Source organism: Bernardetia sp. MNP-M8, from assembly GCF_037126285.1.
Classification (GTDB): domain Bacteria; phylum Bacteroidota; class Bacteroidia; order Cytophagales; family Bernardetiaceae; genus Bernardetia.
In genome coordinates, this window is sequence record NZ_CP147012.1 from 5,067,672 (window position 1) to 5,183,014 (window position 115,343).

A 115,343-nucleotide genomic window follows, 5' to 3' on the forward strand; every position below is an offset into this window, starting at 1 on the left:
TATTCTGCTTTTCAACCGTCAACGAGGCTTTGCCGTCGTTGAGGATTATGTTTGAAACCTCGTTGACGGCAAAGCCTCAACGACGGTTATAAATATTTAACTGATAACTGATGACTCTACAAAGTACATATCAATTTCACCTTTATTTTTTGCTGTAATTTTTCCTCTATACTCACACTCAAAATCATTTTTGATATGATTGTACGTTGTTTCAGAAATATTTACTTTTCCTACTTGTCCACTAGATTCCATTCTTGCAGCTAAGTTTACAGCATCTCCCCAAATGTCATACGCAAACTTATTTTTACCAATAACGCCAGCTACAACAGAACCTGTATGAATCCCCAAACGAAGTTCGAAAGTTGGTTCTCCTAATTTTTCTTGATAATCTTTCCATTCTTTCATAAACTTTTGCATTTCTAATCCTGCTTTTACGGCATCTTTTGGGTTGGAAGTATTAGCAACAGGAACACCACCAGCACACATATAGGCATCGCCTATGGTTTTGATTTTTTCAAGGTTATTATTCTCACAAATCTTATCAAATTCTGTAAAGCAATATTCTAACTTCTTGACTAAATCTTCAGGTGATAGTTTTTCAGAAATTTGCGTAAAGCCTTTAAAATCTGTAAACATAACTGTCACAAGTTCGTAAGAATGTGGTTGTGCATGTCCTGTTTCTTTGAGTTCTTGTGCTGTTTCTTCTGGGAGAATATTGAGCAAAAGTGTATCTGATTTTTGACGTTCTAATTCAATTTCTTTGTTTTTAGAATTGAGTTTACGGTTACTATTAAACTTCTGAACAAAAGCAATTACAGAAAGAAGAAGAACAATTCCACCTCCAATCAGACCTATTAAAAATTGATTGTTTCTTGCTCGTTGAGTGGCAGCTTCTGCTTTTTGTTTTTCAGCTTCTGCTTTTTGTTCTTTTGCAATGGCTTCTTGTTTCTGACGGTCAGATTCTTTAATTTTTAAATCAAGGTTTTTAAGTTGAAGCTCTAAGCCTTGTTTTTCAATGACATATTTTTGAGAATCTATATCTAATGTTAGTTCTTTCTTTTGGGTACGTAAAAATTCCAATTCTCTTTGAGAAAGAAGCATTGGGTCAATCTGCATCGCCTCAGCTAACTCTCGTTTTTTATCTCTTGGGTCAGGTTTTTGGTTGCGTGCTTGTTCCCACATAAGTTCAAAGAGCTTTACTTTTTCTTCGCTTCCTTGTTTTGTATGTGCTTCCATCAGAACAGTAGAAAGGTTTATTCTATCCTGACGAGTAACTTGAAATGTATCAGGTTTTGATAAAAGTAGCTCTGCTGTCGGAATTAGATTTTCATAATCTCTTTCTTTATGAGTGATTTTGACAATTTTTCGAAGAACATTTCCTTCTTTTTCAAATTCATTTATTTCATTATAAAGAGTTGCAGCTTCTTGATATTGACTATTCTTTTTGGTAAAATAATCAGGCATTTCATATTTATCCCCTAATTTTTCGTGACTTCTTGCTTCTAAGAGTTTGTCATTTTGCTTTTCGGCTGCATAAATTGCACGTTCGTAATAGCGCACCATCAAACCTGTTTGTTTGATAAGATGATAGCTTTCAGCAATTTGCCAACTCAAACTAATTGCTGTTTTGTAATCACCATTTTTTAAAGCTCGTTTTCGTTTCACCTCATAATCTCTAATTTTAGAAATTACTTGACGACGATTATAATTTTGTGCTTTTCCCCAGTCGTAAGGAACAAAAAGCAACAAAATAAGTGAAACAATAAGAATAAGGTACTTTTTTTTCATAATAAATGCTCTGTTTTTTGGATAGAATTTTCTTAAAAGTTCTTTTGAATGAATAGTTTTATTGAAACCGTCTAAATAAATTTTGTTTAAGAATTCAGTTTTGTTAGAATTTAGAAACGACAAAATACATATCTACTTCTCCTTTATTTTTAGCCTGAATTTTTCCACGATAGGAACAGAAAAAATAATCTCTAACAAGCGAATACGTATATTCTGAAATATTTACTCTGCCTATTTCTCCACTAGATTCCATTCGGGCAGCTAAATTAACTGTATCTCCCCAAATATCATAGGCAAAGCGTTTTTTACCCACGACACCAGCCACCACTGCACCTGTATGAATACCCAAACGCATATCAAAATAGGGTTTTCCTTGCAAAATTTTCTTTTGTTTTAGTTGTTCGATGACTTCTTGCATTTCCATAGCAGCACTTACTGCATCAACAGGATTAGTATAGTTTGGAGTCGGAACACCACCAGCACACATATAAGCATCGCCAATTGTCTTGATTCGTTCCAAATTCCAACGTTCACAAATGGTATCAAATTCAGAAAAACATTCTGCAAGTTCATTAATAAGTTCTTCTGGGCTAAGCAACTCAGCAGCCTTTGTAAAACCTTTAAAATCGGTAAAAATAACAGTTACTTGGTCGTAAGAACGTGGTTTGAGTTCTACATTATGTTTGAGTTCTTCGGCTACTTCTCGTGGAAGGATGTTTAAGAGTAATGCTTCCGAACGTTCTTTTTCTCGTTCTATCATCTCTTTTTGCTGCTCAATTTCTTCATTTTTAGCTTCTAATTCGTGGTTTGCTGTAGCAAGTTCTTTATTTGCTTTTTTCTTTGCTCTTACTGTATTACTTTGGATAATGATAAAAACAATTAATAGAACAGCAATTAAAGCCACACCACTAACAATAAACATAAATAACTTTTCACCTGCTTTTTTTTCTGTTTCTAAAGCCTCAATGTGGGCAAAAACTTCTTTTAAACTATCTGCCTTTATGGTATTTTCTGCTAATAAGGCATCTATTTGTTCTTGGGTAATGAGTTTTTGTTTATTAGTAAGTACAGCAACTTCTTCCTTTTTTTGTTTTAATTCTGTAGGTGAGAAATTCAATGAATCTTCTAACACTTTATCTTTTTTCTCTTCTAAATTAATTACTTCTTCGGCAGGATTTCTGATTTTTTCAGTCAGGTTTGCATATAGTTGAGCATTCGAATAATCTCCTTTTGCTCTATGTACTTTTGATAAATATTCAGTACTTTGTAAAATTAGTTTTGCATCATTTGCTTGTCTTGCAATACGTATTGTTTCTTCAAAATTGTAAATGGCTCTATTATATTGTTTTGTCTCAGCATACATAATCCCTCCTAAATAATAAGAACTGGCAACTTTCTTCTTGTCTCCTAACCTATCATAGACTTTTGATGCTTTTTCATAATTCTGAATAGCTAAATCATAATTTTTTTGACCTTTATAAACTCCTCCTAATAAAGAATACGTTTTACCCAAATTATCATAATCTTTTACAGAAGCTGAATATCTAACAGCCTCATTTAGATAATCAATAGCTTGTCTTGTATTTCCTTCTCTATAATAGCCTTGTGCTATTTGATAAGCTAGTTTTCCTGCTTTATTTGGACGTCCTTTATTAATAGCTGATTTGTACTGTGTTTCTAAATTTTGAGCAAAGCTATTTTGAGGAATAAAAAATAGACACACTATAAAGAGTAAGAAAATAAAAAACAGTTTATTTTGAGAGGTAAATTTTTTCATACATTTATTTTTGTTGTGCTTTTTCATTTTGAAAAATAGCTATAAAATGACCAAAGAAAGAGTAAAAAATAAAACACTTAAATTAGATTGATTCTAGTAGAAATACAAATTTTTTCAAAAAAAGTTAAATTTAAAAGCAAAAATAGGTATGCTAAATGGTAGAAGCAACCTATATATTTAATATTCTTCATTATCGACATAAGTTTCTAAATAAATTGTATCATTCTCCTTGACAGATGCTGTCCAGCTCACATAACCTTCTTTATAAAAATCTATCATATAATCGCTACAATAGTCGTGTGCAAGTTTGTAAATTCCATTTTTATCTGTAAAAATTGGAGTTTTTAGGCTGTCTTTATGAATCATTGATAAATAAATACTTACCTCTACATTTTCTAAAGGTTGTTTGGTTTGGCTATCCATCACAATTCCATTTGCCTCTGTATGACAATCACAACTACAAAAAATAAAAGCAAACAGAACAAAAAACAAACAAAACCAATAAGAGAATTCTTTTTGCATAAAGGTAGAGATTTAAAATAAAGTAATTTTGTAATTGATAGCCATAAGTATTGTTCTTTCTTAGTACCTTTGTGGCTCAATTTACTAATTTATTTTGCTTTATGATTAGATAAAATAGTCAATCTCTACTTTTTCTCATTTATAAAATAGATTTTTAATACAATAAATCCTTTTATTACAAATTAATTATGTTGGTTCTACTAACTTTTAATTCGTAATTTTTAATTCGTAATTCGTAATTGGTTTAGCTATATGATAAAGTTTATAAAATTTATTTGGATGCTCTCTATGCTTGCTGTGATGGGTGTTCTTTTATATGAAAATGTAATTCTTCAACCTCCTGTTACTATAAAAATTGATGATGTAGGAGGCGTTTTTAATCTTAGCAAAAATGGTTTTTTCTATCTTTTTTTAGCTGCCATTGTTGTTTTTAATGGAATTCTTCTGATTTTAGGAACTGTTATTCCTACCTTACCTGAAAAGTTTTTGCCAATTCCGAAACGTAATTTTTGGGCAAAAAATCAGACTACACGTCGTATGCTTCTCAATAATTTCAAACTTTGGATAAAAGGAGTAGGAATTTTTATCAATCTTTTCATAATGATTTATTTAGTGGCTATTCAGATTGAAAATGGCGCAACTCCTAAATTTCCTTTCGATGCTTCTATTTTATCCACTATAGTTTTGGTACTTTTAGTAGGTTGGTTACTCTTATTTTTTGCTTGGTTTGGAATGAATAAAACGGCTGCTGAAAAGGTAAGAGTAGAAAAACAAAATTAAAAGCGATAAAAGACTAGAATTAGATTTGATTTCGTTTTGGCACAATAATTTGATTATAGATTCCATATAATCAAATTATTTCCTATCAAAATCATTATTAAAATCAACTATGAAAATTAGAAACACTAAAACAATTAAAGAAAACGCATTAAAAACAACTTCATTTGCTTTCTTATTATTAATCATTTTTTCAGCATTCAATTTTGCAGGACAAATGCCTGATAAATACAAAAGAAAACGAATTGGCGAAGGTGTAACTCTTCTAATTCCTGATAATTTTGTAGAAATGTCTGATGAAGAAATTGCAACAAAATATTTTACTCCAAAGAGACCTTTAGCTATTTTTAGAAGTCCAGACCGAAAAGCTGAATTAGGCATCAACTCAAGTATTTTTGAGTGGGGAGAAGTAGGCTTGGAAAGTGAAATGAATATGGAACTTTTGAAAGGTTTTTATAAAGGAGCGATTGCAAATTCGTTTTATGAGAAAATAAAATTCTTAAATGAAGGTGAAATTATCAATATTGGAGACCGAGAAGGTGTTTTGTTTGAGTTTATTGGAGCAATTCCAGAAGACCCAAATGCTATTATTAACAAAGGTGGAAAATCTCGTTATCATCAAGTTTTGTACAGTGTTTATAACGGAAAAGTGCTTATCGTTAATTTTAGCGTTACTGGAACAGATTATACCTACTGGCAAGAACACGCTACAAAAATGGTAACTTCTGTGAAGATTTAACTTCTAGCCCACGATTAAAATCGTGGGTTTCGTCGAATAAAACCCATACCTTTAGTTATAGGTAAAGATGAACAACTCAAAAAAAAATGGCACATTCTTACACAAGAATCTGGATACATGCAGTATTTGGCACAAAAAATAGAGAAGATGTAATTCTACCAAATCTAAAAAATTAAGTTTATAACTTAATTATAAACGAATTGAAAGTGTTAGACTGTCCTTTATTGGCTATCAATGGAATGCCAAACCATGTGCATATTTTATTTCTCTTGAACAAAAATAAAAATATAGCCGAAGTTATAAAGCAAGTAAAGGGAGGAACGTCCTATCAAATTAATCAGCAAAATCTAACAGAGGATAAATTTAGTTGGCAAGTAGGTTATGGTGCTTTTTCTGTTAGTGAATCAGGCATAGAAAAAGTAAAAGAATATATCAAAAACCAAGAACTGCATCATCAGAACATTAATTTTAAAGAGGAGTTTGAGCGTTTTGTAGAACTACATGGACTTATACTAGATGATAAATGGGTAAAACGTCTAGCAAATAAATAAAAGTTTTTTACTGTTATAACAAACCCACGATTTTAATCGTGGGAAGACAGGTAGAGAAAGATAGAAAACAGCAAATTTTGTTTTCCCATTATGGATTTCATTTTTTTGACTGTGCAATATCAGTTGTTAAGTAAGTGTTTAAATAAAAATAGACTATAAAAAACGAAACCCACGATTTTAATCGTGGGAAAAGTTGCAATCTCTAAAAAAAATGACAAAACCTTTTTCAGTAGCCAGTATGCAAGAAGTGCTTTTAGCACAAGAAAGTCGAACTATTTTTCAAAATGTGAATTTGGAAGTAGCTAGTGGCGAATTTGTTTATTTAATAGGAAAAACAGGAAGTGGAAAATCTACTATTTTGAAGGCGTTGTATGCTGATTTGCCTGTCGAAAATGGAGAAATTGTAGTGGCTGGCTATCGTGTCAATCATTTAGAGTCTTCTGAAATTCCGTTTCTTAGACGAAAAATAGGAATTGTTTTTCAAGATTTTCAATTATTTACAGACCGTAGTGTTTTTGAAAATCTAGCATTTGTAATGCAGGCAACAGGTTGGACAGATAAAGTAGCCATTCAGCACCGAATAGACCAAATTTTGAAACAAGTAGGTATTGACGAACTTATGTACAAAATGCCTCATCAGCTTTCAGGAGGAGAGCAGCAACGTGTCGCCATTGCTAGGGCATTACTCAACGACCCTTTGATTGTTTTGGCAGACGAACCCACAGGAAATCTTGACCCAACTATTGCAAATGATATTTTGAATGTTTTTGTTGAAATCAATAAAACAGGAACAGCCGTTCTGATGGCAACACATCATCACAATTTCTTAAAAAAACACCCTGCACGAGTTTTTTATTGTGAAGAAGGAGAAGTAAAAGATATTGATAAAAGTTTAGTTATCAAGAAAATGACCGATTAGAAGCTTTTTTTCGATAAACTCATTGTTTTCTTTCTCAAAAGTGAGTATTTTCAAAAAAAACAAAACTTACTTATGAGCAATATTACTCCTCCAACTACTTTAGATAAATTAGAAGATAGCCTAGATACTCGTTTTAATGATGTTTTTATTTCGTATGGAAGAGCCGAATCAAAGGCTTTTGCTACTAAATTATGCGAACAGCTTACTGAAAAGGGCTATAAAGTTTGGTTTGACCAAAATAACATTCCTTTAGGTGTAGATTTTCAACATCAAATCGATGAAGGTATAGAAACGGCTCACAACTTTATTTTTGTGATTGCTCCTCATGCTGTAAAATCTCCTTATTGCCGAAAAGAAATTGATTTGGCTCTAAAAAGAGGAAAACGAATTATTCCAATTCTTCATATCGAACCTACTACAAAAGAAGTTTGGGACAGGATGCACCCTGCTATTGGAAAAATAAATTGGGTGTATATGCGTCAAAAATGGGAAGAAAATAAAGACCAAACAGAATATGAAAACATTGATGATTTTGATACAGGCTTTAAAGGTGTGCTTTCTTTATTAGAGCAGGAAAAAGAATATGTACAAAGGCATACAGAAATTCTTTTTAGAGCCATTGAATGGGAAAAGAATCATCATAATTCGATGCACTTATTGGTAGCCAATGAAAGAAAACAAGCTGAAGAATGGCTATTTAATCGTTTTGATTCTACTCAACCTCCTTGTTTTCCTTCTGATTTACATGCTCGTTTTATTTCAGAAGCGAAAAAGAATGCAAATAACCTTCAAACGGATGTTTTTATTGCTTCTGCCGAAAAAGAAAAAGAAGGCAACAGCGTGACAAGAGGGCAAGTTATTTATATGCTTGCTTTGTATGGATATACCTCTTGGACACACGTAAACGACCTAAATTCAGGTGTTGATTTTCATAAAGCTATCAAAAAAGGAGTAGAAGGAGCTGATAATTTAATTTTTCTGATTACAAAAGAATCTTTGGAGTCAAAATATTGTATAGAAGAATTGGAATACGCTATTTCTTTGAATAAGAGAATTATTCCTTTACGTTTAGAAAAAATAGATGAAAGTGAGTTTCCTCTCATTTTGAAAGATATTCAATACATAGATTTGACAGATAATAGGGAGGGTATAACTCTTTCTAAAAATGAAAAAACTGATTTTGAAAAAGATATAGATGAGCTTTTAGAAATTCTTGACAACGACAAAGAATATATAGAGCGTCATAAAATTTTGCTTACGCAGGCTTTAAAATGGGAGCGTCAAGATAAAAATGCTTCTATGCTTTTGCGTGGACATAACTTAGAACAAGCTAAAATATGGCTAAAGATTGGTCAAAAAAGAGAAACACAATTGCCTCTATCTATTCACGAAGATTTTATAAAGGAAAGTCAAGCCAAAAGTAGTTCTGAGCGAACAGATGTGTTTGTTTCATATTCTAGAACAGATGGAGATATTGCCAGAAAGCTAAATGAGAGTTTACAGATTGCAGGAAAAACAACATGGTTTGACCAAGAAAGCATTGCATCAGGAGCAGATTTTCAAAAAGAAATTTATGAAGGAATACAAAATGCTGATAATATAGTCTTTATTCTTTCGCCTGAATCTATTTTATCGCCTTATTGTGCTGACGAGGTAGAATATGCTCAAAAATTAGGAAAGCGTTTTGTCACTTTATTATATAGAGAAATAAATACGGACGAATTACATGGGGCACTTTCGGCTGTTCAATGGATAGATTTTAGAACAAATACTACAAAATTTGATAATCAGTTTACCGAAATTTTGCGCACCCTTGATACAGATAGAGAACACGTACAAGCACATACAAAGTGGCAAAATGAAGCAATGGAATGGGCTTATTTTGATAAAAACAATGATTTTTTATTGCGTGGAAATGAGCTGCTACTTGCAAATGAATGGATAGAAGGAGCAAAAGAAAATCAAAAAATTCCTTTAGTTACTCAACTGCAAGAAGAGTTTCTAAAAGAAAGCCTAAATCAAGAGGGAAAAGTTAAACGAGCTATTGAAAGAAACAAGCAAATTGCTATTGCAGCAGTAGCAATTATATTGGCTGTGGCAATGCTTGCAGGTTCTCAGTGGTACAAATCCTACAAACATCAACAAGAGTTAGCTATCAAAAATTTAGTTTTTGAGTCTAAGGATATGTTAGAAACTTCGCCTGATAGAGCCTTACAACTTGCCCATGAAGCCTATAAAGTAAATGAAAAAGTTTCATTAGTAGCAGTAAAAAACCTATATCATATAATAGAAGACGCAAATATTTTTCCTACTGATGAGCCTATTTTTACAGAACTAAAAGCAGAGGATTCTATACTATCAGTCGTTTGGGCTACAAATAAATCTCGTTTTATTACAGTGGGTCATGATGGGTTAAGTTTGTTTAATGGACAGGGACAGTTTATCAAAACTATTACAGATAATAAATCAAATGACTATCAAAGCAAAATTAATAACCTTTCTCTATTAAATGCAGAATTAGAGGGAGATTATACTCATCATCAAAATATTATAGAACCTTGTTTTGTAGCCATATCAGATGATGGAAATTATATCATAACTCATTCTGATGATGATAAAATTATTTCTTTTGACAAAAACGGCAATAAAATCAGAACTATTCGAAAAGATAACATAACACAACAAGACATTAAGCTAAGTTTTATAGAATTGAATGATAGTCTTTTTAGTGTAGCAATAGAAGGAGGAATAAATACAGATTATTACCCAACAGGATTTACACTTTTCGATACATTAGGAAACAAAATCAGTTATTATAATGGAAATGATATTGATTGGGATTCTCAAGACAAACTCTATAAAAAGATAAAAAATATATGGCAACAAAAAAGAGGAATAAAGTACCTTGAGAAAACTATTATTGATAGAAAGACAAGTTTTATACTTGAAGAGCATGTTTTGATAAATGACGAAGATGATGCTTGGAGACTCGTAAAAGATAAAAAGAAGGATTCTACTATTATCACTTATGGCTTTCCTAAATACACTCGTTTTTCATACCTTGACTCTAATTATGCAGTAGCTTACAATTATAATACAGCCTATATTTTTGCTTTTCCTAGTAAAATACAATCTACTTTAGAAAAAATACCTCCCTTGTCTGCTGAAGAAAAAATACATTATCAAGTAGCTAAATTAGATGATTATAGACAAGTACCAGCAGAGGTAGCTGATATGATAGCTAAAGGAATTTTATTTTTGACTGTCTTTTTAATGAGTATTTTGGTATTAAACTATATGAATATGCTCTTTTTGGCGCAAAAATATTTCAAAATTATTATTTACTTATTTGTTGGTTTCTTTATTGGAGTAGGATGGTTTTTCTTTATTATGACGGATAATTATATTATTCCTGTGGCATTTTCTTCTGGAATTTCTTTAATTATTGCAGGAGCATTTTTTGGAATACAATATTTAAAAGGAAAACTCTACTTCAATGGCATTCTTTATACAATAGTAACTGTTTTTTTAGCTATATTTTTACTCTTACTATTTCATTATACAAATCGTGCTGAAGGCTTTACCAATACGCTTTCTAAGGCTTTTGGAGGAGTAAATATTTTTATATGGTTAGTGGTAGGTATTACGTGGTTTGCCACTGAAAAAGCAGCTAAAGAATTTTCTCAACGCAACTTCAACTATTTTGCTGATTGGATAGGAATTTTAGTTTCCACAATTTCATTTTTTATTGTTTTTTCTATAACAAAATTATCCTTTGAAAGTGATTTATCTACTTATTTTGTTTTATTAATTTTTCCGTTTATCTATCTTTTAAGAACTTTAATTCATCAATATGTATTATATACCTATCAAAAAGCCAAATATAGCCTAACTATTTTGAAAATGTACATTCCTGCTATTATCCTAGGAGGTTTCTTTTTGGTGGGAGTAGTTATAGAACTAAATGGAGGAACTGGAGGAGGTTCAAATTATTTCCTTATAATTTCTAGCTTTTTATTACTGTTTTATATCTTTATTTTATATATATTTACTATTTTTGTTGCATTTAAGCAAAAAGACAAATTAAATTTAATTACTAATTTCTTCTTTTGGTGGACGGTACTATTACTTATTTTTGTAGTGCCTTTCGGTGATTTAATAGACACACCTCTATTTTATATCTTGTTTTTTATTATTTGGCTTACTCCTCTTGTTTGGCAGTTATACAAATTTTTCAAAAATATAAACATCAAAAAGAAACAAACAGTCATATTAGAATAAAAAGGCTATTTCACAAAGTATGATATTTTATATCATGTTTTATTTTTTTGGTAAATTATCGTTGGGGAAAACACGGGGAGAACACCAAGAATGACAATACTTAGCTGTTGTAAGTGTCTCTGCCAACGACAAATAAACCTATCCTACTTTTTACAACACCACCAGAATAAATAATAAGATAATCTTAAAAATGAGCAAAGAAAGCAAAAACACCTACTGGAAAGACCTAAAAGAAGCCACTCAAACAACAGCAAAAGGTTTGAGTATGACATGGGAGCATTTTCAAAAATCTATACAAAGTTTAGCTAAAACAGAAAACAACACAAGTGGAAATGCAAATGCTGCCAAAAATCAACCTTTTGATGCTACTTATAGTTCAAATCTAGGAGTTGTAACAAATTTGTATCCTCACGAGATGATGCCGATTCCTGATAACGGAAGATATAAACTGCATAATGAAATTGAGGATTGTATTGTCTGTAACAAATGTGTGGAAGTGTGTCCTGTAAATTGCATCGAAATTGATGCTATTCGTGGAACTGAGCAAGTGGGAAGAGCTTCTGATGGTTCGCCTATTCGTTTTTATGCTGCCAAGTTTGATATTGATATGGCAAAATGTTGTTTTTGTGGATTGTGTACAGTTGTTTGTCCGACAGAATGCCTAACCATGACCAAAGAATTTGATTTTAGTGAAACTGATATAACTAAGATGAATTATGAATTTGGAAATCTTACTCAAGAAGAAGCGACTCAAAAACAAAGAGAATGGGACGATTTTCAAGCTGAAAAGACAATTAAAAAAGTAGTCAAAACAACTATTTCTAAACCTGCTCAAAAAATAAAAATAACTCCAACAGTTCAGTCAGAAGAAGATAAAGCAATTAAAAAACCTACTATTAAAATTAAAAAAATTGCTGCCCCATTAAAAACAGAACAACAAAAAGAAGAGAAAAACACAAGCGATAAAGCTAAGATAAAACCAATTAAGATAAAATTACCTATAAAAAAGCAATCCACAGAAAACCAAAATCTATCTTCTCAAAATGAAGCAAAAAAAGAAAAAGAGAAGCAAGAACCAAAAATTGAGCAAAAAAAAATAATCAAGATAAAAATTCCCAAATCTACAAATTCAAATAAGCCAACAAATGAAACTCAAAAGTCTTTGGAAAGCAAAAAAAACATCATAAAGATTAAATTACCCAAACAAAAATCTGAAAATCAAGTTACTAAAATAGATACAGAAAAAAAATTACCAAAATTAGAAGACCCTTCTGAAAACGGTAATAATTCTGATTTGGAAAAAGAATAAGACTTCATTTTTTATGTAAATTTGTCACAATTAAAATTTGCATCAAAGTCTATACATTTATTACTTATATTAAATAATTGTGCTTTTTAGTTATTATTTTTTTATAATATAAGTTAACAAATATTTTCTTTCTAAATATATACCAATACAAACTATATTTATATACTCTATACATTATATCAAAACAGTTCGCTTTTAGAACAGTAACCTATAAAAGATATTGTACGTTATCAGAACTAAAATAGATGGCTCTTCCGACTTTTTAGCGAAACATTGTGTGTTCAGTTCCTCAGAACTGAAAAAAACGCTTCCTCAGAAGCGTTTCATTCGTTTTTGAGAACGGTGTAACCCTCAGCGAAGCTAAAACGAACGCACACCCTTTTATAATTTCGCTAAATTGTCGGAAGAGCCAAATAGATTTTATTATATATAATTGGTATGCTTTCTTTCTCTATCTATTTTTTTACTATCATTTTATTTCTATTATTTTATGAACACATCTACTATTTACAGGATTTATCTCCTCATTTTTTTTACTTTTTGTGTACATATTGACTTTTGTTATTCTCAAAACACATTCCAACAACCTGCTAGTGTAGTATCTGGAGGAGGAGGAGCAAGCAGTTCGGGTAACTTTCAAAACTTTGGTGTACTAGGTGAAGCAATTGTTTCTCCTCAAATTGGGAATGATACTTTTTCTGGTCAGTTAGGTTATATTTACATGACAGGTGCAAATGAGCCTTATTATATTGGCAGAAACGACTCGCTTATTTTAGTCGATATTTATAATAGAACTGGAGGAGATAATTGGTTTGTTTCGTGGGATTTGACTACTCCAGTTTCTACTTGGCAAGGTGTTGAGATAGCTTATGGTTCTGTTGTTACATTAAATCTAAATGATAATAATTTAACAGGAACACTTCCTAATTCAGTTCGTAATTTTTCTAGAATCAATGAATCTAATTTTCAGATGAATATTGGAAGTAATAGATTAGATTTTGGGTCAGCAGAAGGCTTTATCAATATAATTCCTTCCTTTATATATTCTCCTCAAGCAAAAATCTATGCTCCAAAAGACACTACTATTCTACAAGGTGAATCAGTTACATTTTATTCAGAAACTGCTGGGAATTTTAATCGCTATCAATGGTTTAAGGACAATACAATTTTGGCAGGACAAACAAATTCTACTCTAACAGTCACAAATGTAACTCCAAATGATGCAGGAGCATATTATTGTAGAATAACAAATACACAAGCTACACAACTGATTTTGCAACGTCATACAATTAGCCTAAATGTAGAAGGTTTTGTAGATATATTTGATTCATTAGCATTAGTAGAAATTCACGACCAAACAGGAGGAACAAATTGGATAAACCCTTGGAACTTAAATAATCCAGTTGCTACTTGGGAAGGTGTAACACTAAGAGGAAATAAAGTAAGAGAATTAGATTTATCGAAACGTAATCTTACAGGAAATCTCCCAGAGGTTTTTGATGCAAATTTATTTTCAGAACTACGCTACTTGAGCTTTTTTGATAATAAACTGGAGGGACAAATTCCTGTCACAATAGGAGAACTTGCCCAACTTACTTATATAGACCTAGATAAAAACAACTTTGAAGGTGCTGTTCCATCTTCTTTTGGCAAACTCACTACTCTTCAAGCTCTTTGGCTTTCAAGAAATAATTTAGATGCTTTACCTACTGAAATTGGTAATTTGTCTAGTCTACAAAATCTTTATATCAATGATAATAAATTTAGCTCACTTCCTATTACTTTAGGAAGTTTGAGTGAATTATTAGTTCTCAATGTTAGTGATAATAATCTTTCAGAACTTCCAAACTCTATTACAAACCTTGTAAAACTGAGAGAATTGTATGCTAATCGTAATTTTATTGCTAATTTACCAATAGCAATGAATAATATGAGTGCTATTACTATTTTAGAAGTAAATACAAACCAACTAACATCTATTCCTACTGAGATTACACAATTATCTAATTTAGGTGTATTGCGTGTATCTGAAAACAGCTTAGAATTTGATGATTTATTGCCTTACGCAAATCGTAATTTACAATTTTTTGATTATGCTCCTCAAGCTCTTATCAATGAAGAACAAGATATTTTAGCAACTGTAAATCAATCTATTTCTTTTAGTATCCAAACATCAGGAAATGGAAATCGATATCAATGGTTAAAAGATGGACAAGATATTTCTACACTTCAAATGCTAACACTAAATAGAGTACAAATTTCAGATGCAGGAATTTATACAGCATTTGTTACCAATGCAGCTCTACCAAACCTTACACTTCAAAGAAGAAAAGTTGTTTTGAATGTAGAATGTGTTGAAAATGCAACTTTTGAATTGAACCAACCTCAACAAACTGTTTTTTGTGAAGCTCAACCATTTGGATTACGACTAGAAATTAATTCAGATTTTGCAGGAAGTCCAAAAATTCGTTGGAGAAAAGATGGTGTTATCTTAGCTTTTGCTAATGAAAAAAATTATACTGTAACCCAAGCAGGAAAATACACAGCGGAAGTTACAACAGCAGCAGGCTGTACAGCTCGTTCGAATGAAATAGAAATCATAACACTACCACAACCTATATTATCCATTGAATTAGTGGATAATACTTTCTTTACCAGCTCTGTAACAAGCACAGAATCAATAAGCTACCAATGGTTAAAAGATGGAGAAGCTATCGAAAATGCTTTTGAAGAAACATATAAACCAACAGAAGACGGAGAATATAGTCTTTTAGTTGTTTCTGAAGTAGGTTGTAGTTCAATTTCTTCTAGTATAATTTTCAATCGACAAATTACTGCTATAGAAGAACCTATCGAACTTCGTAGTCTTACTTTATTTCCAAATCCCAATAATGGTATTTTCTTTGTAGACTTTGGAACTACTTATCTAAATAGAACACCTAAATTTACATTAATTGATGCTATTGGAAGAGAAATTGATTTAAAAGCAGAATATATATCTTCTAGTCGTTATAAAATTTATGTAGATAAACTGACAGGAGGAATGTATCAGCTTAAAATAGAAACTGTAGATGGTGCAGCTTTAAGAAAATTTATTCTTTCTGAATAATTCTGACTAATAGAAATATATAGGCTATAAAATAAGCCATTCTATCAAAAAGATGGAATGGCTTATTATAATTTTTCAGAATCTAAAATGACAAGATTAGTGAGCCATTTCTTTCTCAAATACAGTATTTACATCTACATAAGGTAGCTCAAATGCTTCTGCTACACCTTCATATACTACATCGCCTTTAACGATATTAAGTCCTAATAATAATTCTTTATTTTCTTGACATGCTTTTACCCAGCCTTTATTTGCCAATTGAATAGCATAAGGGAAAGTTGCATTTGTAAGACCAACAGTAGAAGTATAAGGAACAGCACCAGGCATATTGGCTACACAATAATGAACTACATCATCAATAATATAAGTAGGGTCACGGTGTGTAGTTGCTTTAGTAGTTTCGAAACAACCACCTTGATCAACAGCTACATCTACAAGTACAGTTCCTGGACGCATAAGTTTAAGCATTTCACGAGTAACTAAGCGAGGAGCTTTTCTACCCGGAATCAAAACAGCACCAATAATCAAATCAGATTCTTGAACTGCTTGTTCAATATTATATTGATTTGACATGATAGTTGTTACATTCTCAGCCATAATATCATCAAGATGACGCATACGAGGCAAACTAACATCCATAATAGTAACACTTGCACCCAAACCAGCAGCCATTTTTGCAGCCTGTGTTCCTACAATTCCACCACCCAAAACGAGCACTTTTGCAGGCTGAACACCAGGTATTCCACCCAAAAGAATACCACGACCTTTAATTGGTTTCTCTAAATATTTTGCACCTTGTTGAACCGACATACGACCAGCTACTTCAGACATTGGAATAAGAAGAGGTAAAGAACGGTCAGCTTGTTCTACTGTTTCGTAAGCAATACAAACAGCCTTTGCTTCTATCATTGCTTTTGTAAGAGGTTCAGAAGAGGCAAAATGAAAATAAGTAAATACAACTTGATTCTCTTTAATCAGTTTGTATTCAGGCTCAATTGGCTCTTTTACCTTCATTATCATATCTGCAATTGCATATACTTCTTCGATAGTAGGCAATATTTTTCCACCTACACTCTCATACAAAGCATCAGGAAAACCACTTCCAATACCTGCCCCTTTTTGGATATAAACAGTATGTCCGTGATGAATAAGTTCGGCTACTCCACCGACAGTAAGAGCTACACGACTCTCGTCGGTCTTGATTTCCATTGGAACACCAATAATCATAATTTTGTGTGTTTTTATAAATGTGTTGTAATTAGTCTTTGAATCAGAGTTTGAACAAACAAAGGATTAAAAATTCGAATTACTAAAATAAATTTCTATTTTTTGCTAACTTATCACAAAGATAATTTTTTGAAAGCAAATAATCCCTCTTTTTCTAAGTTGCTGTTTAAAAAAAATTAAAAAGATAATTTCTATAAATAATTTTGTCGTTGAAGTTATTTAAGAATAGGCTTTTTGTACATTTTCTTGTTGGTGTCGTATAATAAATACCAACAAAAGTTCATATATTTTGCTGTTGTGGGTGTGTCACTGACGATGTATGAGAATTGCTACTACCAAATTCGCATTAATCTATCAAAGGTAAATTATTTCCTTTTGCAGAAACTACATATATTTTCGAATTTTCTATTTTTGCAATCATTATTTCTTTTCCAGATTCAATAAAACCACCATTGAGCGAACGCACTTCAAATATTTCTCCATCAATATTTACTCTTCCATTTGGACGCAAACTAGAAATTGTCTTTCCTCTTTGTTCAGGGTAAAGTAATAGTTTTCTTTCTGTATCTTTATCATCATGTTTGCCTTCTATTGCTTGTTTTTGACTAAACTTTTCCCAAGATTTGGAACGAACACTATAGGCAATTGCACCAATATTAAAGATAGAAGCAATAAAAAGTGTCCAAACAGAAGCATCTATTCCAAAAAAGAAGTAGGTCAGTGCAGTCCCTAAAAGAGTCATAAAAAGACTGATTACCCCAAATTTTATAGTTCCCGAAAGAATTTCTATAGTAAGGGTAATCATTGCAACAAAAAATAGAAAGCCAATTAAAAATAGTTCCACTAGTAAATTGATGTTAGATTGAAGTTTTATTTCAAATACGAATAAAATCGTGCTTTTGTTAGTGTTACAGGTTCTTTTTTAGTTAAACAGTAGAAACACGAATATTAGAGTTGCCATTAGCAACCATTCTCTGAACGTGGTGCAGTGTATTTTCTTGATTAATTTCTATCTCTACTGAAATATTTTGCTTTTTAAATAAAGCATTAAGAGCAGGAAAAAGAATAGTTCCAGTTTGCAATATTTCACTATCTACATTAAATTTCATTGATGTATTGATGCCATTACTTTTATAATAAACCATACAATAACTATTTGAAGAAAGATTGTTTTTTTCGTAAAAAACGATATTTGTTATATTTTCTGCTGGTAAAATAAATTCTTCAAATCCATATCTACTTGCAAAACCGATTGTTTTTTTAGTAATGTAAAATGTATTATCTGTAAAATCTTTATAAGTAGATTTTACTCTTTGTCCATAGTACCAGTCATATAGTGGATAAATACCTAGTATAACAATAAAAGGAATATAAATTGCTAAAGCTTTAATAATTGCTGCTGATGCAAACAGGAATATACAAAGAGTAAACAAACAAAGACCTACAGGTATAAAAGGATTATAAACAGTAGGGTGGTTTTTTTGAGAAGCCTGAATCCAAGGGATTTTATTGGTTTCACTAGGAATATTGTCTTGTATTTCATCCAGTTTTGGATGTGAAGTATATTTTGGAAGTGAAGTATAAAACAAAATATCATTCTCTAGCTCTAATCGTATCGCTTTTTGGACAGGAAATTTAGATAATGTTTCATTCTGCTCACAATGTCTTTTTCCTAAATACTCCCACGTATCTTTTAAAAAAACAGATTTACAACCTACACAAAAAACCACTTCATCGCCTTCTAAAATAGAATCGCCTGTAATTGGGTCTTTTCTATTTTGGGCTAGGAAATTTTGATGTTCGGATAAGGTAGAATTTATTTTATGAATGTGCATTATTTCAATTATTTACCCTTTAAGATTATTTCAGATACGAATAAAACCGTGCTTTTGTTAGTGTTACAGGTTCTTTTTTGATTTCAGACAATACAAAATTATTTTGCTGTAAAGCCAATGAAGTAGTTTGTGTTTTGTCATGAAGTTTTTCATAAGTCTCTATATCAATGGCTTGACGCAATTTCAGAGTAGAAAAAAGATTAAATTTTTCTATAATTTCTTTTGCACCTGATTGTAAGACACCCTCAAAAACCTTTGACTTTGAACCACTTCCATAGGCACAAAAACCTATTTTTTGATTTTCTAAATTATCTTTTTCATTCCCTTTTGACAATTTCATTTCCAAACAGCTCATCAAAGCCATAAAAATAGAAGCTGTGTACATATTTCCAATTTCGGAAGAAGCTAATTGACTATCAGCAATTTTTTGATTTACAAAATCTCTATATAAATCTGTTTTGGAAACATGTTTAACTAATTGACTTAAATCTATATTTATATCTTCTTGACTCAGATTCAATTTTTCTAAAAACTCTTTTCTTATTTCCTCATTGGCTGCTAAACTACCTGTCAAAATTCTTTCTTCAGTAAAAAGCTGACTAAACATTCGCTTTCCATGAAACGCATATGGCAAATGAAAAATCAAACTATTCCATTGTTCGGAAAGAATATCGTTTTGAGTGTATAAATTTTCTTTAACAGCCTGTTTTTTGAACGAAAAATAAGCATCACGCAGACGATTTTGATAACAAGAATTCGAAAATTGTCCATCAAAAACAGGAGTTTCGCTAAAATCAGGCTTAAAAAAATCGTGTTCACTTTTTGTAGAAACTCCCCAAACATCATGAATGGCAAGTAACCTAGGAGATTGTTTAATCAACATAGCAACTGCGCCAGCTCCTTGTGTATACTCTCCACCTGAATGTTTTTCATACTTGGCATAATCTGTACAGACAACAATACCAATACGGTTTTTATTATTTCTACTCCAATCTAATGTATTTTGAAGCGCATCAACACCACCAATACAAGCAAAAGTCATATCTATGGCATCACAATTTTCAAAGAATTCTTCTTCTACATTATTCTCTTCTTGTAATTTTTTGGTAAGCATTCCCAAAACATAAGTAGCAATAGGCTTTGCGCCATCAAGTCCTGATTCTGTACCTACATAAAGTCTTCCAATATCTTTGGGATTAAGACTATAATCTGTTATCAATTTCAAAACGGCATTGGCTGCCATACTTGCAGCATCTTCATTGACATTTGGAAGAGCCATTTTCAAAACGCCTAACCCTTTACTCAATTTATCATAATCAAGATTTCTTGAAGGAGCTAACGTTTTTAAATCTAAATAAATAGAAGGAACATAAAAAGACATGGCATCAATGCCAACTTGTACTGTATTTTGATTCATCAAAAAGTAAGATCATAAGTAAATAATATAAATAATTCTTTGTGTGTTTTTATTAGTTTATTTTGTCTGTTCACAAATCTATAAAAATATCATTAGAAAATGTTAGTATTACTTTTTGCATATTTATTTTGATTGGTCGTCGGTGGGACACCGACAATGGCTATAAGTTTCTTATTTTGACGAAATTGATGTGCATTAATCTTTAAATTTACTTCAATTCTAAAACAACCACATCTTTGTTAATCTCTTCAAAAGAATAGATTTTTTTGCCGTTATGTTCTTGCATAAAACTTTGGGCATCTTCTTGTTTAGAAAAAGGAACAAAATCCTTCCCCATTGGACTTGTTTTATCACTTCCTGTTACATAAAAAGCAGTTGTCCCATCTATCTTTTGAGTGGTATAATAGTCTGTAACTTCCATTTTGTCAATAGAAGTAACTACATTATTTGAAGAATCAGCTAAGTGAATAAACATACAACGAGGTGCGCAAAAGGCTAAATTTTTAGAATTGGCTTTTAGCATAACCTGCCAGTTTGGAAAGTCATTAGTAGGCATGCCACAATTTTGGCAGTCTGTCCACTCATATTTTTGCTCTGTTGATTCTATATTTTGCTCATCTTTCTTTGTAGTAGTTGTGCAAGAGTAAAAGAACATACTTGCACTAATAAAAACAAAAAAAGTTAGTTTCAAAGATTTAAACATTTTTTTTAGATTTACTAGGTTATTTTCTTCCAATAAGAATACAATACTCTTCGGGTTTTTCGACACGAAATTGCAATATATTTTGTGATTCTAAATAATCACGGATGAGCTTTTGATTAAATTTTTCTGGAAAAGTAAGAATAATAAAGCGTTTAGTAACACGAGTTAGTTCGGGTAAGGCTTCCATTAATTCTTTTTCAGTTTCAAAACCATCTGTACTTGTAACCACATCAAACTGATTACTAGGATAGCCTTGAAGTTTTGGAAAAGGTAGATTTTCTTTTGTAGAAAGTGTAGTAAAGCCTCCTTTGTGTAAATTCTTGATTCTATCAACTTGCTTTTTGTCCATAGACAGTGCAATTGTAGGCAAATAATGAAACTCGTCAACTAATTGCCAAACAAAATCGGTTTGTTTTTTTTCTAAATTAAGCACTTGGTCAGGCTGAACACCACGTAATACTCCAAAAAGTTTGTCTAAATAAGGTGCAGGAGCTTCTTTTTTTAAGAAATCTAATTCTAGCTTTTTTTCTTCTCCTAATTTAACTAATTCATGGTTTTCTTCATGAATCAAATCTTCTAACGGTTTTTTGAAATAAGTTTGAGTAGCTGAAGGAGTGCTAAGTTTTCCACGAACAAAAGCAGCTGTTAGTTGAAGATAATAGGAAGACGGTATTTGGTCTGGAGTTGATGAAAACGGATTTTCCACGTAATACTATTGTTATGTAATTAATTCTAAAGGATAGGTAATATTAAGAAGTAGACTTATATTTTTATATTTATTCAGAATAAATTTATACTTCTTCTATAAAACAATAAAATAATTTTATCAATTTTGAGACAGGGCATTCTGAATTTAGTTGCTTCAAATATACTCTCTTTTTGTAAGTTGTCCTAATAAAAGATAAATCAAAGTAGAATATTTAGATTTAGAAATTAGTTGTAGACAAGATATATGTTTTGATATTATTAGGTTGTGATTAATAGTAATTATTTCTCTAAGACTTGATTATTAACTCGCTTAGATAAAAATAGTGTCTTCTAAAAAGCTTTATTTTACAGTTTTCAGAGCAGAATTACATCAAATTTATATGAACTTAATCTATTGACTGAATCAAGAAATTATAAATATCTGTATTTATTACTATCTAACTCTCAAAAGTTCATAAAAAGAATGTATTTTTGTGTCTTAATTAAAATTGGTCTAATTTTGCCTCTTTAAAATTGGTCTTTTTTCTATGTCTTATTATTCAGTTGTATTAATTTGACCATAAAAAACTGAAAATTTATTTATTCTATCAATTTGATTATTGATAGTTATTACTGTTATTTAATGAGAAATACTATTGTTTTTTCAGCAAAAATCATTTTTTCTTTGCTCTTATTGTCTTCTTTATTTTCTTGTGCAGGCTATCAAAACAATATTCTTTTTCGTACAGGAGAAGATTTTGATAATAGTGCTTTCGATAAAGTAAAAGCAGAAGCAGAACAAAATTATAGACTTGCTCCTTTTGATTATATTACTATTCAGGTTTTTACCAATGATGGAGAAATTATGATTGATCCTTCTGGAGATTTTAGTGAAGAAGTAAAAGATGGAGGAGGTGTTGTAGTTGCCAATCCAAATCAGTTTGAAACAGATATATCTGGCATTCCTACTGGCAACTCTGGTACAGTAAATACAGTAGGAGGTGGAGCAAGAGGAGGCTTTTTGCGTAGATATTTAATACAAGAAACAGGAGCAATAGTTTTACCAATGATTGGACAAACTACATTGGCAGGACTTACCTTATATCAAGCTGATAGTTTACTAGCAAAAAAATTCAGTAAGTTTTATGAAGAGCCTTATATTATCACTCGTTATATCAATAAGCGAGTTATGATTATGGGTGCAATGGGTAATAAAGTCCTTACACTGACTAATGAAAATATGACTTTGTTAGAAGTACTAACTTTGGCTGGAAATTTTGACAATAATACTAGAGCAAACAAAATTCGTTTAATTCGTAATGCCAATACAGGAAATCCTGTTATGAAAAATATTGATTTGAGTACATGGGAAGGATTGAAAAATGCTGAGCTTATTATTCAACCTAATGATGTTGTGTATGTAGAACCTCGTCGTCGTGCAGGTTCAGAGTTTTTGGCAGATTTTGCACAAGTAGCATCTGCTATTGGTAGCTCAGTAACACTTATCCTTACCGTCCTTTTATTACAAGATAGATTTAGTGGCAATTAGAAAAACACTTTCGAATAAAAAAATCACAGAAAAAGTTATATATAAATATTAAATGAGCGACTTCGAAGAAAATCCATTTATAAATCCTTCTCAAGCAGCAGAAATTTCTAATGAAGAAAATTTTTTAGCTGATTTTGATGTTTCTAAGCTGATTAGAGTATTCAAAAAGAAAGTTATTTATATTATACTTTTACTTATTATTTGTATAACAGGCTCTTGGATATTGTTACGCTATACAAAAAGGGTATATAGCTCTTCTTCTACTTTAAAATTAGAAGTAAAGGGAACTTCTGAAGTATTAGGTAGAGGTATTTTTTCAAGTGAGGAAAGTGTAACCAACTTTCTAGTAGGAGAAATTGAACTTATCCTTTCTCGTTCTGTATATCAAGAAGTTGCACAAAGACTTGATCTGAGTGTAAGTTATTTTGTAAAAGGTAGATGGTGGTTCAATTATTTCGAACGTTTTCAAGATAATCCTTTTGAAGTTAGTGAATATGAGGTTTATAATAATGAATTTTATAATCGTCCTTTAGATATACAAATTATTGATGAGGAAGAGTTTGTACTTTCTTATCAAACTCCTACTGGAGATAGTTTTAGTAAAATATATAAGTTTAATACTCGCATAAAAAATCAATATTTTTCCCTTATTGTTTCTTTAACTAATAATTTTAATAAATTAAGGTCTCCTTCAGATAATTATTTTTTTACTATCAATAGTGAAGAATATCAGATAAACTATATAAAATCTTCCCTTAGATCTAATATATTAAATCCTAAGGCATATACTATACAAGTTGTATTTACAGACAATAATCCTTATAAAGCATCTATTATTACAAATACAGTAGTAGATATTTATTTTGAAAAAACATTAGAGAATAAAAACAAAGTCTACAAGCAAACCATAAATTACTTGGAAGACCAAGTCAGAGTAGTTCAAGATAGTTTAGAAACTATAGAAAAAAGTATTAATGATTATAGAAGAGAAAATGGAATTACAAATCAAAATCCTGATGAATATCAAAACTTAGTACAAAATATTTTCAATAGTATTAGAGATTTGCAAGAGAAAAGAATAAATATGGATAATGAGTTGAAGATATACAGGGAAATATCTACTCTTTTGGAGAATGACTCTACTCTTTTAGTTGCTCTTACTTACTCCAATCTTTTAAATAACCCTTCTTTGGAGACTAAGCTAGGAAAAGTATATGATGAAGAAAAGCAGAAAAAATTTATGCTTGATAGAGTGACCAAAGAAACAGGAGCTTATCAACAAAAGGAAAAAAGAATAGACTTTCTTAAAGACGAGATAGAAAAACTCATTACACTTAATCAACGTATTATTTACGAACAATTGAGTGAGCTGAATATAAATATTTACAAATTACAAAGCTCAATTCCCTCTTCTGCAAATGAAATAGATTTAGCACTCAAAAAAATGCTACGCTATCAAGATTCTTATCAGAAAAATTATAATATTTTGTTAGGCAAACTTATAGAAACAAATATTACAATGTCTGGCACAGTTACTAACTATCAACGACTTTCCACAGCCGTTCCTAGTATTAAACCTATTTATCCAGAACCACAACTTTTTTATATTTATGGAGTAGGAGTTTGGCTATTTTTATCTTTTTCATTGCTAGGACTGACTTACATAAGACAAAATAAAATAGACTCTCTGCCCGAACTTGAGAAACTATCTAGTGTTCCTATTTTGGGTATGGTACCAAAGTATGATAAAACAATGGATTATTCGCAACTTGTTATCCATAAAAGACCTAAATCTGCCATCAGTGAATCATTCCGTTCGCTGCGTACTAATTTAGATTTCCTGGGTAATATTTCCAATGATTCTATTATTTCTGTTACCTCAACAACTTCTGGAGAAGGAAAAACTTTCATTGCTGTTAATTTAGGTGGAATTATTGCTCTATCTCAAACAAAAGTTGTACTCTTAGATTTAGACCTCAGAAAGCCAAAGGTACATTTAGCTTTTGGAGTAGAAAATACAAGAGGAATAAGTACACTTTTAATAGGCAAAACCTCTATTGATGAAGCTATAAATCACAGTGAAATTCCTAACTTTGACTTTATTACAGCAGGTGCACAACCTCCAAACCCTTCAGAACTCATAATGAGTGATGAATTTGGTACATTAATAAAACAATTAAAGCAACGCTATGATGTAATTGTATTTGATATGCCTCCTGTAGGTTTAGTAACTGATGGAATTATAGCCATGCGATTGGCTGATTTGCCTATTTATGTAGTACGTACTGAATATTCTCAACGTGGGTATATAAGAGGTATCAACCGTTTACATCAAGTACAAAATTTCAAAAAACTATCTATTATCCTCAATGCAGCAACTAAAAGTACAGGTGGTGGATATGGATATGGGTACGGATATGGTTATGGATACGGATACGATTATGGATATGGCTACTATGATGATGATGAAACAACAACTCCTTTTACTAAACTAAAAAACTGGTGGAGTAAGGCTAAAAGAAAATTGAAAAAAACATAAATCAGCAAAAAATGATTTCATTATTTAGAAAAAAAACTAAATCGTATGGCAATATACTGCCAATTACAGTTGATATGCACTCTCATCTTTTACCAGGAATAGATGATGGTTGTAAATCTTTTGAGGAGTCTATCGAACTCATTAAAGAATTAATTGATTTAGGATATAAAAAACTTATTTGTACACCTCATATTATGGGGGATTTTTATAGAAATACACCTGAAATCATTTTAGGAAAATTAGACCAACTAACTGATATTATTCAGCAACTAGGACTAAATATAGAATTAGGAGCAGCAGCAGAATATTATTTAGATGAATCTTTTATGGAACGAATAAACAAAGCAGAAAAACTACTCTGTTTTGGGAAAGAAAAATACCTCCTTTTCGAAACTTCATACATGAATGCCTCTCCTCATATAGAAAATGTCATTTTTATGTTGCAATCTTTAGGTTACACACCTGTACTTGCACATCCTGAACGTTATGTTTATCTTTTTGAAAACTATAATGAAAAATTACACGAATTACATGAAAAGGGAGTTTTATTTCAAGTAAATATTAATTCCCTTTCAGGTTACTATTCTCGTCCTTCCAAGAAAATAGCTGAATATTTGATTGATGAAGATTTAGTTAGTTTTTTAGGTACAGATATGCACGGAAAACGTCACTTTCAGTCTTTATTAAAAAGCAGAGAAACAAATCATTATAAAAAAGCTCTCTCCCAACAATTATTAAATAATAAGCTATTAGAAATATAAGTAATTGAGCTAAATTATTTACAGCTTATTTATTAAGCATCTTTTTTAGAATAGTTTCTGCTCCTCTTTTAAAATCTTGGGTTTTGTTATATGTAATTCTGCCCAATTACTTAAAACTAATATCTGCAAACTGATTTTACTCTTAATTTATTGTATTATGACTTATAAAAAATTAAATTTTGTAATTCATAATTCGTAATTCGTAATTCCTTTGTGTATATTTGTAACAAGCTGTATCTTTTTGTAAAAAAAGATTACTATCAAAAATTATTTCACACAATTATTTAAAATAGAACATTTTTTATGAGCGAAAATATCATAACCATCGAAAACGGCAAATTAAATGTACCTGAAAATCCTACTCTTCCTTTTATCGAAGGTGATGGAATTGGTGCAGATATTTGGAAAGCATCACAAGCTGTTTTTGATGCTGCTGTTGAGAAAGCCTATGATGGCAAAAGAAAAATAAACTGGAAAGAAGTATTAGCAGGAGAAAAAGCATTTAATGCAACAGGTAATTGGTTGCCTGCTGAAACATTAGAGGCATTTAGAAAATATTTAGTAGGAATCAAAGGTCCTTTGACTACTCCTGTAGGTGGTGGTATTCGTTCGCTTAATGTTGCACTTCGTCAAGAATTAGATTTATATGCTTGTTTGCGTCCTGTTCGTTACTTTGATGGCGTTCCTTCTCCAGTAAAACAACCAGAACTTACAAACATGGTTATCTTCCGTGAAAATACAGAAGATATTTATGCAGGTATTGAGTATATGGCTGGAACAGCTGAGGCTGATAAAGTAAAAAAATTCTTGATAGAGGAAATGAAAACTAGTAATATTCGTTTTCCTGAATCTTCTTCTATTGGCATCAAACCAGTTTCTAAAGAAGGCACAGACCGTCTTGTTCGTGCAGCTATTAAATATGCAATCGCTCAAAAACTTCCTTCTGTAACACTTGTTCACAAAGGAAATATCATGAAATTTACCGAAGGTGCATTCAAAACTTGGGGTTACGAATTAGCTGAAAAAGAATTTGGTAACGAAACTTATACATGGGCACAATACGACCGTACAAAAGAAGAAAAAGGAACAGAGGCAGCAAATGCAGAACAAAAAGCAGCTTTAGACAGTGGAAAAATCTTAGTTAAAGACTCTATTGCTGATGCATTTTTACAACAAATTTTGCTTCGTCCATCTGAGTATTCAGTAGTTGCAACACTTAACCTTAATGGTGATTATATTTCTGATGCTTTGGCTGCTATCGTTGGGGGTATTGGTATTGCACCAGGAGCAAATATCAATTATGTAGAAGGTGCTGCAATATTTGAAGCAACTCATGGAACAGCTCCTAAATATGCAGGTTTGGATAAAGTAAATCCATCTTCTGTAATTCTTTCAGGCGTAATGATGTTTGAATATATGGGATGGCAAGAAGCTGCTGACCTTATTACACAAGGATTAGAGGGAGCTATCAACTCTAAACGTGTTACTTATGATTTTGAAAGACAAATGGAAGGAGCAACTCTTGTTTCTTGTTCTGGTTTTGGACAAGAAATCATCAAAAATATGAAACCTGTAACAGTATAAACAGAATCATTTTTATAATTCAGGAATTTGCTCAACATCTAATTTGAGAATTTTGATACAATTTCTGTAACTTTATAGCGATACATTTTACCAACTAATCTAATATTTTAGTAAACGGAAAATGTATCGCTATTTTTATATATTATTATAAATTAGTTGTGCTTCTTAATTACGACTGATAAATTTCAGTTCTATATTGGTTTTACTTCTAAATTCTGACTTCTAAATTCTAACTTTATTAAAATTATGCGTTTTTCATTTTTAAATACTCTTGCTTTTACATTGCTTATTTGCCTTTTTTCTTGTAATTCTTCAACTAAAGACAGTGGGGAAACAAATGGAGATTCTACAACAGTAGAAAATACAACTTCTACATCAACAGAAAATACAAATACAGAAACAACTGTTGAGTTTTCGCCTGATGATGCCAATAAAGAAGGTGGTTTTTTTAATGTTTCTTTAGGAGAAGAAAAATCAACAGTAAAAACAAATTTTGCTGATAATGGACTTTCAATGGATAAAGACAACGGTGTAACTTATATTATGGCTGGAAATACTGAAAACAATATCAGTATTGATTTAAAAGGTGGAACTTCTGGAGATTTTCCAATTGGTAGTGATGAGAAACGTTCGGCAAATGTTGCTATTAATTTGACGACTACTTCTGGAACTATGGGTGGTTCACTCACCAAAGGAACAGTAACCATTACAGCACTAGACGAAGCAGCAGGAACAGCAGCAGGAGAATTTTCAGGAAATACAGCAGATGGAAAAGAAGCAAAAGGAGAATTTAAACTCAACCTTAAAAAGATGTAAAGTATAGGGGATGCAAAAGCATCCCTTTAAAATAAACGTAGAGGACACTAAAGTGTCCTTTTTTTATTTCGGAAATTGCATTGTCAAACAGTGTAAAGAACCATGCTGACGAATGATAGGCAAACAATTTATGCCAATAATTTCTCTATCAGGAAAGGCTTTTTGAATTTGAGAAAGTGCTAAATTATCTAAATCTCTATTTTCTTGGTCATTTTCGTAAGTAGGAACTAAAACAGCTTTATTAATTATCAAAAAATTAGCATACGTAGCTGGCAAACGACGATTATCTTCTTCGTGATAGGCAGTAGGTGCAAAAGGCAAAGGAATTAATTTATAGGAATTGTTATCTTTAGTTTTTAGACTTTCTAATTCTTCTTCCATTTTTTTCATAGATTTATAATGAGAATCTGATTTATCTGTAGGAGGAGCAACATAACAAATTGTATCATTTGGACAAAGACGAGCTAATGTATCAATGTGTGCATCTGTGTCATCTCCCTCTAATGCGCCGTGTTCTAACCACAAAATACGATTAGCACCAAAATAATTTTTGATTTTCGTTTCTATTTCTTCTCTTGAAAAATTAGGATTTCGCTCTTTTGACAAAAGACATTCAGAAGTAGTCAAGATTGTACCTTCGCCATCAGATTCTATTGAACCTCCTTCTAATACAAAATCTATTTGCTCTACTTTGTCTTTCAAATAATTTTCTTTTTTTAGGATTTGAGTAATCAAATTATCTTTAGATGCTTCAAATTTATTTCCCCAACCATTAAAGGTAAAGTCTAAATGAATTTGTTTGTCGTCCTCAATAACTGTCATTGCGCCATGGTCTCTTGCCCACGTATCGTTTGAATCTATTTCTACAAAAATGATTCTTTCAAACTGTTCTTTATCTAAATTACTAAATAATTTTTCAGTTTCTATTTTATTTTGACAAACTAAAAGCACATTTTCAAAACGTGTAATTTGAGTTACAATTTCGATAAAAACAGGTGTTACAAGCTCCAAATCATCTTTCCAATCCGAATTTTGATGTGGAAAAGTAAGTTGAACATAAGATTGTTCTTCCCATTCAGCAGGAAGACGACGAGAAATAGACGAATTTTCAGACATAATTTGTAGAAGTATAACAGACATCCCTGTCTGTTGGAAAGATATTTTTATTTTTTTTTGCACAGACTGGGAAGTCTGTGATACTTATACAAAATAAAGCAATTTTTAGAACAAATTTTTATCCTGCACTTTGTTAAAAAACTTCAAATTTAGATTTTGTTAAAAAAATGAGTAGGGGAACTCTTTTGAGTTATTCGTCATAGTTGCAAATCAAATCACAATTTCAAAACCAAATTTAATTATTTCAACTATGACACATTCTAAATTTTATACTTTATCTCTTTCTGCCTTTATCTTATTTTTCTTTATTTCATTTTCATCCTTTTCACAAGATTCTACTTCACAAATTATAAATGATAAAAAGACTACTGACCCAATTACTATTTTTGGAAAAAATTCTACACAAAGAAGTGGTTTTTTTATGGCGTGGGACACAAAAGCAACTAAACTTATTGGCGAACCAGCTATTCTGACTGGTGGTAGAATTGGTTGGAATGTAAATGGAGTGATGAATATTGGATTTATGGGGCAAGGACTTGTACCTACTGTACAAAAGACAATTTCTAGTGATGTATTTCAAAATCAAAATGCTCGTTTATTGATGGGATATGGTGGTGTTACTCTTGAACCTGTCATTGGCTCTCGTTTGCCAATTCATGTTACTTTTCCAACTACGATTGGTGCTGGTTGGGTGGGTTATGTAAAAGACTGGAAACACGAAAAGGCTTACACCAATCACGAGGACGATTTATTGGATGATGAAATTTTCTTTGTTCTTGAACCAAGTGCAATGGTAGAGATGAATCTTACCAAAATTTTGAGAGTTTCGATGGGAGGAAGTTATCGTTTTACGGATGATGTCAAACTTTTAGAAACTTCAAAAAATGCTTTACAAGGATTTGCTTTTCAATTTTCAGTCAAATTAGGTAGATTTTAGTTTAACATTTGTTTATCTAAAACTAAACAAAAAAAATCTTTTTTACACAAAAAAATCTTTTACAGCCTTTGTGAAAGTTTTTTTTTGTTTTTATTAAAAAAATTCTTTTTATTGTTAATTGTTTTTGTAAAAATATTAAACAATTTATACCTTTGTAGAGTTAATAAGATATATTGAGAAATTAACCTACTTCTATGGTGTTTTTTCTTGTTTCAAATACAAATTTTGAAGGCATTTTATAAAAACACAAATAGATTAAAGACATTAAAGATTCATTGTTTTCCTGATTGAATAGAAAAAGGCTCTTACATTTTGTAAGGGTCTTTTTGTTTTTGGAAGGAATCTATAAATTCTCTAATAATTTCAAAACAGCAATGAAGTAAAGATAAATTACTACTTCTGCAATCTGCTGAGTAGCTCCTAAACAGTCACCTGTGTATCCACCAATCCATTTTTTGAAATAATAACCTAGATAGAGTTTGAGTGCAAAAAGTGGCGCAATGACAAGCGCACCAACTGCCCAAGGAGAAAAGAGAAAAATGGGTAAAAATCCAAAAACAGAACTTACTATAATTTCAGTAGCAGAAAGTTGTTTTGCAATCGGTTTTACTTTACTAGACAAATCCTCACGAGCATATTGGTGTGTATACACAAAAGTAAGAGCTGTAAAACGACTCAAACTATGTCCTATAAAAAAAACTATCCAAAAAGAATTTAGTGAACTAGCAGCCATAAACTCAAAAAGTGTCAGAAGAGCTGTATATTTCAAAAATAACAAAAGAGCTGTTCCAATCATTCCATATGCTCCAATCCTAGAATCTTTCATTATTTCTAGTATTTTTAGTTTTTCCCAACCTCCTCCAAAACCATCACAGACATCAGCAAAACCATCTTCATGAAATGCTCCAGTCAGCAAAACAGTAGCAATCATACTCAATATAAGAGCTACATAATGAGAAAATAAAAATTCACTTCCCCAAAAAACAAGTGCAGCCATTCCACCCACTAACCAACCAATAAAAGGAAAATAAATAGATGATTTATTTAGCTGTTCATCGCTATAACCTACCCATTTTGGAACAGGAATACGTGTATAAAACATCAAAGCAGTCAAAAACAAACGTAACTGATAATGAAGAAGAGGAAGTAGAGATTGGAAATTAGGTAGATAAAATTTCATAAAATAAAATTAGAAATCAGATTTTAGAAGTTAGAAAGCAAAAACAAATATATTCAAAATGTATTTCATTCCTCTTTGTTCTCTTCAGACCTTATTTAAAATGCATTGAAAAATTCTAAAACTAACCCTAAAAATTCTCTTTCTGTCGAAAATATTCAAATGAGATTAAAAAAACAGTTCGTTTTTTCTTATTTTTACTTTCTTATAAACTGACCTAGCAAAAACGATATACACTTTCCGAAAAATATGGATTTCGAACTTACACCAGAAATAGAAGAAAAAATAAAATTATTAGCTGTCAAATATGATTCGATGGGACAAGATTTAGTGTCTTATTTAGATGGTTTGTTGTATGCAAATTATCTGACCTATTGGGATTATATTCACTTGGATACACTTTTGAGTCTTCAAGACCCAAAAACTGATTTCCCAGACGAGACTATTTTTATTACTTATCATCAAATAACAGAGCTTTATTTTAAGCTCATTCAGCACGAGCTAAACCAAGTAAGTTGGCTAAAAGATAGCAATGGAAAGGTGTTTTTGGAAAAAATAAGACGTGTAAATCGTTACTTCAGACATTTAGTCAATTCCTTTGAAATAATGGTGGAAGGAATGGATTACAACGAATTTTTGAAGTTTAGAATGTCTTTGCTTCCTGCTAGTGGTTTTCAATCAGCACAATACCGTCAAATAGAAATCCTATGTACTGATTTTCGTTTTTTGGTCGAGACCAGTCAAAGAGATTTATTTGATGAACATTCTCGTATTGAAGAAATGTTTGGTTATGCCTATTGGAAAAGAGGTGCAATAGAAACAGAATCTGGACACAAAACGCTTACTCTAAGACAATTTGAAAGAAAGTATTCAGAAGATTTATTAAAACTCACTAAACGCTGCCGAACTCGTAATTTGTGGTTTATTTTTTCTAATCGTCTGCAAGAATCTAATCTAAAAGATAAAATAATAGAAGAACTCCGAACACTTGATGCTCTTGTAAATATAGATTGGCGACTTTCTCACTTTCAAGCTGCTGTTCGTTATCTCAATAAAGATACACAAGCCATTTCAGCTACAGGTGGAACAAACTGGCAAAAATACCTTCCTCCTAGATTTCAAAAACAAGTTTTCTATCCTTCACTTTGGAGTGAGGAAGAATTAGAAAACTGGGGGAAATCGTGGGTGATTCAGCATGTAGGTTCTCGTACTCGTGTAACGACTCCATCACCTTCCAAAGACTTTCATTCAGAAGGAAAACCAAATTCTTCTACCAAAAATGAAAATGGCGTAGCTGAGTAAAAAAATAGAATTACATCTTTTTATAAAAAAACGGATTTGGAATTAGTAACCTAAAAAATATTTTTGTTACCTTTGCAGCCTAAAATTTTATTCAAAAAGAGTAAATATTTTGAAATAATAAAGAAATAACAAACGAATTTTTGTTCTTTAAAACCCTTAGGGTATTAAAGACCCTTAGGGTTTATAAAATCAAACATAAAATCAAAATGGCAAAAACAACAGACAAAAAAACAGTAAAAGCGCAAGCTAAAGCAGGAGAAAAAACTGAAGTTCAGGATATAAACCCAGATATTGAAGCTGGAACAGAACAGTTTTACCAAGCTGTAGAAGCTGACCGTTTGCAACAAAGTATCTTAGAAGTAAGCGAAAACAAAGGATTAAGAACTGGTGTTTTTATAGCTTTAGGTGCAATTACTCTCGTCATAGTGGGTATTTTTGTTTATCAATTTTATGTAGAGAAAAAAGAAACAGAGGCTCAAAAAGAACTTTTTGCAGCTCAATTTTACTTTGAAAATGACTCACTAAATACAGCTCTTAAAGGTGATGCAACTACAACAGTAGGTACTGAGAAAATTGCTGATGAGTATTCTATGACTAAAGCTGGTGATTTAGCTGCTTTTTATTCAGGAACAGCCTTATTAAAAGAAGGAAAATTCAATGAAGCTATTGAAAGTTTAAAACAGTTTGATGCTGATGACTATTTAGTTCAGGCAAGAGCATATTCTTTAATAGGAGATGCTTATATGGAACTTGATAAGTTAGACGATGCAGTTACTTATTACAAAAAAGCTTCAAATCATTCTCCAAACGACTTTTTTACACCAGAATATTTGATGAAATTAGCTTTAGCTTACGAACTCAAAAATGATTATTCGATGGCTATACAGGCTTACGAAACAATTATTGAGCAACATAAAAAATCTGATATGGTAAGCAAAGCAAAAAGAGCTTTAGGTCGTGCAGAAAGCATGAAAGGTAAAAAAGCAGCTTAGGAATGATAAATTATTAATTGTGAATGATAAATGAATACAAACACAATTACAAATTATACAACTAGTAATTTATTTAATTTCAATTCCTTAGTACAGTGTAACATAAGTTTATTTGCATTTTACTATCGTTGGTGGGGACACCAACAATGGTAAAATTATAAATTGAACAGGGTTTTAACCCTGTTTTACGCAAAATACACGATTTTAATTGTGACATAACAAACTCCTTTTAATAAAATTAGAAGGAGTTTTTTTGAGCTTAGTAAATACAATAGAAAATAATAATCAATGAATATTTTTAAAGACTTAAAAGTTATAGAATTGGCAAGTGTTTTGGCTGCTCCTTCGGTTGGGCAATTTTTTGCTGAATGTGGAGCAACAGTTATAAAAATAGAAAATCCTTTGACTTCTGGAGATGTTACACGTTCTTGGAAACTTCCTTCTGAAAACTCTTCAAATAGCGTATCAGCTTATTTTTCGTCTATTAATTGGGGTAAAACATCACTTGCTCTCAATATTTATGATGATGAAGATAAAAAAAAATTATATCAAGAGATAAAAGATGCTGATATTGTTTTGGCGAGTTATAAAAAAGGAGATGCCGAAAAATTAGGAGTAGATTATCAAACACTCAAAAAAATTAATCCAACACTTATTTACGGACATATTACAGGGTATGGAATAGAAAGTTCTAAGGTAGGTTATGATGCGCTTATTCAAGCAGAGACAGGTTTTGTATTTATGAATGGTGAAAAACAAGAAGTAAATAAAGATACAACCACAACAAGACAAAAAATAGAAGGAACAAAAATGCCTGTTGCCTTAGTCGATATCTTGGCAGCACACCAACTCAAAGAAGGGTTGTTAGTGGCTCTTCTAAAAAGAGAACAAGAAGGAAAAAGTAATTTTGAAGGAAGTTATGTAACTGTTTCTCTTTACGAATCTGCACTTTCATCATTAGCCAACCAAGCTACAAATTGGCTCAATGCAGGTCATTCTCCTCAAAAAATGGGGAGTGAACACCCAAATATTTTTCCGTATGGAACAATTTTTCAGACCAAAACAGATAGTCTAATGTTGGTTGTAGGAAGTGATAAACAATTCTCTGTTTTGTGTGAAATATTAAATATTGATTCTATTTCAAAAGATGAACGTTTCAAAACGAATGCAAACCGAGTTAGAAATAGAGAGATGTTACGTCCTATTTTAGAAAAAGCATTTTTAGAGACAGAGAGTAAAGAAATTTTACATATTTTAGAACAAAACAATGTTCCTGCTGGAAGTGTAAATGATATTCCAAAGGCTTTTGAAAATGAAGCCGCTCAAAATCTACTTTTTGAAGATAAAGAAACAGGACTAAGAGGTGTAAAAAACTTTATTGCTCGTTTTGATAATCAAAATCATAATTTAGATTTGAGTGCACCACCCAAATTCGATTAAATATGTAGTTAGTTTTTATCCAATCTGTTTATATTTAATAGAATAAAATCTTTTTTTTTAGAAAAAAGTTAAACTATATCGCTTACTTTGTAAAAATATAGCTACGATTTGAGTTTTCTGTCATTGATTGTGCCAAAAATCACATAAAGTTTATTTTTATGAAAATAGAGTATCTTTTGGCAATAGTTTTTCGTAGCTTGCAACAATTTGTAATCCTATTTTAATTATGGTATAGTTCTATTTTTTATTGAATAGTAGAATTAGTAAAAGCCATTAATAAAACCTTTTCTTTCTGTTAGTTATATGAATTTTGCTCTGCCTCAAAAAGGCTATAAAACAATATTGTTATTCCTTACGATGCTCTCGTGGGTTCTATTGACTGCTTATGGTATGATAGAACAATATTTGTTAGTGCAAGGCTATCAAGAAATTCAGCAAAACCTACCTATTTGGATTAAAGGACTTTTGTTCAATACTTTTCTTCTGTGTGCATTTTTTACTATTCGCAGGATTGATGTTCAGAAAGATGACAACGAAGATTTTTATGGCTTTCTTTGGAAAGCATTTGGTTCAAGTATTGTTTCTGTTGCACTTTCTTTGATGCTAAATGTATTCATTAGTGTAGCATCCAACTATCTTTTGGAGCATACAATGCTTTATAACTTCATTTATCACGTAGATTTTGGGCTTTTTGTAGGCTTTTTACTGACAGCTTATCATAAATGGAAACACCTGATAACCTATCAGGCTAACAAATTTATGCGTACTTTGATGAAGAGTTTTGAATATACACTTTTCATAACCCTCTTCTTTCACTTTTTTGGCTTCCAATTTTTTTCTCCTTATTCTCAAATTATCCTGCTATTTTTGATATTGATGGCGTTTGTTTTGTCTGTCAATATTCGTTGGGTTGCCTATTTAGATTTTAATCAAAAGATTCGCTCTATTTTATTACTGTTGGTTATTCTAGGAGTTCAGATTTATTTTCTATTTGAATTTTTGCGTTATTATGATATTGCACAACTTCAAACGGAATCTCAACCTATTCGGAATTTAGTAATTGATTTACAAAAATCCGTTTTCTTTATGGCTACCTTTATTTTTACAGGAATATACTCGGTTACAAGCGCACTTCTTCTACTTTTCAATCTTCCTACTTCTTCGGTTTTTGAGAAAAAAATTGGAGAACTAGCTAGTTTTCAGAAACTTTCCGAATCTCTTTTAAGTGGAGATAATGAAAAAGAAGTTTATAAAGTTTTGTTAGAAAGTGCTATTCAAACACTTCATGCAGATGCTGCGTGGTTAGAAATATGGAACTCTCAACGAGATTTTATCACAAAAGACATTTCAAATAGTGAAGCCGTAAAACTCAAAAAAGTAATTTATGAAAGAGGATTAGATAGAAGTAAGCCTAGAAAATATTCAGCTATGCAGCTCTTTGAAAGAGAATATGAAGACCAAACTTATCAATCTGTTTTGTCTTTACCTTTGATTGCTAACAAAAGCTATTTGGGTTCGCTTGTTTTGCTAAAAGAAGTCGATAATGCTTTTGATAATGTAGTCATGACAACACTTACATCCTTTGTAACACAGGCAAGTTTGGCTATTTATAATTTTAGACTAATCACAACAGCAGTAGAAACACAACGTTATCAGAATGAATTAAAGATTGCTCATAGGGTACAGGAAAGTCTTTTACCTAATATTATTGATGTAGATAATCAGTTTGAAATTTGTGTAAAAGCGGGTTCTGCTGACGAAGTAGGTGGAGATTATTATGATTACTTTCAAGTTGCTCCCCATCGTTTTGCTGTTATTATTGCAGATGTGGCAGGAAATGGAACTTCGGCTGCCTTTTATATGGCACAAATGAAGGGTATTTTTCATAGTTTGGTGCGCTTAGATTTAAGTCCTGACTTATTTATGGAGTATGCCAACAATGCGCTTAGTTCGTGTTTAGAAGCTCGTCTTTTTATTACAGCTACTTATTTGATTATCGATACTGAAAAGCGTAAAATTTATTCTTCTCGTGCTGGTCATTGTCCAACTTTATATTATAATGCAAGAGAAGAAAAGTCTGACTTTTTAGAAGAAAAAGGAATTGGTCTGGGAATCATTCGAAATGGCACTTATGGAAAACATACCCAAGTTTCTATTTTTGATTATGAAGAAGGAGATATATTTTTTCTTTATACAGATGGAATAAATGAAGCTCGTCACCCAGTTTCAAAGGAAGAGTATGGGTATGATAGAATCAAAAACTTTGTAGAAGAAAATGCTCATTGTAGCGTTTCTCAAATAGCTGAATTAATTATTGATGATATTTATCAATTTATAGAAGGAGATGATTTGAGAGATGATTATACTGTTATGGTGATGCGTTTTGACTAAATACAATTATGAACGATTAATTTTTAGTGATTAATGAATACAAATAAGATATTTAAAGTATTTCAAGATTACTGTTGAACCAAAAACTGCCGTTGGTTTTAGGATAACAATAACAAAAAAAGGCTTTTAGTTCAATAAGAATTAAAAGCCTTTTTTGAATTGAATTACATTAATAATTAATTGTTAAAAATTAATCATTAAAAAACTATATATTTCCTTCTTTAGAACGACGAGCGATAAGTTGAACTACTTTCATAGCCATTTCCATATCTCCGTTTACTTTTACTTTTCCAGTCATATAAGCTGCCATTAAGTTCAAAGAACCATCAATCATCTTGTTAGCATTTTCTTCTGAAATCTTAACTGTACAATCTGCATCTTTGTCTTCATGAGAAACTACATTTGGAACTTGAGTAGCATCGACATAAACAACACCTTCGCCTTTAAGATCAAACTTAACTGATTTTCCTAGTCCACTATCTGTTCCGACTACTTTTTTTACACGCTCTGTGAAAGATTCTAAGCTCATAGTTTTATTTTACTTTTGGATGTGAGTAATTTAATAATGATTACGATTTTGAAATAATAAAATGAATATTCAGTGTAGTTAAATAATTCATTTATTATCTAATACAAAGTTATTTACTTCGGTATTTTTATACTGCAATTTAACACAAAAAACTCGGCTTGCAGCGTTTTTTATTAAGAATTAAACTAAAAAAATAGTAATTAGTTTTGAAGTTTTCTATATAAATCTGCGTGTGCTGGGTCAAGTTGAAGCAAAATTTCAGCAGCTTTGAGTTTTTCATCCTTTTCTGCGTTTGAAAAAAGCTGATAAAGTTCTTCTCCTTTTGCATCAAAGAGTGTTTGAATAAGCAAGGCATTTAATCGAATAGCACTTACTTCTTTCCACTTTTTCAATACTTCCATTGTTTTTTTACGAGCTTCTTCTGGTTTTTCTAGCATCACATCAAGCCCTAAACGATGATAATCATACAAACCTTTTCTCAAATCTATAAATTGAGGGCTGTTTAAGTTTTCTCCTAACCAATATCTTGAACGAATATCATTATTCTGCCATCCCGAATTTGCAACTCCTGTACTTTGTGCATTATTAATAATGTTTTGTGCTTTTTCGATATAGGGTGTTCCTCCCAAAGAAGAGAAAGAATCATAGTCTAATGCTAAAATAACATAAGAATAATAAGCCAACATCAAAGTCAGATTATTATTAGTGGAATTAGGAATATAAATTAAGGGTTCACTAGGTTTGTAAACGAAATCAAAGTTCTTATCAAAATAATTTAGAATTGGTGAAGTATAAACTGTTCCAAAAACAGGACGATTATATTGAATTTGAGCGTCTCCTGAATAAATTCCTTGAGAAAGGTCAGTATTTTTATCTAGCGTAATCAAGATATTACATTCTATACGCTCCCATTCTTCATAACGGTCTTCTGTCCATTGTGTCGTATTCATAAACTTTGTCAGAGCTTTGGTAAGTTGCCCCACAATTTGTTGATTTTGAGCTTCTACACGAGAATCATTAATAATTACATTACAACGAAACTCTTGTGCAAAAATTTGGCTTGAAAATGATACAAAGAGAAGACTAAAAACTAAAAAAATATATTTCTTCATTGATGATTATTTTTATAAAATTCAAAAAAACGCTATAAAGAATTTATAATTTTTCTTTATAGCGTTCAATTTACTAAAAACTTATGATTTGAGAATTATTTTTTATAAATACTGATTAATCAAACCTGCAATTACTTGACCTGAACTAGGACGAGGTGCATCTGGATTAACTACTTTTCCTGTTTTGTCTACTAACATATAACGAGGAATTCCTGAAATTCCATATTTGCTAGAAACAGCTTGATTTGCATCAGCAGCAGGATAAAAATGAACTCCTTTAATATCCATTTTATCAATTCCGTTTTTCCATTTATCTTCAGCTCTATCAAAAGAAACATATAAAAACACTACATCTTTTCCTTCAAACTGACTGTGTAGCTTCTGAGAGCTAGGCATTTCACCACGACAAGGAGGACACCAAGAAGCCCAAAAATCAACATAAATAACTTTTCCTTTATATTCTGCTAATACATCTTCAAACATCTTTATACTGCCATCAGCATTAGTTTGACCGACAAAGATTTTTTCAGGTTCTTTGTCTTCTGTTGTTGTGCTTGTATTAGTAGAAGTATTGGATGTATTTGAAAAGCGATTCTGAGTAGAAGCAGTAGCATTAGAATCATCTGTGGATGCACTAGCTTGTTTTTTTTCACTAGCACAAGAAGCTGCCGAAGCAATAAGAGCAATAAATAAGATGAATTTTTTCATAATAATTAAAATTAAGTGAGTTTGAATATTTTTTATAAAAATTGAAGTTGTATAATCTTTCCTTGAAATTTATTATTGATGTCGCTTGAAACATTAATAATAGAATAGCTTGAATTATTTCAGAATCAGAATAACAAAAATACTATTTTTTTTAGATTTTATTCCCTCTCAAAAACTCTTCAATTTTCATTCTTCGTTTTCCTTCAGGTTGTAATTCATTGATTTTGACATAACCATCTTGTGTCTTAACGTAAAGATAACTCTTTTGGTCTGTAAGTGGCTCTCCTATCAAAAGTTCATTTGTTTGCTCAAAATCAGCAATTTCTACATCAAAAACCTTATACATCTTATCATAAAGGGTCATTCTTGCAGCAGGATAAGGAGTAAGTCCACGTACAAAGTTTAGTATTTTTTCACTTTCCTTATTGAAGTTTATGAAGGTATCTTCTGTGAAAATTTTTGGCGCATGGGGTGTTTTTTCTTCCAAATTCTGTTTTTTGACAGCATAATCATTGTCTTGAATAGCTTTTACAGTTTTCAAAACAAGTTCTGCTCCTTTGTTTTTTAATCTTTCATAAAGCGTACCGACATTATCAGTATCATAAATTCTTTCTTCTTCTTGAAAAAGAATATCTCCAGTATCAATTTTATGTTGTAGGAAAAAAGTTGTTACTCCTGTTTTCTCTTCTCCATTAATAATTGCCCAATTGATAGGCGCAGCACCACGATAATTAGGCAATAGTGAAGCGTGAAGATTAAAAGTTCCTATTTCTGGCATTTGCCAAACCACTTCTGGAAGCATTCGGAAAGCAACCACAATTTGAAGATTTGCATTATAACTTTTCAGTTCTTCTAAAAAACTCTCGTCTTTTAGATTTGTCGGTTGCAGGATAGGCAAACCGTGTTTCAATGCTGCTTTTTTCACATCAGATTCATTTATTTTCTGACCTCTTCCTGCTTTTTTATTAGGTGCAGTAACGACAGCGACTACATTATAGCCATTTTCTACTAAGATATCTAAAGAGGAAACGGCAAATTCAGGCGTTCCCATAAAAATAATACGTAATTCGGGCATATTTTATTTTCTAAGCTGCTCATAAGCAAAAGAACAGCACTATTTTTTAATTTTCAATTTAAAACTAAGACAAATGTACAAAATTTATTGTACCCATTTCTTAAGATTTAAATTACTATTTTTCATCTCTTTTTTGCATTAATTTTATTCTTAATAATTTATCAAAAAGACTAAACTGCGTAGTGAGTAAAGCAAGTGCTTGAATGATATGCAAAATCAGTAAAACAACTACAATAAAAAGAGAAAAAATAGAATCTGTACTTATCCAAAATAAGAATCCACTCACTAAAAACATTGGTATCCAGTAAATTAGATTTCTTACAAAAAGTAATAGAAAGTGAGCTTTCTCATTTGAATTAGTAGTTATAAAATAAAGACCTAGCAACTTTTTACCACAACTACCATCACCTAAAATACAATCTCTAAATATGATATACAATAATCCTATTGCTAAAGAATAATTAAAAATAGTTTGTTGTTCAAATTTAAAATAAGGCAAAAAAAGATAAACTAAGCCTCCTAAAACACCAGCAATAAATAAATCTAACAAGAAAGCAAATGAACGGTCATCACTATTTGATTTTATATACACCGAATTATCAACTTTCTGAAAGAGTAAAGTAACTGCTGTTTTTGGAAAATCATTGAATGTTTTTCTTTGATTACAATGTTCTGAACCCATATATTCCCAACTCTCTTTCAAAAATGCCGATTTACATTCAGCACAAAAAATAATTTCATCTCCTAAAGAAAAATCATCTCCTGTAATTGGGTCTTGACGATTTTCTTGTAAAAAATGAGTTTGATTTTTAGTAAGGATTAGAGTATTTTTCATTTTTAATATAATTGATTCCCTTTTCTTAAACTCTGAAAGTAGGTTATTAGGTTACAATACTACTTACATTCAATCAAAAATAGTTTTTAAATAACTTAATAAGCAATAAGGTATTAATACTAATTTAGCCTACTGCTCACTTTTAAATATAGAAAACTAAGTCCAAAAACAACTAAGAAAAAGAGTATATTGTTATAATCATATAACCCAAGAAAAGTATAAATAAGTCCTCCAAGAACAATGAAGTAAAAGATTATTTTAGGCATTAATTCGGATATGGCATATATTTTTTTCTTTTTTAATTTGAGTATATTTTTTTTGTTTAATTCCAAGAAAGTAAAAACAGGAAAGTTTCTAAGCGTTTTGCTCTGATTACAATGCTTTTCATCCATAAACTCCCAACTCTCTTTTAAAAAAGCTGATTTACAAGAAGCACAAAACACAATTTCATCTCCTACAAAAAAATCATCTCCTGTAATTGGGTCTTGACGGTTTTCTTGTAAAAAATGAGTTTGATTTTCAGTAAGGATTAAAGTATTTTTCATGTATTAGCATTTTGTTATAAAAACAAATACGTAATTTATTTTTTCTTAGATACTCTACTTTTCTAAAAAAACTGACTTTTAGAAATTATATTTTTCAGCATTTAGAAAGAAATGCTAGTATATATTTTCTTACATAAAAATTAAACTACTTTAAATAAAATCTAACAAAATTAGCAACATAAATTGTTTTTCTAGTTTAATTTGCTATTTTTGTAAAGCACTATCTTTTATAAACTATTGGAACAATCTGCCGAAAATACTACGAATACTAACACTGAAAATAATATAAGTTCAAATCAAGAACAAAATATAACTAGCACTCAAAATTCTAAAAAAGCAGTTGAAAAAACAGTTTTTGATACAAAAATAGAATTTCTGAAAGGTGTTGGGGGTTTGCGTGCCGAAGTTTTACAAAAAGAACTCAATATCAGAACTTTTGGTGATTTGCTGATGCACTTACCTTTTCGTTATGAAGACCGTACACAATTTCAAAAAATCGGATTTATTTCGGAAGAAGATACAGCCGTTCAACTCAAAGGAAGACTACGAAATATTAATCTTTGGGGAGAAGGAAAAAAGAAGCGTTTAGAAGCCGTCTTGGAAGATTCATCAGGAGAAGTAAAACTGGTTTGGTTTCGTGGGGCAGGTTGGGTAGCCAAAAAGTTAAAAGACGGACAAGAATATATCGTTTATGGTCGTCCGAATATGTATGGTAGGAATTTTAGTATTGCACATCCAGAAATTGATTTGCATATTCCATTAGAAAAAGAAAAAAGTTATTTTCAGCCTGTCTATCACACAAGCGAAAAAATGAAGGCAAAAGGAATGGATAGCAGAGGGATTTCTAATCTCATGCAAACGCTTATTCGTCAGGTTCATAAAGAAATTGAGGAAACTTTGCCACCATCTATTATTGAAAAACAAGATTTATTAGATAGAAGAAGAGCCATTGTTCATATTCATTTTCCAAAGAATACAGAATGGTTAGAAATGGCAAGAAAACGCCTAAAATTTGAAGAATTATTTTTTATTCAACTTCAACTCTTACAGTTAAAACTTGTCAGAACAGATAAAAATCAAGGTTTAATTTTTGAAAAAACACCTACTTTAACCAAATTTTATAAAGAACATTTGCCTTTCGAACTCACTGGCGCACAAAAACGAGTAATCAAAGAAATTCATCAAGATGTACAGTCAGGCAGTCAGATGAACCGACTTTTACAAGGAGATGTAGGAAGTGGAAAAACAATTGTTTCTTTTTTGATTATGCTCATGGGAATTGATTATGAGGCGCAAAGCTGCTTAATGGCTCCTACCGAGATTTTAGCGCAACAGCATTATGAAGGATTAAAAGGATTTTGTGATTTGTTGGGACTTCGAATCGATATTCTGACAGGCTCAACACGTACAAAGGCAAGGCGTGAAATGTTGGCAGACCTAAAAGATGGAAAAATTCATATTATTGTCGGAACACACGCACTTTTAGAAGATAGAGTTCAGTTTCAGAAATTAGGAATTTGTGTAATTGATGAACAACACCGTTTTGGGGTGGCACAACGAGCTAAATTATGGCAAAAAAATGAAGGTTTTTTTCCTCATGTTTTGGTTATGACAGCAACGCCAATTCCTAGAACATTAGCCATGACTTTATATGGAGATTTAGATGTTTCGATAATTGATGAGCTGCCAGCAGGACGAAAACCTATCAAAACAGTTCATAAATTTGATGCTCATCGCTTGCGTGTTTTTGGTTTTATGCAAAGTCAGATTGATTTGGGAAGACAAATTTATTTGGTTTATCCATTGATTGAAGAATCAGAAACACTAGATTATAAAAATTTGGAAGATGGATATGAGAGTATTTGCAGAGCTTTTCCAAATGTTCCTGTCAGTATTTTGCATGGAAAAATGAAACCTAATGATAAGGATTTTGAAATGCAACGTTTTGCAAAAGGAGAAACCAAAATCTTGGTTGCCACAACAGTAATTGAAGTTGGAGTAAATGTTCCAAATGCTTCTGTTATGATTATCGAAAACTCTGAGCGTTTTGGTCTTTCACAGCTTCATCAGCTTCGTGGGCGTGTTGGACGTGGAAGTGAGCAATCCTATTGTATTTTGATGAGTGGCTATAAATTAAGTAAAGAAGGCAAAAAGAGACTTGAAGTAATGGTCAGAACAGTAAATGGTTTTGAAATTGCCGACGAAGATTTGAAATTGCGTGGTGCTGGAGATATTGCAGGAACACAACAAAGTGGCGCAGTAGATTTACGCATCGCAGACCTTGCACGAGATGGCGAAATTTTGAAAGTAGCTAGAGATGTAGCACAAGAACTTTTGAAAGAAGACCCAAAGTTAGAAAAAGAAGAAAATCTGCCTTTAGTAATTACTTTAGAAAAAATTCAAAAAGCACAGACTATTAATTGGAGTAGGATTTCTTAGGTTTTTACAAAAAACATTTTTTTTACAAATTATTCTGATGATTACAATTGATAAAATAGACTTCACAAAGCTAAAACCGTATGACGGAAAATCTACACAATGTTTTGAACATTTGTGTTATCAATTAGCTCAAAAAGAATTTGGACATCTTGGAACATTTACTCCAATAGATGGAAGTGGAGGAGATGGTGGGATAGAATTTTACTTAGAACTTAATAACGGTGATAAGTGGGGGTGGCAGTGTAAATTTTACGGAGATACGGGGCGACTTAATATTGCCTCTAGAGATAAAAGTATAGAAGATTCTTTTGAAACAGCAATCAGAAACCATAGTAATTTAACGAAGTGGATTCTATGTTTAAAGACAGATTTAACTGCAAACAGTTTATCCCAAAAAGGAAAGTTTAGTAAAGGGGAAGAATATTGGTTTCAAAATACATTATCAAAAAAGATTCCTTCAGGAAGGATAATCGCACTTGAACATTGGGGAGAATCTTTGTTTCTTACTTTTCTCAAAGATTCAAAACACATAGGAATTCGTAGTTTTTTTTTCGGAGAATTAGAGTTTAATGAAGAGTGGTTTAAAAATAAGTTTGCAGAAAATTTTGAGAAAGTAAAAGACAAATATGACTCTGATTTACATTCCATTGATAAATATACTCAATCTAAGATTGATTTCCTTTTGTTTGATACAAATTACACAAAACTAACAAATGAATTAAAAAAAGAACTCCTTGAAAAATCAAATGAAATTGAAAGAATATTGCATGATTTTCAAGATGAAAGAATGATTAACTCAAAAGAAAAAACAGAGAGAGAGAGTTATTTTTTGGCATGTCAAAATTTCAAACAGCATATTGCGTTTGTTGATAATAAAATTAATTTTATTGAATCTTGTTTTATCAATTGCAATCATGAACTTCTAAACAATTTTAAAATAGAAGAATTAAATGAGAATTTCTTTGACTATTACAACAAAATTGATTACAGAGTTTTTGATGAAAAATCAAGAGCATTTACTGACGCAGTAAGTATTTTAGACTTAATATCAGACTTTGGAGATATTTATAAGCGATTTTTTAGAAACTATTTTCATGAGCTACAAAGAGAAATTCATTTTATAGCAGATGCTGCAAAAGGAAAAACGCATATTTCCTGCGACATTGCTTTTAGACAAATAACGAACTCAAAACCAGCTATTTTTATTACAGGAGATAAATTTACTAATGAAACAAGTATTTCAGAAGCATTACGAAAAATTCTTGATATTCCACAAGAATTTACATTTGATGATTTTATACAAGCACTTGATATTTATGGTTCAATTCTAAATACACAAATACCAATAGTAATAGATGGTTTAAATGAAACTATTTCAAATCGTTTATTTTCTCCTATATGGGAAAATCATATATCTGCATTTATATCAAAAATTGTACTAACCAACAATCTTGTAGTAGTAACCACTTGTAGAGAGTCTTATACTAAGAGGGTTTGGGGTAATTCATCAAAAAATAAATTTCACTACCTACATGGTTTTGAAGATTACGAAACAATTCATGAAGCTGTAAAAAAATACTTTACTAAATACAAGTTAGAGGCTGATTTATCTTTTGCTTCACTTGAAAAATTTAGAGATCCGATATTCTTGAAAATATTTTGTGAAATAAAAAATCCTAACTGGAAAACCTCTGGTGAAATTGCTGTTAATCTTGAAGAGGAATCATCATACGATGTGTTCAAAGAGTATTTAAATCAAGTAAACAAAAGAGTAACTAATAGCAATCCTATTTTAAAGAATAACGAACAATTTGTAGCAGAATCACTTAAAAAATTATCGTCTTATTTATGGAAAAATAATTTACGAGAAATACCAATCAATGATTTCTATAATTTAATTGATGGCAATTCCAATTACGAAAAAGACAAATCAAAGGCAGATATTTTGATTAATGAAGGTTTAGTTATAACTCGTGATATGAGGAGTAAAAGCGAATATGTAAGCTTTACTTATGATATTCTAGCTGGATTTGTAATTGGAGAAAGTTTAATTGAAAACAATTCTAACATTTCATATTTTTTAAGTAAAAAGTTTATTCGTAAGACTATTTATAATAATGAACAACACCCCTTATTTGAAGATATTATTTCTGCTTTATGTCTGCTATTACCACAGATTAAACAAATATCATTTCATGAGTTGATTAAAGTAAACAAATTATCAATATTAACACGCCACAAATTATTTAAGTATTTACCAAAATTTATTTCGAATAAATTTTCTGAGCGAATTAGATTTTTAGACTACACATTTAGGAAGTCTATTCAATCACTTTTTATATTACCTGCTAGTGCTTTAAAAGAAAGCGATGTTGATTTAGTTACTGAACTTTTTTTCAAAACAAATCAAAATAAAGAAATATTTTTTAATCTTTTCTTTAAAACGTTAAGCGATGTAAAACACCCTTTAAATGCTTTTTTCTTTTCCCAACTTTTATCATCTTTAAAGATGCATGAACGAGATATTTCATGGACTGAATATATAAGAAAGGAAAGTCATGAACTAGAGAAGTATATTTCTGAATTTGAAACACAATGTCGTTCTACTAAAACTGAATCAGAAGTAGTTTCTGAAAAGCAACATGTTATCTCAACAATCATAGTTTTCTTTCTTACAAGTACAAACAGAACTTTGAGAGATAAAACTACAAAAGCTCTTTACCATTATGGAAGAAAATTTCCAAAAAACTTCCTGTCTTTAGTTTGTGATTCTCTAAAACTTAATGACCCTTATATATGGGAACGAACATTAGCAGCTTTGTATGGTGTAGTATTAGCAATGCACAACTCGCTACAATCTAATGATTTTAAAAACATTACTCTTCCTGAAATTGGTAGAAGTATTTATGATTTGATATTTAAAGAAGATGCTGCTCACTCTACTACGCATATTTTGGCACGAGATTATGCTAGAAGAGTTATAGAAATTAGTTTGATATATTATCCAAATTTACTTTCTAAAGACGAAGTAAAAAATATACAGCCACCTTACTCATTTGGAGGAATTAGAGATTTAGGTGAGTACGATTATGGAGATAAAGAATATCACTATTCTGGCCCCATGCGTATGGATTTTAGCAATTATACGATAAGTAGATTAGTTGCAAATGGTCACTCATATTCAAATCCTCCAGAGAAAGTCAAAGTTAGAAGACAGATTTACTGGCGAATTTATAATCTAGGTTGGAATGAAATACTATTTAAAGATGTAGAGAAAGCACTTGAAGATGGTAGCTATTATAATGGTATAGGAGCAGAACGTTATGGAAAAAAATATTCTTGGATTGCTTATTATGAAAACGCAGGGTTGAGAAATGATTTAGATTTACTAGGTAGGTATTATGATGAATTTAGAATATCTGATGCAGATATCGACAGCAGCTTTCCCAAAAAGCCGAAAAATGAAATATTTGTAGAAAGCGACTTATTAGGGAATAGAACAACAACTTTAATTGATTGGTATGAAAACGGAGGATTGCCTTTTATTGAAGAATACTTGTCTGTACAAAATCTAAAAGAAAATGATGGCGACTGGGTTTGTTTGGATTCCTTTATCGTCCAAGAAGATATTTCACTAGGAAGAAATCTTTTTGTTTTTACTCGTGGATTTATAGTGCAAGAAGATGATTATTTAGAAATATGTAACCTATTAACAAACCAAAGCATGGAGGAAAGATGGTTACCTGAAAAAAAAGAAAACTATTACACTTTCGCTGGAGAGTTATATTATTGCAAAGAATCAACTCACGATAATTATACAATTTTGGAGTTTGAAACTGACAAAAAAACAGTAAAAATAAAAAAAGGGGAATCAGGTTATTATCCCTCTATACATTATGACCTAAATGAGGATAATTTAGAATTAAGGGAAGAGTTTCCAGATGAAATTGAAACAGAGGTATCAGACATCAAAGAGTTTGAAGTTTTGATGCCAGCAATGGAATACAATTGGGAAAGTCATCATAGTTCAACTAACAATGCAGGTCATACTACTGTTGTAGGCAAAGAAGTTGCAAATCATTTAGACTTGTTAAATCAACCTCAAACATTTGACTTACTTGATGAACATGGAAAACTTGCTTCTATGAATATTCACTATGAAAAGAATTATAACAATAATCACAATTTTGTTTATATACGAAAAGATTTATTTGATAAATATCTTTCAGACACAAATTCAAAGTTTGTTTGGGTTATGTGGGGAGAAAGAGATGTAAGGTTTAAAACAGAAGAAGAAAAAGAAGAGTTTTTTAAAACAAATCCTTTTAAAAGACATCAAGTATTTCAGAAAATTATTGAATATAAGTAAATAACTTTCTACAAAAACAACTGTTCAATCATTTCTGTATCCAAAAGCATAAATATTTTCTTTCCATCAGGTGTGTAATTTGGTTGCTGACAAGCAAAAAGCTCATCAATCAAACTTTGCATTTCTTCATTTGAGAAAAAAGTTTTGGCTTGCATAGAGGCACGTTTGGCAAAGGCACGCAAAATATTTTCTCGTTTCGGAATTTTGATAGTCGTTTGATTGTACTTAAACTGCTCTAAAAGTGCTTCTAAGATAGATTCTCCTTTTTCTTTAAGCAAATCAGCAGGAAGACCAATCAAACGAACTTGTCCTTTTTTCTCTAATTCTTCATTAATTTCTATCGTAAAACCTAAGTTTTTGAGTTCTGGCAAAACCTCCTTCAAAAGCTCATAATCTACCACCGAAAAAGTAAGAGTAGGAGGAAAAAGAATTTGTTGAGAAGTGGCACTATTTGCTGTGCTTTTCGAAATTCTTTGCTCATAACGCTCATATAAAATACGCTCATGAGCTGCCGAAGCATCAATCAAAATCATCCCCGATTTAGTCGGACTTGCTACAAAACGACCTGCCACCCAAAAAACATGACGTTTGTCGGTGTTTTCTATTTTGGATTTAGATGATTTTATTTCAGCTTCCAATTCAGACTTAGAAAGATTATTCGCAGAACTTCTGAAAGTTACAGGATTTTGAGATTGAGAATTGACGATTGGAGAATTCTCATTTGTGTTTCCTGACTCCTTTTTAGTGTCATGCTCTAATTCCAATTTCTGACTTCCTATTTCCTCTCTTTGCTCGTCATTCAGATAAATTCTTTCCCAATTTCGTTGGTTATTTTTTTCTCTTTCTGTTGGTTCTGGTCGTTCATATTTTTTTAACTCTTTATTTCTATTAAACGGCTCGCTAATATAACTTCCATACTTTCCTTTGTTTTCTTCTTTATTATATCTGCCAATAAAGTCTTTATTTTCAGCATTTTCATCAACATCATCATACTTTGAAAAGTCAGAAAAAAATGTTCTTGGTTGTTCTTCATTATCCTCATCTTCGACATTGTTGGTATCTCCACCAACGACATTATTACGATAATTTGCAGGATTTAAAAAGTTTGCATCTGTATCAAAATCTAAAGGAGAAACGACCTGATGAACTCCCAAAGCTTGTTTGACAGCCGATTGAACAACTACATAAACTGTTCTTTCATCATCAAATTTTATTTCTGTCTTGGTGGGATGTACATTTATATCAATCTTTTTTGGATCAATTTCTATGAATAAAACATAAAAAGGATGTGCATCTTTTGGCAAAAGTCCTTCATAAGCCGTCATTACAGCATGATGCAAATAACCACTTTTTATGAAACGATTATTTACAAAAAAATACTGATTTCCTTTTGTCTTTTTGGCTGCTTGTGGCTTTCCTACATATCCTAAAAGTTTAATTGTTTCTACGTCTTCTTGACATGTCAAAAGATTGGATTGATAACTTTTTCCAAACATTGCCACAATTCTTCTAGCCAATTTTCCCTCTTTAAGATTATAAACCTCTTGTCCGTTATGGTGCATGGAAAAATTTATATGAGGGTTTGCCAGCGCAACACGTTCAAACTCCTGCGTAATATGACGTAGCTCAACCGAGTTAGATTTCAAAAATTTTCGGCGTGCTGGTGTATTAAAAAATAAATTTTTTACAGCTAAAGACGTTCCTTTTTGTGTCGCTGTTGGTTCGTGTTTTTTAACTTCTGAGCCTTCAATATAAATCAGTGTTCCTACCTCTTGGTCTTCTTGTCGTGTACGAAGTTCTACTTGTGCAACAGCAGCAACTGAAGCCATTGCCTCTCCTCTAAAACCAAATGTTAAAATATTATATAAATCATCAGGATGTGTTATTTTGGATGTTGCATGTCTTTCAAAGCACATTCTAGCATCTGTTTCAGACATTCCCTTTCCATTATCAATAACTTGAATAAGTATTTTTCCTGCATCTTGCAAAACGAGTTCAATACTTGTAGCTTCTGCATCCACCGAATTTTCTAACATTTCTTTTACCACAGAAGCAGGTCTTTGAACGACTTCTCCAGCAGCAATTTGATTGGCAAGTGATTCGGGCAGTAAACGGATGATGTCTAACATAAAAAATTACGAATTAGAAATTACGAACTGAAAGACGACGTAAGTCAATTACGAAAGTAGTTCGTAAGCAATTTATGGTTTTAAGAGGTTTAAATTATAAAAGTAAATGAATACCTTTAAATTAGATTTTTTTGATTTATCACTTACTCAAAGTTCGGCAAATTTGAGCGAGCAAACAAATGATACAACCAAACAACTAAAAATCATGGTATTTCGTTTTATAAAAAAAATACAAAATTTATTTCGCTCTTTTATTCTTATGCAAAATCAGAAATATATTCCCGTTGATTGTGGTTTTTATGACAATTTAGAAGCCTTTGCCACTACTAAAAAAACAGTAACAATCCGTTATTTAAAATCAAGTTATGACACAATTATTCATCAAAAAATTAAAGTTAAGGATTTAGAAACCAAAAACGGAGAGGAATTTATGATTTTTGAAGTAGAATCAACTAAAGAAAAAATTAAAATTCGTTTGGATAGATTAATTGATATTGATGGAATAACAGTTCCAAAAAATGGAGAATCTTGTCTTTTATAAACATTCCAAAAATGCTAACAAAGCCTTTTTTTCTTCTGCTTTCAAATCTAGTTCAAGCGTCGACGCTTGAACTAGACTTGAACTTCCATCGTGCAAATAAGGAAAGGTTTTGGAAATATGCCTTAAAGTAGGCGTTTTGAATTTTAAATAATCGTTAGGATTTTCAGTAACTCGCTGTCTTCCTTTTTCATTTATAGGATTTGTTAGTTTATCAGAATAAAAAGTAGTATCCAAATGAGCAAAATGAAACTGATAATCTGAAAACAAAGGTGCAGGATGACAAGAGTTACAATGCTTGTTAAAAAGCTCTTGTCCTTTTAATTCTAACTTTGAAAAGGTAGCTTTATTTTGCTGAACACTATCCCATTTTGTTATAAAATTAAAATCAGAATTAGAAGAAGAAGGCGAAATAATAGTCCGTTGATATTGTGCTAATGCTCTAAAAATAAGCGCATTTGTAATACTGTCACTTCCAAAAGCATTTTTGAATAAAGCAGGATAACTTTTATCTTTTTGCAATAAAATTGGTAATTTTTTCAAATCCATTGCCATTTCGTCTGGGTGTTCAAGTGGCGCAGCAGGAAGTGACTCAAGGTTTTTTATGCCTCCGTCTAAAAAAAGTCCGTTTTCTGCATAAGCTATATTTATTAGCGTGGGTGTGTTGCGAGAAAGTTTCTTTTTAGTTGTTCCTAGATTGCTTTTTTCTAAAGTATCTGTAAAATAGAGTTTTGGATTATGACAAGTCGCACACGAAATGTTATTGTTTTTGGATAATTTTGTATCAAAGAAAAGAATTTTGCCCAAAATTATGCCTTCTTTTGTAGTCAGATTTTGAGAAGGTTCTTTTGGTATAGAAGGCATATAGGAAGCTAGAGTAATTTTATATTTCTCATTTTTAAAATCTCTCGTTTTATTTTCACAAGAAAAAGCAAGCAACAAAACAGCAATTAATATAGCTAAATAAAGAGAAAAATTATGTCTTATTCGGTTCATACATTAAATATAGAAAATCATTCCCACATAATCGGAAGGCAAGATGGAGTTACTGGTGATACGATAAAAGCAAATGATGAAATCGTTTTTTGCGCTGCTTGTCAGTCTGTTTTTTTGATGGATAGTTGGGAATATATGAAAAATCAGCATTGTGAGCAATCTGAAACACTTAATTTTGTTCCTTCTCCTATTTCAAAAATAACTGTTCGTAAAGGAGGAAGAAAAGAAAAAGTCCTTTTTGAAATTAAAAATAAATTTACAAATAAAATATATAGTTATCTAAAAGATTTTTTACCTTCACTATTCAAAATATCACCTCTTTTTTATGTGATTTGTTTAGTATTTTTGCTGTGGAATATCTTACCTAAAGACTATTTTGTGTCTGGAGAATATAACGGTATAGTAATTTGTTTCTGTTTTGTACTCTTGTTTTTCAGTATCATAATTGGAAAAAGATGGAGTGAAAAGAAAGAAATGAGTCTAAAAAATGCACGTTCAATTAATTACTCTTTTAGAGTTCTAGAAACAGGAATGACTATAAGAAACCAATTTTACTTTTATTTTGAAATAGAGAAAGTAAATTCATACAAAACTAAAGACGAACATAATTTAAGTATTCGATTAAGAAATAATCAAAACATAACACTAAACTTACCATTTAGGAATTATAAGCACACAAAGCCATTTTATTTAGCACTTGCTTGGACTGCACAGTTTGTAGAAGTTCATTTTCAAGCAGAAGATAGTAGAGAAAAGGAACTTTTGAGAAGTGTCGTGAAAAATTATGCAGGAAACCTTTTTTTAGTCGAACATCTTTCAAGTCTTGGTTCTAGTAATTAAATTTTTCAATACAAAATGAATATACATAAACTAGATATAGAAAATCATTCCCACATAATTGGAAGGCAAGATGGAATTACTGGGGATAGTATAAAAGCAAATGATGAAGTGGTTTTTTGTGCTGCCTGTCAGTCTGTTTTTTTAAAAGATAGTTGGAAGTATATGAGTGGAAAACATTGTGATCAGTTCAGAACACTTCGTTTTATGCCTGAACCTACTCCAAATTTGATTATTAGAAATGGAATCAAGATAACAGAAAATGTAATCTTTGAGTTTAAGAATGAATTTCTCTCTCAAATAAATGAGTTGATAAAGTTAGTTGTTCCTTTTGCAATGCGAAATATTTTTTTACTTCTAGCTAGTGTAGTAATAGCCTTGATGTGGATTTTTATTCCAAATGATGCTTATAATGGGCAAAAAACTGAATATACTTTATTTCTATCAGTGATTATACTTTTTGTTAGTCATTACTTCAAACCAATGTGGACTGAAACTAGAAGCAAAGAAATAGAAAATTTAGACTTTATCAATACTAATTCAGGATTGAAAATCTTAGAAACAGGAATTATTCTTGGAAAGAATTTTCATAATTACGATCAAATAGAAAAAATTACTACTTCAAAATCAGAGAAAAAACATAAGTTTACTATTGAGCTAAAAGACAACTCAAAATTCACTAAAAATCTTTCTCTGAAAAATTACGAACGAACCAAACTGTTTTATTTAGCACTTGCTTGGACTGCACAGTTTGTAGAAGTTCATTTTCAAGCAGAAGATAATAGAGAACAAAGACTTTTAAGGAGGATAGAACAAAATTATGCAGGTAGAATTTTTATAGCTGAAAGCTTTGGTATCTCCTAAAGTTTTTTCAAAATAAAAAAGCAACTTCAAAAAAGTTGCTTTCATAAAATGGTTTCTATCTATTTTTTTTTAATTTGTGATTTTTTCTAAGTAGCTAATCTTTTAGATACTCTACAAATATTAGCCGAACCACTTCTCTCATACTGTATTTCGTCCATTATTTTTTTGACTAGAATAAGTCCGATTCCTCCACTTCTTTTATCTGCAATAATTTCTTGCATATCAGGTTCTTTATAAGAAAGTAAATCAAAACTTGGTGCGCTTTCATCTTTTATTTCAAATACAAATTGATTATCCTTTCTGCTTACACTTACTTCTATATCTTCTTTCGGATTACACTTATGGGAATGAATAATCAGGTTGGCACAGAGTTCGTCTACTGCCAAAACCATCAGATTTATATCTATCGGCGAAATTGCATGCTGCTTGAGTGCTCCCTCAACAAAGTTGCGAACTCTGCTAAGGTTGTTTTTCAAACAAGAAATTCGAATGCTATGAATCATTTATTATTTATTACTTTATAGCTAGTGATTATTATGCTAATGAATTAGCTTTTTATTTAGCTCTACTTTTTGCTTCATCTTTTGTTTTTGTTATCGGAATTATTTCATCTAAACCTAAGATTCTAAAAACCTTTAGCACTTTATCATTCATCCCATATAAAACCAAACTGATATTTCTAGCTTCACATTCTTGCAAATGAGAAGTAAAAACGCCAATTCCAGGTGATGAAATATAATCTAAACGATTACAGTCTACCAAAATTGGATTACGATTTTCTCCAATGGCTTTGGCAAGCACTTTATCTAGCTTAATAGAAGAAGAGGCATCTAAATCTCCATCAATGCTAATAATATAGTTTTTGTCCTCTTCAGTAAATTTGACTTCCATTATATCTTACGAAAAATAATTGCAATAGGTTTGCTACGAGTAATAAATTATAATAAATAAAGTATAATTAGGAAGAAAGATAGATAATTCTAATTTAAGAATATCCTGTTTCTCTCAAAAAACTACTTTTATTTGAATTGACAAATTTACTATTCTTACCGAGAGTTTTCAAGTTTTTTTGAAAATAAATAAAAAAGATGCTATTTAATTAGATTATTATAAGAACGAAACCTATAATTAACTCGTTAATTAACATTTTATACTCACTATTTTAGTTTATTACTGATTATCAATCTATATAAATGACTTACCATTCTCACAAATTAGATTCAACTCACTCTCATATTATTGGAAGAACTGATCCAATTACAGGCGATACAATAAAAGAAGAGGATAAAGTAACTTTTTGTTTGACTTGTCACTCTTGTTTTTTAGAAGAAAGTTGGAATTATATGAATAATAGGCATTGTGAGCAAAACGAGACTTTAAAATTTATTCCCTTTCCACCTCCTCAACTTATTGCTAAGAAAAAAGAACAAAAACTGATTGCTGAATTGAAAGAATCAACGATTAATCCATTTCCTAGTATTATCGCATTTGTTCTTTTTGTTTGTATTTTTTCTGTTTCTGGTGTTAGTCCGATTATTTCTTTTCTACTAAGTTTATTTTTCAGTGTTGTAGTAGGTGTAATATTTAGGTAGCAGGAAATTATAATTACAAAGTCAAAAGGACTATATATTTATGAAGAATATATTCAGCTAGATGAGAGTAAGTTTTTTTGGGATCAAATCTCTCAAATAAATTTTAAAAGAGCGATGCGTGTTGCATTTGATGAGAGATATGGAACAGAAAAAGTCTATTCTTATACACCCTCATTAGAGATTCATTTCAAAAATGGAGATAATTTGGTAAGACATTTTCCTACAAAAAGTTATTATGATATAAAGCCTTTTTTGTTTGGTCTTGCGTGGGCATCTCAATTCACTACTATTCATTTTTATACTGAACACGAAAAAGAATATGGATTAGTCCAAAGTTTTGATAGAAATTATCAAGGAACTATAAAAATTGGAGTCCCAACACAATTAGCATATAATCCAGAAGAAAATTAAAATAACTATATGACTTACCATTCTCACAAATTAGATTCAACTCATTCTCATATTATTGGCAGAACCGATCCAATTACAGGCGATACAATAAAAGAAAATGATAAAGTTGTATTTTGTTTGGCTTGTCAATCTTGCTTTTTAGAGGAGAGTTGGAATTATATGAATAATAGACATTGTGAGCAAACTGACACCTTATTTTTTGCGCCTTATATTCCTTCCAAACTTGTCGCAAAGAGAAAGAAAGACCAAAACTCAGAACCTTTACTAAACAAAAACACAATAAGTATTCTTTTGATTTTACTTTTTTATGGAATATATAGTAGCTCAATCTATCTTTTATTAGGAGATTTACTTCTCTTTAGAGATAGAATTTTGTTCTCTGTTATAATTGGTCTTTTTCCTGCTGTTCTTTCTGTAATGGGTCTTACAAGTGAAAAGTTTACAAACTTGATAGGAATAACAAAATCTAAAAAAACAGATATTCATATTCTTGAGGAAGGATTACAGATAGATGATATTCTTTTCGCTTGGTCTAATATAGAAAAAATAGAGTATCGACGAGCAGCAAAAGAAGAAAATAGCCTTGTATCTCCACAAATTAAAATCTTTCTTCAAAATGGAAATACTATTCAAGAGAAATTTGAAACTAAAAATCCAGAACATCAAAAATCATTTTTACTCGCCTTAGCGTGGGCTTCTGAACAGACAAAAGTAGAGTTTTATACCAAAAGCCAACAAGAATACGCACTTTTGGTAAGTGTAGAAAAAAATTATAAAAACATGAAATTAGGAAATAGAAATAGAGAATAGAGAAAAACTACGTTTTTTTAATCTTTAGTATAAACCAATGCGTTTTTTAATAAAAAAAATTCGTAATTCGTAATTCGTAATTCGTAATTCGTAATTCGTAATTTAATATTTTTATTTGGAATTAATCTAAATAAATTTTAGATTTGTAAAACATTACAAACTCCTTTACCTCAACATCTTATTTTAAGTCATGCAAACTACATTTCCTGCATTTCCTTCGATTATTGGTTCTGAAACAAATTCTTTTTCTACTAACTTGAATAATGAAGACGAATCATTTTGTCAGTCGTTTAGCTGTTGTAAAAAAGATAAGTGTTGTAAAAAATATAAGAAAAAAGGAACACATTGTAAAAAATGTCCGAAAATATAGAGTTCGTGATGTTATTGGTGTCGCTTCGCTAAAACATCAACAACAGCATCTATTTTTCATTTTTCTAGCAGTTTTTGGATTTTCTGTCTATATGTTTGTCCAATCGGAACAACCGTATTTTCTAAAAAAATCTGATTTCCTTCAATCGTTTTTACTTTTTCTAAAGCCACAATAAACGATTTATGAACACGCAAAAAATATTTTCTAGATAAAATAACTTCTAAATCTGATATTTTTTCATTGCAAATAATCATTTCTTCTTCCAAAAATAGCTTTGAATAATTGCCGTAGGCTTCCACGTAAAGCAATTTTTCAGGATTAATCTGATGGTGTTTTTTATCACCTTTTACAAAAAAAGAATCACCTTTTGATTCTGTATTTTCTAAATTTGTAAGAAGAGGTAATACATTTTTGATAGAATTATTCTGAACAGAAATAGCTTTATTGACAGCCTTCACAAAACGCTCAAAACTAAATGGTTTTACCAAATAATCTACCACACCGAGTTCATAACCTTCCAAAGCAAATTCTTGATAGGCACTCGTTACAATTACTTTAGGCGAATTAGTAAGTGTTCGTAAAAGCTCAAATCCGTTAATTTTTGGCATATTTATATCCAAAAAAATAAGTTCTACATTATTTTGATGCAAAAATTCCATTGCCTGAAAAGCATCATAACAGTTTTTTTGTAATTGCAAATGAGGCAACATTCCACAAAACTTTTCTATAAGTTGATGTGCTAGTGGTTCGTCGTCTATGATAATGTAATTTGTCATTTTTTTTATTTTAAATTACTAAACAGGGTTAAAACCCTGTCCAATGTATAATTCATATCCTATTTTTGAAACTATATCTTTGTAAAAAATACAAAAGGCAATTTTTTAATTGAACAGGGTTTTAACCCTGTTTTTATAAATTGATTACTCAATCTGAATTTTCAATTTTGCACTATAAATGGTTTCTTTTTTCTCAATTTCTAAAGAATATTTTTGAGGATAAAGAAGTTCTAGTCTTCGTTTGAGATTTTGTAATCCAATTCCTTGCTCTGTCTTTTTTTGATTTTGATTATTTTCTTCTGAATCAAAATTATTTTCTATCCAAAAAATTATTTCTTTTTGATTTCTGATTTGATGCAATTCTAATCGAACAGTCAAAAAAGCGTTTTCTCTCAATGTTTCCACGCCATGTTTGAAGGCATTTTCAAGCAAGATAATAAATAATAAAGGGGCAATTTGAGTAGTTTCTATATTGATATTTTGCCTAACTGAAAAATTGATTTCTACATTTTTTTGATACCGAATTTTTTGAAGTTCGATATAATTTTTTAGATATTCTATTTCATCAAGTAATGAAACGGTCTGTTTTTGTCCTTCATAAATGGTGTAGCGCATCATATCAGAAAGTTGCAAAATCATTGTAGGAGCTTTTTCTGAATTCTGAACCGTCAAAGAATAAAGATTATTGAGTGTATTAAAGAAAAAATGAGGATTGATTTGAGTTTTCAAAAGTGCTAATTCGGCAGCCATTTTTTGTGCTTTTAAGTTTTGTAACCATTTCCATTGTTCATATATCCAAATCAGAAAAAAAACAGGAATAGGCAAAATAAAAAAACTAAGAGCTGTTTCTTTTTTCTGTAAATACATTTCCAATCCACCCGAAAACAACCGAACATACAAAAAATAAAGCGATGAAAATCCATAAATCCCCCAAATAATGATTTTATATTTTGCAAAAAAAGATGGAAAAGCAGCATAACAACCACCCATCCAAAATAAAATTAGAATCAAAATAATTATAGGATTATCAGTCATTCCCTGCATAAAAAGCCGTACAAAAGCCAAAACTCCAATCAATAAAAGAAGTCCTAGAAGTAGATATAGGTAGTTTCCTCTTTTTTTAAAATAGGTATAAATCATCAACGAAATAACAACTCCATAGAGTAACAGAAAAAAAGTATTCATAAAAAACTCCTTTTCATCTATCAAAATTAGTTTGCTGTACTGCAATAATTTTACAAAAATAAAAGTAAGTGGAAAGCCTATCAGAACAGCTTTATATTTTTTGAGAAGAGGAATAATTTGATTCATAAGATTTGAACTATAAATTTTCTACCTCAATGACGGTTTTAGTATACTGTTTAAAAAGTTTAGCAATATTTTTTGTGTGTTCAACTACCCAGAGTTGAACGAAATGCTTCCTCAGAAGCGTGATTTATTTGCTTGAATTATGCTTCTGAGGAAGCGAAACATTCAGTTCTGAGGAACTGAATGCACAACAAAATATAGCCTCATTGACGTTTAAATATTTATACGAAAATACATCTTCTTTACTCTCATTCATAAAAATCATGACAAACCCAGTAAAAACAAGGTCAAACAAGTTATTTTTTGATTTAAAATGGTTTATAAGTCTTTTGAAGGTGTATAAAGTCAAAAAAAACGTGTTTGTCATTCTTATTAGATAGAGAAAAAATAGTGTTTTAGTTTTGGAATATAGAAAAAAACAGTCGTTGGTGAGACACCCACAACGACAGTAGAAAAAAATATTCTCATTTAACTCTACCAAAATGAACACACTCACTATTGAAAACCTTTCAAAAACATATCCCAACGGAACAGAAGCCTTACAATCTATTTCTTTAGAACTTACAGACGGAATGTTTGGCTTATTAGGAGCAAATGGCGCAGGAAAATCGTCTCTTATGCGAACCCTTGCTACATTACAAGAACCCACTTTAGGAACTATTACTTTCAATAAAAATGATATTCTAAAAAATCCAGATGCAATTCGTCATACACTTGGTTATTTACCTCAAGAATTTGGTGTTTATCCCAAAATTTCAGCACAAGAAATGCTCAATTATTTAGGAATTTTGAAAGGGTTAGAAAATAAAAAAGAACGAAAAGAACAAGTAAACGCACTTTTAGAACAAACAAATTTGTATCAACAACGCAAAAAATCAGTTGCTACTTTTTCAGGAGGAATGCGCCAACGTTTCGGCATTGCACAAGCATTATTGGGAAATCCAAAACTCATTATTGTAGATGAACCCACAGCAGGACTTGACCCCACAGAACGCAATCGTTTTTTGAATCTTTTGAGTGAAATTGGAGAAAACCGAATTGTTATTTTATCGACGCATTTTGTGGAAGACATACGAGAACTCTGTACCAATATGGCAATTATGGGACAAGGAAAAATTATAACAAAAGGAAATCCTAATGAGCTTATTTCTACTCTAAAGGATTGTATCTGGACGAAAATGGTAGAAAAAAATGAAGTTTTACACCTCAAAAATAGGTTTCAAGTCATTTCTACAAAACTCATAGGAGGAAAAACACAACTTACTATTTTTTCAAAAACAGTTCCTAATGAAGGTTTTGAGCCTAAAATGGCAACGTTAGAAGATTTTTATTTTACAAAAAGCAATCTATAAAACAGGGTTTTAACCCTGTTGAGCAATTTTGCCTTTGTTGGTGTTTTAGCGCAGCGACACCAACAAAAACTACCACAAATCAAATAAAACACTTATGCTTTCTCAACTCATTTCTTTCGAATTTTCTTATCAAAGAAAACAATATTTTTTCTTTCTTGGAGCTTTTCTTTTCTTACTTTTCGGATTATTTTTAGTCAAACAAACGTACGATATTGATTATAACTCTTCTTACAAAATCAGTTATCAAACTTCTTTAGTTAGTTTGGGAAGTGTTTTTATGATTATGTTTTTTGTGATTAGTGGAGTTTTGAGAGAGAGAAATTACGAAACTGAAAGTCTTATTTTTACTACAAAATTATCCAAAACTTCTTTTTTTGTGAGCCGTTTTTTAGGTGTTTTTGTATTTAGTCTGTTGGCTTTTAGTTTTCTGTTTTTGGGTTTGATACTTGGACTTTTTATACATGATTTGGATGCTGCACGAATTGCAGAATTCAACATTTTGATGTATTTGTGGAGTTGGCTTATTTTTGCGCTGCCAAACGTATTTATTTGTTCTTCTATTATTTTTTCGGTGGCACTTTTAAGTAAAAATAGTTTGGCTGTGTATAGTAGTGCCGTTTTTATTTATGCGTTTTACTTTCTGTGTTCTATATTTTTTGAGTCGCCTTTGATGGCTTCTTCGGCTTCTACTTCGGCTGAAAACCTGCAACTTGCTGCCATTTTAGACCCTTTCGGGATTTCTGCTTTTTTTGAACAAACTACTTACTGGACAAATCAAGAAAAAAACACTTTATGGATTTCTTTTACAGATAATTTATTGATAAATAGACTTCTATGGATAGCAATAGGCATTTTTATTTTAGGTTTCGCCTATAAAGTATTTTCTTTTCGAAGTAGCAACACAAGCCTAAAAAAACAAAAAAATAGTACAGAAAAAGAAATTCCTCATTTTATTTCTGCATCTACTTTTGAGTCTATTGAACCCAATTGCAAAACTTTCAAAACACATTGGAATAGTTATTTAATTCAAACCAAAATTAATCTACAACTCATTTTTAAAAGTCTTCCCTTTGTGGCTGTGCTTTTAGTTTTTATGATAATTGTTCTGATAGAAAGCTATACAAGAACTACAAATGGAGGTGCATATAATGAAAGTTTGTTTCCTGTTACATTTATTTTGATAGATTTTTTTAAAGATATTTTGAAGCCATTAGCTCTGTTTTTAATTGTTTTTTATAGTGGAGAAATTGTTTGGAAGGAACGAGAATTGAAATTTAATGGAATTTTGGAAGCTCTCCCAGTCAAAAATACAATTTTGTTTTTCTCAAAATTAACGGTACTGATTGCCTTACCTTTTATTCTGATTTTGGTAGGAATACTTTTATCTATTGGATTACAGATTTCGAAAAGTTACTTCAATTTTGAATTTGATTTATATGTCTCTGTGTTCTATTATGAAGGTGTAAGGATGATTTTTTACAGCATTTTGGCTCTATTTATTCAAAGTCTTATAAAAAATAAATATTTGGGAATGCTGCTTTTAGGTTGTTTTATTCTGCTTTTTGGAACTTCTCTTTCTTTTGGAATTGGCATTGAACATCCTTTGCTGCGTTTTGGAAATTTGCCTACTATCAATTATTCAGATATGAATGGATATAATGTGGGAGGTTTTCATTATTTGGCTTTTCATTGGACTTTAATCGGACTTTTTTTAGCTATTCTGACTTTCAAAATTTGGAAACGAGGAGAAAAAAACATTTCAATTTCTGAATTATTGAGAGTCAAAAAATCAAATTTTATTTTAGGAATTGCTTTTATTTTGCCTTTATGTTCAGCACTATTTATATTCTATCAAACCAATATTGAAACTGAATATTTGACTCAAAATGAGCAATTAGACAGACAAGAAACTTATGAAAGGAAGTATAAATCGTATGAAAACAATGAAAAATTAGTTCCTGTTTCTATTGCTATTGAGATGGATATTTTTCCAAATCAGCAAAAATACAAAACTGTTGGAAAGTACATTTTGAAAAATAAAAGCAATAAAAAAATCTATACATTATTTATTACAGAAAAAGAGAAATTATCAAATATAGTTCTTCAAGATGCAAAACTTATAGAACAAGATTCTAGTTTGGGAATACTAATTTTTGAGTTTGAAAAACCTATTTTGCCCAATCAAGAAGTTACTTTTTCGTATCAAATAAACAAAGAAGTAAAAGAATTTGAAAACTCAAAAAGTATTCTAAAAAATGGCTCTTATATTGGTTTGAGAGATTTTTCTCCTATTTTGAGTTATGCAAAAAGTTGGGAAATTACCAATTCACATGAAAGAGAATTGCGAAATTTACCCAAAAGAATAGAAGAAAAAGTTAATGATGATGACCTAAATAATGAGGATTATAATGGAATTGGAAGAATTAATTTTGAAGCGATTGTTTCTACTTCTTCTGACCAAATTGCAATTACCTCAGGAAATTTGATTAAAAAATGGACTAAAAATCAAAGAAACTATTACCATTACAAAACACCTATTTTGATTTCGCCTGCTGTTTCTTTTTTCTCTGCAAATTATGCTGTTCAGAGAGAAAAATATAACGGAATTGTGATTGAACATTATTATCATCCTTCACATAACTTTAACAATCCACAAATTATAGAAAGCATCAAAACAACACTAGATTATTGTACTAAAAACTATGGAAAATATCCTTTTAAAGAATTACGTATTGCTGAAATCCCTGCTTATTGGAGTTTTGGAGGCTTTGCACATGCAGGAATGATTTCGATGGTAGAAGATAGATTGTACTTGATTGATAGAAGAAATGCCAATGATTTTGACTTATTAACCAAAAGAACCATTCATGAAGTGGCACATCAATGGTGGGGACACGCTTTATCGCCTAAAAATATTGAAGGTTCAAGTTTGATTGTTGAAGGATTTGCAAAGTATAATGAAGCTATGATTATGGAAAAAATGATTGGTAAAAAACAACTTTTTCAGCTCGGCAAAACGGCAAACAAACAATATTTTAAAGGAAAAACCTATACCAATGAAACCGAACCAGCTTTGTATTTGGCACGAGGAGAAAGTTATTTATCGTATGGAAAAAGTTATGCTTCGATGCTTGCATTAAAGGAGCTGATAGGAGAAGAAAAAGTAAATAAAGTTTTGAAAAATCTAGTAGAAAAACATCAAAATAAAAGCGAGTTTTCAGGAACTTCTTTAGATTTTTTGGAAGAAGTTTATAAAATCACACCTCAAAAACATCATTCTTTGATAAATGAGTGGTTTAAAAAGCGAATTATTTATGATTTAAAAATTGAAAATGTAAGCTCAAAAAAACTCACTAACGATTCACGAGGAAACTACGAAATTACGCTACAAGTAAAAGCAAAACGTTTTGAAACTCTAGAAAATAAAGATGATACAAACGAAAAAATAGTTTCTATTTCTATTGATGAACCTATTACGGTTGGACTTTTTTCTGTTTTGCCTTCTCAAATTGATAAAGAAAAAGAAAGTGAGCAAATCATTTATTTAGATTCTAAAACTATCAATCAAGAAGTAAATACATTTACTTTCTATGTCAATGAACTGCCTATTTATGCTAGTATTGACCCATTTTTTACACGTTTAGATAAAAATTTGGAAGATAATCTTATGGAAATTGGAGAGTGAAGGTTTTTTATTGATTCTACATCAAACACAAAATAAAGTAGAGTGATAGATAAAATACACTTTTTTCGCTAAAAAAATCCATAATTTTTAATTTTTAATTCGTAATTACTTATGAAAGTATTGGTATTTTACGAATAGAAAGTTTAAATTTGCATATTCAGTAAAAAATATATAGTTTTATTAAAAAAATAGAATTGCAATAAAATGCAATTCACAAAACTATTTTTTTATCTGTGAGTTAAGAGCAGTAGTGAGTTTAAATTTATAAATACATTATTTTTTAGATAAATTAAGTATGACGTAGATTTATCATTATTCAAAAACTCATTTTTTATATTCAAATTCTTCATTAAATAAGGAGGTATACAATCGCAAAAACATATAGAAGAGGTGGCAGACGACCTATCAGAAGAGAGGAAGATCCTCATCGTATAAATCGTCGTATCAGAGCAAAAGAAATTCGTATCGTAGGCGACGATGTGGAAAATGGAATTTATTCTACTGCTGATGCTTTAGAAATCGCTCAAAAACTGGGGCTTGATTTAGTAGAAATCGCTCCCAACGGTACACCACCTGTTTGTAAGATTATCGATTATTCGAAATTCAAATACGAACAGAAAAAGAAACAAAAAGAACTAAAAGCCAATGCTCATAAAGTAGTGGTGAAAGAAATTCGTTTTGGTCCTAATACCAACGAACACGATTTAGACTTCAAAACAAAACATGCTCAAAAGTTTCTTGAAGAAGGAAACAAAGTAAAAGCGTATGTTCAATTTGCAGGACGAACAATTGTCTTTAAAGATAGAGGAAGAGAAATTTTAGACCGTTTTGCAGAATCATTAGAAGAATATGGTAAACCAGAAGGATATCCAAAAATGGAAGGTAAGCGTATGATTATTATGTTTACGCCCAAAAATGTCCCTAAGCCTAAGAAAAAGGCAACAGATTCTTCTAAAAGTGAAAAACCAAAATCTAGCACTCCTTCTGTAAAAAGTAAGGACACAGAAACAAAAGATTCAGATAATAATAGTTCTGAAAATAAAGATTCTAAAAAAGAAGACAAAGCTTCTGTAAAAAAAGCTCCTATATCTAAAAAACCTTCTACCAAAAAAGATACGAATGAGGAAGAAGAGTAAATAGGAACTCATGTAATTTTTTCGAAATAAAAAAGTAGCTAAATTATTTTTTAGCTACTTTTTTTATTGCTATTATGTTTTGTCCTAACATAGAATTATGTAACCAATTTAGGGCAAATTTGTAGTGATGAGTATCAAATTCTTTTAACTAAAAATCGTATTTATTGTAGTATAACAGAATGCTATGAATAAGAACCCATAAAAAAGAAAAATCAGACAATCTAAAGACTGTCTGACTTATATTTAATTTATCTAAAAACCTGCAACATTATTGCAGAACTAGACAAGAAGTTTTTTCTAGACTAATTTTTCCAAAATTCTACTCATCGAACATTCATGAAGTAATTTTGCCTTTAGTTCTGAAATTGGAATACGAATTTGTTCCATTGTATCACGATAACGAAGTGTAACTGTATTGTCTTCCAAGGTATCATGGTCGACAGTAACACAAAATGGAGTTCCGACAACATCCTGACGAGCATAACGCTTTCCGATAGAAGCACTTTCTTCATAGAAAGTTTCTAAATCTAATTTCAAATCATTTACAATTTCCATTGCTTTTTCTGGCAAACCGTCTTTCTTAGTAAGAGGAAAAACAGCTACTTTTGTTGGCGCAAGTGGAGCAGGGAAAGAAAGAACAATACGTTTTTCTACATTTCCTTTATCGTTTGTAGATTCAATTTCTTGATATGCATTACTCATCACAGACAAAAACAGACGATCAAGACCAATAGACGTTTCGATAACATAAGGAATATAATTTTCCTTTGCTTGTGCATCATGAAAACGCAATTTTTTCTTAGAAAACTCTTCGTGTTGCTTTAAATCAAAGTCTGTACGAGAATGAATACCTTCCATTTCTTTCCAACCAATTGGATAATTGAATTCTATATCTTCAGCTGCATCAGCATAATGAGCAAGTTTGTCGTGAACATGAAAACGAAGTTTGTCGGCAGGCGTTCCGATAGCTAAATGCCATTTATGACGGTTTTCTTTCCATTTTTCAAACCATTCTTTTTGTGTCCCTGGTTTAATAAAAAATTGCATTTCCATTTGTGTAAACTCACGCATACGCATGATAAACTGACGAGCTACAATTTCATTTCTAAATGCTTTTCCAACTTGTGCAATGCCAAATGGAGGCTGCAAACGGCTTGTTTTCTGAACATTTAAATAATTTACAAAAATACCTTGTGCTGTTTCTGGACGCAAATAAACTTCACTTGCTTCATTATCCACAGAGCCAATTTTGGTAGAAAACATCAAATTAAACTGACGTACTTCTGTCCAGTTTGCAGTTCCTGAAATCTCACAAACAATATTTTCTTCAATAATCAAATTACGAACCCCTTCTAAATCTTCTTTCTTCAAAAGGTCATTCATTTTGTCTACTAAAGCAGTTGCTTTTTCTTTATCGCCTTCTTTTTCGTATTGTTCTGCTCTGTTTTCAATAATTTGGTCAGCACGATAACGCTTTTGAGAATCTTTGTTATCAATCATTGGGTCATTAAAACCTTCAATGTGTCCAGATGCTTGCCACGTCGTTGGGTGCATAAAAATAGCTGCATCAATCCCAACAATATTATCATTCAAACGTGTCATTGCCAACCACCAAGCCTGTTGAAGATTGTTGCGAAGCGCAGAACCATTTTGTCCGTAATCATAAACGGCTTGTAAACCATCATAGATTTCAGACGATTGAAATACAAAACCGTATTCTTTACAATGTGAAATTATTTTTTGAAAAACCTCATTTTCAGGGCTTCCTTTTTGTTTTTTATTTTTTTTTGCTGTGCTTTCCATGAAAGTCTTTTTAATATATGATTTGATAATTTTTTCGATAGAATAGGCAAAGATAAGAATTCTATATGAAATGATTTTGGTAAAAGACATTAGTTCTTAAAACATGTCAAAAATATAAGAAAATAAAATTTTTAGTTTTCTTTTTATAATTTTACCTTTCACAAAACAACTCTATTTCAAGAATAGCTATATTCAAACTTTTACAACCAAAAAAACTCAAATTTTATTATAATGAAATATTTCTTTCTATTCCTTTTATCTAGTATTATTCTATTTTCTTGTCAAAACAAATCTGAAAACTCTACCAACTCCACAACTAAGCAAAAAGTAGATTTGATTGTCTACAATGCTCAAGTTTATACAGTGGATCAAACAACTCCAAAAGCTCAAGCATTTGCTGTAAAAGATGGAAAATTTATTGAAGTAGGAACAAATGAAGAAATTCAAAATAAATTTGAATCAACAGAAAAAGTAGATGCACAAGGCAAAACTATTTTACCTGGTTTAATCGATGCACATTGTCATTTTTATAATTTAGGAATGAAACTACAACAAGTAGATTTAGTAGGAACAACAAGCTATCAAGAGGTTTTGGATAGAATTGTTGCTTTTCAAAAAGAAAAAAATGCTCCTTTTATTGTTGGTAGAGGTTGGGATCAAAATGATTGGGAAGAAAAAGAATTTCCTACTAATAAAGAACTAACAGAGCTTTTTCCAGATACTCCTGTGGCTATCACACGTATAGATGGACACGCCATGATTGCAAATCAAAAGGCACTTGAACTCGCAAAAATCACTCCTTCAACAAAAGTAGAAGGAGGAGAAATCATTCAAAAAAATGGTAAACTTACTGGTATTTTGGTAGATAATCCTATGGAACTAGTAAGAGAAATAATTCCACAACCTAGCCGTCAATCACAAATAGAAGCTCTTTTGGAAGCTCAAAAAATCAATTTTAGTTATGGATTGACAACATTAGATGATGCAGGACTTTCTCCAGATATTATTTCTCTTATTGATAGTCTTCAAAAGACAAACCAACTTCAAATGAGAATGTATATCATGGTAAGTAACCGTCCTGAATATGTAGAAGAGTACCTCAAAAAAGGAACTTATAAAACCGAAAAACTCAATGTTTCTTCATTCAAAGTCTATGCAGATGGTGCTTTGGGTTCAAGAGGAGCAGCTTTAAAAGAACCTTATTCAGACAAAGAAAATCATCATGGAGCAATGCTTATTGGTTATGAAAACTTACAAACACTTGCAAAAAAACTGGCTAATTCTGATTTTCAGATGAATACACATGCTATCGGAGATTCTGCAAATGCTGTGATTATTCGCACTTATTATGATGCTTTGAAAGGACAAAAAGACCGTAGATGGAGAATAGAACACGCACAAGTAGTTGCTTCAAAAGAGTTTGAAATGTTAGACGATAACTTAATGATGAGTGTGCAGCCTACTCACGCCACAAGTGATATGTATTGGGCAGAAGACCGTTTGGGAGAAGAGCGCATGAAAGGAGCTTATGCTTACAAGCAACTTCTTGAAAAAACAGGAAAAGTAGCTTTAGGAACGGATTATCCCGTCGAACAAGTGAATCCATTTCATACATTTTATGCAGCAGTAGCACGTAAAGACTTAAAAAATTATCCTAATGGAGGTTTTCAAAAGCAAAATGCACTCACAAGAGAAGAAACGCTCAAAGGAATGACAATTTGGGCAGCATATAGCAATTTTGAAGAAAACGAAAAAGGAAGCATTTCGGCAGGAAAATATGCTGATTTTGTTATCTTAGACCAAGATATTATGACTGTAGAAGAAGACGCAATTCCGAATACAAAGGCAGCTTCTACCTATCTGGGTGGCTTGAAGGTTTATGGAGAGTAGATGCTAAAACTTATACTACTAGATATAAGTTAGACCATTAAAAAAAGGACATAAGTAATTAATTTAGAGATACAAACCTAGAAAAATCTATTTCGTTATCTGTCCTTTTTTAAAGGAATTTATACTTTTAGGTAATAGAGAATACAAGTACAAAGTATAGTTTAACTATTGAAGTGAATAGTTTAAAAACACACAAATATTTTTTTTAAATTAGAATAATTTTGAAACTTGTATCGTATTTTTGCGTTAGTTATTGTAACTTTCATTTCAATTTGAAAGTTTTGAAACTAAGATTATTACTTGCTCTTTTTAATCAAGAGCAATATACATATAAAATATAACCAGTCGTGAAAAATCATTTAGCTATTTCCAAAATACTTTCTATTACAGATACAACTACATTTTTTGATACCAATAAAGAGAATGATGGAGAAATTAAATTAAATTCTTTTCAATTTATCAAAAAAATGTGGTGTGCTGCCATTGCTCAAAATTTAGCTGTTTCATTATGGAGAGAACCAAATACTGATAATTTGCATTTGGTTATAGATTTATCTCAAAAAACAAGGTTAGTGGAAGCCGATTTAGAAGATTTAGGAACAGGTTTTTTGATGCATAAATTTGAAAAGGAATTTGATACTCATAAAGGAAAAAACAATTCAAAGGCTTATTTTTTAGAAGCACATCTCTATTTTGATTCTTCAAATGATTTTATTGTAGAAAATATCCCTTCTAAAGACAAAAAGAAATTTGAAAAATTAAATCAAACTAAAAAAGATTTTTTTCAGAAATTAAAGCAATTACAAAACAAAAAAGATTGTAAAACGCCTTATTTTTATCCACAAAGTATTCCAGCAGCAACTACAAAAGAAATATATGAAAAAGCTGTCGATAAAGCGATAAAAGCAATGCAAAATGATGAGTTTCAAAAAGTAGTTATTTCACGCAATAAATTTATTGATTTAGATAAAAATGGAGAAAATACGTTTGATGCTTTGGAAGCCTATCATAAATTAGAGCAGACTTACAAAACTGCTTTTGTGTCTTTGGTTTCGATTCCTCTTATCGGTACATGGATGTGTGCAACGCCTGAGCTTTTGGTCAGTCAAGATAAAAATGGAATTTTTAGAACCATGGCATTGGCAGGAACACAGTCAGGAAAAGAAGTAAAAGAACTCAAAAATGCACTTTGGAGACAAAAAGAAATTGAAGAACAGGCTTTAGTCAGTCGTTATATTATAAACTGTTTTAAGAAAATTCGTTTGAGAGAATACGAAGAAATAGGACCTAAAACGGTAAGAGCTGGAAATATTTTGCATTTAAGAACTGAATTTTTAGTCGATACAAAACAAGAGCGTTTCCCACAACTGGCAACGGTTATGTTAGAACTTTTACATCCAACTTCGGCAGTTTGTGGAATGCCAAAAGAAATAACAACACAGTTTATTTTGGAAAATGAAGGCTATGATAGAGGTTTTTATGCAGGGTATTTAGGTGGAATTAATTTCAAAAATGGAAGTAGTCTTTATGTTCATCTTCGCTGTATGCAACTTTTAGAAAATCAAGCTATTTTGTATGCAGGAGGTGGAATTACGGCAGATTCGGATACTGACAAAGAATGGCTAGAAACCGAGATGAAATGTCAAACGATAGAAAGTGTGGTTTTTGAGTAATTTAGTTTACTTCTGTGTCTGTAAAAGTTTTTTTAATGTGTAACCTTCTAGCATTTTATTTAAACAAAAAAACTTAATAGTAGTTATTATAACAGTATTAAACTATAAATATGTTAAATACTCATTTTTTAAACTCAATGTTCAGTCACATTTTTTAAACTCTCAATTTTTATGATTTCGATTAACTCATTATCAACAAACAAAAAAGAATCCCTAGAAAAGTTTGCCAAGTCAGGCTACTTTATGAAAGGAGTTGTTTATCTCCTGATTGGTGTACTTGCTACAATGACAGCCTTTGGTTTGGGAGGACAAGTAAGTGGTAAAACTGGTATTTTTCAATTTATTTTACAACAACCTTTCGGACGTATTTTATTAGGTATTGTTGCTGTTGGTCTTTTTGGTTATACAGCATGGAGATGGACACAGGCTTTTATCAATCCCGAGAATGATCAAAATGACACACAAAATAAATTTCGTCGTATAGGATTTTTTATTAGTGGTCTTTCTTATGGTACATTTGCTACTTTTGCAGCAAAAATGGCAATTAAAGGTGGAAGTTCTTCATCAGGTGGTGGTGGACGTACTACAGCTATCGCCAAAATTCTTGAAGTTCCTGCTGGTGAAGTGATTATTGGTATTTTAGCTCTTTTTATTATTGGAAAAGGAGTCTATGATATTTGGAAAGGATTTTCAAATAAACACATGAAAAAAGTAAGTGATTTAGGATTCAAAACAAAAGAAGCAGTCAGAAAAGCTGGGCAAGTAGGTTATATTTCAAGAGGAATTGTTTTATTAGTTGCTGGTTATATTACAGCACGTGCTGCTATTGAATCTAATGCGAGTAAAGCAGGTGGAACAGAAGGAGCATTCGAATTTATGTTTTCTTCCACTAGTGCTTGGCTAGTTGGGTTAGTAGCTCTTGGCTTGGCTCTCTATGGTCTTTTTATGATGATTAAAGCTAAAGAATTTTATATTCAGTAATAACTAAAAAATTTAATTTTACATAAAAACCTCAAATTATTCTAACATAATTTGAGGTTTTTTGTGTTTACTCAACTATAAAATTAGCTTTACCAATTTTAGAATCTGTCTTTTCAACTAGTTTCTATAAATCGTATTCTATTTTAACATTTACAATTCCATCACGAATAAAGTCTAATTCTCTTGCTCCTCTGCTAGTTACATCAATAATTCTACCTGTTACAAAAGGACCTCTATCATTTATTTTGACTCTTATTTTTTTTCCATTTTTCAAATTTGTGACAGTTACCATTGTACCAAAAGGAAGTGTTTTGTGTGCTGCTGTCAATAAATTTTGTCTAAATGTTTCGCCACTTGCAGTGGGTCTTCCTTCATATTTGTCAGCATAATAAGATGCAATTCCTTCTTCTGTATACTCTCCTCCATTTGTAGAATCATCTTCTACAGGTGCAAATAATTCGTCACAAGAGGAAAGCGAAAAAATTAGAAACATAGAAATAGAAAAGAAGAGAACGTTTGCTTTGACTTTCAAAATATTTTTAAATTTTATCGTAGGATTCATATTGTATAATATTGTTAGTGAATAAGTTAGGTTTTACAAAACCAGTAAAGAGTAAAAAATAGTATTTATTTTATATCTTTTATAGTAGATTTTACAAAAGCCTTACCAAAAACAATCCTATTGGGTTTTCTTATAAAAAAAGAAAAGTGCCCTTGTTAGTGTTTTAGTGATAGCGACACCAACAACCACAACTTGACCACAGAGGTTTAAGATATAAAAATGGAACTAAATAGTTTTTATAAGAAAACCCTGAACAATCTTATTAACAAGTTGAATATAATTTTTATTTGATTTAAGTAATTGGGTAAAATAAAACATATCTAAAAAAGATTTAGAAAATGAAAATTTACAACTCTCAAAACTCCTTTCAGATGGCAAATAGATTTGCCTAATCTAATAAATAATTTTGCTCAGTCACTTATTCAAAAAACTAACTTATATTTGATTAAAAATTAGAATATCATTTTACAATTATTTTTTCAAATAAATTTTAGAAAGATTAGTATTTTGATTAATTTGAATGGATAAAAATTTGATTCTATTTCCATTGTAACTATTTTAAAGTATAAAAAAATACCAATTTTGACTATGACCAACAATAAAAAAATAACTATAAATAATTCACTTTTTTTGAAAGCTAATTTCATTTTACTTTTACTTATCGGAATATGCTTTTCTAGCTCAGCACAGATACAAGTCATTGATCACACCGAAATTACAACAAAGTCAGAAGAAGGATCTGATTTTTCAGATTACACGGCTGTGCCTTTAGGAGAAAATGGTTTATTAGTTTCCCTAACTCACTACATAAAAGGACAAAAAGAAATTTTAATAGCTAAATATGATACTACTTTTCAAAATATTTGGGAACAAAAACATGTGGTAAAAGGAGAAGATAAAATTGTTCATTATGTTGTTGCAGATAGTTTTATTTATTATTTGGTAGATAAACAACGTTATGATTATGAAATATTAAAAATAAACTTGCATAGTGGGATAATGAAAATTATTACTTATGAGAAAATATTAAAAGCTACTTATACAGAAATATGTGCAGCAGGAAATATAATTCTTTTGGGAGGAGAAGCAGAGAATAATCCAGTAGTTTTACATCTAAATATTAAAACAGGCAGACAGCAAATTTTACCTTCTTTAGTTCAGAAAAGCACTTACTTGGCAAATCTAAGTATAGATATTGAAAATGATGTAATTTTGGCTATTGTGGCAGGTAAATATAGTTCATATAAATATTCATTCTTTTATTTCTACAGCCTAGATGCCCAATTACGTTATAATGTAACTATTCCAGATAATAAAGAATATGATTTACAAACTTTTCGTCCTTTGATTACAGCAACAGATGAAATAATAGTATTTGGAACATACTCTTCTCCAAAATGGAAACGCTCACAAGGAATTTATAGTTTGAAGATAAAGAATAAAAAAGAAGACGGTTTTAGATTTTATGATTTTTCTTATTTGAATAATTTTTTTAATAATTTGAATGAGAAAAAGCGTGAAAAAATGGCTACTAAAGTTAAAAGAGCAAGAAAAAAAGACTCTCCTGTACGCTACTCAAATGATTACTTCGTAAGTCCATTACGAATAGAAAAAGATCGAATTTATTTATCATTGGAAGGATATAATCCCGTTTATCAAAACGGAAACAATGTAGCTAACAATATGATAGGAAATCCTTATTTTGGTTCTGGAAACTCTCGGGTTTATAATAACAGAGGAGGGAGCAGAAGTATGTGGCAAAATGGAGGAAATCCAAATCCAAATATGACAGTGAGCTATAAATATGAACAAGGAATCGTTTGTAGTTTTGATAAAGAAGGAAAACTACTTTGGGATAACCAATTTGACTTTGATGAGTTTGAATCACAAAAAATATTTCCTTTTTTCTCTTATAGCGTCAGAAATGATACATTAGCACTTTTTAGACTAGATGAAGAAGAATTATTTTACAAACAAACTGTAAAAAGTAAAGAGCAAGAATTAATCTCTGAATATGAAGTTCCAAGAAGAGATAGTTTGGATAATATAGTCAATCGTTCTGATGAAATTTTGATGCACTGGTACGATGACAATTATTTGGTCTCAGGTTATCAAATTGTCAGAAATCAACTTTCTAGTCCTGCTCGTAGAAAGGTATTTTATTTTACTCGTTTGCGTTATCCTTTTTCGGCTGTTGAGGTCGATAAAGAGGAAGAGAAAGAAGAGAAAAAATAGCCAAGTAATTAACAAAAAAATAACGCTATAAATTTTCTTCATAGCGTTATTTTCTTGATTGCACTAGTGCTACGGAATTATTTTTGTGATAACTTCACAAAGTTTACAGGAGGTAATAGAATAGGACTTATTCCTGCTTTCATTGAAACAGAAGCCAAATTTTCTCTTATAAAAGGGAATAATATAGCTGGTGCATTAATTTTACCAAATGTTTCAGTAGATAAATCAGAGTTATTAGGACATTTGAATACGCCTACCATTTTTATAAATGCTTGTATTTCCTTATTATCCTCTATACCAGAAGAGTAAGTCAAAGATACTTCAACAAAAAGAATACTATCTTTTAATTGATTTTCTATTCCTATATCTATATTACTTTTAAATTCTTCGTCTGTATAACTAATTTCAACATCTCTTTTAAAGTTACTTTCTAAAAGAATTATGTTTAGCAGTTCAAAAGAATTCTGCGAAGATGTAGTAGGTTTCATACATTATTTGGTTTATGCAGCAAGAACAAAATCCTCATCTGAGCTAGAATTGGATACAGATTTATCTTTTAATGGAACAGATAATAAATACTGTTCACGATATTTACTAAAATTATCTTTAATTGAAGAATTTATTTTTTGTGGAAATTTGGGTGTATAATTCCGTGTAATTCGCTGTAAAGGAAAAGCAAAATTTTCAGCTTTTACATTCAACTTTTTTGCTAATTCAAATGATTTACCTTTTTTAGAATATGTTAAATTTTCAATTTCATATAAAGCTCCTTCATTTAAAAAAGCCATGTTTTCATTAGAAAACAAACTTATAAATTTTGTAAGAAGTTGTAAAGTAAATTTATCTATAAAGTCATCAAAGGTATTATCTTGAGATGACTTTATTTCTATAAAATGACTTCCCTCTAAATCATTTTCATATTTAACAAAAATGTAAGGTAGCTTTTCTACTAAATTATTTAGCTTATTTATTATAAAATCTTGAGATTCAAGTGTATTCATTATGATGATTTGTTTTTAATATAATTCTGTAAAATCTCCAAAATATTTTTTGAATAGGTCTGAGACTGCTTAGCCTCACATAAAGTTATTTTTTTTCTCTTATAGTCTGCCAAAACTCTCCATTTTTTTAATTGTGTAGCATTACTACTAAAATCTATAGCTATTTTTCCACCTTCAAAGGGAAGAAGTTTTATAACAAAGAAGTTGATTACCCATGCATGAAAACCTCCTCCCAATTCTTTAGATACTTGTTTTTGCTTTATGTTTATGTCTTCTTCACTCATTTCATAATAATCATATAAAATATGTGTCATAAATTGTACACAAGCGTAATAAGAACAGTGAATAGAGGTAGCATAACACTCCTTCTCTATTGAGAAACGTGCCATTGTTAAATTTTGTTCAGACTTACTTTCAATTTCTGACATCTTTATTTTATCAAGATTACCTTAAAATTAATGAACAACAAATAATTGCATAGCCATAAATACAGCAGCTCCAGCAACGTATCCAATAAGTGAAAGCCAAGCAATTTTTCTAAGATACCACATAAAGTTAATATGCTCCATTCCCATGGCAGCTACACCAGCAGCAGAACCGATAATAAGTGTACTTCCACCTGTTCCTGCACAGTAAGCAATAAACTCCCAAAACACATGGTCTGGAGGATATACACTCAAATCATACATACCCATAGAGGCAGCTACTAATGGTACATTATCCACAATCGCAGACATAAGTCCTAAAAGAAGACCGATAATATAAACGCCTCCCTCTCCTGTGAAAGTCGCATCTAAAAAGACAGCTAGTTTATTAAGTGTTCCCATAGACTGCAAACAACCTACGGCAAGTAAAATACCAAAGAAGAATAGTACACTAGGAACATCTACACGCTCTAAAATAGCTACAACAGAAAGTTTACCATGCGCTCCATCTTCTGCTTTTTTGCGATTATGAAGTATTTCAGTAACCAGCCATACAATTCCTAAACTAAATGACATTCCCATAAAAGGAGGTAAATGTGTAATTGTTTTGAAAATAGGAACAAATAAAAGTCCTGCAAGACCAATTCCGAATACTAGGTTTCTATCAGCCTCTCTTACTTGAATAGGAGCATGTCCACCATGTCCTCCAGAGTCTAAAGTGCCTTTTTTGTCTGGTTTCAAATCTCCCTTTAACATGAAAGTAATAACTGTAAGAGGAGCAAGTAAACATACAATACTAGGCAACATCAATTTTGTAATAATATTTACTGTTGTTACTTGTCCACCAATCCAAAGCATAGTAGTTGTAACATCACCAATAGGCGACCACGCACCACCAGCATTGGCAGCAATAACTACCATACTTACATATATCAAACGATCATTTTTGTCTGTAACCAATTTGCGAAGCATCGAAACCATTACAATAGTTGTTGCAAGATTGTCTAATGCTGCTGATAAGAAAAATGTTACCCAACTAATAATCCAAATAAGTTTTCTTTTATCTTGTGTGGTTATTCTTTTTGTAATTACTTCAAAGCCTTGATGAGCATCAATTACTTCAACAATCGTCATGGCACAAAGCAAAAAGAATAGAATCTGGGAGGTTTCGGCAAGATGTGTAAGAAGTCCTTGATCATGTCCATGAACAATTTTATGAATCATATCTTCATCGTGAGGTAGTATTCCTTCTGAAACGATATAGACTGTCCAACACAGAACAGCAATTAGAAGCGCAGGCGCAGCTTTATCAACTTTAATATTATGTTCAAGGGCAATAGCCATGTAGCCCAAAACAAAAATTATAATAACGACAATCTCGTAAGACATAGATTTAAAAGTGGTTAGAAAATAGCCAAAAAGGATATAGATTATAGAATTAAGACAGATTACTTTTCTATCTTATTCTAATTTGCAGTTTATATTTATAATTAAAATAATTGATTTAGATGCTGCTTCTCAAATCTTAAAAGCTAAAATTAATCTAAAATAAAATTCGAATAATAATAATGTATAAATAATTTGGTTCAGAAATGCCTACATAATAAAGCAGGCTTAATAAACCTAGTGCAAAGTTAAGTTTCTAAAGTTAGGAAACAAGAAAAAATATAAAAGAATAGACAAACTTAATTAGAATTTAAAGCAAACGAGTTGTTTCTACTTTAAAAATCTGTCTTATAGTTTTATTTCATTCTATCTCCAAACTGTTACTACTACTTTTCTATCTTTTTGTTCTCCAACTCCTCTAGCTGTGTCATCATTGCGAGCAAAAAATTCTCCGTGTGATTTGCGTAAAATTTTTTCGTATTTTATACCAAACATCTGCAAAGCATAACCCACCTGACTGATTCTATCTTTAGAGAGTTCTAAATTTACTTGTTCAGAACCTTTTGCATCTGTATAACCTTCTACTAAAGCAGCCTTCCAACGTCTAGCACCAATAAAGTTTCGTAATTTAGCTTCTTCTTCTGAACTTAATTGACTTTGGTTAGCATCAAAATACAACGTAATTTGAGATTTTCTATTTGGGTGATGATGTTGCAAATTTATTCCTTCTTTTCCTTTAGGCACGCCATAAAATACTCTAAAAGTACGCACCTCACCCTTTCTTAACGTTTTTGTATTCCATCTCAAAAGAATTGCACTGTCATCTGTATAGTTTCCCACTTTTTGCTGTTCAAGTTGCAAAACATTTGTTAGATATGCCCATTGCCCTACATAAGCCAAGTCTGGACCAATTACATTTTTATGTTTAGTGACTAACTGTGCCTGCAAGCCACCATTAAAAAATGCAAAATGTAAAGGCATGTTTGCACTTTCAAACTTTACATCCATTCCAATATGCGAACCATCAGCCGAAAGTTTACAAATATCATCAGCATCAATCATAGGGTCTAACAAAAGTGTAAACTCTATGTCTCTTGGAGCATCAGATTGATTTTCTATTTCGTATTCTATTTTATAATAATTTCCTTTAGATGTATTTTCTAAATCTTCTAAATCTGCATCAACAGGCACTAAAGTTTGGGTTATCAATAGATTATCATAGGTATAAATTACTTTTGAAGTAAACGTCATATCAGAATTTTCTTCCACTTCTGAAATAAGAACACCTTTTAATGCCTTCGTTTGAGAAAGCTCTGGGTTATTAGATGCATATTTTCCACTTGATTGTAAAACAAAATGGGAAGTAGAAAAAGAATAAGGATAACCAAATAAAATACTTTTATCGCCATAACCTATGGTAAAACGTCCGTCTATAAGTTGGTCATCTAACGGACGAGAAATCGACGAGAAAATACTTTTAGGTAAAAAACTAGTAGGAAGATAGCTAACTTTATTTTTTACAATATCCTTTGCATAAGGAATACCTTTCCAATTTTCATATAGAGTTGAAAAAGAGTGTTCAACTATCTTATTTATTGGGGAAAAGAAGGATGAAAACACCAAGATTAGACAAATTGAAGCTAAGACTACTGTTTTTTTATTGTTTTTATAAAATTCTTTTTTTTTAGTTCTTTTTTTGCTCAATGGGAAATTTAGTAGTATTTTTCTATTCATTTTGATAAAAATAGTTGTGTAAGGTAGGATATTTTTGTGGCTAATAATTATTTTTTATAATTATTATATTTAAGGTAAGCAAAAAACGTTCTTTTTTAGTTTTTTTAGATTTATGCCTCGTTCTATTCCAAATATATGCACGTCAGATTGTTATTTGCTTTTACAAAAATGTTTAAAAAAAGTGGCTTTACAAAAAAACAAGTTTAGATTTACCAATAATAAAATTTGATTTATCAAATTATCACTCTAATTATCAAGCACTTTGCTTTATCTATCTTAAAAAAATGATAATTCTATTTATTCTACTTTTCTTAGGAATTATAGTAGTACATTATTTTCTCAATAAAAATGAAATTCTATCAAAAGTGTATGTAAAAGCTTTGATTTTCAAACTTTTTTGTGGATTATTATTATATCAACTTCATTTAAGTTTCAATATTCTTCCTGACCTTATTTTTTATGAGCAAGATATACTTAGATTGAGTGATTATTTTTGGAGTGATACTTTAGGGTATTTGATTTTTTTAGTAACAGGAAAACTAAATCCTGCTTGGATGTATACTTTTGCAACAGAAGGTGAAAGAGCATTTTTCTTTGTTCGATATTTGAGTTTTATGAATCTTTTAGCTGCAAAGAATATGTATTTGACTAGTCTTTATAGCTCTCTTATGGCTTTTTTTGGACTTTGGGCTTGTGCAAATCGTTTAGCAAGGTGGTTTATAACCAAAAATGATTCTGATATAAAAATTAAAAAAATAAAATTAGCTCTTTGTATTGGTTTTTTCTTTACTCCTTCGGTTGCTTTCTGGGCATCATCGATGATGAAAGAGAGTTTTCTGTGGCTGATTATGGGATTTTTAATTGCTTTCTTTTTAGATATTTTGAAATTTTTTAAAAAAAAGAATCATAGAATCGTTGGTAAAAATTCTGATAATACAAAAATCAAAACAGAAATAAGTATTTTTACAGGAATTGTTATAAAAACAATTTTATTTTTTGTTCTTATTCTTTGTTTGTTTTTACTCAAATACTATTACTTTGCGCTGCTTGTTCCCTTACTTTTTGCTTTTGGAATAAGTTTCTTTGCTAGAAATTATTTTAATAAATCTATTCGCTTTCAGTTTCTTTTATTTTTAGGAGGTTTTGTTTTTATTGTTGGTCTAGCTTCCAATCTTCATCCAAATTTATGGTTTTCTCGGCTAACAGAAGCTATTTTTATTAACCAACAAAATATTTTAGCTACCTCTGACTTTGAGAGTCAAATAAATTTTACATATAGTTATGATTTTGAACCTACTTATCATAATTATCAAAATGGAGAGTATAAAAACTTCCCCACTTATCTTCAGTTATTTGAGCAAAGTCCAAAAGCACTTTTGGCAGGTTTGTTTTTCCCTTTGGAGATTGATTTTTCTACTTTTGGAGCACCTAAATTTAATTTTTATAGATTAGCTTCTGTTATCGAAAACTGGATTATTTTATTTTTCTTCATTCATACTATTTCTATCAAGAAGTTATTTCATCAAATTCGTTCTTTGGTTTTTCCTCAAAAATCTACTTCTAAAAATAATTCTTTAGCTATTTTATGGCTTCTTGGAATATTTTTTTGTTTGGGAATGGCCACGCTTTTAGCCTTATCTGCTCCTAATTTGGGTGCGCTTGTTCGGTATAAAATAGGATTTCTTCCTTTTTTTATTTTCGGTATTTTTATGCGTTTAGATTAATTTTTTATTAATTTGCCATACCAAAATTAATAGTTAATTATAAATGACTAATTATAAATTAAAAAATACTACTCACACACAATAGTTAATGGTTTATGAATAATTATAAATTTCATCTTTTATAAAAAAATTAAAATTAATATAATTCATTTATCACTTACCATTAATAATTAACAATTCTCTATGTCCACTAACTCAAAAACGCCTACACCTACTCTCTTTCAGTCGCTCATTCCTATTCTTGGCTTAATCGTTTTATTAGTATTTAATGTTCTTATTTTTGGTGATAATGCTACTTCTGGTGCAAATCAAGTAGCTTTACTTTTGGCTGGTGCAATAGCAGGTCTAGTAGCTTGGTATCTCAAAATGAGTTGGACACAAGTAATGGATGGTGTTTTGGAAAGTATTAATTCAGCTATGTCTGCTGTTTTGATTTTATTAATGATTGGCGCATTGGCTGGTACTTGGATGCTTAGTGGAATTGTTCCTGCTCTTATTTATTATGGTTTACAAGTTTTGACACCTACTTTTTTCTTAGTGGCTTCTTGTATTGTTTGTGCTTTAGTATCTCTAGGAACGGGAAGTTCTTGGTCGACGATTGCAACAGTGGGGATTGCTCTTCTAGGGATTGGTGCAGCTCTTGGTTTTGATGAAGGTTTGGTAGCAGGTGCAATTATTTCAGGTGCTTACTTTGGAGATAAAATGTCACCTTTATCAGATACAACAAATCTTGCTCCTGCGATGGCTGGCACTGACCTTTTTACGCATATTCGTTATATGCTTTACACTACTGTACCCTCTTTCTCAATTACATTGATTTTATTTTTGATAATTGGATTAATGAGTGAAAATACAGCTTCTGCAAGCAATGTAAACGAAATTATGAGTGCCATTGAAAATAAATTTTCTATAAGTCCTTTTCTTTTTGCTGTTCCTGTTGCTGTTATTGCATTGATTGTAAGTAAAGTACCTGCTTTACCTTCACTTCTAATTGGAAGTGTTTTGGGAGGTATTTTTGCTATTATTTTTCAACCAGAAATCATTGAACAAGTAGCCAATGTAGCTCCTACTTTGGAAAGTCTGAATAAAGAACCAGAAACAGCTTATAGAAATATGCGAATATTTGCTTTAGAAAATTTTGGAGGTTATACGGCTGTTATGATGGCAATGTTTGGCGATGTAAGCCTTATTACAGACAGTGAAACAGTAAACGGACTTTTGTCTAGTAGTGGAATGAAAGGAATGTTGGGAACAATTTGGTTAATTTTGTGTGCTATGATTTTTGGTGGTGTCATGGATGCTGCTGGAATGCTTGCACGTATTAGCAATGCTGTTATTTCATTGGCTCACTCTACGGGTTCGATGATTGCAGCTACTGTCGGAACTTGTATTGTATTTAACTTAACAGCTTCTGACCAATATTTGGCAGTTGTAGTTCCAGGAAAGATGTATGCAAATGCTTTTCGTAAAAAAGGACTTGCACCTGAAAACCTAAGCCGAACACTAGAAGATTCAGGAACAGTTACATCAGTTTTGATTCCTTGGAATACATGTGGAGCAACACAAGCAGGAGTTTTGAAAGTTGCCACTCTAGATTATGCACCTTATTGTTTCTTTAATATTATTAGCCCTTTTATGAGTATTATTTTTGGTTATGTTGGAATAAAAATCAAAAAAATTAATCCCGAAACAGGAAAAGCTATTAACTAATTTGGAATAAATCATTAAAAGAATTGTCTTTAAATTTTTAAATAAATTCTCAAAACTATTCTCTTTACTAACTTGTTTTTAAAATTCAATATAGAATTTATAGAATTATCATATTTTTTGACTTTCTTTGTTAAAACAAATTCAAAATTCTATATCTTTCAGTTAGTTTTATATCGGCATTTAGCAACGTACTATCCATAAAAAACAATCTATCAATTTAAATAATGAATCAGCTCTGTAATCAGTAGATTTAAACAAATAGCTTTTTTCAACTCGCTTTTTGTATAATAATTTTGATTCAAAAGCATATTCAATACCTTAACAAACGCTTTCTCATTTAGTGTTTGCAGTCAGTAATTTTATGAACGAATATATATTTTTCGCACTCTTTACCGTCTTTATTGTCCTTATTCTTTTAGTTGATTTGGGTGTTTTTTCGAAAGAAAATCATATCATCTCATTCAAAGAAGCTGCTATTTGGAGTGTATTTTGGATATGCTTAGCTCTTGGGTTTTGGCTCTTTTTGGATTATTATGGAGATCTGATTCATGGAGTAGAAAGTTATGATGATGTCAAACGCATTGTAGAAAAATATATTGCAGAAGAAGATAGAGAAGGCATCTTGGTAGAAGGTAATTATGAACTTAGCGTTCAGAATTATAGAGAGAAAATGTCTTTAGATTTCATAACAGGTTATTTATTAGAATATTCACTCTCCGTTGATAATATTTTTGTCATTATTTTGATTTTTAGTTCGTTTGGAGTAGCTGAGAAATATTTCAAAAAAGTGCTATTTTGGGGTATTTTGGGAGCAATATTGATGCGTTTTCTATTTATTTTCTTAGGTGCTACTATTATTCAGCATGCTCATTGGGTTTTATATGTCTTTGGAGCTTTCTTGATTTTTACTGGTGGCAAAATGTTTTATGAATTTATAAAAGGTGAGGAAGAAGAAGAAATTGATACGAATGATAGTTGGATAGTAAAATGGACTTCTAAAGTCTTTAATGTTTATCCTCGTTATGTAGGTTCACATTTTTTCATTCCACTTCCTACCTATGAAGAAGGATTATTGACTAAAAGTATCAATAATAAAAAATTAAAAACTAATGAAAACAGAAAACGTAAAAAGAAAATAACTTGGGCTGTTACTCCACTTTTTATTGTTGTTTTGGTTATCGAATTTACAGATTTGATTTTTGCTGTTGATTCTATTCCTGCTATTTTTGCTGTTACACAAGACCCTTATGTAGTCTTTTTCTCCAATATATTTGCTATTTTAGGTTTGCGTTCAATGTTCTTTTTCTTATCGAATATTATGCACCTTTTCCACTATCTCAAACTCGGTTTGGCTTTCCTACTTACTTATATTGGTCTGAAGATGCTTGCAGGAACTTGGCTCAAAACATTTGGTTTTACTAATGAACATTCCATTTTTATTATCTTGGGAATACTTGCTATTAGTATTTTGGCCTCTATAATTTTTCCTCAAAAAGAAGTTACTACTCCTAGTTCTAAAACAGAAGATAAAAGAAATATGAAAAATGTTAGTTAGATAAAAATATATTCGTTTGTAGTCTGCATTTTTTTAGCATTTAATCAATAAGAAATAGAATAATAAAATATTTTAATATTTATTAATTGGTTCTATTGCTCCTTACATATTCTTGCAATAGATTTTTTTGTACATTTGAAAAACTCAAATTAAAACATTCTATTCTCATTTTATGCGACACGAACCTATAAAAAGTAACCTTTTCGTAAAAAATCGTAAAAAATTTACAAAAGGCTTACTCTCCAATTCAATTGCTATTTTTAACTCAAATGATATTATGCCAACTAGTGCTGATGGCACTATGCCTTTTGTACAGCATTCAGATATTTATTATTTGACAGGAATTGACCAAGAAGAAACCATTTTAGTTCTTTTTCCAGATGCAAAAGAGGAAAAATATAGAGAAGTTCTTTTTGTTAAAGAGACCAATGACCATATTAAAGTTTGGGAAGGAGAAAAGCTCACTAAAGAAGCAGCCACCAAACAATCAGGAATACAAACAGTATTTTGGACAAGTCAATTTTGGTCTATTTTGCAGCAGTTTTTGATTTTCCCTGCTCAAAATGTCTATCTAACCACCAACGAACATACTAGACAAAGTGTTGAAGTAGAAACTCGTGATGACCGTTTTCGTAAAGAAATACAGCATCGCTTTCCTTTGCATACCTATCAAAGAAGCGCACCTATTTTACAAAACATTCGTGCTATAAAGGAAAAAACTGAAATAGAATTGATGCGTCATGCCTGTAGTATTACTGAAAAAGGTTTCCGTCGTTTGCTTTCTTTTGTAAAACCAAATGTGATGGAATATGAGATTGAAGCCGAACTTTTACATGAATTTGTAAGAAATCGTTCTAAAGGTTTTGCTTATGAGCCAATTATTGCAGCAGGAGAAAACTCTTGTGTTTTGCACTATGTTCAGAATGATAATATCTGTAAAAAAGGAGAGATTATTTTGTTAGACATTGGTGCAGAATATGCAGGTTATGCGTCGGATATGTCACGAACAATTCCTGTAAGTGGAAAGTACACAAAACGTCAAAAAGAGGTTTATAATGCTGTTTTGCGTGTTCAGCGTGCTGCCATGAAACTTCTTAATCCTTCAAATACATTAAATGAATACCACAAAGAAGTGGGAAATTTGATGGAAAAAGAATTGATTGGATTAGGGCTTTTAGATAAAAAAGAAGTTAAAAATCAAGATCCAAACAATCCATTGTATAAGCAATACTTTATGCACGGAACAACACACCATTTAGGAATTAATGTTCACGATTATGGTGCTTTTGATAGAAAAATAGAAGCTGGAATGGTCTTTACTGTTGAACCTGGTATCTATATTCCTAAAGAAAAAATTGGTATTCGTCTTGAAAATGATATTGTCATTACAAAAAATGGTTATGATGACTTAATGGGCAATATTCCTATTGAAGTAGAAGAAATTGAAGATTTGATGAATAAAAAATAACAAAAACAAAAAGAGTTAGATAATTTTTTGTCTAACTCTTTTTTTTGAAGTTAATGTGTCGTCCTAACATAGCATTACACAACCAATTTTATTATGGTACATTTATGTTAAAGCCAAACTTTCCCATAACTTTAGTTATGGGTTTCATTGTTAATACTTTAATTAATTTCTATTCCTTAGTTAAGTTCATCCATGAAAATTAATTATTTTAATTCATTAATAATCAATAGGTTAGACTCACACCTTATAAAAAATCAATAAAAAACACTTTTTTTTCAAAGAAAAATTTGTCTATATCAAAAGAAGATACTACCTTTGTATCACCAAAGAAAAACAAGCCTTCTTAGCTCAGCTGGTAGAGCAATTGATTTGTAATCAATAGGTCAACGGTTCGATCCCGTTAGAAGGCTCAGAAAAACCTTTCAATCAAGTTGAAAGGTTTTTTTATGTTTTTTTTTATGAATTATTGTAAAAACAGTCCTATAAATAAAAAGCCTAAAACTTCAGTTTATCACTGAAGCTTTAGGCTTTTTCTATGCTATAAAGAAATATTTTATTGCTTACTAATACCTTCTAAGCAAATTACTAATACCTGCCAAGAGATCATTTATTTCTACGCCTATTCCGTCCAAAACAAGAACAATATAAGAAAAAACATCCATCACTAGAGGCATAAGCAATGATTTTTCTCTGATTTCAGCTTCTTGAAAAAGACCAATATCTATACAAAGAACCATTACAAGACCAATTACAAAACAATATTTGACGAGACTAAAAATAGCTCCTATAAATGAATCAGCAGAACCGAAAAGAGTAAATCGTAGAAATTTTCTACCCAAGTTTCCTAAAAACTCCATCAAAAGAGCTAACAGAATAGTAATAATAAGAAAGGTTAGAAAAGGAGTCGTTGTTTTGGAAAATTTTCCTACTACATCACTTTCTTGAAGAGAGTTAAAACCCAAATATGTACCCGTCATTACCCAATAGACAATAAAAATAAGTATAAATAAAGATAACAGTTCTACAATAATTCCTTTTAGATAGCCTTGATATGCACCAAAACCAAGAAGCAAAAGTAAGATTACGTCTCCAATTTTGAAGGAATAATCCCAAAATGATTTGTCTGCTGCACCGATTTCTAAGAGAAGATTTAACATAGGTAATTGATTATGCTGTAATTAATACTATAATTTTTGTTTTATATAAAGTTACTACAACGAAAAATATAAAATTAAAGTCAAAAAATGCTTACTAAATAGTTTGAAAATTGTGATACACTCGTAAATCTATTGAAAGATAAGCAATTTTACAATAAAAAAGCTATCAAAGTTTTCTAAAAAATAGGTTCAGGTATAGTTTTGTTAGCCTTTTTATGATTTATTTCAGTTTAACGCTATTTATCAAAACAAGTTTTAGAAAAAAAAATACAATTGTAATCCATTTTTCTATATTTTTCTAATGTTGAAAATTTGCACTATAAAAAGTTTTTTGTATCTTTATTAAAGCTGTTATATTTCACATCTTATCGCAACTTTTTAATAAAAGTAGATTATCCTTCCTAATTTCTATACTCCTTATAAAATGAAACTACTATGACAACAATTTTGGAAAAAACAAATCTCTTGGAAAGAATAAAGCAAGATTTAAAACAAACAAATGTAGATATCAGCAATCTGAAACGTAGTATTGAAAATAATACGAGTAAAGATAATCTAAACGACTTTGAGGACATTATGCCTCCAACTGATGATGTAAATGTCAGAGTAGCACAGATGTACCGTGTTCTGTCTTTTTATGGAAATAATGGAAATGAAAAGCCAATTTGGAATGAGTTAAGAAATTGCTTCACTCCTTCTGCTATTATGACAAATAATACATTTGGTGAGCCTATTCGTTTGTCTGTTGATAGATTTATCAGTTTGTTTCGTTCACAAATTCAACAAAATGACTTTCCTCCCTTTTATGTTCGTGAACTCAATTATAAAATTGAACAGTTTGGCAATATTGCACAGCGTTTTGGTGGTTTTGAAATCTGTTATTATGATTCAAATATTGAAAACAAAAAAGGAATGGCAAGCATCGAACTGTTATTTATAAAAGGAGATTGGAAAATTAACTCTATGATTTGGCAAGAAGAAACCGAATATTTTAAATTACCTATTCGTTTTATTCTATAAAAAAAATTATTGGTTATCTTACAATATTTATGAGATATGTTAAAAATTGTCGGTGAGACACCAACAACTTTCAAGAGGAAAATGACTAGATAGAATAATTAATGTCTTTTGAAAATACTCTACTTCCATCTATCCACAAGATTTTACTTTTCATCAAAATAATTTCTTGTGGTTTTTTTATATTTTCACTTATCAAAAAATGAGTTTTCAGATTTCCTTTTTTATCTGTACAAAGTAAATAATTTTCATTTTGCTGTTTTTCATTTTCTACTAAATAACTACAAATCAAATAACTTTCATTTTCTGTATAAAGAATAGAGTTTTGAATATTTTGATTTGTCTTCTTAAACACAAAATTTGAAATATCCTTATAATTTGGATGACTTATTAGATACTCATCAGTAGAATAAAAATACTGTTTTACTTTGGATTTCAGATTATAATATTCTTCTTCAATAACTTCTATTTGTTCTTTATCTGTATTAATTTCTATTTCTAAATTAGGTTTTAGAGGAACAGAATAGTAATTCGATTGTAGAGAAAAAGCTACTTTGGGTTCGTTCTGATTATCTTCTTCTATAACTCCATAATAACTTACTTCTTCCAATTCCCAAATTGTTTCAAAATCTGTATTTAGAGCCTTCAAGCCTTTTGCAAGTGGCATTTCATGTTGAAAATCAATTTCTGATAATAAAATAGTTTCATCAAAAAAAGTAAGAAGTGTTTGAGTAGCTTCCATTTCAGCCATTGCTACAATTTGTTTTTTATAATTGTCCAAGATAAGAAGTTGAGATATATTTTTCTGTTCTTGCTTTTCTCTGATTTCTAAAACTATTAAATCACTTTTTGGATCAGGAAAAACACGCCAAATTTTTTGATTTACTGCTTTTGGTATAAAAGAACATAATCTATTATTTTCATCATATTCTATTTCAACATTTACCATTTATAATTCATCATTTGCAATTCATAATTCATTTTCTAGTTGTCTAATTGTAAACCAAAACGTCGCATAGCTTCATTTATTAAAGGAAACTCTTTAACCAAAACGTCTAGCTTTTCTTGTTCGGATAATGCTTTTACAGGTATTTGCTTTTCTATATGTTGGTCTATAATTTCTATTTGCACAAAATCATTATCCAAATTATTGGCTAAATGAGGATTTAGTGCAATTCTGATAGTAGAAAATTCGGAACGCAATGCAATATTATTGAGTAATTCTACTTTAATAATTGGTGATTTTTCTACTACTAATTTTGCATTGATTAGACTTCCTGCAAAAGCTGAAGGGCTTGATTTGAAAAACTCTTTCCAAACTTTTTGAGCTTTTGCTGTATCAAAACTAGAATTTCGGTCAGCTTGTGAATTGACTACTTTCTTTTCTTCTACTTTACTTTCAACAACTACTTTCTTTTGAATTTTGACATTTGTTGTAACCTTTGGCGTTTTCTTCCAAGGTATATCTTCTGTATTTTTTGCTAAAGCTGGGTTTTGATATGAAGTAGTTGTCTTTGATATAGAATTTTGTTCTTCGGATGGATTTTGAGATTTAGCTAGTCTTTTTTTTTTAAATCTTCCACCAGTTGAGGAATAGAAAGTGCAGCCATTACATGAGAAAGTTTCAAAAGTGTCATTTCTACATGAAGACGCTGATTTTTGCTGTTTTTATATCCCAACTCACAAGCAGAAGCCAAATTAAGAGCCGACATCAAAAATGAAAAAGAAGATGCAGCAGCTTGAGATTTATATTTTTCTTTTATCGATTCAGAAAGTTCTAATAAAGAAACCGTTGCAGCATCTTTTGAAACCAATAAATCACGTAAATGCTCACAAAGACCAACTACAAAATTATGTCCGTCAAACCCTTTTTTCAATATTTCATCAAAAATAAGTAAGGCTTCAGTATGATTTCTACTCAAAAAGGCATCTGTCAATTTAAAGTAATAATCATAATCCAAGACATGCAAATTATCGATAGCACGAACATAAGTTAGCTTTCGGTCAGGTGAAAACGTAACTAGCATATCAAAAATAGAAAGAGCATCACGCAAAGCACCATCAGCTTTTCTTCCGATAAGTTGTAAAGCCTCTTCTTCTGCTTCTACATTTTCTTTGATAGCAATTTTTTCTAAATGACGAGCTACATCATTGGGCTGAATTCTATTAAAATCAAAAATCTGACAACGAGAAAGAATAGTAGGAATGATTTTGTGTTTTTCTGTCGTTGCCAAAATAAAAATAGCATACGAAGGTGGCTCTTCCAAAGTCTTCAAAAAAGCATTAAAGGCTTGATTGGAAAGCATGTGAACCTCATCAATAATATAGACTTTCTTTTTTCCAGCCTGAGGAGGATAACGCACTTGCTCAATTAGATTACGAATATCTTCAACTGAGTTATTCGAAGCTGCATCCAATTCACTAATATTAAGTGAATTACCACTATTAAAAGATTTACATGACGTACACTCATCGCAAGGTTCTGTTTCTGGCGTAATATTCAAACAATTGATTGTCTTTGCCAAAATACGAGAACAAGTTGTTTTACCAACACCACGAGGGCCACAAAACAAAAAAGCCTGTGCAAGTTGGCTTGAGCGAATTGCGTTTTTGAGAGTATCCGTGATGTGAGATTGTCCGACGACAGCATCAAAAGTATCTGGGCGATACTTACGTGCCGAAACTACATAATTTTCCATTCCACGAAGTTACGAAGAAATTTATGTTTTTGATAGTTATTTTTTACTAATTTGGTTAGAAGCTGGTAACTAAAATAGATTTTGATTTTAAAAATTGCTAGTCTTTAATATTTTTGAGATTGTTATACTAAAATGCAAATAAAATTTAATTCTTTCTCAAAAATTTCTGAACTTTACAGATTAAACGCATTGTTACAAAAATAATTTACTGATAACTGTTTACTGGTAACTGATAACTGAACAAATGAAAGAACTTAGCAACACCTACCAACCCACCGAGATAGAAGACAAGTGGTATGAATACTGGCTTGAAAACAAGTTTTTTGAAGCTCAAGTAAATCCTGAAAAAGAATCTTATACTGTCGTTATTCCTCCACCAAATGTTACAGGTGTCCTTCACATGGGACACATGCTCAACAATACCATTCAAGATATTTTGGTGCGTCGTGCCAGAATGCAGGGATTTGAGGCTCTTTGGGTACCAGGGACTGACCACGCATCTATCGCTACGGAGGCTAAAGTAGTTCGTTTGCTTCGTGAACAAGGAATTAAAAAATCTGACCTTACAAGAGAACAGTTTTTGGCTCATGCTTATGAGTGGAAAGACAAATACGGTGGAATCATTCTTGAGCAGCTCAAAAAACTAGGGGCTAGTTGTGATTGGAATCGTACAGGTTTTACAATGGATGAAGGTTATTATAAAGCTGTTATTCGTGTTTTTGTTGATATGTATAAAAAAGGCTATATCTATCGTAGCCTGAGAATGGTAAACTGGGATTGTGAAGCTCAGACAACTATTTCAAATGAAGAAATAATCTATAAAGAAGAAGGCGAAAGAGCATTTTTATATCATACAAAATATGAATTAGAAGACGGAGGAACAATCACAATAGCAACACAAAGACCTGAAACAATTATGGGTGATGTTGCCATTGCTGTAAATCCAACCGATGAGCGTTTCAAACATTTAATAGGTAAAAATGCAATTGTTCCTTTTATTGGTCGTAAAATTCCAATTATTGGAGATGAGTATGTAGAAATAGATTTTGGAACAGGATTATTGAAAGTTACGCCTGCACACGATCCAAATGACTACGAAATCGGACAAAGACATAATTTACCAGTTATTGATACAATTAATGACGATGGAACTTTAAACGATAAATGTGAAATGCCAGAAATGGTAGGAAAAGACCGTTTTGAGGTTCGTAAATTGATTACAAAGAAATTAGAAGAAGCAGGTTTATTAGTAGAAAAAGAAGAAGTTGTTTCAAGAATCGGTCGTTCTGAACGCACAGGAAGCGTTGTTGAGCCAAAATTATCGTTGCAATGGTTTATCAAAATGAAAGAAATTTCTGCGACGGCTTTAGAAGTTGTTGAGAAAGATGAAATCATTTTACACCCTGCAAAATTCAAAAATACATACCGTCATTGGATGGAAAATGTAAGAGATTGGTGTATTTCTCGTCAGCTTTGGTGGGGACATCAAATTCCTGCTTATTTCTATGGAGATGGAGATGATGATTTTGTTGTAGCCGAAACTAAGGAAGAAGCTCTGCAATTGATCAAAGAAAAAACAGGAAAAGAAGTAACTGAAAATGATATTCGTCAAGACGATGATGTTTTGGATACGTGGGCTTCTTCTTGGCTTTGGCCTATCGCTGTTTTTGATGGATTTAATGATGAATGTTTTGATAAAGAAACAGGAAAAATTGATTTATCTAAAAATAAAGAATTAGACTTTTTCTATCCTACACAAGTTTTGGTAACTGCGCCTGAGATTCTTTTCTTTTGGGTAGCCCGAATGATAATTGCAGGTTACGAATATACAGGCAAACGTCCGTTTAAAGATGTTTATTTGACAGGAATTGTACGAGATAAGCAAGGTAGAAAAATGTCTAAGTCATTAGGAAATTCGCCTGACCCATTAGATTTAATCAAACAGTATGGTGCTGATGGGGTTCGTGTAGGAATGCTTTTCTCTTCTCCAGCAGGAAATGATTTGCCTTTTGATGAGAAATTATGCTTTCAAGGAAGTAAATTTTCTAATAAAATATGGAATGCTTTCTTACTTTTGAAGTCCCTTGAACAAACAAGTGATGCTATTCCACAAGGAAATCAAGTGGCGATAAATTGGTTTGAAGCAAAACTAAATCAGTCTTTGACAGAAATTGAGAATCATTATAAAGAATATCGTATTTCTGATGCGCTTTTGGGGGTTTATAAATTGATTTGGGACGAATTCTGCTCTAATTATTTAGAAATGATAAAGCCTGCCTACGGTTCTCCAATTGATAAAGGAACATACAATAAAACAATTGAGTTTTTCGAAACACTCATGAAAATTTTACATCCTTTTATGCCATTTATCACAGAAGAGCTTTGGCATTTATTAAATGAAAGAGGAGAAAAAGAAGCGATTATAGTTGCAGAATATCCAAAAGTAAAAGAATTTGATGCTGCTATTTTAGAAAAAACAGAACAGATTTTTGAAATAGTTTCTCAGGTTGGAAAGGTTAGAAATGCTAAAAATATTTCTCCTAAAGAAAAGCTAGATTTATTTGTAAAAACGTCTAATGCTGCTTTTTATGATGAATATCTTTCTCTGATTCAGAAATTAGCAGGAGTTGATAAAATCAATTTTACAGACGAAAAGCCAAATCCAGCTATGAGTTTTGTAGTAAAAGGAGATGAGTTTTCTGTTCCAGTTCAGATTAATGTAGAAGAAGAACGTCAAAACTTAGAGAAAGAAATCAAATATACAAAAGGCTTTTTGGTAAGTGTTGATAAAAAACTTTCAAATGAGCGTTTTGTAAATAATGCCAAACCTGATATTATTGAAAAAGAACGTCAAAAGAAAGCTGACGCAGAAGCCAAAATTAAAGCTTTGGAAGAAGCTTTGTTAAGTTTGGTTTAATTGATTAATAATATATACGAACAGTTTATTCATTTTATAAACTGTTCGTATAAATCTACAACAATTTATTTATGTTAGCATTCAATTTATATGGATTGTACAGTTTATTGTATGAATTATTCGCTCTACTTTTGCCGTTTTATGGCATAGGATTTATTGTTTCTATCATATCTCTAATTGATATTTTAAAAAATAAATTTGAAAATAATGATAAATTAATTTGGGTTATTGTGGTGTTAGGGAGTAATTTTTTATTTGTTTTTAATATTGTTGCAAATATTTTGTATTTCGAAATAGGACGTAAACAAAAAATATAGTAATTTCTTTTCTACTTTTTATTTATTCAAAAGCCATTCAAACATTCCTTCAAAAGCCTTTTCTCTAACTATTTTTGAAGATAAAAATATATCGTGCATCGCATTTTCTACTTCTAATAAAGTAACTTTATCACCTAGTTTTGCACCTCTTTGTTTTATATCTTCTATATCCAAAACAATATCTTTTTGCATAGCTTCTTCTGAAAACTTGGAAAGTTTGGTAGAAGCAGAAGAGTGCATAACCAAAACAGGAACTTGAATAGCTGAGTGTTTTTGTAATCTTTCGTGTGCCTCATCAATTGCCAAAACCCATTTGAAATAAGTAGGAAAGCCTTTTGTATATTTCCATTTCAAATTAAAATCCCATTCTCCTTTAAAATCTTTGTGAATACTTTGTACATAAACAGGCGAAAGCATATTATTGATATACGTATAATCTAAAAATAAAGTAAGCATATTACAAGCAGCTAAAGTAGCATTCTTTTTAAACTCAGAATCATAGAAATCTAAAAAAGGAGAGTTCAGGATAAGACCACTTATTTTATTTTTTTCTTCTCCAAAATTGGCATAATTAGACGCTGTAAGTCCTCCTGTAGAGTGTCCAAATAGATAAATAGGCGACTGATTTTTTTCGTAAATCTGATTAATTGCCATTGTTATTTCCTCAAAATATTCTGTAATAGATTTACAATAGTTTTCTCTTTGGTGAGGAAGCCACGAACGCCCATATTTACGAAGGTCTAGCGCATAAAAATCAAACCCATTTTCAATAAACTTTTCAGCTACATGGGGATGAAAAAAATAATCAATATAACCATGAATATAAATTACACTTTTTCTATTTCCTGTGTTGGCATTACAAGAAACAAGTGTAGCAATTACTTTTCCTTCATAATCATCTTCTAAATTTAAAATTTGGGTAGTAAAGTCTTTTTCTAAGTTCATTTTTTTATAGCTAGTTTTTTGTTTTTTTTGCAAAATACGAAAAAGATTGATTTAAGTGTATCGTTTTAAATTTTGACTTTATAGGATAATAAGAATTATTATATTTGTCCTTCAAACCAATTTTTAAAACTAAAACACACCATGAAAAAATTAAGAATCGCTTTAGATTGGACACCAAACATCAATCATATCGGAATCTTTGTAGCAAAAGAACTAGGATTTTATAAAGAATTGGAGATAGAAACAACTATTATAAATCCTTTAGAGGATAATTATACAGTTACTCCTGGTAAAAAATTAGAGCTAAATGAAACTGATTTTGCTATTGCACCTTTCGAAACTGTGATTAGTCTAAACAACAAAAAAAATGTAGTTGATGCTATTGCTGTTTTCGCCATTTTACAAGAAGATATTAGCAGTATTGCAACACTAAAATCTTCAAAAATAGATAGACCTCAACTTTTAGATGGAAAAATATATGCTTCTTATAAAGCACGTTATGAAGACTATATTGTGAAACAAATGGTCAAAAATGATGGAGGAACTGGAGCTATTGAATTAGTATATCCTGAAAAACTAGGAATCTGGAACATTTTATTGGAAAACAAAGCTGATGCGACTTGGATATTCAATAACTGGGAAGCAATAGAAGCTGAATCAAAAAAGGTAGAACTCAATAAATTTTCTTTAGGCGATTTTGATATTCCCTATTGTTATTCTCCTGTCATTATTACAAAAAACAGCAATTTGAAAAAACAAAAAGAGGAATATTCAAATTTTATAAAAGCTACTCAAAAAGGATATTTATACGCCCTAGAAAATAAATTAGAAGCTATAAAAATCCTAGAAAAACACCTAACAGAATACGATAAGCAAAATATTGATTTAGAAAAGTCAATTAATTTTACTGCTCCATATTTTAAAACTGATTCAGAATGTGGTTCTATCAAACCCAAAAGAGTAAGTTCATTTCTAAATTGGCTTGTTGATAATAAACTAGAAAATGAAAGAATTCTTCATCAAGATTTGTTTACAAATGAATTATTGAAATAAATCAAAAATAGTTTTAGCACAAGACCAAAATCTTGTGCTTTTTCCTATCTACTTTGTCTTTCTTCTAACTCTGACCGTATAAGTAACAAGATATTTATTATCAATTTTTATATGAACATCATAATGACCTAACTTTTCAAAAGTATATTTTAATTCTAAAAATCCTTCTTTGGTTCTATTAATGATAGGTTTTTTAGAATATTTAGAAGCACCTGAACCTAGTTCTAGCTCAATAGCTTCTGTGTTGAGTGAATCGGGAGCTTCAAATAAAAAACTAATTGTTTCATTTTTCCCTATCTCTATTTTCATTTTTTGAGGTTCTACTGGAATAAGCTGATAATTGAAAGCATATTTATAAATCAATGGTGCATTTAGGAATTGAGAAAGAATAGGTTTATTTTCCAATAACATCCATTTTTTATCTAAAGGATAATGATTTTTGATAAATAACTTAGGTTCAGCTAAAAAATAACCGTCATTATATTCTGAAATAAACTCATTTTTATCTACATCAAAAAATCCACTTGACCAAGTTGCATCACAGAGATACCATTTGTTATCCAGTTCTACTGCATTCCATGAGTGATTTGGAATGCTGTTTTCCTCATCCATATTACTACTTGCAGTCTTTCCATAACCGTTCACAATTTCGCACTTTATATCAGATATATCTGCCAATTCTTTCACTAAATAAGCATAGCCTGTACAAAGCGTTTTTTGTTCTTTGATTAATTTCTCAGCTACTTTTGGTAGATATGATTTATTCCAATTACGTAAAGCCAAACTATCATTTTGAAACTGTTTGCGTTTCTGTTTATTTTTGACATATCCCCAATAATCATTTTCAATATTGGTACTTACCCAAGTATATATTGCTCTAAATTTTTCTACTTGAGAAGGTAACGAATTTGTCAAATTATAAGAAAGTAAAGGCAAGTTTTTTAAGCTCTCGCCTTTGTAGTGATTTGCAACACTATCAGCTTTACGAAAATCTACATTTTCAAAATCGCTGAGCTGTGCTTTAGCTACTCCAGTAATGAAAAAGAATAAAATACAGAAAAATCGAATCATCTAAATAAACCTTTAAATTTTTGCCAAACTGTTTGTTTTGATTGATAAACTTCATTGACACTTACTTCTCCCATAAGATCATATTCTTCATGCAATTGGAATGTTAAATTTAGTGATGTATTTTTTGTTATTGTTATTTCCTGTGTTACATAACCGACAAAACGTATTACTAAAATATTGTCATAATCAGAACTAGGAACTGTAATACTAAAATTTCCCTCTAGGTCTGTAGTAGTTCCTCTATTAGTTCCCTTTAATTGAACAGTTGCTCCTGGTAAAGCACCATATTCTGGACAGCTAACATTTCCTGTTATGGTAATTGTTTTATCTGTAGTAGAATTTATCTCTTCATTACTATTTTCTTTCTTTTCAGATGCTTCTGTAATCACAGTTGGATTAGTCTGTTGGGCTTGACTTTTACTAATTGTCAAAAGAGAAAGAAGAGAAAAACTCATTAAACCAATTCCTATTTTTTTCAAGCTATACGTTCTTTTTGAAGGAATAAGAGTCGAATAGGTTTTGAGTTGAGATTCATTAAAGCGACCACAGGTCTTTTTTTGATTATTTTGAAAATAGGCTATAATCTCTTTATCAGTCATTTGGGTAAAGTCTATGACTTCTTTCTGACAAGAACCACAAAAGCCACCTGCTTGTGTAGCTTTAAAATTCTCAAACTTTTCTGAACATGGCTTATTAATACCAAGAGTAATATTTGGTTTCATGTTTTTTCTTTAGTTTCTTAAAAATTTATAATACGCTCACAATACGTTCAGTAGGGTGTGAAGTGTTGCAGTAGAAAAGAAAAAATAAGCACAAAAAAAGAGAAATAACAGTTTGAAAAAACTATTATTTCTCTTTTTACAATATTTTAGGAAAAGGCAAGCCGTTTTCCCTACAATAAAATAATGACTAAAATTACTTTCTAATCAAAGCACCTACTTCTTTTTCGTAAGCAGCAATAAGTCTTTGCATCGTTTTTTCGATTGTTTTTTCATCTAGTGTTTTGTCTTTGTCTTGCAATGAGAATGCTACAGAATAGGATTTTTTACCTTCTTCAATTTTATCGCCTTCGTAAATATCAAAAACAGAAACATTTTGTAAAATTTTTCGCTCTGTTTTTTGAGCTACTTTTTCAAGTTCTGCAAAAGAAACTTTTTTATCCAAAACGATAGACAAATCACGACGTACAACAGGGAATTTTGAAAGCGCAGAAAACTCTCTTGGTTTTGTTTTTTGATTTAATAAAACTTCCCAACGAATTTGAGCATAAAAAACTTCTGCATTTGTTTCTGTCAGTTTACATAGTTTTTTCTTTACCAATCCCATTTTCAAAATCTGCTCAAAAGAATCTTTTCCTGTTCTTTTTGTAAGTTCGATGCCGTATTGAAGTTCCTTATCTTCACTTAATTTATTTTGGTCAAAATCAGAAATATCAAATCCTACAGCTTTTAAAATTCGTTGAACGACACTAGAAAGCTGGAAATAATCGACTGGAGTAGCTTTTTTATTCCAAGAAGTAGGCGTAGAACCAACTAAGAAAATACCTAATTGCCATTCTTCAAAGTATTTGTGTTCGTCGTCTTTAGGTTCTGCTATTTTATGATATACTTTTCCAAACTCAAATCCTTTTATGAGTTCTTCTTGTCTATTCAAATTTCTTGTAATGCTTTCCAAACCACCAAAAAGCAAACTCTGACGCATTACGTCCAAATCTTCACTAAGTGGATTGAGCATTTTTACACTTGTAGCTTCTATTTCTAAAGCCTTTGCGTAATTTGACGAAGTAAGCGAATTATTCATCATTTCTGAAAAGCCCATTCCTACCAAAATATCAGCCGTTTTCTTACGAATTTCTTGGTCTTTCGAAATGGAAGGTGCAATATAATCCGTTGCTGCCGTCTGTGGAAAATCAATATTATTCAGTCCATAAATACGCAAAACTTCTTCAGCAATATCAGCAGGTTGAAGTACATCGACACGATAAGTTGGAACTGAAACAGTTATTTTATCATCATTCTCGTTCGTATTTTCTTTTACTACTTCAATATCTAAATCAGTCAAAATACGTTTTACAGTTTCCTTCGGAATATCATTTCCGATAAGTGTATTTAGGTAATTGTAAGAAACTTCAAAAGTCGGATTTTCAATTTTTTGAGGATACAAATCGGTAACTTCACTAAAAATTGTTTCTTCTGTTCCTGCAATTTCTTGAATTAATAAAGCTGCGTATTTGAGTGGATAAAGAACATTATTTGGGTCAGTTCCACGAGCAAAACGGAAAGAAGCATCTGTAAAAAGGTCGTGAATTTTTGAAGTTTTACGAACAAAATCAGGCGAAAAATAAGCTGACTCTAAAAATATATTCGTAGTAGAATCAGAAACACCCGAATCCAGACCACCAAAAACACCAGCAATACAAAGAGGATTTAGCTCAGAATCACAAATCATCAAATCGCTTTCTGCTAATTTATACGTTTCTTTATCTAAGGCTACAAATTCTGTTTTCTCCTTTAAAGTTGAAACTACAATTTTATTTCCCTTAATTTTATCAGCATCAAAGGCGTGTAAAGGCTGACCAAAAGAATGCAAAACATAGTTTGTAATATCTACTACATTATTGATTGATTTCTGTCCAATAGATTCCAAAGCCATTTTGAGCCACGCTGGAGAATCTGCAACTTTTACATTTTTGATTGTTACACCTGCATATCTTGGACACGCCTCAGCATTTGCAATTTCTACTTGAACAGCATCAGTTTTATTAATTTCTTTCTTTAAAGAATCAAACTCTTCAATGCTAGGCTTAGAAATTTCACGTTTCAGACGAGCTTTCAAATCTCTAGCCGTTCCATAATGTGAAGCTGCATCTACTCGGTTTGGAGTAAGACCAATCTCTAAAACTATATCATTTTGTAAATCAAAAACTTGACTTGCAGGAGTTCCATTTTTAACTTGTGCTTTTTCGCCTTCCAAAACCAAAATTCCGTCGTGTGATTTACCTAATCCCATTTCATCTTCGGCACAAATCATTCCTTCGGAAACTTCTCCTCTGATTTTTCCTTTTTTGATTTTGAACGGTTCACCATCTTCTGGATAAAGCATTGTACCGATTGTAGCAACAATTACTTTTTGTCCTTTGGCTACGTTTTCAGCACCACAAACGATGGATAAATTTTCTTCTGCTCCAATATTAACTGTTGTGCAATTCAAATGATCAGAATTTGAATGAGGCTCACACGTCATGACTTCGCCCACTACAAAACCTTCTAAACCACCTTTTATTTGTTCGAAAGTTTCAATTCCTTCTACTTCTAGTCCTGTTTCGGTAAGGTATTCTGCTATTTTTTCGGCAGATTCTTCAAGTTGAATGTATTTTTTGAGCCAGCTAAGTGAAATGTTCATAGTATAAGTTCTGTGTCGCTCGTGAGGACACGAACAACGGCGATTTTAATTTCTTGATGTATATTTTTTATAGATGCGAAGGTAAGAAGTTTTTTGGAAATTATCTATAATTGGTGTTGGTTGTTATGGAATTGTGCTTGATGATTGATGAAAAGTTTTAACCAACTAAGACCATATTTTTTTTAGCTTCTCCCAAAAACTTAATTTGTTCATTTCTAATTTAAATATCTTTTTTTGAAACTCTTTTTTTCTTTCTGAATTATTAAAAGTTTCGTTATAATGCTTTAAGACTTCTAAGTGAAAATCTTCTATTTGCAAATCTCTATCAATCGTAATATAGGTTAAATTTTGCTCTTCTGTCCAGTTACTTTTTTCCAAACTCCATTTTGGAATCAAACTCTTTAAATACTCGTATTCCTTTGCTTGATATAGAAAATTTATTTCATCTTTGATTGGGAATTCAAAAACTTTAAAGTATTCGTGCTTGTGTTTTTTCCAATCATTGATTTCTTCTTGTAAAAACCATGAATCTGTACTATTTTCTCCAATTGCACTTTTTACAAGCTCTTTATTTTGATGTTCTGTATTTTCTAAGTATTCAAATACTCTATCAACTCCAAAGGATAATAAATATTCTGTATCAAAGCCAATAGAAGAATCAAAATCAGTTTCTTTAGCATTGATAAATTTCCAAATATCCTCTACTTTATCAAATTTGGTTAAAATGAATGCAGATAAATAAAGAACATCTACTTCATAATCAACAACAACTTTTAAATCAGACTTTCTTAATATTGTTTCTTCATTAAAAATAAAATCAGCTATTTTATAATCTGAAGGTTTACAATCATTATAGAGACCAATTAAAATTCGGTTTCTTTTTATTTGATTTCTATTATTATCCACAGCAGAATCTATAGAATATTCTGACAGAAGGTTTAAATTACTTCTTAATAATTCTAATTCATCTCTATATGTCTGTTCTAATTGCATTAAATAGTTGTTTTCTTAAAATACTGTTGTTTTTTATAAAAAAACCTAAACTCCCTCCCTCTTAATCTCCAAAACCTTATTACAAACCCTTTCAATCATTTCTTTAGAAATATCCAAATGTGTAACAATTCTGAGCCATTCTTTTCCAAAATTAGAAACTAAAATCCCTTTTTTAGCTAGTTCATTTTTGAACTTTTCAGATGTGTAATTTGATTCTATTCTAAACAAAACAATATTTGTTCCTTCAAAAATAACTTCTTCTACAAGTTTATTTTGCTTTAAAGATTCGGCAATTTTGCCAGCATTCTGATTGTCTTCTTTCAGTTTTTCAATGTTGTTATCCAGCGCATAAATTCCTGCTGCTGCCAAAAAACCAGACTGTCGCATTCCTCCTCCCAACACTTTACGTACTCGTTTTGCTTGATGAATAAGCTGTTTATTTGCCACCAAAACCGAACCCACAGGCGCACCCAATCCCTTCGAAAGACAAACCGAAATGGTATCAAAATACTGTCCTAGTTCTTTTGCTGATTGATTTCTGTAAACTAAAGCATTAAAAATTCTTGCTCCGTCTAAGTGAAGTTTCAAATTATTCTTTTTACATAATTCTGAAATGGCTTTTATTTCTTCCATTTTATACGAACTTCCACCTGCTTTATTGACAGTATTTTCTAACGCCACCACTCTTGAACGAGGAAAATGAATATCATCAGGCATAATAACTTCTTCAATCATTTTGGGAGTCAGAATTCCTTTTTCGCCTTGTAAAAGTCTGACTGAACAAAATGAATTATAAGCAATTCCTCCTCCTTCATACTGATAAATATGCGAACGAATATCACAAATAATATCATCTTGAGGGTGTGTTAAGATTTTAAGAGCAATCTGATTGGTCATTGTTCCCGAAGGACAAAAAAGAGCTGCTTCGTGTCCAAATAAATCAGCTACTTTTGCTTCTAGTTCTTTCACAGTTGGATCTTCATCCCAAACATCATCTCCTACTTTTGCATTCATCATGGCTTCTTTCATAGCTGGAGAAGGAAGTGTAAAAGTATCACTGCGAAGGTCTATATTTTTGATATTCATAATAATTTAAAAAGGTATTATAAAAAAGTATGCTTAATTTTTGATTTAAAATTTTTGTCCTAAAACAGTAACTAAAGGCGCATTTTTGAGACGTTCTTTTACAAAATCAATGTCTTTACAATAAATTGTGTTATGATTTCCAAGTGATTCTATTTTTTTGAGTTCTCTTTTTATAGGGTCGTAAGAATAAGGTTTGTAACCCCAATTTTCTAATTTTTGATGGATTTTTGCTTCATCATATCCATATCTATCTCCAGAACCATTGAGTTCGATAATAATTGCTTTTTGTAAAGGAGATGAAAAAATAGTTTCTCCTCCATTTATAACTTCAGTTTCAAATCCTTCTACATCAATTTTTACCAAAATAGGAATCCTTGTAGCTACATCATCCACTTTTTCAATCGGAACATCAATTCTTTGGTCTTGTGGGGTTTCTTCTGTCGCTACATGATTTATGGTATCTAAAGACTTTGTAAATTGTAAAACACCTTTTTTACTTCCCAAACCAATATTTAAAGCTGTTGCTTTATTTGCTAAGTTATTTACTTGAATATTTTTTTGAAGTTTTTGATAAGTCGTCGGAATAGGTTCTATACTTGTGGTTTGCGTTCCGATTACTCCTGCTGCCAAAACGGTATAACTACCAATATTTGCCCCAATGTCCATAAAATAATCCCCATTTTCATCTTTTGTGTTTCTGAGAAAATGAAGCAAAAAACCCATATCATTAAACTCGTGCAGTCCTGTATAAATATTTCCTGTTGCACCCGTCATTCCATTTTGAGCAGCTAATTTTGTATTTTCTACAAAAGGTACAATATGAATCCCTTTATCTAATCTTGATTGAAATTGCCACTTGAAATATCTAAAAATAGCTGATAGTTTTTGATTTTGGGTAAGTGGGTGTGAGGTAATATGTTTTAGGGTAATAGATAATGACATAATAAGGGTTAGTGATAAAATTCAGTAAGGAATATATGTTTTTATAAAACTGTTAGTCAAAATAACTTGTTAAGCAAAGATACTAGAAAGCTATTAATTTAATCTAAAGGAACTTAAAGTAAATTATGAGTTTTCCTAAATTTTTAATCAATTCACTAAAAACACTCGTTTTACTATGAAATTCGCTACTAAAGCCATACACGCAGGCATAGAACCAGACCCGAGCACAGGAGCTATCATGACTCCCATTTTTCAAACTTCTACTTTTGCACAACCTACCGTTGGTCAGAATAAAGGCTTTGAGTATGCACGCTCATCAAATCCTACTCGTCAAACGTTAGAAAAATCATTTGCAGCCTTAGAAGAAGCCAAACATGGTTTTGCTTTTTCTTCTGGGATGGCAGCCATAGATACAGTTATGAAACTTTTAAAACCTAATGATGAAGTTATCTGTGGACAAGATATTTATGGTGGTTCGTACCGTTTGTTTGTAAAAGTTTATGAAGAAATTGGAATCAAATTTCATTTTATAGATATGCAAGATGAAGAAGTAGTAAAAAATGCCTTGAATTCACAAACTAAGATGATTTGGATAGAAACGCCTTCAAACCCACTCTTGCAAATCGTCGATATCGAAAAAATGATTACCATTGCAAAAGAAAATAATCTTATTTCAGTAGTTGATAATACATTTGCTACACCTTACTTACAAAATCCAATAATTATGGGGGCAGATATTGCTATGCACTCAGCAACAAAATATTTGGGTGGACATTCCGACGTTGTGATGGGAGCTTTGATGCTCAATGATGATAAACTGGCAGAACGCATTTATTTTATTCAAAAATCTTGTGGTGCTGTTCCTTCACCTTTTGATTGTTTTTTGGTTCTTCGTGGCATCAAAACGCTTCATTTGAGAGTAGATGCAAGCTGTCGAAACGCTACAAAAATTGCTGAATTTTTGGTAAATCATGAAAAAGTTGAGAATGTATATTTTGCAGGGTTAAAAACTCACAAAGGACACGAACTTGCAAAAAAACAAATGCGTCAGTTTGGAGGAATGATTTCATTTGATTTAAAAAACGACACACAAGAAAATGCGTATAATTTTTTAGAAAGCACGAAGATTTTTGTTTTAGCTGAGTCATTAGGAGGCGTTGAATCCTTGGCTTGTTATCCTGCTTTGATGACTCATGCAAGTATCCCTATCGAAAAAAGACATGAAATTGGTATTACAGATTCTTTGATTCGTTTGAGTGTGGGTTGTGAAGATGTAGATGATTTGATTGAAGATTTGGAGCAAGCACTAACTAAAGTAACACTTCAAAAATAAAAGCATAAAAAAACCGTTTTTATAATTTAATATAAAAACGGTTATCAGTATAAAACCGAACACTTGCAGAGAAAGAGGGATTCGAACCCCCGGTACCTCACGGTACAATGGTTTTCAAGACCACCGCATTCGACCACTCTGCCATTTCTCTAAATGAAGAAGTATTACAAATTAATATAAAACTCTTGTGGTGTTTCTCTCAATGAGGATACAAATGTACAACACTTTTTTTTATTATGCAACTATTTTTTTCTGTGTTTGGTGTTTTTTTTCATTTTTATTGCTCTCTAAATTTGTATCCATGTTGTGATACAGAACAACAATTTACTTTTTACATTCTGTCTGTAATTATCAAACTATAAACATAAAAAAAGCTGTTTTTATAAATTAATATAAAAACAGCTTTAACACTTGCAGAGAAAGAGGGATTCGAACCCCCGGTACCTCACGGTACAATGGTTTTCAAGACCACCGCATTCGACCACTCTGCCATTTCTCTAAATGAAGAAGTCTTACAAATTAATATAAAACTCTTGTGGTGTTGCCCTTAAGACGATACAAATGTAGCACGCTTTTTTTTATTATACAACACAGTAACTAAAGTTTTTAAAAAAAAGTTCGTCTCCTTTCTCTTTTTTAAATAAAATCAATTGACTTTCAGCAGGTTACTTATTTATTTTTTTTCTTAAAAAAATATCTTTTTTTAAATATGCTTCTGCTTTCTTGATATTCGACTATTATAAAACCTTTCTTTATTAAAAAATCATTAATTAAATTTATCCTAAAATTGCCTTCACAGATTAAATTCTTATCTTTGAAGTACAAGAATTCAATTCTCATTTCTATTTCATCTAAACAAGTCATCTTTTAGTTAGATTATGTTTAGAAGACAAAACTTATTTTGAATTCCATTCTAAAGAAATTTTAGTAATTTATAAATTACGCAAGTTAAAAATAAAAACACAAAAGCAAACCACATAAAATAATACGTTCTTATGGCTGAAATCCTTATTATGCCACGCCTTACCGATACGATGGAAGAAGGCGTTGTAGCAAGCATACTCGTAAAAGAAGGCGACACAATAAAGTCAGGCGACCTTTTGGCAGAAATTGAAACTGATAAAGCAACGATGGAATGGGAAAGCTTCGTCGATGGTGAAGTTTTATATATTGGCGTAAATGAAGGCGATGGTGTTCCTGTAAATGCCCCCGTTTTGATTTTAGGCAAAAAAGGAGAAGACATTTCAGACTTAAAAGCAAAGTTTGGACAAAGTGGAGAAAATAAAAACGATTCTTCTGAATCTAAAAAAGAAGAAACGAAAGAAGAGCCAAAACAGGAAGCAAAACAATCCGAATCTAAAAAAGAAGTAGAACAACCAAAACAACAAAAATCTACTACTAAAAAAGTAGATACTTCTTCTATTAAAGCTGTTGTACTTCGCATGCGAAAAATGACAGACACCATGGAAGAAGGTGTGTTGGCTTCTTGGCTTGTAAAAGTAGGCGACAAACTCAAATCGGGTGATGTTATAGCTGAAGTAGAAACAGATAAAGCAACCATGGACTTTGATATTTATGATGATGGTGAAGTTCTTTATTTAGCAGCAGAAGAAGGTGATAGCGTACCAATTGATGCACCTATTGCCGTTATTGGAGAAAAAGGAGCAGATTACCAAGCACTTTTAGATGCTGAAAGTGGATCAAGTAGTTCGGATTCTAATAATGAAAAAGAAGAAGAAAAAGCAGAAACAAAAGAAGAAGAAAAATCGACTTCTATGTCTTCTGCTAATAATAATTCTTCAAATGGAAGTTCAGAAGGACGTATCTTTATTTCTCCTTTAGCTAAAAAAATGGCAGAAGAAAATGGATATGATATTAACCAAATAGAAGGAAGTGGAGAAAATGGCAGAATTACCAAAAAAGATATAGAAAACTTTACTCCTCAAAAAGCTACAAAAACAGAAACAAAACAAGTTTCTGAAACGCAGTCTAGTCAATCTAATGGACAACAAGCTCAAAAAGCAGCTCCAGCTTTTGCACAAGAAGGCACACAAGACGAGAAAGTTTCACAAATGCGTAAAGCAATTGCAAAGAGTCTTTCGGCTAGTAAATTTACAGCTCCTCATTTTTATCTGACTATTGCTGTAAATATGGATAAAGCCATCGAAACACGCAAAATGTTGAATGGGCTTTCTGATACAAAAATTTCGTTTAATGATATTGTTATCAAATCAACAGCCTTAGCACTCAAAAAACATCCAGCTATCAATGCCTCTTGGCAAGGTGATACAATTCGTTATTATGATAATGTTCATATGGGCGTTGCTGTGGCAGTAGATGAAGGTTTGTTAGTTCCTGTGGTTCGTTTTGCAGAAATGAAAACACTTTCTCAAATCAATACAGAAGTAAAAGATTTTGCAGGAAAAGCAAAAGACAAAAAATTACAACCTTCAGATTGGGAAGGAAGTACATTTACAATTTCTAATTTGGGAATGTTTGGAATTGAAGAATTTACAGCTATCATCAATGCGCCAAATGCGTGTATTTTGGCTGTCGGTGCAATTACTCAACAACCTATTGTTAAAGATGGTGAAATTGTAGTTGGAAATATCATGAAGATGACACTTTCTTGTGATCATAGAGTTGTAGATGGTGCAGTTGGTGCAGCATTTTTACAAACCCTAAAGGAATTTATGGAAAATCCTTTGAAAATGTTAGTATAATGTTTTGAAAAATTATTCTTCATCAAAAATGAAAAAATAATAGAAAAGCCTTTACAGATTTTTGTAAAGGCTTTTTTTGTAGTTGAATATTATTTTATCTCTAATAATTCTATCAAATTGATATGATTATTTTTTATCTTTATAAAATTCTCGTTTATCATTTTTTACACTTCCTTCATAAATTTCAAAACGCATAAAACGGCATTCTAATGAGCCATTAAACATTTTTAATTTTGGTTTGGATGAAAGACCAATATGTTTTGCAGCATCCATATTTGAAGTAATAATCCACGCTGTATAACCTGCCCAGTTTTGTTTTAGGGTATCTCCAATTTCGGCATAAAAAGCATTTATATCTTCATCTTTGTCCATTCGTTCTCCATAAGGAGGGTTTATGATGATTACACCTTTATCTGCTTTTCGTCTTTTAAACCACGATTTTCCTTGTTCCTTTTCTTCTTCTTGTTTTTCTTCTTCCGTTTTAATTGTTTCTTCTTTCTCTTCTATTGGTGGTGGCATTAAATCTTGAAAAGCAATATCTTTTAGATGAATATATTTTTTTAGATTGGCTTCAGCAATGTTTGCAGCAGCTTTACGAGCTACATTTTTTGAAATTTCTCCTGCCAAAATATAAGGCATATTCTCTGTATTTATTTTTTCCATTTCCTCATCAAAAACTTCTTCCCACAAATCAGCATCAAAATTTGACCATTTCTCAAACCCAAAAAGAGGACGGAAAGAACCTGCTGGAATATTGGCTGCCATTAACGCAGCTTCAATAGAAAGCGTTGCCGAACCACACATAGGATCTACAAAATCACTTTTTTTATCCCATTTGGAAAGCATAATAAGTCCTGCTGCCAAAACTTCATTCATTGGGGCAAGATTAGTTTTGTCTCTATAACCACGCTTATAAAGTGGGTCGCCAGAGCTATTGAGCATTACCATACAGACATTATTTTTGATATAGACCTGAATTCTCAAATCAGGATTCATAATATCCACAGAGGGACGTTTGTCATATTTTTCTCTAAATTTATCTACAATAGCATCTTTTGTTTTTTGTTCGATATAGCGAGAGTGCGTAAATATATTTGTACTGAGTGTACAATTAATAGCCAACGTTTCTTCGATAGACAAATACTTTTCCCAGTCTATATTTTTTACTTTGTCATATAAATCATGTTCGTCTTTGACTTCAAACTCTGCAATCGGCACAAGTACACGCAGAGCAGTTCTGAGACACAAATTTGCCTTATACATCATTCTCAAATCGCCTTCAAAACTTACAGCACGATTATTTAATTGGACATTTTTTGCACCTAAATCTTTTATTTCTTGAAATAAAATTTCATCTAATCCAAACATAGTTTGGGCTGTCATTTGGAAGGTTTCGTTGAGCATTTTTTTATATTTTATGTCATTGGTTAGGACACCAACAACGGCGAAAAAGCGATATTTAGCAAATCATTTTAATAAATAAAATTCAAAGATAAAGTCTTTTTTTGAACGGAACTAAAAAACGCCCTAAAAACTTGCTTTCTAAGGCGTTTTTACTTTTATGAAATATTGAAAGATTAATCTTTAAAAGTAATTCTGATAAACTGATATTTCTTTTTTCGTTTGGCAAACAAAATCATTTCATTTTTTGAAACCTGTACAGACACTTTTGGACGTACAATTTCTTCTTTTTTAGGTGTATTTAATAAACTTATTCGATTTTGTTTTCCATTACTATCTACTGTATTTAGAGCTACAGCAAGATTTTTATAACTAAACGAATATACTTTGCCTTCTTTGAGGCTTTTGTCATAAATATTTCTAGCGTTATCATTAAAAACAAAATGAAGTTTGTCTCCTACAATAGCTAATGTATAAGAAGAATAATATCCTCCATCATTTACTGTTGTTTGTCTTTTAGGAACTTTGTGCGCCCAGTCTATTTCTCCAGCAGGCGAAATACTGATAACAATAATATCGTGATAATTGTAGTAATAATTAGTTCTAGAGCTTACCTGTCCATTTGCGCCAGTAGTTCGGATGGTAGATTCACGAATATAAAATTGCTCTCCTACAAGTACAGCTCCTCCATCCTCTTTCAGGATAATGTTATTCAAATCATATTCATAGAGTTCGACATCTTTTCCTTTGTCTGCTTTTTTCTTTGTTTTCTTCTTTTGTTTTTCGCTCATATCTTGAGTGATAAAGTCAAGCCCAAACTCTTTAAAACTCTTTGTTTTGATTTGTTTGCTTTCACTATCTATTGTTAGAAAATAACTTCCCTCAATACTGAAAGTTCCTACATTAGAATAAAAACCAGCACAAATTAAATTAGAATTATCAGCAATAGCAAGTTGCATATCAGTCAAAAACTTATCTTTTACAACTACATCATATTCTTTTAATGTTTTTCCTTCGTCTGTATAGCTCAAAATTTTATACGAATAATTTGGCTTTCCTGCTCGTTTTGTTCTAGCTTTTTCTTTATAAAGAATACTCAAAAGATGTACATTTCCTTTTTTGTCAATCTTATAATCTGTTACTCCCAATAGCTTATCTTCGTAAGGAAGTATAACATTTTTTGACCAAAGTAGATTCATATCATTATCAAATACATGAAAACCAAACTTTTCATTTTCTTTTTTCTCATAAGGAAGTTGATAATAAACCAATATTTTGGAGGTATCTCTAGCTACTGAAAAACTAAACGAACCACTATTTCGACTTCTATTTCCTTCAAAAGAAATTTGAGCAATTTGCTTTTTTTGCCCTTTAAATTTCAAACTTTTACTGTCTATTTGTTGAACAAAAAGCGTTTTTTCTTTTGTTTTTTTATCTAGAAGCTGTGAGAATAGATATAAATTTCCATTCAATTGACTAATCCTAACCAATGTATAATCGTCTTCTAATTCTAATTTTTCAGACTTAATTTGATTGAGATTAATATCATAATGTTCAAGATAATTGTCAGTTCTAAAAAGACTTTTTGTTTCAAATTTTAGCAAATAGAATCCCGTTTTATCATAACCTATAATCGAACCTATTTCCCCTCTACGAGAAATAGAATATTCTTTTCCCATTTGCACACTTGCATACGGATTATTATTGATTTGTCCGAAAGTAGAATGCGAAACTGAAAAGTAGGATAGAAAAACAATGAAAAATAAAATGAATGAGAATGATTTCATTTGAAGTAGATTAAATTAGATACTAATATTTAAAAATAAATGCAAAAATAAATAATTTTGATTTATAAAAACAAAAAAAATACCTCAAAAATAAATTTATAAGACATTTTTTTATTTAAAAGTACTAATTTTAATATTGCATCAATTTTTTCAATTTCTCTACAAAACGTTCATACGGTAAGAAATTTTTCGTTGTTGGGCTTAGTTTGTAACTATGACCTATCAGCATGGCAAATCTTAGATTTGCCATGCTGATAGGTCATAGTCATCGCTTCGCTAAAGACAACGCCCAACACTTGTTGTTATTTCTAGTCTTCGGAAGACTCAGCCGAACGGGGGAACCAAATTTTAGGATGTTCAAAGGCAATAATTGTCAGAATTATGATTAACAGACTTATTGATAACATTGGAAGTCCACTAGAAACATTTTTGTCACCAAAAATTGTTGCAAGCCCACCTACTAAGTACAGTAATGAAATAACAAAAATAAAGATTGTGGAAAGCGACGAAAATGGAAGCTTTAATAATCTGTCTGTTTTACGAACTTTTTCGTTGTCTTTAAATTCAATTTTTTTGTCAAGAAGAAACCAACAAAATAAAAGTGTCGGAATGCCAAATATAATAATAAGCACCACATTTTTGTCAAACCTTTGTTGTTCTGTTAAATAAAAGCCATAAAGTCCTGCTCCCGTAATAGCTATACAAGGTAAGATTAATATATCTGTTAATTGTTTGGATATTGGAACTTTCACTGTTGTTTTTTAAGGTTGCCACTAACGGTTTGGGCTATGAACAGTTGGGGATTTTACGCCCTAACTATTCGGTTTGGCACCGACCTTTATTTTATGTTTATAATTTCGTTTTATCACATTCGCCCCAATTGTTTATAGCCATTGTTGTAGGTAGTGTTTTTCATTTCACTCGTTTAAAAATATAATTATCTGCAATCCTAGTATACTTTATTCCTTTTCCAGATTCAATAAGACCTTCAATAGTTGGATTAATTTTTCCTTTTGGTATAAAGTATTCATCTAAGTCTTTATCAGAAATTCTTATTTCGCCATTCTCTTCATTCATAACGGCTATAAGTTCATAGTCCTTATCAAGATGTGCTACTCCAGCGTCTGCATGACTATTATTTGTGAGAAGTATTCCACCTATTTTCAAGTAGTTTTTGCAGTATCGAGAAATAATTCCTGAATATTGGGAAATCAACAAGTCAAAGGATTCTTTTTTCAAATCAAGCGGTTCAATATAATTCGCTCCAATAAACCCAAAAATTGGTTCTATAGAATAGGTCTTGCGTGTGTTAATGATTTCTCTCACGACTTCTTTTTCTCTGAAGAATCTTATGGCTTGTTTATCAGTATCAACATACACTACTTCAGGAATAGAAAATGAAGCAGCTATATGTACAAAGCTACCCGGATACAAAGCCTTTTTAGTTCGATATTCATTGGTTACTACATTAAACAATTCTAATCTCTCAAGATTATTATCAATGAAGTATTTTTTATATATTTCTTTTGGTGTCTTCATCATCTTACATTACCTACAACGGTATGGCTTGGCGAAAGTGGGATTTCTTAGCTCTTTCCCTCGCTAAACCTCAAAAAGTTTATTTTATGTTCAAATGTCTGTGTCAAAACGTTAAGCCCATTTTTGCTAAGCCAATGTTACCAGCATTCGCTTTTTAGTTCTAAAACGTTTGTTCTAAGGCAAAAGTACGATTTTTCTCTGTTAACTCTCTCTGTTCTGACGCAAAAACGGCTTGTACTTAAAAAGCCTGTGGACAAAATTACAGTTCTACGAATAAAATAGTTGTTCTATTTTGGTTTGAACAATAGCGTTGAATGTATGATTTCGTAATGGATTGTAGAACTCAAACCTATTAATTTACCACACAAAGTTGATGCAGGATATAATATTCAAAAACCTTCTAAGCCCTTATGAATTATACACATTGTTACCAGCTTTTATTTCATTTTCTATGTTAATTGCTTGACTTACTAAATATTCCCGTCCGTCTTCTTTGGCTAAATCGATGTATTTCATTGTTAAATCAGAACCAAATTCAAATAGAACTGTAAGAGCCATCATTCTTTGATATTCACTCATTGGGTCACTTTTTTTCCAATCCCAAGCTTTTTCGCAATACTCTTCTGTCAATCGTGATTTTAATTTCCCCAATGTCTTAATTGCCATTCTTGAAACATATTCGATATTCTGCAACAGGTACTTTTCCGTCAATGATTCTGCCTTTATTTGGTCATCAAGTTTATAAAGCAATTCTACAATTTGCCATTTAGCATCATTGCTATTAAAGCCCAAGCCTTTTTTAGCAATAAATTCAAATGTTGCTGGTTGTTCAGAAATTAGCTCGACTATAGAATTGCACTCATTGTCTCTTGCAATTATGTAAAGAATATTATTAATGTCTTCATCAGTCCAATTCGAATAATGACTGTCATTCAAAAAAGTCTCAAATTCAGTCCAGATAATTGTCCAGTCAGAATAGTCACATTCCCATTCTCCACCACGTTCGTCCTGAGGAATGTCAGAATAAGCGTCTGCCCATTTCTTAAATTTTTCTATTTCGTTAAAAATCTTCCTCATTTTTAATTACTGGTAACAGTTTTTTAGAACAGATAATGGTTTTAGAAACTGCTTGTTTTGAAAAAGCCTTTAGTCAAAACCACGTTTTTTTGAAAAAAACAGTTGTCTTTTTGGTCTGAACAGTTACTATTTGTTAGAACAAATAACAATTCTTCAGACTATTCTTGCTCTACGTTTTTCTGCGATTACTGGTAACTTGTATATAAACGCAACTGCGTTCAATTATTAAAAAAAACTTTCGTATATCCCTCCAAATAAAGAAATAGACGAATGTTACTTCTTCAAAGATAAATAATTTTTAGAAAATAAATAAACGCATTAAAATTTAATTCAATGCGTTTATTATACAAATTACACTTTTTTCATCCAACCAAAATGATTTTCAATTTCTGTTGAACAAATGCTTTTGAAACAATTAAAAAAAATCTTAGAAAACTGAATTTTTAAGGCTTTTTAATATTGCACCAATTTCTTTAATTTCTCAACAAAACGCTCATACGGCAAGAAATTTTTCTCTAATTCTGCACTAAATGGAACGGCTGTATCCAAACTTCCTTCACGCATAATTGGTGCATCAAGGTTTGTAAAGTGATGTTCCGCAATCCAAGCTGAAATTTCGCCACCAATTCCACCTGTTAGGCAGTCTTCGTGTAGAATAATTACTTTTCCTGTTTTCTTAACCGTTTCTGAAACAGCTTCTTTATCCCAAGGAAGTAATGTTCTTAAATCTAAAATTTCTAAAGAATAACTATCACCTAGCTCTTCGGCTGCTTTTCTAGCCCAATGAACTCCCATTCCGTAGGTAATGATACTTACATCTTCGCCTTCTGAAACTAGAGCAGCTTTTCCAATTGGAAGAGTATAATAATCATCATAAATATCTTCCGAAATAGCACGATAAAGAGCTTTATGTTCGAAGAAAATAACTGGGTTTGGATCTTCAATAGAAGCATTCAGAAGTCCTTTCGCATCATAAGGAGAAGATGGATAAACTACCTTTAATCCTGGGGTATGAGCAAACCACGCTTCATTTGATTGGGAATGAAAAGGACCCGCTGCCACACCTGCACCTGTTG

Annotated in this window: 90 protein-coding genes and 3 tRNA genes (1 of these 93 only partly in view); 44 read left to right on the forward strand and 49 right to left on the reverse strand. The window is 30.9% G+C overall.

Translation table 11 applies throughout. The features are described 5' to 3' along the window. Positions 1–96: 96 nt before the first annotated feature. The 3 genes from V9L04_RS20495 to V9L04_RS20505 form a co-directional block, all read right to left on the reverse strand. Positions 97–1,788 carry an adenylate/guanylate cyclase domain-containing protein gene (locus tag V9L04_RS20495; protein WP_338791800.1) on the reverse strand — a complete coding sequence of 564 codons (1,692 nt, stop codon included), beginning with the start codon at positions 1,786–1,788 and terminating at the stop codon, positions 97–99. 103 nt (positions 1,789–1,891) lie between these two features. Further along, a complete protein-coding gene (locus V9L04_RS20500) occupies positions 1,892–3,565 on the reverse strand; it encodes an adenylate/guanylate cyclase domain-containing protein (protein ID WP_338791801.1) in 1,674 nt (557 codons plus the stop codon). Between the two features lie 177 nt (positions 3,566–3,742). Further along, positions 3,743–4,087: a hypothetical protein gene (locus V9L04_RS20505; protein WP_338791802.1), complete on the reverse strand. Its 345-nt coding sequence runs from the start codon at positions 4,085–4,087 to the stop codon at positions 3,743–3,745. A gap of 252 nt (positions 4,088–4,339) precedes the next feature. Here V9L04_RS20505 and V9L04_RS20510 point away from each other — a divergent pair, with 252 nt between their 5' ends. From V9L04_RS20510 to V9L04_RS20540, 7 genes are all read left to right on the forward strand, one after another. Beyond that, entirely contained in the window at positions 4,340–4,867 is a 528-nt protein-coding gene (locus V9L04_RS20510; RefSeq protein ID WP_338791803.1) for a hypothetical protein, read from the forward strand. Between the two features lie 109 nt (positions 4,868–4,976). Then, positions 4,977–5,603, forward strand: coding sequence for a hypothetical protein (locus V9L04_RS20515; protein WP_338791804.1), 627 nt, complete (start codon positions 4,977–4,979; stop codon positions 5,601–5,603). 206 nt (positions 5,604–5,809) lie between these two features. Beyond that, on the forward strand, positions 5,810–6,154 hold the full coding sequence (locus tag V9L04_RS20520; protein WP_338794217.1) for a transposase: 345 nt from the start codon (positions 5,810–5,812) through the stop codon (positions 6,152–6,154). Between the two features lie 211 nt (positions 6,155–6,365). Next, the gene (locus V9L04_RS20525; RefSeq protein ID WP_338791805.1) at positions 6,366–7,073 is read left to right on the forward strand and encodes an ATP-binding cassette domain-containing protein; all 708 of its coding nucleotides are present in this window, start codon (positions 6,366–6,368) and stop codon (positions 7,071–7,073) included. A 72-nt stretch (positions 7,074–7,145) separates the two neighbouring features. Next, positions 7,146–11,354, forward strand: coding sequence for a TIR domain-containing protein (locus V9L04_RS20530; protein WP_338791806.1), 4,209 nt, complete (start codon positions 7,146–7,148; stop codon positions 11,352–11,354). A gap of 190 nt (positions 11,355–11,544) precedes the next feature. Then, positions 11,545–12,663, forward strand: coding sequence for a 4Fe-4S dicluster domain-containing protein (locus V9L04_RS20535; protein ID WP_338791807.1), 1,119 nt, complete (start codon positions 11,545–11,547; stop codon positions 12,661–12,663). Positions 12,664–13,153: 490 nt separating this feature from the next. Beyond that, positions 13,154–15,772: an immunoglobulin domain-containing protein gene (locus V9L04_RS20540; protein ID WP_338791808.1), complete on the forward strand. Its 2,619-nt coding sequence runs from the start codon at positions 13,154–13,156 to the stop codon at positions 15,770–15,772. Positions 15,773–15,868: 96 nt separating this feature from the next. On the opposite strand, the gene ald is transcribed toward V9L04_RS20540, so the two are convergent. The 6 genes from ald to V9L04_RS20570 form a co-directional block, all read right to left on the reverse strand. Continuing rightward, positions 15,869–16,999 (reverse strand): alanine dehydrogenase, encoded by a 1,131-nt coding sequence (ald, locus tag V9L04_RS20545; protein WP_338791809.1) that lies wholly within the window; start codon positions 16,997–16,999, stop codon positions 15,869–15,871. 346 nt (positions 17,000–17,345) lie between these two features. Beyond that, positions 17,346–17,843, reverse strand: a complete 498-nt coding sequence (locus V9L04_RS20550) for an NfeD family protein (protein ID WP_338791810.1) — start codon at positions 17,841–17,843, stop codon at positions 17,346–17,348. Positions 17,844–17,925: 82 nt separating this feature from the next. Further along, on the reverse strand, positions 17,926–18,834 hold the full coding sequence (locus tag V9L04_RS20555; protein ID WP_338791811.1) for a hypothetical protein: 909 nt from the start codon (positions 18,832–18,834) through the stop codon (positions 17,926–17,928). 25 nt (positions 18,835–18,859) lie between these two features. Continuing rightward, positions 18,860–20,251, reverse strand: a complete 1,392-nt coding sequence (locus V9L04_RS20560; protein ID WP_338791812.1) for a hydroxymethylglutaryl-CoA synthase — start codon at positions 20,249–20,251, stop codon at positions 18,860–18,862. Positions 20,252–20,459: 208 nt separating this feature from the next. Further along, positions 20,460–20,954: a nitrous oxide reductase accessory protein NosL gene (locus V9L04_RS20565; RefSeq protein ID WP_338791813.1), complete on the reverse strand. Its 495-nt coding sequence runs from the start codon at positions 20,952–20,954 to the stop codon at positions 20,460–20,462. Between the two features lie 19 nt (positions 20,955–20,973). Next, positions 20,974–21,660, reverse strand: coding sequence for a hypothetical protein (locus tag V9L04_RS20570; protein WP_338791814.1), 687 nt, complete (start codon positions 21,658–21,660; stop codon positions 20,974–20,976). A 624-nt stretch (positions 21,661–22,284) separates the two neighbouring features. Here V9L04_RS20570 and V9L04_RS20575 point away from each other — a divergent pair. The 5 genes from V9L04_RS20575 (at position 22,285) to V9L04_RS20595 (ending at position 28,890) form a co-directional block, all read left to right on the forward strand. Beyond that, a complete protein-coding gene (locus V9L04_RS20575; RefSeq protein WP_338791815.1) occupies positions 22,285–23,190 on the forward strand; it encodes a polysaccharide biosynthesis/export family protein in 906 nt (301 codons plus the stop codon). A gap of 52 nt (positions 23,191–23,242) precedes the next feature. Then, complete coding sequence (locus V9L04_RS20580; RefSeq protein ID WP_338791816.1) at positions 23,243–25,729, forward strand: polysaccharide biosynthesis tyrosine autokinase; 2,487 nt, start codon at positions 23,243–23,245, stop codon at positions 25,727–25,729. An 11-nt stretch (positions 25,730–25,740) separates the two neighbouring features. After that, complete coding sequence (locus tag V9L04_RS20585; RefSeq protein ID WP_338791817.1) at positions 25,741–26,490, forward strand: CpsB/CapC family capsule biosynthesis tyrosine phosphatase; 750 nt, start codon at positions 25,741–25,743, stop codon at positions 26,488–26,490. A gap of 303 nt (positions 26,491–26,793) precedes the next feature. Continuing rightward, positions 26,794–28,074 (forward strand): NADP-dependent isocitrate dehydrogenase, encoded by a 1,281-nt coding sequence (gene icd, locus V9L04_RS20590; RefSeq protein ID WP_338791818.1) that lies wholly within the window; start codon positions 26,794–26,796, stop codon positions 28,072–28,074. Between the two features lie 246 nt (positions 28,075–28,320). Then, positions 28,321–28,890: a hypothetical protein gene (locus V9L04_RS20595; protein ID WP_338791819.1), complete on the forward strand. Its 570-nt coding sequence runs from the start codon at positions 28,321–28,323 to the stop codon at positions 28,888–28,890. 63 nt (positions 28,891–28,953) lie between these two features. Here V9L04_RS20595 and V9L04_RS20600 read toward each other — a convergent pair whose 3' ends face one another. Continuing rightward, positions 28,954–30,030 (reverse strand): agmatine deiminase family protein, encoded by a 1,077-nt coding sequence (locus V9L04_RS20600; RefSeq protein WP_338791820.1) that lies wholly within the window; start codon positions 30,028–30,030, stop codon positions 28,954–28,956. A 226-nt stretch (positions 30,031–30,256) separates the two neighbouring features. Here V9L04_RS20600 and V9L04_RS20605 point away from each other — a divergent pair, with 226 nt between their 5' ends. Next, the gene (locus tag V9L04_RS20605; protein WP_338791821.1) at positions 30,257–30,943 is read left to right on the forward strand and encodes a hypothetical protein; all 687 of its coding nucleotides are present in this window, start codon (positions 30,257–30,259) and stop codon (positions 30,941–30,943) included. Between the two features lie 343 nt (positions 30,944–31,286). On the opposite strand, the gene V9L04_RS20610 is transcribed toward V9L04_RS20605, so the two are convergent. Beyond that, positions 31,287–32,123 carry an adenosylcobinamide-GDP ribazoletransferase gene (locus V9L04_RS20610; protein ID WP_338791822.1) on the reverse strand — a complete coding sequence of 279 codons (837 nt, stop codon included), beginning with the start codon at positions 32,121–32,123 and terminating at the stop codon, positions 31,287–31,289. A 246-nt stretch (positions 32,124–32,369) separates the two neighbouring features. Between V9L04_RS20610 and V9L04_RS20615 the strand changes: the two genes are divergently transcribed. The 4 genes from V9L04_RS20615 (at position 32,370) to V9L04_RS20630 (ending at position 38,245) form a co-directional block, all read left to right on the forward strand. Next, on the forward strand, positions 32,370–33,422 hold the full coding sequence (locus V9L04_RS20615) for a tryptophan 2,3-dioxygenase family protein (protein ID WP_338791823.1): 1,053 nt from the start codon (positions 32,370–32,372) through the stop codon (positions 33,420–33,422). A gap of 206 nt (positions 33,423–33,628) precedes the next feature. Beyond that, the gene (locus V9L04_RS20620) at positions 33,629–34,414 is read left to right on the forward strand and encodes a tetratricopeptide repeat protein (protein WP_338791824.1); all 786 of its coding nucleotides are present in this window, start codon (positions 33,629–33,631) and stop codon (positions 34,412–34,414) included. Between the two features lie 288 nt (positions 34,415–34,702). Then, positions 34,703–35,854, forward strand: a complete 1,152-nt coding sequence (locus V9L04_RS20625) for a CaiB/BaiF CoA-transferase family protein (RefSeq protein ID WP_338791825.1) — start codon at positions 34,703–34,705, stop codon at positions 35,852–35,854. A 303-nt stretch (positions 35,855–36,157) separates the two neighbouring features. Beyond that, positions 36,158–38,245: a PP2C family protein-serine/threonine phosphatase gene (locus tag V9L04_RS20630; RefSeq protein WP_338791826.1), complete on the forward strand. Its 2,088-nt coding sequence runs from the start codon at positions 36,158–36,160 to the stop codon at positions 38,243–38,245. Between the two features lie 205 nt (positions 38,246–38,450). Here the strand turns inward: V9L04_RS20630 and V9L04_RS20635 are convergent, their stop codons facing one another. From V9L04_RS20635 to V9L04_RS20660, 6 genes are all read right to left on the reverse strand, one after another. Further along, positions 38,451–38,774, reverse strand: a complete 324-nt coding sequence (locus tag V9L04_RS20635) for an SCP2 sterol-binding domain-containing protein (protein WP_338791827.1) — start codon at positions 38,772–38,774, stop codon at positions 38,451–38,453. 200 nt (positions 38,775–38,974) lie between these two features. Continuing rightward, positions 38,975–39,886: a DUF4835 family protein gene (locus V9L04_RS20640; protein ID WP_338791828.1), complete on the reverse strand. Its 912-nt coding sequence runs from the start codon at positions 39,884–39,886 to the stop codon at positions 38,975–38,977. 102 nt (positions 39,887–39,988) lie between these two features. Then, positions 39,989–40,594: a TlpA disulfide reductase family protein gene (locus tag V9L04_RS20645; protein WP_338791829.1), complete on the reverse strand. Its 606-nt coding sequence runs from the start codon at positions 40,592–40,594 to the stop codon at positions 39,989–39,991. A gap of 151 nt (positions 40,595–40,745) precedes the next feature. After that, positions 40,746–41,669 (reverse strand): methionyl-tRNA formyltransferase, encoded by a 924-nt coding sequence (gene fmt, locus V9L04_RS20650; protein ID WP_338791830.1) that lies wholly within the window; start codon positions 41,667–41,669, stop codon positions 40,746–40,748. Positions 41,670–41,784: 115 nt separating this feature from the next. After that, on the reverse strand, positions 41,785–42,504 hold the full coding sequence (locus V9L04_RS20655) for an RDD family protein (RefSeq protein WP_338791831.1): 720 nt from the start codon (positions 42,502–42,504) through the stop codon (positions 41,785–41,787). 119 nt (positions 42,505–42,623) lie between these two features. After that, entirely contained in the window at positions 42,624–43,049 is a 426-nt protein-coding gene (locus tag V9L04_RS20660) for a hypothetical protein (RefSeq protein WP_338791832.1), read from the reverse strand. A 237-nt stretch (positions 43,050–43,286) separates the two neighbouring features. Here V9L04_RS20660 and recG point away from each other — a divergent pair, with 237 nt between their 5' ends. After that, complete coding sequence (gene recG, locus V9L04_RS20665) at positions 43,287–45,488, forward strand: ATP-dependent DNA helicase RecG (protein WP_338791833.1); 2,202 nt, start codon at positions 43,287–43,289, stop codon at positions 45,486–45,488. Between the two features lie 37 nt (positions 45,489–45,525). Then, a complete protein-coding gene (locus V9L04_RS20670; protein ID WP_338791834.1) occupies positions 45,526–49,857 on the forward strand; it encodes a hypothetical protein in 4,332 nt (1,443 codons plus the stop codon). A gap of 8 nt (positions 49,858–49,865) precedes the next feature. Here V9L04_RS20670 and mutL read toward each other — a convergent pair whose 3' ends face one another. Continuing rightward, positions 49,866–51,986 (reverse strand): DNA mismatch repair endonuclease MutL, encoded by a 2,121-nt coding sequence (gene mutL, locus V9L04_RS20675; RefSeq protein ID WP_338791835.1) that lies wholly within the window; start codon positions 51,984–51,986, stop codon positions 49,866–49,868. A 106-nt stretch (positions 51,987–52,092) separates the two neighbouring features. Here mutL and V9L04_RS20680 point away from each other — a divergent pair, with 106 nt between their 5' ends. Next, the gene (locus tag V9L04_RS20680; protein WP_338791836.1) at positions 52,093–52,527 is read left to right on the forward strand and encodes a hypothetical protein; all 435 of its coding nucleotides are present in this window, start codon (positions 52,093–52,095) and stop codon (positions 52,525–52,527) included. Here V9L04_RS20680 and V9L04_RS20685 read toward each other — a convergent pair. After that, positions 52,522–53,520, reverse strand: coding sequence for a cytochrome-c peroxidase (locus tag V9L04_RS20685; RefSeq protein WP_338791837.1), 999 nt, complete (start codon positions 53,518–53,520; stop codon positions 52,522–52,524). The two genes, V9L04_RS20680 and V9L04_RS20685, sit on opposite strands and share 6 nt — an antisense overlap. On the opposite strand from V9L04_RS20685, the gene V9L04_RS20690 reads away from it, so the two are divergent. Continuing rightward, a complete protein-coding gene (locus tag V9L04_RS20690; RefSeq protein WP_338791838.1) occupies positions 53,503–54,360 on the forward strand; it encodes a hypothetical protein in 858 nt (285 codons plus the stop codon). The two genes, V9L04_RS20685 and V9L04_RS20690, sit on opposite strands and share 18 nt — an antisense overlap. Before the next feature lie 15 nt (positions 54,361–54,375). After that, positions 54,376–55,221 (forward strand): hypothetical protein, encoded by an 846-nt coding sequence (locus V9L04_RS20695; RefSeq protein ID WP_338791839.1) that lies wholly within the window; start codon positions 54,376–54,378, stop codon positions 55,219–55,221. Positions 55,222–55,307: 86 nt separating this feature from the next. Here V9L04_RS20695 and V9L04_RS20700 read toward each other — a convergent pair whose 3' ends face one another. Together V9L04_RS20700 and V9L04_RS20705 are read right to left on the reverse strand one after the other, a co-directional pair. Then, a complete protein-coding gene (locus V9L04_RS20700) occupies positions 55,308–55,724 on the reverse strand; it encodes an ATP-binding protein (protein ID WP_338791840.1) in 417 nt (138 codons plus the stop codon). A 52-nt stretch (positions 55,725–55,776) separates the two neighbouring features. Then, positions 55,777–56,112 carry an STAS domain-containing protein gene (locus V9L04_RS20705; RefSeq protein WP_338791841.1) on the reverse strand — a complete coding sequence of 112 codons (336 nt, stop codon included), beginning with the start codon at positions 56,110–56,112 and terminating at the stop codon, positions 55,777–55,779. Positions 56,113–56,414: 302 nt separating this feature from the next. Between V9L04_RS20705 and V9L04_RS20710 the strand changes: the two genes are divergently transcribed. From V9L04_RS20710 to V9L04_RS20725, 4 genes are all read left to right on the forward strand, one after another. Beyond that, positions 56,415–56,813 (forward strand): hypothetical protein, encoded by a 399-nt coding sequence (locus tag V9L04_RS20710; RefSeq protein WP_338791843.1) that lies wholly within the window; start codon positions 56,415–56,417, stop codon positions 56,811–56,813. A gap of 114 nt (positions 56,814–56,927) precedes the next feature. Then, positions 56,928–57,224: a hypothetical protein gene (locus V9L04_RS20715; RefSeq protein WP_338791844.1), complete on the forward strand. Its 297-nt coding sequence runs from the start codon at positions 56,928–56,930 to the stop codon at positions 57,222–57,224. 9 nt (positions 57,225–57,233) lie between these two features. Beyond that, positions 57,234–58,034 carry a hypothetical protein gene (locus V9L04_RS20720; protein ID WP_338791845.1) on the forward strand — a complete coding sequence of 267 codons (801 nt, stop codon included), beginning with the start codon at positions 57,234–57,236 and terminating at the stop codon, positions 58,032–58,034. Positions 58,035–58,224: 190 nt separating this feature from the next. Next, positions 58,225–58,404: a hypothetical protein gene (locus V9L04_RS20725; protein WP_338791846.1), complete on the forward strand. Its 180-nt coding sequence runs from the start codon at positions 58,225–58,227 to the stop codon at positions 58,402–58,404. Positions 58,405–58,460: 56 nt separating this feature from the next. Here V9L04_RS20725 and V9L04_RS20730 read toward each other — a convergent pair whose 3' ends face one another. Both V9L04_RS20730 and V9L04_RS20735 read right to left on the reverse strand, forming a co-directional pair. Further along, positions 58,461–59,180: a response regulator transcription factor gene (locus V9L04_RS20730; RefSeq protein ID WP_338791847.1), complete on the reverse strand. Its 720-nt coding sequence runs from the start codon at positions 59,178–59,180 to the stop codon at positions 58,461–58,463. Positions 59,181–59,324: 144 nt separating this feature from the next. Next, positions 59,325–60,491, reverse strand: coding sequence for a histidine kinase (locus V9L04_RS20735; RefSeq protein ID WP_338791848.1), 1,167 nt, complete (start codon positions 60,489–60,491; stop codon positions 59,325–59,327). A gap of 479 nt (positions 60,492–60,970) precedes the next feature. On the opposite strand from V9L04_RS20735, the gene V9L04_RS20740 reads away from it, so the two are divergent. From V9L04_RS20740 to infC, 3 genes are all read left to right on the forward strand, one after another. Continuing rightward, positions 60,971–61,840 (forward strand): ABC transporter ATP-binding protein, encoded by an 870-nt coding sequence (locus V9L04_RS20740; RefSeq protein WP_338791849.1) that lies wholly within the window; start codon positions 60,971–60,973, stop codon positions 61,838–61,840. A 94-nt stretch (positions 61,841–61,934) separates the two neighbouring features. After that, a complete protein-coding gene (locus V9L04_RS20745) occupies positions 61,935–65,525 on the forward strand; it encodes a M1 family aminopeptidase (RefSeq protein ID WP_338791850.1) in 3,591 nt (1,196 codons plus the stop codon). A gap of 404 nt (positions 65,526–65,929) precedes the next feature. Beyond that, on the forward strand, positions 65,930–66,661 hold the full coding sequence (gene infC / locus V9L04_RS20750; RefSeq protein WP_338794218.1) for a translation initiation factor IF-3: 732 nt from the start codon (positions 65,930–65,932) through the stop codon (positions 66,659–66,661). A gap of 297 nt (positions 66,662–66,958) precedes the next feature. Here infC and V9L04_RS20755 read toward each other — a convergent pair whose 3' ends face one another. After that, the gene (locus V9L04_RS20755) at positions 66,959–68,464 is read right to left on the reverse strand and encodes a glycine--tRNA ligase (RefSeq protein ID WP_338794219.1); all 1,506 of its coding nucleotides are present in this window, start codon (positions 68,462–68,464) and stop codon (positions 66,959–66,961) included. 231 nt (positions 68,465–68,695) lie between these two features. Between V9L04_RS20755 and V9L04_RS20760 the strand changes: the two genes are divergently transcribed. The 3 genes from V9L04_RS20760 to V9L04_RS20770 all read left to right on the forward strand — a co-directional run bounded on the left by V9L04_RS20760 (position 68,696) and on the right by V9L04_RS20770 (position 73,008). Then, positions 68,696–70,354 carry an amidohydrolase gene (locus V9L04_RS20760; protein WP_338791851.1) on the forward strand — a complete coding sequence of 553 codons (1,659 nt, stop codon included), beginning with the start codon at positions 68,696–68,698 and terminating at the stop codon, positions 70,352–70,354. A gap of 347 nt (positions 70,355–70,701) precedes the next feature. Continuing rightward, positions 70,702–72,027, forward strand: coding sequence for a chorismate-binding protein (locus V9L04_RS20765; RefSeq protein WP_338791852.1), 1,326 nt, complete (start codon positions 70,702–70,704; stop codon positions 72,025–72,027). Between the two features lie 171 nt (positions 72,028–72,198). Beyond that, a complete protein-coding gene (locus V9L04_RS20770) occupies positions 72,199–73,008 on the forward strand; it encodes a DUF1206 domain-containing protein (protein ID WP_338791853.1) in 810 nt (269 codons plus the stop codon). A 124-nt stretch (positions 73,009–73,132) separates the two neighbouring features. On the opposite strand, the gene V9L04_RS20775 is transcribed toward V9L04_RS20770, so the two are convergent. After that, positions 73,133–73,570 carry a septal ring lytic transglycosylase RlpA family protein gene (locus V9L04_RS20775; RefSeq protein WP_338791854.1) on the reverse strand — a complete coding sequence of 146 codons (438 nt, stop codon included), beginning with the start codon at positions 73,568–73,570 and terminating at the stop codon, positions 73,133–73,135. Positions 73,571–74,158: 588 nt separating this feature from the next. Here V9L04_RS20775 and V9L04_RS20780 point away from each other — a divergent pair. Continuing rightward, complete coding sequence (locus V9L04_RS20780) at positions 74,159–75,805, forward strand: hypothetical protein (RefSeq protein WP_338791855.1); 1,647 nt, start codon at positions 74,159–74,161, stop codon at positions 75,803–75,805. 77 nt (positions 75,806–75,882) lie between these two features. Here the strand turns inward: V9L04_RS20780 and V9L04_RS20785 are convergent, their stop codons facing one another. The 5 genes from V9L04_RS20785 to V9L04_RS20805 all read right to left on the reverse strand — a co-directional run bounded on the left by V9L04_RS20785 (position 75,883) and on the right by V9L04_RS20805 (position 80,237). Then, entirely contained in the window at positions 75,883–76,293 is a 411-nt protein-coding gene (locus tag V9L04_RS20785) for a protein-export chaperone SecB (protein WP_338791856.1), read from the reverse strand. A gap of 12 nt (positions 76,294–76,305) precedes the next feature. After that, on the reverse strand, positions 76,306–76,806 hold the full coding sequence (locus V9L04_RS20790; RefSeq protein ID WP_338791857.1) for a hypothetical protein: 501 nt from the start codon (positions 76,804–76,806) through the stop codon (positions 76,306–76,308). Continuing rightward, positions 76,806–77,195 carry a hypothetical protein gene (locus V9L04_RS20795; protein WP_338791858.1) on the reverse strand — a complete coding sequence of 130 codons (390 nt, stop codon included), beginning with the start codon at positions 77,193–77,195 and terminating at the stop codon, positions 76,806–76,808. Before V9L04_RS20795 ends, V9L04_RS20790 begins: the two co-directional genes overlap by 1 nt. A gap of 66 nt (positions 77,196–77,261) precedes the next feature. Then, positions 77,262–78,620 carry a sodium:proton antiporter NhaD gene (gene nhaD, locus V9L04_RS20800; RefSeq protein WP_338791859.1) on the reverse strand — a complete coding sequence of 453 codons (1,359 nt, stop codon included), beginning with the start codon at positions 78,618–78,620 and terminating at the stop codon, positions 77,262–77,264. Positions 78,621–78,983: 363 nt separating this feature from the next. Then, positions 78,984–80,237 (reverse strand): OmpA family protein, encoded by a 1,254-nt coding sequence (locus V9L04_RS20805; protein WP_338794220.1) that lies wholly within the window; start codon positions 80,235–80,237, stop codon positions 78,984–78,986. Positions 80,238–80,635: 398 nt separating this feature from the next. On the opposite strand from V9L04_RS20805, the gene V9L04_RS20810 reads away from it, so the two are divergent. The 5 genes from V9L04_RS20810 to V9L04_RS20830 all read left to right on the forward strand — a co-directional run bounded on the left by V9L04_RS20810 (position 80,636) and on the right by V9L04_RS20830 (position 87,218). Continuing rightward, positions 80,636–82,075, forward strand: a complete 1,440-nt coding sequence (locus V9L04_RS20810; protein ID WP_338791860.1) for a hypothetical protein — start codon at positions 80,636–80,638, stop codon at positions 82,073–82,075. A gap of 183 nt (positions 82,076–82,258) precedes the next feature. Continuing rightward, on the forward strand, positions 82,259–83,785 hold the full coding sequence (gene nhaC / locus V9L04_RS20815; protein WP_338791861.1) for a Na+/H+ antiporter NhaC: 1,527 nt from the start codon (positions 82,259–82,261) through the stop codon (positions 83,783–83,785). A gap of 361 nt (positions 83,786–84,146) precedes the next feature. Continuing rightward, on the forward strand, positions 84,147–85,340 hold the full coding sequence (locus V9L04_RS20820; protein WP_338791862.1) for a TerC/Alx family metal homeostasis membrane protein: 1,194 nt from the start codon (positions 84,147–84,149) through the stop codon (positions 85,338–85,340). Positions 85,341–85,512: 172 nt separating this feature from the next. Next, on the forward strand, positions 85,513–86,808 hold the full coding sequence (locus V9L04_RS20825; RefSeq protein WP_338791863.1) for an aminopeptidase P family protein: 1,296 nt from the start codon (positions 85,513–85,515) through the stop codon (positions 86,806–86,808). A 337-nt stretch (positions 86,809–87,145) separates the two neighbouring features. Continuing rightward, positions 87,146–87,218: transfer RNA gene (locus tag V9L04_RS20830), tRNA-Thr, on the forward strand. Between the two features lie 153 nt (positions 87,219–87,371). On the opposite strand, the gene V9L04_RS20835 is transcribed toward V9L04_RS20830, so the two are convergent. Continuing rightward, a complete protein-coding gene (locus tag V9L04_RS20835; RefSeq protein WP_338791864.1) occupies positions 87,372–87,965 on the reverse strand; it encodes a CvpA family protein in 594 nt (197 codons plus the stop codon). 435 nt (positions 87,966–88,400) lie between these two features. Between V9L04_RS20835 and V9L04_RS20840 the strand changes: the two genes are divergently transcribed. Continuing rightward, positions 88,401–88,985, forward strand: a complete 585-nt coding sequence (locus V9L04_RS20840; RefSeq protein WP_338791865.1) for a hypothetical protein — start codon at positions 88,401–88,403, stop codon at positions 88,983–88,985. A gap of 85 nt (positions 88,986–89,070) precedes the next feature. Here the strand turns inward: V9L04_RS20840 and V9L04_RS20845 are convergent, their stop codons facing one another. The 3 genes from V9L04_RS20845 to V9L04_RS20855 all read right to left on the reverse strand — a co-directional run bounded on the left by V9L04_RS20845 (position 89,071) and on the right by V9L04_RS20855 (position 91,681). After that, positions 89,071–89,931 (reverse strand): hypothetical protein, encoded by an 861-nt coding sequence (locus V9L04_RS20845; protein ID WP_338791866.1) that lies wholly within the window; start codon positions 89,929–89,931, stop codon positions 89,071–89,073. Between the two features lie 35 nt (positions 89,932–89,966). Beyond that, positions 89,967–90,185 (reverse strand): hypothetical protein, encoded by a 219-nt coding sequence (locus tag V9L04_RS20850; RefSeq protein ID WP_338791867.1) that lies wholly within the window; start codon positions 90,183–90,185, stop codon positions 89,967–89,969. A gap of 353 nt (positions 90,186–90,538) precedes the next feature. Then, a complete protein-coding gene (locus tag V9L04_RS20855; protein ID WP_338791868.1) occupies positions 90,539–91,681 on the reverse strand; it encodes a DNA polymerase III subunit gamma/tau in 1,143 nt (380 codons plus the stop codon). 244 nt (positions 91,682–91,925) lie between these two features. On the opposite strand from V9L04_RS20855, the gene V9L04_RS20860 reads away from it, so the two are divergent. After that, on the forward strand, positions 91,926–94,598 hold the full coding sequence (locus V9L04_RS20860) for a valine--tRNA ligase (protein WP_338791869.1): 2,673 nt from the start codon (positions 91,926–91,928) through the stop codon (positions 94,596–94,598). A gap of 71 nt (positions 94,599–94,669) precedes the next feature. Then, positions 94,670–94,915: a hypothetical protein gene (locus V9L04_RS20865; protein ID WP_338791870.1), complete on the forward strand. Its 246-nt coding sequence runs from the start codon at positions 94,670–94,672 to the stop codon at positions 94,913–94,915. A gap of 18 nt (positions 94,916–94,933) precedes the next feature. Here the strand turns inward: V9L04_RS20865 and V9L04_RS20870 are convergent, their stop codons facing one another. Continuing rightward, complete coding sequence (locus V9L04_RS20870) at positions 94,934–95,860, reverse strand: alpha/beta hydrolase (protein ID WP_338791871.1); 927 nt, start codon at positions 95,858–95,860, stop codon at positions 94,934–94,936. 141 nt (positions 95,861–96,001) lie between these two features. Between V9L04_RS20870 and V9L04_RS20875 the strand changes: the two genes are divergently transcribed. Next, on the forward strand, positions 96,002–96,913 hold the full coding sequence (locus V9L04_RS20875; RefSeq protein ID WP_338791872.1) for an ABC transporter substrate-binding protein: 912 nt from the start codon (positions 96,002–96,004) through the stop codon (positions 96,911–96,913). A gap of 48 nt (positions 96,914–96,961) precedes the next feature. On the opposite strand, the gene V9L04_RS20880 is transcribed toward V9L04_RS20875, so the two are convergent. The 6 genes from V9L04_RS20880 to V9L04_RS20905 form a co-directional block, all read right to left on the reverse strand. Beyond that, positions 96,962–97,984 (reverse strand): transglutaminase domain-containing protein, encoded by a 1,023-nt coding sequence (locus V9L04_RS20880; protein WP_338791873.1) that lies wholly within the window; start codon positions 97,982–97,984, stop codon positions 96,962–96,964. Further along, positions 97,981–98,706 carry a carboxypeptidase-like regulatory domain-containing protein gene (locus V9L04_RS20885; RefSeq protein WP_338791874.1) on the reverse strand — a complete coding sequence of 242 codons (726 nt, stop codon included), beginning with the start codon at positions 98,704–98,706 and terminating at the stop codon, positions 97,981–97,983. Before V9L04_RS20885 ends, V9L04_RS20880 begins: the two co-directional genes overlap by 4 nt. 193 nt (positions 98,707–98,899) lie before the next feature. After that, the gene (gene pheT / locus V9L04_RS20890; protein WP_338791875.1) at positions 98,900–101,386 is read right to left on the reverse strand and encodes a phenylalanine--tRNA ligase subunit beta; all 2,487 of its coding nucleotides are present in this window, start codon (positions 101,384–101,386) and stop codon (positions 98,900–98,902) included. A 165-nt stretch (positions 101,387–101,551) separates the two neighbouring features. Next, on the reverse strand, positions 101,552–102,379 hold the full coding sequence (locus V9L04_RS20895) for a hypothetical protein (RefSeq protein WP_338791876.1): 828 nt from the start codon (positions 102,377–102,379) through the stop codon (positions 101,552–101,554). A 45-nt stretch (positions 102,380–102,424) separates the two neighbouring features. Next, positions 102,425–103,465: a GntG family PLP-dependent aldolase gene (locus V9L04_RS20900; protein ID WP_338791877.1), complete on the reverse strand. Its 1,041-nt coding sequence runs from the start codon at positions 103,463–103,465 to the stop codon at positions 102,425–102,427. 45 nt (positions 103,466–103,510) lie between these two features. After that, the gene (locus tag V9L04_RS20905) at positions 103,511–104,407 is read right to left on the reverse strand and encodes an FkbM family methyltransferase (RefSeq protein ID WP_338791878.1); all 897 of its coding nucleotides are present in this window, start codon (positions 104,405–104,407) and stop codon (positions 103,511–103,513) included. 175 nt (positions 104,408–104,582) lie between these two features. Between V9L04_RS20905 and V9L04_RS20910 the strand changes: the two genes are divergently transcribed. Next, a complete protein-coding gene (locus V9L04_RS20910) occupies positions 104,583–105,740 on the forward strand; it encodes a cystathionine gamma-synthase (protein ID WP_338791879.1) in 1,158 nt (385 codons plus the stop codon). 66 nt (positions 105,741–105,806) lie between these two features. Here the strand turns inward: V9L04_RS20910 and V9L04_RS20915 are convergent. Next, positions 105,807–105,891: transfer RNA gene (locus tag V9L04_RS20915), tRNA-Ser, on the reverse strand. A gap of 263 nt (positions 105,892–106,154) precedes the next feature. Then, a tRNA-Ser gene (locus tag V9L04_RS20920) sits at positions 106,155–106,239 on the reverse strand. A gap of 496 nt (positions 106,240–106,735) precedes the next feature. Here V9L04_RS20920 and V9L04_RS20925 point away from each other — a divergent pair. Further along, the gene (locus tag V9L04_RS20925) at positions 106,736–108,463 is read left to right on the forward strand and encodes a pyruvate dehydrogenase complex dihydrolipoamide acetyltransferase (RefSeq protein ID WP_338791880.1); all 1,728 of its coding nucleotides are present in this window, start codon (positions 106,736–106,738) and stop codon (positions 108,461–108,463) included. 126 nt (positions 108,464–108,589) lie between these two features. On the opposite strand, the gene V9L04_RS20930 is transcribed toward V9L04_RS20925, so the two are convergent. The 6 genes from V9L04_RS20930 to V9L04_RS20955 form a co-directional block, all read right to left on the reverse strand. Continuing rightward, positions 108,590–109,867: a THUMP domain-containing protein gene (locus tag V9L04_RS20930; protein ID WP_338791881.1), complete on the reverse strand. Its 1,278-nt coding sequence runs from the start codon at positions 109,865–109,867 to the stop codon at positions 108,590–108,592. 173 nt (positions 109,868–110,040) lie between these two features. Continuing rightward, the gene (locus tag V9L04_RS20935; protein WP_338791882.1) at positions 110,041–111,651 is read right to left on the reverse strand and encodes a hypothetical protein; all 1,611 of its coding nucleotides are present in this window, start codon (positions 111,649–111,651) and stop codon (positions 110,041–110,043) included. A gap of 308 nt (positions 111,652–111,959) precedes the next feature. Continuing rightward, complete coding sequence (locus V9L04_RS20940; protein ID WP_338791883.1) at positions 111,960–112,403, reverse strand: hypothetical protein; 444 nt, start codon at positions 112,401–112,403, stop codon at positions 111,960–111,962. A gap of 160 nt (positions 112,404–112,563) precedes the next feature. Next, positions 112,564–113,190, reverse strand: coding sequence for a hypothetical protein (locus tag V9L04_RS20945; RefSeq protein WP_338791884.1), 627 nt, complete (start codon positions 113,188–113,190; stop codon positions 112,564–112,566). Positions 113,191–113,598: 408 nt separating this feature from the next. After that, positions 113,599–114,267, reverse strand: a complete 669-nt coding sequence (locus V9L04_RS20950; protein ID WP_338791885.1) for a hypothetical protein — start codon at positions 114,265–114,267, stop codon at positions 113,599–113,601. 453 nt (positions 114,268–114,720) lie between these two features. After that, positions 114,721–115,343: the 3' end of a dehydrogenase E1 component subunit alpha/beta gene (locus tag V9L04_RS20955; protein WP_338794221.1), read on the reverse strand. 1,360 nt of this gene lie beyond the right edge of the window; only the last 623 of its 1,983 coding nucleotides appear in the window; its start codon lies beyond the right edge, outside the window — the gene reads right to left on this strand; it ends in the stop codon at positions 114,721–114,723.

Coding starts and splice junctions, on each gene's coding strand:
- V9L04_RS20840 (WP_338791865.1), top strand. CDS start 88,401: ATGACAACAATTTTGGAAAAAACAAATCTCTTGGAAAGAATAAAGCAA.
- V9L04_RS20795 (WP_338791858.1), bottom strand. CDS start 77,195: ATGGCACGTTTCTCAATAGAGAAGGAGTGTTATGCTACCTCTATTCAC.
- V9L04_RS20670 (WP_338791834.1), top strand. CDS start 45,526: ATGATTACAATTGATAAAATAGACTTCACAAAGCTAAAACCGTATGAC.
- V9L04_RS20680 (WP_338791836.1), top strand. CDS start 52,093: ATGAATACCTTTAAATTAGATTTTTTTGATTTATCACTTACTCAAAGT.
- V9L04_RS20615 (WP_338791823.1), top strand. CDS start 32,370: ATGGATTTCGAACTTACACCAGAAATAGAAGAAAAAATAAAATTATTA.
- V9L04_RS20730 (WP_338791847.1), bottom strand. CDS start 59,180: ATGACAAATTACATTATCATAGACGACGAACCACTAGCACATCAACTT.
- V9L04_RS20555 (WP_338791811.1), bottom strand. CDS start 18,834: ATGCACATTCATAAAATAAATTCTACCTTATCCGAACATCAAAATTTC.
- V9L04_RS20860 (WP_338791869.1), top strand. CDS start 91,926: ATGAAAGAACTTAGCAACACCTACCAACCCACCGAGATAGAAGACAAG.
- V9L04_RS20640 (WP_338791828.1), bottom strand. CDS start 39,886: ATGAAGAAATATATTTTTTTAGTTTTTAGTCTTCTCTTTGTATCATTT.
- V9L04_RS20635 (WP_338791827.1), bottom strand. CDS start 38,774: ATGAGCTTAGAATCTTTCACAGAGCGTGTAAAAAAAGTAGTCGGAACA.
- V9L04_RS20895 (WP_338791876.1), bottom strand. CDS start 102,379: ATGCAATTAGAACAGACATATAGAGATGAATTAGAATTATTAAGAAGT.
- V9L04_RS20705 (WP_338791841.1), bottom strand. CDS start 56,112: ATGGAAGTCAAATTTACTGAAGAGGACAAAAACTATATTATTAGCATT.
- V9L04_RS20645 (WP_338791829.1), bottom strand. CDS start 40,594: ATGAAAAAATTCATCTTATTTATTGCTCTTATTGCTTCGGCAGCTTCT.
- V9L04_RS20935 (WP_338791882.1), bottom strand. CDS start 111,651: ATGAAATCATTCTCATTCATTTTATTTTTCATTGTTTTTCTATCCTAC.
- V9L04_RS20625 (WP_338791825.1), top strand. CDS start 34,703: ATGAATATTTTTAAAGACTTAAAAGTTATAGAATTGGCAAGTGTTTTG.
- V9L04_RS20740 (WP_338791849.1), top strand. CDS start 60,971: ATGAACACACTCACTATTGAAAACCTTTCAAAAACATATCCCAACGGA.
- V9L04_RS20845 (WP_338791866.1), bottom strand. CDS start 89,931: ATGGTAAATGTTGAAATAGAATATGATGAAAATAATAGATTATGTTCT.
- V9L04_RS20775 (WP_338791854.1), bottom strand. CDS start 73,570: ATGAATCCTACGATAAAATTTAAAAATATTTTGAAAGTCAAAGCAAAC.
- V9L04_RS20585 (WP_338791817.1), top strand. CDS start 25,741: ATGATTTCATTATTTAGAAAAAAAACTAAATCGTATGGCAATATACTG.
- V9L04_RS20780 (WP_338791855.1), top strand. CDS start 74,159: ATGACCAACAATAAAAAAATAACTATAAATAATTCACTTTTTTTGAAA.
- ald (WP_338791809.1), bottom strand. CDS start 16,999: ATGATTATTGGTGTTCCAATGGAAATCAAGACCGACGAGAGTCGTGTA.
- V9L04_RS20875 (WP_338791872.1), top strand. CDS start 96,002: ATGAAAAAATTAAGAATCGCTTTAGATTGGACACCAAACATCAATCAT.
- V9L04_RS20925 (WP_338791880.1), top strand. CDS start 106,736: ATGGCTGAAATCCTTATTATGCCACGCCTTACCGATACGATGGAAGAA.
- V9L04_RS20810 (WP_338791860.1), top strand. CDS start 80,636: ATGATAATTCTATTTATTCTACTTTTCTTAGGAATTATAGTAGTACAT.
- V9L04_RS20930 (WP_338791881.1), bottom strand. CDS start 109,867: ATGCTCAACGAAACCTTCCAAATGACAGCCCAAACTATGTTTGGATTA.
- V9L04_RS20755 (WP_338794219.1), bottom strand. CDS start 68,464: ATGGAAAGCACAGCAAAAAAAAATAAAAAACAAAAAGGAAGCCCTGAA.
- V9L04_RS20630 (WP_338791826.1), top strand. CDS start 36,158: ATGAATTTTGCTCTGCCTCAAAAAGGCTATAAAACAATATTGTTATTC.
- V9L04_RS20690 (WP_338791838.1), top strand. CDS start 53,503: ATGTCTTATTCGGTTCATACATTAAATATAGAAAATCATTCCCACATA.
- V9L04_RS20745 (WP_338791850.1), top strand. CDS start 61,935: ATGCTTTCTCAACTCATTTCTTTCGAATTTTCTTATCAAAGAAAACAA.
- V9L04_RS20700 (WP_338791840.1), bottom strand. CDS start 55,724: ATGATTCATAGCATTCGAATTTCTTGTTTGAAAAACAACCTTAGCAGA.
- V9L04_RS20605 (WP_338791821.1), top strand. CDS start 30,257: ATGACACATTCTAAATTTTATACTTTATCTCTTTCTGCCTTTATCTTA.
- V9L04_RS20900 (WP_338791877.1), bottom strand. CDS start 103,465: ATGAATATCAAAAATATAGACCTTCGCAGTGATACTTTTACACTTCCT.
- V9L04_RS20620 (WP_338791824.1), top strand. CDS start 33,629: ATGGCAAAAACAACAGACAAAAAAACAGTAAAAGCGCAAGCTAAAGCA.
- V9L04_RS20600 (WP_338791820.1), bottom strand. CDS start 30,030: ATGTCTGTTATACTTCTACAAATTATGTCTGAAAATTCGTCTATTTCT.
- V9L04_RS20770 (WP_338791853.1), top strand. CDS start 72,199: ATGATTTCGATTAACTCATTATCAACAAACAAAAAAGAATCCCTAGAA.
- V9L04_RS20530 (WP_338791806.1), top strand. CDS start 7,146: ATGAGCAATATTACTCCTCCAACTACTTTAGATAAATTAGAAGATAGC.
- V9L04_RS20695 (WP_338791839.1), top strand. CDS start 54,376: ATGAATATACATAAACTAGATATAGAAAATCATTCCCACATAATTGGA.
- fmt (WP_338791830.1), bottom strand. CDS start 41,669: ATGCCCGAATTACGTATTATTTTTATGGGAACGCCTGAATTTGCCGTT.
- V9L04_RS20880 (WP_338791873.1), bottom strand. CDS start 97,984: ATGATTCGATTTTTCTGTATTTTATTCTTTTTCATTACTGGAGTAGCT.
- V9L04_RS20565 (WP_338791813.1), bottom strand. CDS start 20,954: ATGTTTAAATCTTTGAAACTAACTTTTTTTGTTTTTATTAGTGCAAGT.
- V9L04_RS20720 (WP_338791845.1), top strand. CDS start 57,234: ATGACTTACCATTCTCACAAATTAGATTCAACTCATTCTCATATTATT.
- nhaC (WP_338791861.1), top strand. CDS start 82,259: ATGTCCACTAACTCAAAAACGCCTACACCTACTCTCTTTCAGTCGCTC.
- V9L04_RS20575 (WP_338791815.1), top strand. CDS start 22,285: ATGAGAAATACTATTGTTTTTTCAGCAAAAATCATTTTTTCTTTGCTC.
- V9L04_RS20685 (WP_338791837.1), bottom strand. CDS start 53,520: ATGAACCGAATAAGACATAATTTTTCTCTTTATTTAGCTATATTAATT.
- V9L04_RS20595 (WP_338791819.1), top strand. CDS start 28,321: ATGCGTTTTTCATTTTTAAATACTCTTGCTTTTACATTGCTTATTTGC.
- V9L04_RS20905 (WP_338791878.1), bottom strand. CDS start 104,407: ATGTCATTATCTATTACCCTAAAACATATTACCTCACACCCACTTACC.
- V9L04_RS20535 (WP_338791807.1), top strand. CDS start 11,545: ATGAGCAAAGAAAGCAAAAACACCTACTGGAAAGACCTAAAAGAAGCC.
- V9L04_RS20790 (WP_338791857.1), bottom strand. CDS start 76,806: ATGAATACACTTGAATCTCAAGATTTTATAATAAATAAGCTAAATAAT.
- V9L04_RS20505 (WP_338791802.1), bottom strand. CDS start 4,087: ATGCAAAAAGAATTCTCTTATTGGTTTTGTTTGTTTTTTGTTCTGTTT.
- V9L04_RS20580 (WP_338791816.1), top strand. CDS start 23,243: ATGAGCGACTTCGAAGAAAATCCATTTATAAATCCTTCTCAAGCAGCA.
- V9L04_RS20865 (WP_338791870.1), top strand. CDS start 94,670: ATGTTAGCATTCAATTTATATGGATTGTACAGTTTATTGTATGAATTA.
- V9L04_RS20950 (WP_338791885.1), bottom strand. CDS start 114,267: ATGAGGAAGATTTTTAACGAAATAGAAAAATTTAAGAAATGGGCAGAC.
- V9L04_RS20825 (WP_338791863.1), top strand. CDS start 85,513: ATGCGACACGAACCTATAAAAAGTAACCTTTTCGTAAAAAATCGTAAA.
- V9L04_RS20855 (WP_338791868.1), bottom strand. CDS start 91,681: ATGGAAAATTATGTAGTTTCGGCACGTAAGTATCGCCCAGATACTTTT.
- pheT (WP_338791875.1), bottom strand. CDS start 101,386: ATGAACATTTCACTTAGCTGGCTCAAAAAATACATTCAACTTGAAGAA.
- V9L04_RS20715 (WP_338791844.1), top strand. CDS start 56,928: ATGCGTGTTGCATTTGATGAGAGATATGGAACAGAAAAAGTCTATTCT.
- icd (WP_338791818.1), top strand. CDS start 26,794: ATGAGCGAAAATATCATAACCATCGAAAACGGCAAATTAAATGTACCT.
- V9L04_RS20510 (WP_338791803.1), top strand. CDS start 4,340: ATGATAAAGTTTATAAAATTTATTTGGATGCTCTCTATGCTTGCTGTG.
- V9L04_RS20500 (WP_338791801.1), bottom strand. CDS start 3,565: ATGAAAAAATTTACCTCTCAAAATAAACTGTTTTTTATTTTCTTACTC.
- V9L04_RS20945 (WP_338791884.1), bottom strand. CDS start 113,190: ATGAAGACACCAAAAGAAATATATAAAAAATACTTCATTGATAATAAT.
- V9L04_RS20660 (WP_338791832.1), bottom strand. CDS start 43,049: ATGAAAAATACTTTAATCCTTACTGAAAATCAAACTCATTTTTTACAA.
- V9L04_RS20495 (WP_338791800.1), bottom strand. CDS start 1,788: ATGAAAAAAAAGTACCTTATTCTTATTGTTTCACTTATTTTGTTGCTT.
- V9L04_RS20760 (WP_338791851.1), top strand. CDS start 68,696: ATGAAATATTTCTTTCTATTCCTTTTATCTAGTATTATTCTATTTTCT.
- V9L04_RS20710 (WP_338791843.1), top strand. CDS start 56,415: ATGACTTACCATTCTCACAAATTAGATTCAACTCACTCTCATATTATT.
- V9L04_RS20610 (WP_338791822.1), bottom strand. CDS start 32,123: ATGAAATTTTATCTACCTAATTTCCAATCTCTACTTCCTCTTCTTCAT.
- V9L04_RS20870 (WP_338791871.1), bottom strand. CDS start 95,860: ATGAACTTAGAAAAAGACTTTACTACCCAAATTTTAAATTTAGAAGAT.
- V9L04_RS20835 (WP_338791864.1), bottom strand. CDS start 87,965: ATGTTAAATCTTCTCTTAGAAATCGGTGCAGCAGACAAATCATTTTGG.
- V9L04_RS20785 (WP_338791856.1), bottom strand. CDS start 76,293: ATGAAACCTACTACATCTTCGCAGAATTCTTTTGAACTGCTAAACATA.
- V9L04_RS20540 (WP_338791808.1), top strand. CDS start 13,154: ATGAACACATCTACTATTTACAGGATTTATCTCCTCATTTTTTTTACT.
- mutL (WP_338791835.1), bottom strand. CDS start 51,986: ATGTTAGACATCATCCGTTTACTGCCCGAATCACTTGCCAATCAAATT.
- V9L04_RS20725 (WP_338791846.1), top strand. CDS start 58,225: ATGCAAACTACATTTCCTGCATTTCCTTCGATTATTGGTTCTGAAACA.
- nhaD (WP_338791859.1), bottom strand. CDS start 78,620: ATGTCTTACGAGATTGTCGTTATTATAATTTTTGTTTTGGGCTACATG.
- V9L04_RS20885 (WP_338791874.1), bottom strand. CDS start 98,706: ATGAAACCAAATATTACTCTTGGTATTAATAAGCCATGTTCAGAAAAG.
- V9L04_RS20655 (WP_338791831.1), bottom strand. CDS start 42,504: ATGAAAAATACTCTAATCCTTACTAAAAATCAAACTCATTTTTTACAA.
- V9L04_RS20735 (WP_338791848.1), bottom strand. CDS start 60,491: ATGAATCAAATTATTCCTCTTCTCAAAAAATATAAAGCTGTTCTGATA.
- V9L04_RS20910 (WP_338791879.1), top strand. CDS start 104,583: ATGAAATTCGCTACTAAAGCCATACACGCAGGCATAGAACCAGACCCG.
- V9L04_RS20515 (WP_338791804.1), top strand. CDS start 4,977: ATGAAAATTAGAAACACTAAAACAATTAAAGAAAACGCATTAAAAACA.
- V9L04_RS20820 (WP_338791862.1), top strand. CDS start 84,147: ATGAACGAATATATATTTTTCGCACTCTTTACCGTCTTTATTGTCCTT.
- V9L04_RS20525 (WP_338791805.1), top strand. CDS start 6,366: ATGACAAAACCTTTTTCAGTAGCCAGTATGCAAGAAGTGCTTTTAGCA.
- V9L04_RS20560 (WP_338791812.1), bottom strand. CDS start 20,251: ATGAATCAAAATACAGTACAAGTTGGCATTGATGCCATGTCTTTTTAT.